The following is a 90,203-nucleotide window of genomic DNA, read 5'->3' on the forward strand; positions in this document are numbered from 1 at the left end:
CCGGGCCGCTGATCGGCGGACTGCTCGTGGATTCGGTCGGCTGGCGCTCGATCTTCTGGGTCAACCTGCCGGTGGGCCTCGCCGCGCTCCTGCTCACCCTGCGCTACGTCCCCGAGTCCCGCGCGCCCAAGGCCCGGCGCCCCGACCCGGTGGGCCAGGTCCTGGTGATCGCGCTGTTCGGGGCGCTGACGTACGCGATCATCGAGGCGCCGACCGCGGGCCCGGCCACGGTGCTGCCCTTCGCCACGGTCGCGCTGGCCGCGCTGGCGGGGCTGATCTGGTACGAGCCCCGGCGGGACGAGCCGCTCATCGATCTGCGGTTCTTCCGGTCGGCGCCGTTCAGCGGGGCGACGGTGATCGCGATCTGCGGGTTCGCCGCGCTGGGCGGATTCCTGTTCCTGTCCACGCTGTATCTGCAGAACGTGCGGGGTCTGGACGCGCTGCACGCGGGGTTGTGGATGCTGCCGATGGCCGTCCCGGTGTTCCTGTGCGCACCGCTGTCCGGGCGGCTGGTCGGCACGATCGGTCCGCGGGTTCCGCTGCTGATCGCCGGGGTCGGCATGACGGCGAGCGGGGTGCTGTTCGCCGCGTTCGACGCCGTGACGTCCGACGGCACACTGTTCGCCGGATACGCGCTGTTCGGGATCGGCTTCGGTTTCGTCAACGCGCCGATCACCAACACGGCGGTCTCGGGGATGCCGCGCGCTCAGGCCGGCGTGGCCGCGGCCGTCGCCTCCACCAGCCGACAGCTCGGGCAGACCCTGGGCGTCGCGGTGATCGGGGCGGTGCTGGCGGCGGGGATCGGTACGTCCTCGTACCGTGAGGTGTTCGTCTCCGCCGCCGGGCCGGGGTACTGGATCCTCGCGGGGTGCGGACTCGCGGTCCTGGTACTGGGGGCGCTGACCAGCGGGACCTGGGCTCGGCGGACCGCGGAGCGGACGGCTGAGCGGCTGGACTCCTCGGAGGTACGTCAGGCCGCGGGCGTGCGTGTCTGATCGCCGTAGGGGCTGGACCTGCGGCCGGACCGGCCGAACGGGCACACCGTTCGGCCGGTCCGCCGAGCGGGCACCCGCTCAGCCCAGGGCCCGCAGTCCTGCGGCCACCCCTCTCACCCCAGTTTCGTAGCCAGCCCAGGCCACCGCCTGACAAGTGCCTCCTCCACCGTCGGCAGTGCACGCTGCCCCGCCAGGGCCGACGTGATGGACGCCGCCACTCCTGCCCAGGCCACCGGGCCCAGCGGCGTGCAGCCGAAGAGCTGACTCACGCCCGGTGTCTCGACCAGCGCCACCAGCGCGACGGCCGAGCCCAGGGACGTGATCTGGACCAGGGTGCTGCCGCGGCGGTCGGCCAGGGTCTGGGCCAGCTGGGTGCCCACCACCGCGCAGAGGGCCATCGTCGTCGAACGGCGGGCCGTGCCCGGGGTGAAGCGGCCCACGAGCCAGGCGACGGTCGCGCCGAGGCAGGTGGTGAGGGCGCGGTGGCGGATCTGGCGGATCAGCGGGGCGCCCAGCACGGAGGTGGCGAGCGGTGCGCCCGGTCCCGCGTCGTCGGGTTCCTCCTCCTGCCGGGTCGGTGTCACCGCGACCGCCATCGCCGGGAACAGGTCCGTGAACAGGTTGACCAGGAGCATCTGGCGGGTGGACAGGGGCGCGGCGCCCGACAGGAGAGTGCCGACGATGCCGAAGGCGACCTCGCCCGCGTTGCCGCCGATCAGGATCGCGATGGCGTCGGCGACGCTGTGCCACAGAGCGCGGCCTTCACGGACCGCCTCGATGAGGACCGTCATGTCGTCGTCGGTGAGGACGAGGTCGGCGGCGTTCCGGGCGGCGGCCGAGCCGCGGGCCTGGATGCCCACGCCGACGTCGGCGGCACGGATGGCGGCCGCGTCGTTGGCGCCGTCGCCGACCATGCCGACGACCCGGCCGGCGTCCCGCAGGGCCTCGACGACCATGAGCTTCTGCTCCGGCGCGACCCGGGCCACCACGTCGGCGTCCCGCAGCATCCGGGCACGGGCCGAGCGGTCGGCGGCGGCGAGTTCGTCGCCGGTGACCACGCTCGCGTCCTGAGGCCAGCCCAGGTCGGCGGCGATGGCACGGGCGGTCTGCGGGTGGTCGCCGGTCAGCACGACCGGCCGTACGCCCGCCTCCCGCAGCCCCCGCACCAGCGCCGGGGACGACTCGCGGGCCACGTCGGCAAGGGCGAGGAGCCCGGCGAACTCCAGCCCGCGCAGGGGCTCTTCGAGGACGTCCGTCGCCGACTCCCCCTCGTCCAGCGGGCGCCGGGCCACCGCGAGGATCCGCAGCCCGTCGCCGGCCAGGGAGTGGGCCCGGTCGGAGACAGGGGAGGGGAGTCCGGCGCAGGCGGGCAGGACGGTCTCGGGGGCGCCCTTGACGACCAGGACGGGGGATCCGTCCCCGGCCCGGCCGACGGCGGCGGCGTACCCGCGGCCCGCCTCGAAGGGCAGGCCCTCGGTCTGCTCCCAGTCCTCGTCGGGGCCGGCGGCGTCCAGGACGGCCTCGTCGGTGGCGTGCGGGGGGCGGGCCGAGTCGCCGTTGGCCGAGTCGCCGTTGAGCTGGGGGCAGGCACGGGCCCCGGTCCGCAGCGGGCCGTCCGCGCCGGGCTCGGCCGGCGTGTGGACCGTGCCGTCCGCGTCCGCCACGCGCACCAGGCGCAGCCGGTTCTCGGTCAGGGTGCCGGTCTTGTCGAAGCAGATGGTGTCCATCCGCCCCAGCGCCTCCAGCGTGCGCGGGGCGCGGACGAGGACTCCGCGGCCGCTGAGCCGGCGGGCGGCGGCCAACTGCGCCACCGTGGCCACCAGCGGCAGCCCTTCCGGTACGGCGGCCACCGCGACGGCCACGCCACCGCTCACCGCCTGCCGGATCGGCGTACCCCGCAGCAGCGACAGGCCGGTCACGGCGGCGCCGCCCGCCATCGTCAACGGCATGGCCTTGCGGGTGAGTTCCTGCAGCCGGGCCTGCACTCCGCCGGCCGGCGGGACCCGGGCGGCGAGGGCGACGGCCCGGGCGGCCTCGGTGCGGTCGCCGGTGTCCACGACGACCGCCTGGGCGCGTCCGGCCACCACGGTCGTCCCCTCGAAGACCATGCACTGCCGTTCGGCGACGGGGGCGCGCGGGGCCGGGTCCATGCCCTTGTCCACCGGCAGGGACTCGCCGGTCAGCGCGGACTCGTCCACCTCCAGGCCGTCCTCCCACAGCAGCCGGGCGTCGGCCGGGACCACGTCATCGGCCTGGAGGTCGACGACGTCGCGGGTGCTGAGCTTGGCGGCGTCCACGACATGGGTCTCCTCAGGGGAGTCCGCGACCCGCGCCTTCTGCTTCTGCTGCGCCAGCAGCCCGGACAGCGCCCGCTCGGCCCGCAGCCGCTGGACCCCGCCGACCAGGGCGTTCAGGTCGAGGGCGCCGAGGACCAGCAGGGCGTCCACGGCCGACCCGAGGATCGCCGACGCGGCCGATCCGACCGCCAGGACCGGGGTGAGGGGATCATCGAGTTCGTTCCGTACGGCCCGGGCGAGTTGCAGCGTCCCCCGCACGGGGGCCAGCGCGGGCAGGCGTACGACGCTGTCGGCGGCCGTGCGGACACGGGCGACCGTCTGCTCGACGGCGGTCGTCTCCGGGGGTGCCTCGTGCTCCAGCCGGTCCTGCACCTCGTCCGGGTCCAGGGCGTGCCAGGAGACCCGGGGCCTGGGGTGCGGGGCGCGCGTCAGCGCCACGCGGAGGGCGGCGCGGGCCCCGGTGTACAGGGCCGCCGTCGCGGCGATGTCGACGGGCGCGTGCCGCAAGCCGGGCAGCAGCAGCTGCATACCGTTGCCCCGGCCCCGGCCCCGGCTCCTGCCCCTGCCCCTGCCCCTGCCCCTGCCGGACTCGCCGACGGCCACCAGCAGCCCGGACAGCGCGGCGCCGGACCGGGCGAGGGTCTGCGACCGGCGGCCGACCGCGCGGGCCACCGGTACGGCGGTCAGCAGCCGCCATACGTCGGTCAGGCCGTGCGGGGCCAGGACGTCCGCGCCCCACACCACCTGGCTGTCCGCGTCGGTGAGGGCGACGGCCACGTCACCGCGCAGGAGTCCTTCGGTGACGTCGGTGTCGTCGTGCGGGCGGGGCCGGGCGACCGTGAGGACACCACCGCCCTCGGCGCGCAGTTCGTCCACCACCTCGCCGAGCGGCCGTTCGGCGCCGACCACCTGGTCGGCGAGGCCGGTGAAGTCGGCGAGCGCGGGGTCGTCCACGACCACGACCCGCAGCCCGGCCCGGCGGGCCGCGTCGAGGACGGCCTCGGTCCAGGGGTCCGCCCCGGCGCCGGGGGTGAGCAGCGCGCTCGGGTGGAGGACGACGGTGCCGGCCATCTCCAGCTGCCGCAGCCGCTCCGGGTCGCGCACCAGCACACCCGTCCCCGACAGGGCGCCGCTCAGGACGGCGTGGAAGGCGGCGGGGCCGTACCGGGCGGCCTTGGGCGAGCCGGCCAGCACCGCCTCGGCGGCCTCGGCGATGTCGTGCTTGACGAGCAGCGCGGCGACGGCGCCCAGGACGCTGCCGGTGGAGGCGTGGGCGGCGTACTCCTGCGCGGGCGAGGTCCGCAGCGCGGGGCGCTGCGCGGGGGTCGCCGGGACGCTGTGCCGGTCCGGTGCGCACAGCTGGTCGTGCACGGTCTCGAAGGTGGCCGTACGGGCGAGCGCCTCCCCGAACTGGCAGGTGCGCAGGGAGCCGTCGAGCAGCAGCGAGGTGGGGGTCTGGCCGGCGCCGTGCACGACCGCGTTGGCGGCGGCCAGCACCACGTCCATCCGGGAGTCGCCGAGCCACCCCCGCAGCCAGGAACGGAAGCGGGGGTTCTCCCGCAGCAGGGTCACCGTCGCCGTCACCAGCCGGGGCGAGGGCGGCAGCCGCAGCGTGGACGCGGTGACGGCGGCCACGGTACCCAGCGCGTCGGCCCCGATCGCCAGGGCCGCGGTCCGCACGGAGGCCGGATCACCGGGGTGCGTGAGCTCTTCCACGTCGTCGACGTGGCCGGGGACCAGCCCGTGCCGCTCGGCGAGCGCCGACGCCCGCTCCATCACGTCATCACTGACGGCGTCCTCGACCGCCACCACGACCAGCCGCTCCAGCCCACTGTCCCAGTACGCGAGCGCCACGTCGGGGTGCTCGGCGAGGGCCGCGGCGACGCGGCGGGCGAGGTGTTCGGTGCGGGCGGTGAGGGGGGAGCGGGAGGGCGTGCCGACTGTGGGTACTGCTGTGGACTGGGGCTCTGTCTTGTGCTGGGGCTCTGTCTTGTGCCGGTGCTCCGCCGCGTCGTACGGGGCTTCCGCTGCGTCGTCGTACGGGGCTTCCGGTGCCTCCTCGTACGGGGCTTCCGCCTCTGTCCGCGGGCGCAGGGCCAGGTGGGCCCGGGTTCCCGAACGCCAGTCGCGGGTGCTGCCCGGGGCCGCCGCCCGGGCGACCCGGGCCATCCGGAGGGCGAAGTCCGCGCCGCGTACGCCGGCGCGGGCCGTGCCCGCCGCGGCTCCGGCGGCCGCGCCGACCGCCGGAGCCGCTCCGCGCGCCAGCAGTCGCGGTCCGGCCATGACGAGGCCGGCGGCGACCGCTGTCGGGCGGGCGGGAATTCCTCTGCTCATCACGCTCCCTCAGCCGCTCGTACCGTCATGCCGGCCCGGCGCGGCGTGGTCGGCATGGTGTGTGGGCAGCTTGTCGGAGGGCGTGTCCGGCGTCGCCGTACGCCCCCGGGACGAGGGGGTACTGGACGCCAGCACCTGCGGTGTCGGTGCCTTGCCGCCCGACGCTCCGGCACCCTCTGATTCACCGGCTGATCCACCGACGGCCTCGGTCCCCTCGGCCCCTTCGGCCCCCTCGACCTCGGGCTTCCGATCCGTCACCGTCTCCGGCTGCCGCGGCTGCGTCAGCCACGCCACCGCCGCTCCGGTGACGGCGACGGGCCATTCCACGACTCCCGCGACGCCGAGCACTCCGGCGCCGGTGTACACGGCGAGCCGCCGCCCCCGCGGCGACACCGCTCCGACCTTGTCCAGCGCACCCTCGGCCGCCCGGCCCACCGTTCCGGCGCCGGGCACCTTGCGCAGTACCGAGGCGGCCGCTCGCAGCGGTTGCGGGAGATTCTGTGTCGAATTCTGCTCGGCCATGACTCTCCTCGGGTCGTTGCCTCACCTCTCGGTGGCCGAGTTCCCGCACTTCGGAGAGTCATCCGCGGGACAAGGCCACTCCGTTCTCGCGCTCGTTCTCCCGTCCCCGCCCCCGCCTCTGTTCCCGCTCCCGCTCCCGCTCCCGCTCCCGCTCCCGCTCCAGCGCGAGTGCGTGCAGCCGCTCCAGCCGCCGCCGCGACTCCTCGTCGGCGGGTGCGTACGTCACCAAGCGCGGTCCGGCCTCCGGCCCCAGCCACAGGTCGGTGTGGTCGACGACCACGCGACCGACGTACCGGTTGAGGAACTCCTTGCGCCGCATCCGGTGGGCGCCGACCTCGTGCCGCTCCCAGGCCTCCCGGAAGTCCGGGGACTCCGCGCGCAGCCGCTTGAGCAGCATCTTCCAGGCGGGCTCGGCGAGGTGCCCGGCCATGGTGGCGCGGAACCGGGCGGCCATCAGACGCTGCGTCTCGGCGAGGTGCACGATCGAGGAGCGCCACTCGTCGTGGGTGTAGCAGAGCAGCATGCAGTTGCGGTCCTCGGGCGGCACCGCGTCCAGGTCGCACAGCAGCAGCCCGTACGTGCGGTTGTAGGCGAGGATGTCGTACCGGCTGTTCTGCACGCAGGCCGGCACCGGCTCCAGCTGCTCCAGCACCGTCTGCAGCGCCGGGGTGATCGACGGGCAGACGGTGGCCGGTGTCGGGTCCACGGCTCCGGCAAGCCGGAAGAGGTGGGCGCGTTCGCTGGGGTCGAGCAGCAGGGTGCGGGCGAGGGCGTCGAGGACCTGGACGGAGACCTGGATGGACCGCGCCTGTTCGAGCCACGTGTACCAGGTGACGCCGACCGCGGAGAGCTGGGCGACCTCCTCACGGCGCAGTCCCGGCGTGCGGCGCCTGCGGCCGCGCTCCAGGCCGACCTGCTCCGGGGGGATGTGCTCGCGGCGGTGGCGCAGGAAGGCGGCGAGTTCGTGCCGCCGGATCTCCGACACGGGGGGCCCCTTCTCCGACACAGGGGGTCCCTGCGCGGCTTCGGAGTGCTCTCCTGGGTTAGGCCAGGCCTAGGCCAGGCCTAGGCCGGTTGGACCGCCCGCAAACCTCGGACCACCAGCTCCACCACTGCCTCGAACTCACCCTCGATACCGGGCCGTTCCCACTCCCGGGAGTGGCAGGGGTCGTGGAAGCGGTCCGTCGCGTGGAAGACGGCGGCGGCAGTGGCGGTGATCGCCGAGGCGGTGGTGCTCGCCGAGGCGGTGGTGCTCGCCGAGGCGGTGGTGCTCGCCGAGGCGGTGGTGCTCGCCGAGGCGGTGGTGCTCGCCGAGGCGGTGGTGGTTGCCGGGGCGGTGGTGGTTGCCGGGGCGGTGCTCGTGAAGGCGCCGGTGTCGACGCCCGCGCGGACGATCGTGGCCAGCTGGCCGATCAGCTCGTCGATGTGCTGGCCGACCGCCTCGCCGGCCTCGCCGGTCAGGACCTTGTACGTGGCGAACAGTTCCGGATCGTCGCCCGCCTTGCGGCGCTTGGCGCCGAACAGCCCGGCGAGCCAGTCCCGCAGCCGGGTCTCCGGGTCACCGTCCCCGGCGACGATGCCGGCCAGCGCCTCGGTCGTCCGGTCCAGCCACCGCTTGGTCACCGCCTCCCGCAGCGCGGCCTTCGTCCGGAAGTGCCGGTAGACACTGCCGTGACTGACGCCGAGCGCGCGGGCCACGTCCACCACGGTGGCCTTGGCCGGGCCGTGGCGGCGCAGCACCTCCTCGGTGGCCACGAGGATGCGCTCGGCGGTCAGGGTCTCGGAGGTCGGTGACATGGTCAGACCGTACCTGGGCAGGGGGATCAGCTCTCCAGGTGTGCCATCTGCGCCGCCGGGTAGCGGTCGCCCGCCGCGGCACCGGGCGGTACGGCGTCCTCGATCGCGGAGAGGTCGGCCGCGTCCAGCGTGACGTCCAGCGCGCCCAGCGACTCCACCAGCCGCTCCCGGGTGCGCGCGCCGACGAGCGGCACGATGTCGTCGCCCCGGGACAGGACCCAGGCGATCGCGATCTGGGCGACGCTGACCCCCTTCTGCTCGGCGATCTTCCGCAGCGCCTCGACCAGGTTCAGGTTGTGCTGGAGGTTCTCGCCCTGGAAACGCGGCGAGTACGCCCGGAAGTCGTTCGCGGCGAGCTGCCGGTCACGGGCGAAGTGCCCGGAGATCAGGCCCCGGGACAGGACGCCGTACGCCGTGACGGAGATCCCCAGTTCACGGGTGGCCGGCAGGATCTCGGCCTCGATGCCGCGGGAGATGAGGGAGTACTCGATCTGGAGGTCGGCGATCGGGGCGGTGGCGGCGGCCCGGCGGATGGTGTCGGCGCCGACCTCGCTCAGGCCGACATGGCGGACGTGCCCCTTCTCGATGAGCTCGGCGATCGCGCCGACCGTCTCCTCGATCGGTACGGCCGGGTCGAGCCGGGCGATCCGGTAGACGTCGATGTGGTCTACGCCGAGGCGCTGGAGCGAGTACGCGGCGAAGTTCTTCACCGCTTCCGGGCGGCCGTCGTAGCCGGACCAGCTGCCGTCCGGGTCGCGCAGCGCCCCGAACTTCACACTGACCAGGGCCTGTTCGCGGCGGGCGGCGGGCGCGGTGCGCAGCGCCTCGCCGATCAGCAGTTCGTTGTGGCCCATGCCGTAGAAGTCGCCGGTGTCGAGCAGGGTCACGCCCGCCTCCAGGGCGGCGTGGATCGTGGCGATCGACTCGGCCCGGTCCGCATCGCCGTACAGCGCCGACATGCCCATGCAGCCGAGGCCGAGGGCGGAGACCTGGGGGCCGGTGGTTCCGAGAGTGCGGGTGTGCGTCGTCATGACATCCACCGTGTCATGACAGCTGACAGATTTCAATATCTGTCAGCTGTCATTTGTCAGCCGTCGCACATGGAAGTGGTGAGGAAACGCGAGGCTCATGCGGTCTGCCCTGGTAGCGCGACGGCCCTCGACACAGGTCCACAGAGGGACCCGTATCGAGGGCCGAAGAGCACGCAAGGAGTCCTGGGGAGCAGGAGCCCCGGGAGCAGTTGCCCCGACAGTGCCTAGCAGCCGACCAGACGCGCGGCCAGGTACCCCTCGATCTGGTCCAGCGACACCCGCTCCTGCTTCATGGAGTCACGTTCGCGGACGGTCACCGCGTTGTCCTCCAGCGTGTCGAAGTCCACCGTCACGCAGAACGGCGTACCGATCTCGTCCTGACGCCGGTAGCGGCGGCCGATCGCCCCCGCGTCGTCGAACTCGATGTTCCAGTTCTGGCGCAGTGCCTGGGCGAGGCCCTTGGCCTTCGGGGACAGCTCGGGGTTCCGCGAGAGGGGAAGGACCGCGACCTTCACCGGGGACAGCCGCGGGTCGAGCCGCAGCACCGTGCGCTTCTCCAGCTTGCCCTTGGCGTTGGGGGCCTCGTCCTCGAAGTACGCGTCGAGCAGGAAGGCGAGCATCGCGCGCCCGACACCGGCCGCCGGCTCGATGACGTACGGGGTCCAGCGCTCCTGGGCATCCTGGTCGAAGTACGACAGGTCCTGGCCGGAGGCCTTGGAGTGGGCGCCGAGGTCGTAGTCGGTGCGGTTGGCGACACCCTCCAGCTCGCCCCACTCGTTGCCGCCGAACTGGAAGCGGTACTCGATGTCGGCGGTGCGCTTGGAGTAGTGGGAGAGCTTCTCGGCCGGGTGGTCGTACCAGCGCATGTTCTCCTCACGCAGGCCAAGGCCGGTGTACCAGTTCCAGCGCTGCTCCATCCAGTACTCCTGCCACTTCTCGTCCTCGCCCGGCTTGACGAAGAACTCCATCTCCATCTGCTCGAACTCGCGGGTGCGGAAGATGAAGTTGCCGGGCGTGATCTCGTTGCGGAAGGACTTGCCCATCTGCGCGATGCCGAACGGCGGCTTGCGGCGCGAAGTGGTCTGCACCTGGGCGAAGTTGGTGAAGATGCCCTGCGCGGTCTCGGGGCGCAGGTAGGCGACGGAGCCGGTGTCCTGGGTCGGGCCGAGGTGGGTGGCGAGCAGACCCGAGAACTGCTTGGGCTCGGTGAACTGGCCCTTGTTGCCGCAGTTGGGGCAGTTGATGTCCGCCAGGCCGTTCTCCGGGGCGTGCCCCTTCTTGGCCTCGTAGGCCTCCTCCAGGTGGTCCGCGCGGAACCGCTTGTGGCAGGAGGTGCATTCGGTGAGCGGGTCGGAGAAGGTGGCGACATGGCCGGAGGCGACCCAGACCTCGGGGGCCAGGATGACGGACGAGTCGATGCCGACCACGTCCTCGCGCGACGTCACCATGTAGCGCCACCACTGGCGCTTGAGGTTCTCCTTGAGCTCGACACCCAGCGGGCCGTAGTCCCAGGCGGCGCGCTGTCCGCCGTAGATCTCACTGCAGGGGAATACGAAGCCACGGCGCTTGCTCAGGCTGACGATGGTGTCGATCTTGTCGGCGGCCACGGTGCTCTCTTCATTACGACGACGGGCGACGAAGCAAGGTGCTTCAGAGCGAATGCCTCAGGTTACCGGCGCCGCCTGCCCCTCAATCAAATCGGATGGCCTTCAGACGCTCGCCCGACCCCCCGACCGACCTCTGACCGACCTCTGACCGACCCCCGCTCGGCCCCCGCCCACCCCCTGCCCGCCCGCCACCCAGACCCCTTGTTGACAACGGTTTCCATATTTGATGAAAATGAGTGTCATGAACGTAGGACGTCGCCTCATACCCACGGCCGCCGTGACCGCCGTCACCGCACTGGGCCTCGGCACCCTCTCCGCCTGCTCCATCGACAGCGCGGCCGCCGGCAACACGGACAAGTTCGACGTCGTCGCGTCGTTCTATCCGCTGCAGTTCCTCGCCCAGCAGATCGGCGGGAACCGGGTGAACGTCACCAGCCTGACCAAGCCGGGCCAGGAGCCGCACGACCTGGAGATCAGCGCGCGGCAGACCGCGCAGCTCCAGGAGTCCGACGCGGTGCTCTACCTGAAGAACCTCCAGCCCGCCGTCGACGACGCGGTGGCCCAGTCCGAGATCGGCACGAAGATCGACGCCGCCTCCCTCACCTCGCTGGAGAAGCACGGCAACGAGGTCGGCGGCCACGCGGCCGAGCACGACGGCCACGAGAACCACGAGTTGGCCGGCCTCGACCCCCACATCTGGCTCGACCCGGTGCGCTACGCCCAGGTCGCCGAGGGCGTCGGCAAGGCCTTCGAGAAGGCCGACCCGGACAACGCGGCCGTGTACAAGAAGAACACCGCGGCCCTGGTGGGGAAACTCGACGCCCTGAACACCCGGTTCAAGGACGGCCTGGCGAACTCCCGGACCAAGGTCTTCGTCACCACGCACGCCGCCTTCGGCTACCTCGCCGAGCGCTACGGCCTCACCGAGGAAGCCATCAACGGCCTCGACCCCGAGTCGGAGCCCAGTGCCGACCGCGTCAAGGACCTTGAGAAGATGGCGAAGGCCGACGGCGTCACCACGGTGTTCTACGAGACGCTCGTCAGCGACAAGACCGCGACGACCATCGCCTCCGACTCCGGCCTCCGGACGGACGTCCTCGACCCGGTCGAGGGGATCACGTCCAAGTCCAAGGGCGACGACTACTTCCAGGTCATGGGGTCCAACCTCAAGGCGCTGCAGACCGCTCTCGGCGCCAGATGATCCCGACTGATCCCAACTGATCTCTATGATCTCCAACGATCTCCAATGATCTCCACGGAGGACCTCGTGAGCGACCCCGTCATCTCCCTGCGCGGCGTGCGCGCCGAGCTGGGCTCACGGCCGGTCCTGCGCGGCATCGACCTCACCGTGGACCGGGGTGAGGTCGTCGCGCTGCTCGGCGCCAACGGCTCCGGCAAGTCGACCGCGATCCGCACGATCATCGGCCAGGTACCGGTCAGCGGCGGCGAGATCAAGCTGTTCGGCGTCCCCCGGCACGGTTTCCGCGACTGGGCGCGGGTGGGCTACGTCCCGCAGCGCACCACAGCCGCGGGCGGCGTGCCCGCGACGGTCACCGAGATCGTCTCGTCCGGCCGGCTGTCCCGCGCCCGTTTCGGCGTGCTGCGCAAGGCCGACCACGCCGCCGTACGCCGGGCCCTGGACCTGGTCGGCATGGCCGACCGCGCGAAGGACTCCGTGAACGCCCTGTCCGGGGGCCAGCACCAGCGGGTGCTGATCGCCCGCGCTCTCGCCGCCGAACCCGAACTCCTGATCATGGACGAGCCGATGGCGGGCGTGGACCTGGCCAGCCAGGAGGTCCTGGCCGAGACGCTGAGGGGCCAGGTGTCCTCCGGTACGTCGGTGCTGCTCGTCCTCCATGAACTGGGCCCCCTGGAGCCCCTGATCGACCGGGCGGTCGTCCTGCGCGACGGCTGTGTCACGCACGACGGCCCGCCCCCGCAGGCCCTCGGCCAGCACGCCCTGCCCGGCCACGACCACGTCCACCCGCACGCTCCGGCGGGCGCCGCACCGATCCGTACGGGACTGCTGAGCTGATGGATCTCCTGAACTACGCCTTCATGCAGCGGGCCCTGCTCGCCGCCGTCCTGGTCGGCATCACCGCCCCCGCCGTCGGCATCTACCTCGTCCAGCGCCGCCAGGCCCTGATGGGCGACGGCATCGGCCACGTCGCCATGACGGGCGTCGGCCTCGGCTTCCTCCTGAACGCCTCCCCGGTGTGGATGGCGACCCTGGTGTCCGTCCTGGGCGCCGTCCTGATGGAGTTGATCCGCTGGTACGGCAAGACCCGCGGCGACATCGCCCTCGCGATGCTCTTCTACGGCGGTATGGCCGGCGGCGTGATGTTCATCAACCTCGCGCCGACGGGCTCCAACGCCAACCTGACCTCGTACCTCTTCGGCTCCCTGTCGACGGTGAGCGAGTCGGACGTCACCGCGATCTGTCTGCTCGCCGGGTTCGTGGTCCTGGTGACCCTGGGGCTGCGCCGCCAGCTGTTCGCGGTCAGCCAGGACGAGGAGTTCGCCCGGGTCACGGGCCTGCCGGTGCGGGCGCTGAACCTGCTGACGGCGATCACCGCGGCGGTGACGGTGACGGTCGCGATGCGCGTCGTCGGCCTGCTGCTGGTCTCGGCGCTGATGGTGGTGCCGGTGGCGGCGGCCCAGCAGCTGACCCGCAGCTTCGCGGCGACGTTCGCGGTCGCGGTCGCGATCGGCATCAGCGTGACGATCGGCGGCACGGTCACCTCGTACTACCAGGACGTACCGCCCGGCGCGACGATCGTGCTGCTGACCATCGCCGCGTTCATCGCCCTGACCGCGCTGGCCACCCCGCTGGCCCGGCGCCGCGCGCGGGCACTGGCCGCCGCACAGCCCACCGGGGATCCGGCGGAGTGTGTGATTCCGGCCGGCCGTACGCCGGACGGGAAGCTCGGCGTCTGACCACGGACAGGACCGCTGACAGGCCGGACTGGCACAATGGCCCGGGCAGGGGCAGACGCGAGGAGGCAACCGGTGACCACCGCAGGACCGTCCGTGAAGGGCCGTGCGACCCGGCAGCGGGCCGCCGTCGCTGCGGCCCTCGACGAGGTCGACGAGTTCCGCAGCGCTCAGGAACTCCACGACATGCTGAAGCACAAGGGCGACTCGGTCGGACTCACCACGGTCTACCGCACGCTCCAGTCCCTCGCCGACGCCGGTGAGGTCGACGTCCTGCGCACCTCCGACGGCGAGTCCGTCTACCGCCGCTGCTCCAGCGGCGAGCACCACCACCACCTCGTCTGCCGCGTCTGCGGCAAGGCCGTCGAGGTCGAGGGCCCTGCCGTGGAGACGTGGGCGGAGGCCATCGCGGCGGAACACGGCTTCGTGAACGTGGCGCACACGGTGGAGATCTTCGGCACCTGCGCGGAGTGCGCCGCGGGGTGCGCCACGGGGTGAGCCGGATTTCGTGCGGGTGAGAGGGAGCGCGCGCCCCTGGGGGCCGTGCCCCCAGGCCCCGCTTCGGCCCTGAAGGGGCCTACTCCTGCTTGCCCTCCATGGCCAGCAGCTCCTCGTTCGGGATGGCTCCGCCGAACCGCCGGTCCCGGGACGCGAACTCCAGGCAGGCCCGCCACAGGTCACGTCGGTCGAAGTCCGGCCACAGGACGTTCTGGAAGACCATCTCGGCGTAAGCGCTCTGCCAGAGAAGGTAGTTGGAGGTGCGCTGCTCGCCGCTGGGCCGCAGGAACAGGTCGACGTCCGGCATGTCCGGGTAGTACAGGTACTTCTGGATGGTCTTCTCGGTGACCTTCGACGGGTCCAGCCGCCCCGCCTTCACATCCTCCGCGATCCCCTTCATCGCGTCCGCGAGTTCGGCCCGGCCGCCGTAGTTCATGCAGAAGTACAGCGTCAGCTTGTCGTTGCCCTTGGTCTGCTCCTGCGCGATCTGGAGCTCCTTGGCGACGGACTTCCACAGCCGGGGCATACGGCCCACCCAGCGCACCCGGATCCCCAGCTCGTCGAGCTGGTCCCGGGTCTTGCGGATGAAGTCGCGGTTGAAGTTCATCAGGAACTTCACCTCGTCCGGCGACCGCTTCCAGTTCTCGGTGGAGAAGGCGTACAGCGAGATGGACCCGACGCCCATCTCGATCGCGCCCTGGAGCACGTCCAGCACCCGCTCGGCGCCGACCTTGTGCCCCTCGGTGCGCGGCAGCCCGCGTTCCTTCGCCCAGCGCCCGTTCCCGTCCATGACGATCGCCACATGCTTGGGGACCAGCTCGCTCGGGAACTTCGGCGGGCGGGCCCCGGACGGGTGCGGCTCCGGTGTCCTGTACTCGCGTCGCTGGCGCCCCAGGATCCCGCGTACGGCCATGTGCTTCTCGTCTCCTCTGTGGTGCTTACGACTGTCGTGCTTACGTCCGTGGTGCCTACGACTTTTCCACGTACCTGAGCGACCGCAGCCCGCGCTCCAGGTGCCAGTGCAGATAGGCGGACACCAGCCCGCTCCCCTCCCGCACGTGCCGCGCCTCGCACGCGTCCGCGGTCTCCCAGTCTCCCGTGAGCAGCGCCCCGAGGAGTTCCAGGGTCCCCGGCGACGGTACGACGCTCCCGGGCACCCGGCAGTCGACGCAGACCGAGCCTCCGGACGCGACGGAGAAGAACCGGTTGGGCCCGGGCATCCCGCACCTCGCACAGTCGCCGAAGCTGGGGGCGTACCCGTTGACGGCGAGGGAGCGCAGGAGGAACGCGTCGAGCACGAGATGCGGGGAGTGCTCACCGCGGGCGAGCGTCCGCAGCGCGCCGACCAGCAGCAGATACTGCTGCACCGCCGGCTCGCCCTCATGGTCCGTGAACCGCTCGGCGGTCTCCAGCATCGCCGTCCCGGCGGTGTAGCGCGCGTAGTCCGCGGCGATCCCGCCGCCGTACGGCGCGATGGTCTCGCTCTGCGTGCACAGCGGCAGCCCGCGCCCGATCAGCTCGCTCCCCCGCGCGAAGAACTGCACGTCGACATGGGAGAAGGGCTCCAGCCGCGCCCCGAACTTCGACTTGGTCCGGCGCACTCCGCGGGCCACGGCCCGTACCCGTCCGTGACCGCGCGTGAGCAGCGTGATGATCCGGTCCGCCTCACCCAGCTTCTGGGTGCGCAGCACGATGCCGTCGTCGCGGAACAGACTCATGAAGCCATTCTCGCCTACGCGGGAAGCGCTCCGGGGACCCGCGTGCGGCGACCTCGCGGTGGCCAAACGGGGCAGAACCACCCAGGGACCCACACACGCTGCGCTATGCGGCATCCATAAGGATCCCTGAGTGAAACCCGCAACAGTTGAAGACTTCTGCTGTCCTTCGGGTCGGGTACGAGGCGACGCCGTCACCGCCCACGTCGCCGCGAGCTACCCGGCAGCACGGCGCCGGGCGTAACCGCAGGTTGACGACAAGCTCAGCGGAAGTCGTCGACGTGGTCGACGGCCCACTGGGCGTAGGTGTGCGCCGGCGTGCCGGTGATCTTTTCGGCGATGACGGAGGTCGGGACCGGGACGCCGTTGGCGGCGGCCCACTGACTCACGATCGCCTCGGCCAATGCCGGATGCATCGTTCTACCCACGTCCGCGCGAGCCTGCTCGTCGGAGACGTGTTCGATCCGGATGCGGCGGCCGAGGGCCTCGCCGATGTACTCGACCTGCTGTTGCAGGGTCAGGGACTCGGCCCCGTAGATGGTGTAGGCCTGGTGCGAGTGGCCCGGTTCGGTCAGAGCGGTCACCGCGAGCGCCGCGATGGCCTTCTCGTGCACCGGTGCCGACTGTGCGAGCGGATAGGGAAGCCGGACGACGTTGTCGGTACGGATCATTTCGGCCCACCAGGTGCGGGTGTTGGTCGCGAACGTCCCCGGCCTGAGGAACGTCCAGTCCATGCCGGACCGTTGGATGGCCTGCTCGATCGTGCGGTTCAGGCGGGGGACCAGGTGGTCGGCATCGGGGTTCAGGACCGACACCGACGAGAGCAGGACCACCTGCCGTATCCCCGCGGCTGTGGCCGTCGCAGCGACCTTCTCGACGTCGTAGGGATTCTGGGGGTCGAGCATTCCGTACAGGAACATTTTGTCGGCGCCGTCGAGGGCTGCGGTCAGCGTCTCGGGACGGTCCAGGTCGGCGGCGACCGCTTCCCACCCGGGCGTCAAACCCACGGCTGGGGTTCTGCTGACTGCTCTGACCTGCTCACCGGCGGCCAGCAGGCCATCGGCCACATGACGACCCACGTTACCGCGAGCGCCGAAGACAACTGTCACCATGACGGGACCTCCTGTTGGTTGTGGACGTGAATTGCCGCACAGCCGGCGATGCCGTGGAAACCCGATTTCGCCACGGGCAGGTCGACAGTGCGGGACGTTTTGCTGCCGCGCGGGTGGCGGCCCGGCGTCAGTGGGCTTGGTCGTTGACGACGATGGGGAAACAAGTCAGGAGCCGGAGCGCGCTGACCGGGCGCGGACGGGGACAGGACGTCGCTGCGCCGAGAGGCCGGCCGCGAGTGATGCAGGTGCGGGTCTGCCGTTGTCGGCGCGAGCACCGCGAGCGGGCCTCCCGGTCACCGGTCAGGGCTGGATGTTCTCCAGGTCCTCCAGAAGGCGCGGGTGCTTCGGCTCCCAGCCGAGCACCTGCCGGGTGTGGCTGCTGGCCGAGGGCTGGTCGTGCGCGAAGATAGGGCCGAGAGGGCCGTAGGTCTCCGCCGGGACCGACTCGACCGGCAGGCCCAGCCGTCGGCCGATGACCGCGGCGATGTCACGCACATGGTCTCCCTCGTCGGCCACGGCGTGCCAGGAGGTACCGGCTTCCGCCTGCTCCAGGGCGAGCCGGAAGAGGACTGCCGCGTCGAGCGCGTGCACGGCCGGCCAGCGCTGTGCGCCGTCGCCCGGGTAACCCGACACTCCGGTCTGGCGGGCGATGTGGGTAAGCAGACCGGCGAATCCGCCGTCGCCCTGGTGGTGGACCGTGCGCGGCAGGCGTACGGCCGTACTGCGGACCCCGCGCGAGGCCAGGCCCAGGACCGCCGTGACGGCGCGGCCACGACCACCGACCGGCCCGTCGGTCGGCACCGGGTCGGCCTCGGTGGAGGCACGGCCCGGCACATAGGGCGTACCCGAGCAGGTGACCAAGGGCCGGTCGCTGCCGACGAGTTCCTCGCCGAGCGTCGCGAGGGCCGCACTTTCCTCGGCGACCGCCTTGGAGACGGCGTCGGGGCTGCTGAAGTCGTTGGCGAATGCCAGGTGGATCACCCCGTCGGTCTGAGCGACGCCGGAGCGAAGGACGTCCAGATCGGCGAGACCTCCCCGGAGGGGCTCGGCTCCGGCCTCCTCGGCGGCCAGCGCGGAGGCGTCGGAGCGGGCGAGCGCGAGGACGCTGTTGCCGTTGCCGAGCAGCTCGGCGACGACGGCGGAACCGATCAGACCGGTGCCACCCGTGACAAAGACGTGCATAGGACCCTCCCAGTGATGGGACTCTTGTCCCGTCACTCTAGCAGGATGATGGGACAAGAGTCCCATCACGTATGATGGGGTCATGGCTCGGTGGGAACCAGGCGCACGCGAACGCCTTGTCGTGGCTGCTGTGGACCTGTTCACTGAGCAGGGGTACGACGCCACGACGGTCGCGCAGATCGCCGAGCGCGCCGGGGTCACCAAAAGCACCTTCTTCCGGCACTTCCCCGACAAGCGAGAGCTTCTGGTGGCCGGTCAGGAGACGCTGAGCCTGCTGCTGGCCGAGGGGATCACCGAGGCGCCCGGAAACGCCAGCCCACTAGAGGCGGTCGCTGCCGGTCTTGAGCGCGCGTCGAGCGCGATGGGCACCATGAATCGCGAGCTCGCCCCTCGCCTGAAGGCTGCCGTGGCCGCCAGCACCGAGCTTCAAGAGCGTGACGCTCTCAAGACCATCAGCCTCGCGGCCTCGATGACAACCGCTCTGGTCGCCCGCGGCGTACCCGATCCGACAGCGGCTCTCGCGGGCGAGTTGGGCGTCCTCGCCTTCAAACGGGGCTACGCCGAATGGTCCGAGGGCGACCGTGATCCCAAGGAAGAGCTCGCCGGCTACGTCCTGGCGGCCCTGGACGAGCTGCGTACGGCGAGCGCGTCGCTGGGCTGACCGGACAGGTCCACCCGCTCATCCCCGTCGACGACTCGCCGTCCCCCGGAACGCCGCCCCCGACGAAAACGCCGACTTCATCCTCTTCACCGCCTCCGGCCAGCCCCCTTCGCCACCGGCACCGAAATCATCGCCGACCGAGGCTTCACCCTCGGCGCCCCCACCTGACCGTTCCCGTAACCGCTCCCGGAGACCGAGCGGGAGCGAGTCCTGCCACCAGGCACCCGCTCATGTCTGCCCTCGCCGGCCCCGCCTCAAGGGACCTCACCGCGGCTGCGGGCGTTGGCGTACGCCGTCGCCGCGCTCAGCCGTTCGGCCGGGGTGGCCCCGCGCACGGCCTCCGGTTCGACGTCCCACTCCCTGCCGCCGCCGTACGGCCTCAGTTGCACGTACGGCCCCTCGTGCCCCATGACGATCCCCACCCTGTCCGTCCGGGTGTCCACGGCATACGACCCCACCGGAGGCTTCAACGCAGCGCCTCCACGAGCCGGCGCGCGGTCTCCACGGAACACCGCCCCAATTCGACGAGCGGACAGGGTGCCTCCCGCGCGAGACTCACCGGGTCGAGCCCCAATGACGGAAGTTTGATTCCCGCGATAAGGAGTGTAGTTCGCAATTCATTCACCGTGTCCTCCGCTTCTTCGACGCAGAGCGCCGCATGTCGTGCATCCACCGTGTTCCCCTTCCTTTTCCGGTTTCACTCTTTCTATCTCCACAATGCCCTTCTCGGCCTACACTCGGCAGAGTCTGCGCACTACAAGTGCGGGTCAGCACAAGGAGGTTGGCCATGGCCAACGGTTCACGGCAGGCGGTCTGGGAGTTCTTCGGGGCAGAGCTCAAGCGGAGAAGGGAGGACGCGGGAATCACCCAAGTGGAACTGGGCTCACGGGTCTTCGTCTCCGGCCCCTACATCGGCCAGTTCGAACAGGCCATTCGAAAACCGCAGCTGGATATCGCGCAGCGGATTGACGGTGTGCTGCAAACCGACGGTATTTTCGAGCGGTTGTGCAAGAAGCTGATTGACGACCCGCGGTACGCGGATTACTTCGCGAAGGCGGCGGAGCTGGAGGCCCTGGCCACGAAGATCTGCGAGTTCGCGCCGGCGCTGGTGCCGGGGCTGCTGCAGACAGCGGGGTACGCGCGGGCGGTCACCATCGCAGCCAACCCGTTCGTCACCGACGAGTACGTCGAAGACATGGTCACCGGGCGCCTGGAACGAGCGCGGACCCTCAAGGACGCTACAAGGCCCGAGTATTGGGTGATCCTGCACGAGAACGTGCTGCGGATCCCCGTGGGCGGGCCCGAGACGATGGCCGAGCAGCTTGAGCACATCGTCCGACTGGCGAGCGAGCGCACAGTGATGGTGACGGTGTTTCCGTACACGGCCGGCGCCCACGCGTCCATGACCGGCGATCTGCGGCTCATGGAGTTCGACGACGCGCCGCCTGTCGCCTATACAGAGACGTCGTTTTCGGGAACGTTGATGGACGACCCGGCCGTGGTGAAGCGGACGCATCGCGCATACGATCTGCTCAGGGTCGCCGCGCTGTCGCCAGAGGCGTCCCTCGCCCTGATCGAGTCGATGGCAGAGGACCACAGACGATGCGCGAGTACGACCTGAGCAACGCCAACTGGCGCACGAGCACCTACAGCAACGGCGAAGGCGGCAACTGCGTCGAGGTCGCGTACGACTTCCCCGGCGCAGCCCGCTGGCGTAAGAGCACCTACAGCGACGGCAACGGTGGGGACTGCGTCGAGGTGGCCGACGGAGTCCCCGGTGTCGTCCCGGTCCGGGACAGCAAGCTTGCCTCGGACAGCCCTCTTCTTGTCTTCGCCGCCGAGGCCTGGGTCGACTTCCTCGGCGTGCTCAAGTGACCGTCGGGGCCCTCCCCGGCTGCGGCACAGGGGCGGGCTCAGGCACGGGCTGAGGCACGGGCTCGGGCTGCGGTGCCGCCTCCGCCCACAGTTCGTTGAACTGGTTGACGCGGTCCTCCAGGTGCTCCGCCTCCGTTCTCAGCCAGGTCCCGTCCGGGTTGGACTGGAGGTCGGGTGAGGTCTCGTAGGACAGTTCCCCGTCGAAGATGATGAAGTCGTTCACCCGGGAGTTGGACGTCAGCAGGGACCGCACCGCGATCCGTGTGTCGATGCCCCGCCTGCCGTGCTCGGCGCAGAGGTCTCTGAGGCTGGCGGTGACGTCGCGTGGTTCCTTCACGACGAACAGGCGCCGGATCTCCACACCCCGCCGCTTGATCGCCTTCTCCTGCGCGGCGAGATACCGCTCCGCGGGCCCGCTGTACCAGAAGTCGCGGTCCACGGAGGTGCTGGTGGCGTCGAGGGTCATTTTGACGCAGTCGGTGACGTCGAGCAGCCACTCGTAGTTCTCGCCCGGGCAGTCCGCGCTGCCGCTGCTGAGGCCCTCCATCAGCTTGGCGAGGCGGGCCAGCTCCTTCTCGGCGAAGGCCTGGACGATGTCGCCGCCCTCTTCGCGGACCTTGGTGTACCCCATGACCAGCCGGGTCACCTCCCCGGACCGCAGCACCGAACCGTCGACCTGGCTGAACAGCTCCGTCGCGGCGATGATCTCCGCGAACCGCTGGTCGACCCGCTCGAACCGCTCGCCGAGGTCCACCATGTACTGCACGATCAGCGCCGCGCTGCCGATGACGATGGACGCGGTCCACTGCCAGATGTCCCCGTTGCTCGAGTCCAGGAGGGCGGTCAGCAGAAACGTCACCCCTGCCGCCGAGGCGCTGACGATCAGCCGCCAGAACAGCTTGGGCATGCGCTGGTCATGGCGTCGCATGCCCGCTCCGTTGTTTCCTGCTCCTAATGACGCTCCACTCATCACCATGTCTCCCCCGTCGGGTAAGTGGTCGGTGCCGCCCTCAGCGCGTGCTCAGTGCCTGGTGCAGCAGTGGTACGGCCTGGACGGCCAGTTGATCGCGGATGCGCTGGCGCAGGTTGTCCCACTGACGGGAGAACCCCGGTTTCTTCTCCAGCACGTCCCACAGGTGACCCAGTGCCGGGTCCACGTGTGCGCGCGGCATCCAGAGATGCAGCAGATGATCGACGGCGGGGCGCAGTGCCAGGACCGCCGAGGGTCCGTCCGCCGTGCCCGGCCGATTGTTGTCCAGCATGTGCTGGACGGTCGTCAAAAGCCAGTCGTGCAGGGCGAGATCCTCACACAGTCCGGCGGCCGCGGCGGCCGGGACGTCGTCGGGCAGCAGCAGTTCCACCGTCCGCAGCCCGCCCTCGGCGAGGGTGAACCTCCGCAGCGCCGCCGGCTCGCCCTCGGGGGCCCGGCGTGCCACCCAACGCAGGTGTGTGCGACGGGACTTAAAGGGCGGCTTGCGGTCGAGGAGCGGGTGGCGGATGAGACGGGTCAGCAGCCCCTCGGCGATCATGCCCAGGTCGAGTTCGCCGCGGCCGGCGCCGCTCAGCACGCCCTGAGCGGTGGCCTGTTCGGGCAGCTTGCCGAAGGGCTCCACCAGGCCGGGCCGGACGAGGTAGTGCCCCCAGGGCCGACGGGTGTCGGGGCCCGCGAGCGGCGTGCCGAAGAACGCCGTGGCCTGTAACAGGCGGCCCTCGGTGAGCGCCGCGCGGGCGGCCACCGTGCCGACGGCCCGGACCTTGGCGCCGTTGGAGGTGGGCAGCCGGCAGTCCACGCCGGTCAGGACCGCGGGCGACAGGGCGTACATGGTGGGCCGCTCGGAGACCCGCACATGCTCGTCGGCGCGCAGTCTGAGCAGCTGGGCGGCGGCCCGGCCGTCCAGCGCCTGGAAGGACGGCAGCAGACAGGTGCGCACCTCGCCGCAGGCGAGGACGGGCCGCGCGGGCTGTCCGACGGCCGTCGCCATGTCAGCCCTCCTCGCCGGGCTCGCCGGGGAGCGGGCCGGCCGGCTCCTCGTAGAAGACGTACGTCGCGCGCTGGGCGACCGCGTCCGGGACCGCGAGCCCTTCCCGGGCCGAGCGCTCGGCGACCTGCCTCAGCGCCCCGGAGTCGACATCTATCTGGTCGAGGATGAGCCGCACGGCGTCCTCGACGGCCAGGAAACGGTTCGCCATGAGCGTGCAGGTGCGGTAGGCGCTGAAGGGCGCCGCGTTCTCGTTCAGTTTGACCAGGGGCGGCAGGCGGTCCCAGTCGTGGGGGAAGTCCTCGCCGTTCCAGGGGCGCGGCTCCAGTACGGCCTCGCCGAGGTGCCGCAGCAGACCGAGCCGGGCCAGCTGCCACACGGCGGCCAGGAAGGGGCAGGACCACAGGCGCCGGCCGTCCTTCTCGGACCACAGCTCGACGTCCATGAAGACGGAGTGGTTGCGGGCGGCGGTCTCCTGGGGCGGCTGCCAGCCCTTGACCTCGCCGAGGGCGCTGCGGGCGGCGGTGGGTGTGCGCTGGCCGTTGGCGAGCCAGCCGGTCTGGCTGACGGGCGGTCGGGAGCCGTAGCTGCCGGGCGGCGGCGACTCGACCAGGCGGTGCATGACGGACTCGGCGAGCTCGGTCCGGTCGGCGACCGCGCAGCCCGACTCCCGGGCCAGGTAGTCGATGACCAGGCCGGCCTTGTCGGCCTCTTTCCGTACCAGCGGGATCAGTTCGGCCGGGGTGGAGAACCGGGTGAAGTAGTCGTCGATCAGGAAGCAGGTGCTGATGCGGGGGCGCCGGCCGCCGGTGCGGCGGGCGGCGGAGGCACGCGCGGCGTCCACCCAGAGCCGTACCTCGGCGAAGTGCTCGCCCAGCCGCTCGGGGCCCGCCTCGAAGTCCTCCATGTAGAGGTGGCCCAGCTCCAGGGAGAGGTGGGACAGCGGCACGGACTGGGTGCGGGGCTCCGCGGTGGTCTCCCGGAAGACGGCCTCGGTCACGCCTGCTCCCAGTACTTGTCGTCGGTGAGCCGGCCGGCGAGCCGGCTCAGCGCCTGCCAGGTCTCCATGTTGGCGATCTGGCTGTCGAGCACGTCCTCGTCGGTGATGAGCTGCTCGCGCCACTGCAGGACCGGTTCAAGGGGCACGGAGCCGAGGACCTGGCTGTAGCCGATGCCGTGGGTGGAGGCGAGCTGCTTGAGGTCGCCGTCGGTCTTGCGCATCCACGCCGACTGGGTGGGCGAGACCTGCCGCCACAGCGCCGATTCGGGATCGGGTACGGCGGCCCGTACGAACCGGATGGCGGCGCGCAGTGCCTCCTCGTCGTGGCCGCGGGCGACGCCGCCGGCGACGATGCCGCGCTTGCCGAAGACCAGGCTCGCCGCGGCCGCCACATGCTGGCGGGTCCAGCGGTGGAAGACCAGCCAGCGGGCTGTGATCTCGCTCATCTCGGGCTGTGCGGTGGCCTCCAGGGCCATGTCCACGGCGTAGCTGCGGCCGGCGCTGAGGTCGACGATCACCAGGTCGAACTCGTAGTACAGCTTCATCAGCAGGTCGACACAGAGACGCAGGTTCTCGTCGGTGGTGGCGAACTCGCCGCCGCCGAGGTCGCCGGGCATCAGCACCAGGCGGCCGGATCCGGGCGGCGGGTCGCGCAGCACCTGGTGCTCGGTCTTGGCCCAGATGTCGATCCGCTCCGGCTCGCTGACCTCGCCCGTCAGGTAGGAGTGCAGGCCGCGGTCCTCGACGGTCTGCCGGGCGTCGGCGACGTCGAAGACAGCCGAGGCGGTGGGCGAGCCGAAGTCGAAGTCCAGGTAGCAGACGTCGTCGCCGGCCAGCGCCCGGTGGTACGCGAGGTTGGCGCTGGTCACGGAGCGGCCCGTGCCCCCCTTGTCGGAGGCGGCGAAGATCAGCACGGCGTCACACTCCCCGGTCCGCGGCTTCCCGGGCCCGGGCGAGCGAGTCGAGTTGTCCCAGCACGTCGAGCGTCAACGCGTAGGCGGTACCCGGCTGTTCGTCCACGAGGGTGCGGGCGCGGCGCAACTTTACCTCGATGTTCCTCAGTTGCATCCCGTGCCGGCCGTCGTCGGTGGGGGCGGGTTCCATCTGTTCGTTGCCCAGCAGATGGGCGGACTCGCTGAGCAACGCCCTTGCCAGCTCGGTGAGTTCGAGGCTGCGGATCGGTGGCTGCCGGTACATCTCGTACGCCTGGACCATCACCTCGGTGACCCGCTCGGTGATGCTCCACGACACCGGCACCCGCCGCTTCTGGATCTCCGCCTGGGGATAGGCGGCGTGGACGTTGTCCCAGAGGCCGGCGCCCTCGCCCTCGCGGATGCGGCGCCGCCACATGTGGTCGAAGACGTCCTCGGCGAGTCGGAGCAGCCGGTCGTGCGAGGCCAGGTTGCGTGAGAGCGTGCACAGCTGGATGGTCCGTTTCAGCAGCTGGGCCGAGAAGTCGGTCATGGACCACGTCATGAGCGGGCCGAGTCGCTCGCTGCCCTGCAACGGCAGGGACACGCCGACGTTGTGCAGCTCGTGGACCATGGGGTCCTCGCGCGTCATCCGGCTGGTGACGCGGCCGCGTTCGGCGAGGCGTTCCATGATGCCGACGGTGCGGGTGAGGTCGTCGTCGGTGGCCCGGCGCCGCATCAGGTCGTGGACGAGGATGGCGGCGACGGAGAGGGAGAAGTACTCACTCTCCAGTTTCTGCACTGTGGTACGCCAGGGGATGTCCTCCAGGGGCCACCGCTCGGCGTCGAAGCGGGCGATGCGGGACCAGAACTGCTGGGTGAGTTCCCAGCGCAGCCGGAGCGCCTCGGCGAGCTTCTGCTGTTCGGTGTTGAGCAGTCCCAGGGTGAGGGTGCGGTCGGAGAACAGGTCCTGGATACCGTCGAGGGCGACCACGGTGAAGTACAGGTACGGCACCGGGTTGGCCACACCCTCGGGCTGCGGCCCGATGGGTTCGCTGGTCTCGATCTCGGGGGCGTCCTTCACCATGCTCCACGCCCAGCCGCATTCGAAGAGCTGACTCTCGTCCTTGAGCCTCTCCTCGACGTCGATACCGAGGCTCAGGCTCTCGACGATCGCCGCGCGCAGCGGGCGGAAGCGGTTCTGGAACTTGCTCAGCACCTGCCGCGACGACAGCCGCCCCTGGCCGAGGAGTTCGGTGAGGGTCTGCCCCTGCGAGGAGTCCATGTCGTAGACGTTGACGGTGAAGGAGCGCAGCATGCTCACCATGGCGGCGGTGAGCCGGTTGCTGGTCGCCACGCGCAGTTCGGCGATCGTCTCCTTGATGTCGCTGCGTCTGGTCCTGGTCTCGTAGATCTTGAGGAAGCCCAGGGTGGCCAGACAGAGCGTGATCGACATGGAGAACGAGTCGACCACGCCGAGTTGGCGTTGCTCCTCGGTGAGTTCCTGGGTCTTGTCGCGGGGCCCGAAGTAGTAACCCCCGGCGAAGGTCGGCCTCTTGTCCTCACCGGTGTGCGTCCGCATGAAATCGGCCGCGGCCGTGACGAGGTTGGCCGGGAGGTCCAGCCGCCCGCCGGCCTTCTTCAGGACCTGCTGGACGTCCTCCTGTGTGGTGTCCGGGTCGTCCAGCCGGAACGCGGGCATCTCCGTGGCCGGGTACAGCAGACAGAGCAGCCGCTCCGCGTCGGCGACGCTGCTCTCTCCGCCCCACTCGCCCCAGACCCACTCTCCCCCGTCGAAAGAGTTCCGGCCGATCGCCTGCCAGATGTCCAGCAGATGCTGGCGTGGCTTGATCTGCATCCCATGCCCCTCACACAGACCGCACTGCTGTCACTTGAGGAGTATTCCCCTCTTCTGTTGTGAAAATTCACCGTTGTTCTGTGGTGAAGAGTCACCGTGCGGACTTTTTCGCCCAGCCGAACGGAATATGACCGTCCGATTACCGACGCCGGCCATAGGCGACGATCATTCCCGTATAACCGTTGCGCACGGCGGCCGAGGATTTGAGACGCTTGGCGATGAACTCGTCGGCGAACGGCTCCAGACTCGCACGCACCTCGGATTCTCCCACGTCACACGCCGGGAAGAAATAGTCGCCCACGTGATAACCCTTCGAATGCTCCATGAAGGCGGCAGCGAACGGGGCGCCCGGGGCGAGAGCGCGCATGAAGCGTTCGACGCCCAGGGCGAACTCCCGGTGGGAGTTGGTCATCGACTCGGCGACGAAGAACATGGTCCCCACGGACCACCGTCCCTCGTGCCGCTGCAGGTCGAAGATGTCACCGAGTTCGACGTCGACGGTCTTGGCGAACTTCTTCCTCGGGTCCATGGCGAGGGAGTCGTACGCCTCGTCCTCGCACAGGACGTCCCAGAACTGGTCCCAGTTCTCGTCGTAGGAGTCGACCTGACGCTTGAGGTACCTGACGTTCGCGGGCGAGCGCTCGAAGAGGGTGAGCTCGTCGCACCACGGCAGCATGGCGAGTGCCGGATAGAGATTCGCTCCGGCGCCTACGTCGATGCCGCGGACCGGGCCGACGCCCGGTCTCCGGAAATGATCAGCGAAATGGTCTCGGACCACATCGAGGATCTCCGCGTCCTCCGACTGTAAGGCGCGGTAGTTGTGCTTGACGTAGGCTTTCGGGTCAAAAGCACCCCAGGACACGTCGGCATTTTTCAGCTGGGTCAACTGGGCACCCCCCGACGGTCTCAAGGTCATTCTCTCACGGTACCAAAACCGAGCGCGCTCACGGTACCAAAACCGGGCGCACTGGGGGCGCATCGTGGCGTATGGATTCCTGGCCGGGCGCGGCCTTGAACGGTGTTGATTTCCCGCTCAAGATGGTGGGAACTCTGCCTAACACACCAGACAGGCAGAGAGCAGGCGTCTCACCCGTACCACCCGTACGGGTGTCGGCGTGCTTTTGACTTCTTTCTCCCAGGGGGCGGTATGACGGCTCTTCCAGAGGAACGATTCCCTGCCGGGGGCGGCCGCGCTGACCAGGCGTTGCGCGCCGACCGTGCGGAGCGGCCCCTGACCATGCGGGGCGTCACGGAGGCCGATCTGCCCGAACTCCTGCGCGTGGACAGAGAGGTCTTCCCGGGCGACGCGTACACCTATCTGGTCCTGCGCCAGTTCTACGACGTGCACGGCGACCGCATCCTCGTCCTCGACGACGGCGAGAGCCTGCGGGGCTACGTCCTGTTCGCCACCACCACGGACGGCTATGTCGGCTGGGTCCTGAGCCTGGCCGTCACCACGGACCAGCGGGGCCGGGGCATGGGCAAGCAACTGATGCTCGAAGTGCTGCGCCAGTTACGGCGGGAGAACGTGCACGAGGTGCGCCTGACGGTGGAACCGACGAACGCGGCGGCGATCATGCTGTACCGGTCGCTGGGCTTCTCGTCCGAGGAGGGGGTGCGTCGGGGCTATCTGGGGCCCGGGGAGGACCGGCTGATCATGTGGCTGGGGCTGTGACGCGGGGTGCGGGGCCGGGGGCGGTGACGCGGGGGCGGTGACGGGGCGTGACGGTGGGAGGCGTTGCTGTACGACCCCGACGCGCGCCGCAGCCAGGTCGGCTTCACCTTCTGCAAGGAGGACGATGTCCTCCACGAGGCAGCCGCTCGGCTGCGACGCCCGGCCGACTGAACTCACGGCGGTCCGCCGGCCCGCACCAGGTGTCAGCAGCAGCTGTCGTGGGCGTGCTCCTCCCGGTGCCACCAGTACTGCTCCCGGGCCGGCGCCTGGGGTACGTCGTCGGCCGAGGCCGGTTCGGTGTGTACGGACCCGGCCTGCACGGAGGCGGTGCGGGCGGAGGCGGTGTCCACCGTGGTCTGCCGCTCCTGCGCCAGGTCGTCCACCGAGTGCACCACGCCCCCGACTATCACCCGCCGCACCGCCGCTGCCGCCGCGATGTCCCGCAGCGGGTCGCCCTCCACCAGCACCAGATCGGCGAGCTTGCCCGGCTCGACCGTGCCCAGGTGGGCGCTCATGCCCAACACCCGCGCGCCCTCGACGGTCGCGGAACGCAGCGCCTGGAGAGGGGTGGCGCCGTACCGCACCATCGACTGGAGGTTCAGGTGGTAGTAGACGCCCGGGGGCACCAACGGGCTGTCGGTGCCCACCCCGACGTGCGCCCCGCCCTCCAACAGCCTGCGCACCGTCGCTCCGTGCCGGGCGACGAAGGCCAGCAGATCGGTCGGCTCCTCGGCCTGGGCGTCCTCCACCCCGGTACGGAACTCCGCGTACTCCGCCTCCGTCATCAGCGAGGTCAGCCGCTTGTCCCCGACAGCCCACCGCGCGTACCGGTACAGCGCCGCCCGGGTCGCGGGCAGACCCGCGCCGGACAGGCCGAAGGTCGGGGTGAAGGCCATGCCGGAGGCGATGAGCGGCTCGGTCATGTCCTGGTACGCGTGCCCGAGATGGGTCTCCTTCTGGCGTCGGCCGTAGCGGCTGGTGCCGCCGAGGTGCTCGGAGCCGTCGGCGCCGAAGGCCAGCGGCCCGAACAGATAGTGCGAGGTGGCGCGCAGCCCGAGCCGGTGGCCCGCCGCGACGGCGGCGCGCTGGAGGGCGTACGGCAGCCGTACGTAGGTCTTGACCAGGTCATGGCCGAGCGCCTTGGCCTTGGCCAGCTCCCGCTCCAGCTCCTCCTCGTCGGTCACCGGACGGCCGGACGAGTAGTACACCCGGGAGCCGTCGATCAGATCGCCGGCCGCGAAGACGCGCGGGCCGGTGCGGCGGCCGGAGTCGATGGCCTCCTTGGCCTCGACCGCCCCGTAGTGCCCGGTGCCGGGTGAACGCAGCGCGGTGACGCCGAAGGACAGCCACAGCCTCATGGTGTCGGCCCGCTGCCACGGGCCGTGCTCATGGACGGCGATCAGGCCGGGCAGCGCGGTCAGGCCGCGCGCGTCCACGGTGCGGTCCCCGCGGACCGCGCCGCGCCCGGCCACCTGCTCGACGCGGTCGTCCTTGATGACGATGTCGACATCGCGCCGCAGCTCCCCGCTCGTGCCGTCCCACAGCGCGCCCACCTGGACCACGGTGCGGCCGGTGGGCTTCCTCCGGCGCCAACTCAGCGTCACGGGTACGGTCCTGGCGCGGCCGGTGCGCGCGTCGGCGCGGCGCAGGGTCCCTTCGGAGAGGTAGAGCAGCGAGGTGGAGTCGGCGCTCCAGCTGGGGCAGTCGGCGCTCTCGCCGTTCAGCCGCCGGGCGGCCCCTGTGGGGCGTCCGGCGGAGTCCACGGCGCTGACGTGCAGGGTGCCGCCGACGACGTACGCGGTGTGCTTGCCGTCGGGTGAGTGGACCGGCCCGGCGTCGACACGGTTGGCGAGGGACTTCCCCGGCACGGGCTCGTCGTAGTGCGCCTCGCCGGTGGTGAGGTCGACGGTCAGGATCCGGTTGACGCCCTCCCGGTAGCGGGGGGTGACCGGCACCAGCGCGGCGCACGAGAGGGTGCCGCCGTCGGCGGAGAAGGTGGGCCTGCCGGGCGAGTTGAGGGGCCCGGCCACCTTGCGTACGGCGCCGGAGGCCACGTCGACGGTGTGCAGCGTGCCCGCCTCGAGGCCGAACGCCACGCTCTTGCCGTCCGGGCTGAAGACCGCTCCGGACACCGTGCTCCGAAGGTCGGTCAGCCGGCGGTCCGCGCCGGTTTCGACGTCGTGGATCCACAGGTCGACCGCGCTGCCGCCCCGGTCGCTCGCGTACACCAGGGCGGAGCCGTCCGGGTGCCAGGCGGGGTCGGCGTTGAGGTTCCCGTCGGACACCACGGCCTTGGGCGTGGCGCCGATCCGGCCGATCCAGATGTCACCGAGCGCGGCGAAGGCGATCTTGCGGCCGTCGGGCGAGAGGGACGGGCTGAGGATGCCCCTGACCTGCCGGGACGCGGTGGAGTCGAGGTCACGGGTGGCGGGGCGCTCCGCTACGCGGGGCACGGTGAGGTGGGCGGTGAAGGGGATGTCCGCCGCCTTTCCGCCACCTGCCTCGCGGCGGCGGACCGTGCCGTCGGCCGTGTAGAACACCTCGTCGTCGGAGGGCCAGCGGGGCGCGAACGGGAACACGTCCTCGCCGTCGTCGGAGACCGTCTTCCCGTCGACCACGAGGAACGTACCCGCCGAGGTGAGGTGGACGTACGCCAGACGGCTGCCGTCCGGCGAGAGCGACGGACCGGCCACCCGGCCCTCGGTGACGGTGACGAGCGTGGTGCGCCCGCCGTCGGCGTCGACCCGTACGACGCTCTGCGGGCTGTCGCCCTTGCCGCTGGTGAAGACGATCGCGGCCCCGTCCGGGTGCCAGTAGGGCTGCGCCTCCTGCGCGGTGACGTCCGTGCTCGGCGCCCAGACCTTCGTCGCACCGTCGGCGAGGTCGAGGACATGGATCGCGTAACGGCCCTCGGCCTCGGCCGCGTAGGCGATCCGTCCGCCGTCGGGTGAGAAGCGCGGCTCGCGATGGTCGACGGCGCCCTCGGTCAACCGGCGCGCCCCCGAACCGTCCGCGCGGGCGAGCCAGAGGTGGAAATTGCCGTCGGTGTAGGACTGGTAGACCAGGTGACGGCCGTCCGGCGAGTAGTCCGGCTCGGTGGCTTCCTGCTCGATGCCGGTCAGCCGGGTCGCCTCACCACCCCGGGCAGGGACCGTCCACAGCATGTTCAGCAGGTCCAGCACCACGGTCCGGCCGTCCGGGGAGAGCGCGGCGCAGGCGTTGGTCGCCCCACTGACGGCGATCCGCCGTTGGGCCGCGCCCGCCGCGCCCTGTGCCCCGTCCGCCGCGAACGCATCGGGGGCGCCCTGCGTCAGCCGGTCGCCCAGCCACAGGGACCCGGCCCCCGCCGCCGCCTTGCCGCCGCGCCTGAGGAGTGTCCTTCGTGATACCGACAATGCCGTGCCCTTGTTCGAAGATCGCGATCTCGCCGAACCTAAGTGCCCGACCGGGCGTGGCAACAGCCCGCAGATTTAGGTGTTACATGAACTTAACTGCGGGCGGGGGTGCATGAGAGCGGTGCCGCGGGGTCCTCGGGGGCGGTGCCGCGGGGTCCTCGGGTGCAGTGCCGCGGGGCGCTTGCTGACGGTTGCTGCTGGGGTAATCCCCCGGGAACACAAGCCAGTTGGCCGTATGTGACATCCCGTCACCATGGGCCAGGCTGCTGTGCATGAAGCAGCTCACGAAGAGTGCCGCCCTGATCGCCTCCGCCTCCGGAGTCGTCTTCGGGCTCGTCGCACCGCTCACCGCGTCCGCGGCGGCGCCCGCCTCCTCCCTCACCTGGTCCCAGTGCACCGGCAAGGACCTCGACCCCCGTCAGCAGTGCGCCACCCTCAAGGTGCCGATGGACTACGCCGACCCGGGCGGCCCGCAGATCGACGTCGCCGTCTCCCGTATCCCGAGCGAGGACCCCGGTACTCGCCGTGGCGCGCTGCTGCTGATCCCCGGCGGACCGGGCGGCTCCAGTCTGGGCGACCCGTCGGGGAAGGGGCAGAAGCTGCCCCAGGACGTACGTGACACCTACGACCTGATCGGGTTCGCGCCGCGCGGGCTCGCTCCCTCCGGCTCCGTCGCTTGCGGCTTCGACCGCGCCGACCTCTCCCTGACGTCCCAGCGCCCTTGGCCCGCACCGGACGGCTCCGTCACCGAGAACATGAACACCGCGCGCCGTATGGCGGACGCCTGCGCCGGCAACGGCGGCGAGCTGATCCGGCATCTCAGCACGGCCAACGAGGCCCGCGACCTCGACCGCCTCCGGGCGGCGCTCGGCGAGCGCAGAATCTCCGCGTGGGGGGTGTCGTACGGGACGTACGTCGGAGCCGTCTACAACGAGATGTTCCCGGACCGCACCGACCGTGTGGTACTCGACAGCAACGACGACCCCGATCCCACCCGGGTGGGGCGGGGCTGGCTGGCCGCGTTCGAGGTCGGCGCCGAGGACACCTTCCCGGAGTTCGCCAAGTGGGCGTCGACGCCCGGCAACAAGGACCGGGTGGCCCGTACCGCGGCCGAGGTGCGTCCCCTCTTCCTGAGCCTCGCCGCCCGGCTCGACCGCGAGCCGATCCCGTGGAAGGACGCCAACCCGGCGGAGCTGAACGGCGACGTGCTGCGCCAGACGATGCTCAGCGCCCTCTACGACCCCGACGACTACCCGGTCCTCGCGCAGATGATCCTGGCCGCCCGCAAGGGAGGCACGCCGCCGTTGCCCGACGGGCCCCCGGAGCCCGTGCTGCAGAACGTCATCGCGGTCGGCACCGGAACCCTCTGCAACGACGTCGCCTGGCCCACGTCCGAGGCCGAGTACCAGAAGGGCGTCGACGAGAGCCGGGCGAAGTACCCGCTGACCGCCGGCATGCCCCGCAACGCGATGCCCTGCGCCGCCTGGCCGTTCCCGCCGAAGGAGCCGCCGGTACGGATCAGCGACCAGGGGCCCTCCAACGTCCTGCTCGTACAGAACGAACGCGACCCCGGCACTCCGCTCACCGGCGCCCTCAAGCTCCGCCGCGCCCTCGGTGACCGCGCGGTCATGGTCACCGTGAACTCCACCGGCCACGACGCCTACCTCGCCAACGGCAACGCGTGCGGCGACGAGACGGTCTCCCACTTCCTGGCCACCGGGGAGCGACCCGCTCGGGACGTCTACTGCCGCTAGGAGCGTGCGGGCCCGCCAGTTCGAACGGGGCGTCCGGGGCGACGAACGTCTCCGCTTGAAACGGATCAGGCCATTCCGAATCGCCGCACATACCGAGCCTGCCAGGGCGTCTCCACCGCGTGTCGGTCGTAACGCGCGCGGACGTATCCGACGGCCTCCCCGGGCGGTACGCCGTCCAGGACCGCCAGACACGCCAGCGCCGTCCCCGTCCGGCCCCGGCCGCCCCCGCAGGCGACCTCCACGCGCTCGGAGGCGGCGCGCTCCCATGCCTCGGTCAGGGTCACCAGGGCCGCCGCACGATCCGCCGGCAACCGGAAGTCGGGCCAGCGGATCCAGCCGGCCTCCCAGGAAACCTCAGGCGGCCGTCCGCCGAGCAGATAGACGCCGTACGACGGTGTCGGCGGACCCGGTTCGAGCGGGCGCCGCAGTCCCCGGCCGCGCACCAGCCGCCCCGAGGGCAGCCGCAGCACTCCTCTGTTTCCTTCGTCCCACCGCTCGTCGCTCATCACGAGACCATTCCAACCCGGTACCGGATCCCGGACAACCGAATCCGGCGCGTGCGTCGCGCGGCGGCGCCTCCGGAGCGTTGCCTTGACCGCCCCCCGCGCCCCACCTAGGGTCACGACTGAAACCGGGACAAAAGGCGTCACATCTCACCGCGTCCGTGTCCTTCCGGACCTCTTCGCTGGAGGCACCGTGCGCGACGTGACCCGTGCCGCACCCGCGCCGGACCGCCGGTCCTTCCTGAAGCGCACGGGTGCACTGGGCGCCGCCGCCGCTGTCTCCTCCGCCCTGTCGGCCTGTGGCCCGGAGTCCACCATCGACTTCGGCGGGCCCGGTGGTGGCGAGCGGACCCTGACCGCGGTCATCGGCTACGGCAACGACGGCAGCTGGGATCCCACACAGACCGCGTCCGCCTTCAGCATGGCCGCCAACAACCACCTCTACGAGGGCCTGCTCGACACCGACCCGATCTCCCGCAAGCCGTACGCCGCGCTCGCCACCCGGCTGCCGAAGAACCCGGGGGGCACCTCCTGGACGTTCACGCTCCGGGCCGGCGCGACGTTCCACGACGGTCGCCCCGTCACCGCCGACGACGTGGTCTTCTCCTACGACCGGATCCTCGACCCGACCATCCCGACCCTCGGCAAAAACTTCTTCGCCGGCTGGCTCGACGAGGTCCGGAAGACCGACGCGCGAACCGTCGAGCTGGTGCTCAAGTTCCCCTTCCCGGAAGGGCTTTCGCGGCTCACACTAGCCAAGATCATGCCGAGGCACGTCTTCTCCCGGCCCGGTGCGTGGGACGACGCCATCAAGGGGCTGGCCGTCGGCTCGGGGCCGTACCGGCAGACCGCGCACCACCCGAAGTCGAACACCACCTTCGCCGCGTACGCCGGCTACAACGGCCCCCGCAGGCCCGCCTTCCGGAAGATGAACTGGCTGACGATCGTGGACGCGGCCCCGCGGGTCGCCCGCATCTCGGGCTCCAGCGCGGGCGCGCAGATCTCCGACAACATCCCGTACGCCAACATCGAGCAGCTCAGGAGCGGCGGGCTGGCGGTCTTGGGCGGGGCCGGGATGAACAACCTGTTCCTGATGTTCAACACGCGGCACAAGCCCTTCGACGACGTGCGCGTACGCCAGGCCCTCCACCACGCCATCGACACCGAGAAGATGGTGCGGGTGGCGCTCAAGGGCCACGGCACGCCGGCGTCGTCCTTCCTCGACGAGGGCAACCCGGGCTACCGGCGCGCGCGGACCGTCTACGCGTACAACCCCCGGAAGGCCAAGGCGCTGCTACGGGCGGCCGGGGCGAGCGGACTGAAGATCGACCTCCTCGCGGTGAACGTGAGCTGGATCGTCGACTGCCTGCCGACCGTGAAGGCGTCCTGGGACGCGATCGGCGTGCGGACGACGCTCTCCCCGCAGGAGACCACGGCCGTCTTCACCAAGCTGGACCAGAAGCAGGACTTCCAGGTGGTCGCCGCCGCCTCCAACCCCAACCAGTTCGGCCTCGACGCGGACCTGATCATGCGTTACAACTACGGGCCCGCCAACCTGTGGATGGGCTACACCCGTTGGGCCGACGACCCGATCGCCCAGGCGCTCTTCCGGGACATGGACCGGGCGACCCGGGAACCGGACCCACAGCGGAAGAAGACGATGATCCAGGACTACATCGACGTCGTCGCCGAACAGGCCGTGCTCTACCCGGTCGTCCACAACGAACTGATGACCGCCTGGGACCCGAGAACCCTCACCGGCACAAAAGCCCAGCCGTACCCCGGAATCAACCTCCTCCAGGCCAAGTGGCTCTAGTCCGGCTCCAGTCCACCGGGAGTTGACCGCTCATGGTCGCCATCGTCAGGATCCTGCTCCGCCGTCTCGTCCTGCTCGTGCCGCTGATGCTCGGCATCGTGCTGTTCGTGTTCCTGGTGATGCGGTTCTCGGACGTCGACCCGGCGTCCGCGTTCTTCCAGGGCGCCAACCCGACACCGCGCCAGCTGCACGACTTCCGGGAGCAGAACGGTCTGCTGGACCCGTTCCCGGTCCGCTACGCCGGCTTCGTGGGCGATCTGCTCCACGGCGACCTGGGCACCAGCGCGCTGACCCGGGCCCCGGTGCTCGACCAGGTCGCGACCGCGCTGCCGCTCACCCTCCAGCTCACCTTCCTGGGCCTGGGCATCGCGGTCGTCCTGTCCCTGGCCGGCGGGGTCACCGCGGCCATCCACCGCGACCGGCTGCCGGACCAGATCATCCGGGTCCTCTCGCTGACCGGTGTCGCGGCCCCCGGCTTCTGGCTGGCGCTGCTGATGATCCAGTACCTGGCGGTCGACCAGGGCTGGTTCCCGGCCAGCGGCTACGTCAACCCGGCCGACTCCGTCACCGGCTGGCTGTGGACGATGGCCCTCCCCGCCCTCGCGCTGTCCCTCCCCGTGGCGGCCCAGCTGACCCGGATCGTGCGGACGTCGGTGGTGGAGGAACTGGACAAGGACTACGTGCGCACCGCGATCGGCAGCGGACTGCCGCCCCGGGTCGTGGTCGGCCGCAATGTGCTCCGCAACGCGCTGATCAACCCGCTCACCGTCCTCGGGCTGCGCGTCGGCTACCTCCTCGGCGGCGCGGTCGTCATCGAGACGATCTTCGCCCTTCCCGGCATGGGCAAGCTGATGATCGACGCGGTGAAGAACGGCGACCCGGCCGTCGTCCAAGGCGTCGTGCTGACCACCGCGGCCGGCTTCGTCGTCGTGAACCTCGTCATCGACGTCCTCCATCTGCTGGTCAACCCGCGACTGAGGGAGGGGACCGCATGACGGTGCCGTTCACCCGCAAGGGCCTCACCGACGCCCTCTCCCGTCCCGGTGTCCGGCTGCGCGGATGGCGCCGGCTGCCGCTGCCGTCGAAGGCCGCCGTCTGCGTCCTGGCGGTCATCGCGCTCACCGCCCTGTTCGCCCCGCTCCTCTCCCCCGACGACCCGCTGGACCAGCAGCCGCTGGTCGACGACACCGGCCATCCGTCCGCCCGGCACTGGATGGGCCAGGACAGCCTCGGCCGGGACATCCTCAGCCGGCTGATGTACGGCGCCCGCTGGTCCCTGGCCATCGGCGTCGGCGCGACCCTGCTCGCCCTGGTGGCGGGGGCGCTGCTGGGGGCGATCGCGGCGACTTCCCGCAAGGAGGCCGACGAGACGCTGATGCGCTGCCTGGACGTCGTGATGGCGTTCCCGGGCATCGCCCTGGCCGCGGTGCTCGTGGCCGTCTTCGGCGGTGGCATCACGGTCCTGATCTGCGCGATCGCGTTTCTGTTCACCCCGTCGGTGGCCCGGGTCGTCCGGGCGAACGTCCTCGACCAGTACGGCGAGGACTACGTCACGGCGGAACGGGTGATCGGCGCCCGCACCCCCCACATCGTGCTGCGCCACGTGGCGATCAACTGCGCCGCGCCGATCCTGGTGTTCTGCACGGTCCAGGTCGCCGAGGCGATCGTCTTCGAGGCGTCACTGTCCTTCATCGGCGCGGGCGTACGGCCGCCCGCGCCCTCCTGGGGCGGTGTCCTCGCGGACGGCAAGAACCTCGTGCTGACCGGGGGCTGGTGGGCGACGGTCTTCCCGGGTCTGCTGATGCTGGTCACCGTCCTGGCGCTGAACGTCCTGTCCGAGGGCGTGTCGGACGCGTGGGCGGCCCCGGCCGCACGGGAGGTGGAGGCACGGGCCGAGGACCCTGTGGCGGCACGTGTCGAGAACCCCGTGGGCGCACCTGCCGAGGACCCCGTGGGGGCAGGTACGGAGGGCCCCGTGGAGGCAGCACGTATCGAAAACCCCGTGGCGGCCTCCATCGAGGACCCCGCGGCGGCATCTATCGAGCACCCCATGGAGGCACGTACCGAGGGCCCGGTGGAGGCAGCACGTACCGACGGCCCCGTGGAGGCACGTACCGGCGACCCCGTGAAGGCACGTACCGAGGAGCCCGTGGAGGCGCCGGAGCCCGGCAGCGGGGAGGTGCTTCCGCTGCCCGGTCTCGCCGCCGCGGCCCGGCGCCTGCGCTCCCGCGCCCGCCGCCCGCTCCCGCCGGGGCGGCAGCCGGTGCTCGCGGTGGAGAACCTGGCCATCGGCTTCGAGAACCGCCACCACGGCGTGGACATCGTCGACGGCATCAGCTTCGAGGTGCGGCCCGGTGAGGTCGTGGGCCTGGTCGGCGAGTCGGGCTGCGGCAAGTCGCTGACCGCGCTGGCGATCATGGGCCTGGCACCCAAGGACGCCCGCGTCCGGGGCCAGGTCCGTTTCCGGCAGCGGGAGTTGCTGGCCGAGCCGATGCGCGTCCGCCGGCGGCTCCTCGGCCACGAGATGGCGATGATCTACCAGGACGCCCTGTCCTCCCTGAACCCGGCGATGACGATCCGCGCCCAGCTCAAACAGGTCGTACGCCGTGGCGGCCGCCGTAGCCCCGCCGAGCTGCTGGGCCTGGTCGGCCTCGAGCCCGACCGCACCCTGCGCAGCTACCCGCACGAGCTCTCCGGCGGCCAGCGCCAGCGCGTACTGATCGCCATGGCCCTGTCCCGCGACCCCAGGCTGATCGTCGCCGACGAACCGACGACCGCGCTGGACGTCACGGTCCAGGCCCAGGTCATGGAGCTGCTGCTACGGCTGCGCGAGGAGCTGGGCTTCTCCCTGATCCTCGTCTCGCACGACCTGGCACTGGTCGCTGCCGTCACCGACCGGGTGGTGGTGATGTACGGCGGCCAGATCGTCGAGTCGGGCGTGACCGCCGACCTGGTGGAGGCACCGGCCCACCCTTACACGCGCGGGCTGCTCGGCAGCGTGCTGTCGCTGGAGTCCTCCCAGGAACGGATGACCCAGATCAAGGGCGTCGTCCCCGCCCCCGCCGACTTCCCACCCGGCTGCCGCTTCACGGACCGCTGCCCCAGCGCGGGCGCGAGGTGCCGTACGACGGCCCCGGTCCTGGCGGGCCCCCACACGCACACGGTGGCCTGCCACCACCCCGCGGTCGACCTGGTGGGCGCGGAGAGCTCGGAGCCCGTGACATGAGGGGACCGGAGATGGATGGACCGGGGATGGGCGGACCGGGTGTGGAGGGACCGGGGATGGGCGGACCGGGCGTGGAGGGACCGGGCATGGGGGCACCGGACATGGAGGGACGGGACACGGAGGGACGGGACATGGGCGGGCCGGACATGGGCGGGCCGGACATGGGGGCACCGCACATGGACTCACCAGACATGCGGGCGCCGCACATGGGCGGGCCGAACATGGCGAGCCTGGTGGAGCTGTCGGACGCGCACGTCGTCCACAAGGCCCGCAGCGGTGGAGTGTTCACCCGGGACCGCGTGTACGCCCTGACCGGCGCCGACCTCGCCGTGGCGCCCGGTGAGACGGTGGGCGTGGTCGGCGAGTCCGGGTGCGGCAAGTCGACGCTGGCGAAGGTCCTGGTGGGCGTGGAGCGGCCGACGTCCGGCACGGTGACCTTCCGGGGCCGTGACCTGTGGAGCATGCCGGCGGCCGAACGCCGGGCGGCGATCGGCGGCGGCGCCGGCATGATCTTCCAGGATCCGTCGACGGCCCTCAACCGCCGACTGCCGGTCCGCCGGATCCTCCGCGACCCGCTGGACGTGCACGAGCGCGGATCGAGACGCGAACGCGAGGACCGCGTACAGGAGCTGATGTCCCTGGTGGGTCTGCCGCGGGCGCTGGCCGACGCGCTGCCGGGACAGCTGTCGGGCGGCCAGCGCCAACGCGTCGCCATCGCCCGCGCTCTGGCCCTGGAACCCGACCTGGTGGTGGCCGACGAGCCCACCAGCGCGCTGGACGTCTCGGTCCGCGCCCAGATCCTCAATCTGCTGCTGGACCTGAGGGAATGCCTCGGCCTGGCCATGGTCTTCGTCTCGCACGACATCCAGACGGTACGGCGGATGAGTGACCGGGTGATCACCATGTACCTCGGCCGGATCGTCGAGGAGTCCCCGGCCGCCCGGGTCACCGACCACGCCCGGCACCCGTACACCCGCGCCCTCTTCTCCGCGGCCCCCGGCCTGCTGACCCCGGTCGACCCGATCCCGCTGGCCGGCCCGGTCCCGTCGGCGACCCGCCCGCCGAGCGGCTGCCCCTTCCGCACCCGCTGCTGGACGGCGGACGAGCAGTGCGCGGACGTCATGCCGGCGTTCTCGGCCGCGTCGACGCCCGGACACCGCTTCCGCTGTCACCATCCGGTGGGGGAGGACACGTCGACGGACGATCTGACCAAGGAGCCTTCATGACCTTCCCCGCCCCGCTGAGCGGTGTCGTACCTCCCGTCTGCACGCCCCTGACACCGCAACGCGAGGTGGACGTCCCCTCGCTGCTCAGGCTCGTCGACCATCTGATGGCGGGCGGCGTGCACGGCCTGTTCGTGCTGGGGACGACGTCCGAGGCCGCGTATCTCACGGACCGGCAGCGCAGGCTGGTCGTGGAGACGGTGACCGGCCATGTGGGCGGCCGGCTCCCGGTCCTGGCCGGGGCGATCGACATGACCACACCCCGGGTCCTGGACCATGTGCGGGAGGTGACGGCGGCGGGCGCGGAGGCGGTGGTGGTGTGCGCCCCCTTCTACACCCGCACCCACCCTGCCGAGATCGCCCGCCACTACCGCCTCGTGGCGGCCGCCAGCCCGGTCCCCGTTCTCGCGTACGACCTCCCGGGGGCCGTCCACACCAAGCTTCCCGCCGACGTCGTCCTCGAACTGGCCGCGGAGGGGGTCCTGGCCGGCCTCAAGGACTCCAGCGGCGACCTGGCCGGCTTCCGCACGGTCGTCTCCGGCGCGCGCCTCCACCCCGGCATCACCGGCTTCAGCGTGCTCACCGGCTCCGAGGTCATCGTCGACGCGGCGATGGCCGTGGGCGCGTCCGGGTCGGTACCCGGGCTCGCCAACGTCGACCCCGGGGGATACGTCCGCCTGGACCGCCTGTGCCGGGCCGACGACCGGGCGGGGGCCCGGTCCGAACAGGAACGGCTGTGTGCGCTGTTCGGCATGGTGGACGTGGGGGACGCGGGCCGGATGGGGGCGAGTTCATCGGCCCTGGGCGCGTTCAAGGCGGCGCTGCATCTGCGGGGCGTCATCGACTGCCCTCTGACGGCGGAGCCACAGACGCCGTTGTCGGAGACGGAGCGGGAAAGGGTGGGCAAGTTCCTGGCAGCGGCGGGGCTGCTGTGACCGTCGGGCGTTCTGCCGGGGCGGGAGGCCGGGGTCGGCAGGCGAGAGGCCGGGGTCGGCAGGCCGGAGCAGCAGGCCGCGCGTGAGGCCGGGCGAGAGGCCGGGCGGCAGCAAGCCGGGGCGGCAAGCCAGGCGGCAAGCCAGCTCAGTAGGCCGGCGCGACAGGCCGGCGTAGGCCCGCCCGGCTCGGCTCGGCTCAGCCCTGCTCAGCCCCTACGAGGGCGTCCGGGCTGCCGCTGCCAGCAACAGCGTCACATCGTCCGTGCAGATGGTCAGCGCGGAGCCCACTGTGAAGAGGGCGTCGCGTTCGGCCGGGGTGTACGGGCCGTCCGCGAGTGCGATGCGGGCGCCCTGGAGGAGGATCGATTCACGGCCGGCCGGGGCGAGGTGCGGGGACAGGGGGTCGAGGGCCTCGTGGAGCTCTATCGCCAGGCCCGCTCCGCAGGGGCGGCCGTAGACCCGGCCGGTGTCGGCGGCGAGGGCCTCGACCAGGGCGTTCAGCTGTTCCTCGGTGCAGTCGTCGAAGCCGGCGGCGCGGACCGTGGCCGCGGCGGTCTCCAGGGACGTACGGGAGGAGGTGCCGCTCGCGGCGAGCACGGCGAGGGCGACCGTGTGGACGGCGTCGCGGAGCATCGCGGAGAACCGGATGGTGGTCGGGTGGTCCAGGACGTCGGTGCCGAAATGGCGGCGGCAGGCGGCACACTCCACGACCGGGCCCGTGTCGCCGCGCGGGACCACGGGCACCCCGAGGAGGGTGAAGCGGCGGCGGCCGGTCAGCCGCTGGTAGTTGCGGTCGCCTCCGCAGCCGGGGCAGAAGAACTCCCCGTCGCCGACCTCCGTCCACGCGACGCGGGTGCCCAGGAAGCGCGCAAGCCTGGCGGCACGGCCGTCTTGTCCCCGTCCTGGCAGCACGTCGCACCTCCATAACGCCACGGCATCATCGCCGCGCTTCGTGATGTTAGCCACATTGAAGAGGCGGCGTCAGTACCCGGAGGAGACCTTTCCGTGACCTCCACAGGGAATGGCCGGTATACGACCGGACCCCGTCCGCCCTATATAAGGCGAACGGGGTCCAAAACCGCTGGTCCGGCTGATCAGCGCGCCGCGCGGTTGACGGCGGAGACGACCGCCTTCAGCGAGGCACGTGTCGTGTTCGCGTCGATGCCGATTCCCCACAGAATCTTGTCGTCGATCGCGCATTCGATGTACGAGGCGGCCTGCGCGGAGGCGCCCTCGCTCATCGTGTGCTCCTGGTAGTCCAGCAGGCGGGCGTCGACGCCGACGCCCTGCAGCGCTTGGAAGAACGCGGAGATCGGACCGTTGCCGGTGCCCACCAGGACGGTCTCGACGCCGTCCACCTCCGCCTCGACCGTCAGCGTGTCGACGCCGTCCTTGTCCGTCGTCGACTGGCCGTTCCGGACCTGGATACGACCCCACCGGTTCAGGGGGTTGGGCAGGTACTCGTCCTGGAAGGTCGCCCAGATGTCGTTCCCGGTGACCTCGCCTCCCTCGGCGTCCGTCTTCGCCTGGATGATCTTCGAGAACTCGATCTGCATCCGGCGCGGCAGGTCCAGCTTGTGGTCGTTCTTCAGGACGTACGCGATACCGCCCTTGCCGGACTGCGAGTTGACGCGGATGACCGCCTCGTAGGAGCGGCCGACGTCCTTCGGGTCGATCGGCAGGTACGGCACGGCCCACTCGATGTCGTCGACGGTGACGCCCTTCGCGGCCGCGTCGGCCTCCATGGCGTCGAAGCCCTTCTTGATGGCGTCCTGGTGGGAGCCGGAGAAGGACGTGTAGACCAGGTCGCCCACGTACGGGTGGCGCGGGTGGACCTCCATCTGGTTGCAGTACTCCCACACGCGACGGATCTCGTCTATGTCGGAGAAGTCGATCTGCGGGTCGACGCCCTGGGAGAACAGGTTCATGCCCAGGGTGACCAGGTCGACGTTGCCGGTGCGCTCGCCCTGGCCGAAGAGGCAGCCTTCGACGCGGTCGGCGCCGGCCATCAGCGCCAGCTCGGCGGCGGCGACGGCCGTACCGCGGTCGTTGTGCGGGTGGATCGAGATGCAGACGTGCTCGCGGCGGGACAGGTTGCGCCCCATCCACTCGAAGCGGTCGGCGTGGGTCGACGGGGTCGAACGCTCCACCGTGGCGGGCAGGTTGAGGATGATCTCGCGGCCCGGGCCGGGCTGGTAGACGTCCATCACCGCCTCGCAGACCTCCAGCGCGAAGTCCAGCTCGGTGTCGGTGAAGATCTCGGGGCTGTACTGGTATCCGAACTCGGTCTCGGGACCCAGCAGTTTCTCCGCGTACTCCATCACCAGGCGGGTGCCGTCGACGGCGATCTGCTTGATCTCGTCCTTGGAGCCGCGGAAGACCACGCGGCGGAAGACCGGCGCGGTGGCGTTGTACAGGTGGACCGTGGCGCGCTTGGCGCCCTTCAGGGACTCCACGGTCCGCTCGATCAGGTCCTCGCGGGCCTGGGTCAGTACGGAGATGGTGACGTCGTCGGGGATGGCACCCGGCTCCTCGACGATGGAGCGTACGAAGTCGAAGTCGGTCTGGCCGGAGGCCGGGAAGCCGACCTCGATCTCCTTGTAGCCCATCGCGACCAGTTGGTCGAACATCCGGCGCTTGCGCTCGGGCGACATCGGGTCGATCAGGGCCTGGTTGCCGTCACGCAGGTCGGTGGAGAGCCAGCGGGGGGCGACGGTGATCCGATTGTTCGGCCAGGTGCGGTCGGGGATGTCGACCTGGTCGTACTGGCCGTACTTGTGGATCGGCAGGGAACTGGGCTGCTGGCGGTTGGCCATGATGCGGGGGCTCCTCGAATGTCCGCGGTGTCCGCGGGGCCGGAAAGACGGCCGACGACGCAACACCAAGCACCGCGGGGAGGGAGTCGGCCTCGATTACAGGCCCTCGCCGCGGCAGCTAAGGAGAAGCAGCCCGAAAGTCATGATGCCGTGGATCCTAGCCGAGCCGCGCCGGACGCGCGGGCCTGTATCAGTATGCGGGACCCCGGAGACCAACGGGACAAAACGTGCGCCATACCACTTCGTCGCGGATTGCGTGACCCGCTGTCCCGATATTTCACCAATCATGGTTGCGGGTAGTGACACTCTCATCACTCAGTGCAAGGGTGCGGGCATGACCACCCACGGGGGCTTCGAGCCCGTCTTCTGCACCGTCGTCCCGCCGCATGTCCTCGACAAGCTGGCCAGCAACGACGACCCCGCACTCTCCGGTCCCGCCCGGCGCACCCTGATGCGCGACAGCGAGCTGCGGGGCCGGCGCCGCGTCACCACCGAGTTCCGCCTCGCGGCGGCCCCGGCCGCGAAGGCACCGTCGGACCAGCCGCTGCGCACCCTCTACGACGCCGGGCACGGGACCGGCCTGCCCGGCACCGAGGTGCGCGCGGAGGGCTCGGAACCGGGCCAGGACGCCACGGTCAACCGCGCCTACTCCGGCCTCGGCGCCACCTTCGACCTCTACCTCAAGGCCTACGGCCGCCACTCGATCGACGGCGACGGCCTGCCTCTGGACGCCACCGTCCACTACGACGAGAACTACAACAACGCCTTCTGGAACGGCGAGCAGATGGTGTTCGGCGACGGCGACGGCGAGATCTTCCTCGACTTCACCATCCCGATCGACGTCATCGGCCACGAACTGACCCACGGGGTCACGCAGTACACGGCGAACCTCACGTACTTCGGGCAGCCGGGCGCTCTCAACGAGTCGGTGTCCGACGTCTTCGGCTCCCTCATCAAGCAGTACACGCTGGGCCAGACCGCCGCCGAGGCCGACTGGCTGATCGGCGCGGGCCTGCTCGCCCCGAGCGTCACCGGAAAGGCCCTGCGCTCCATGAAGGAGCCGGGCAGCGCGTACGACGACGACGTCCTCGGCAAGGACCCGCAGCCCGCGACGATGGACGACTACGTCCGCACCGGCCGCGACAACGGCGGCGTCCACATCAACTCCGGCATCCCCAACCACGCGTTCTACCTGGCCGCCACCGCCCTCGGCGGCTACGCCTGGGAGAAGGCGGGCCAGGTCTGGTACGACGTCCTGACCGGCGGCGAGCTGACGGAGCGGGCCTTCTTCACCGACTTCGCCAAGCTGACGGTGAAGGCGGCGCGCGAACGCTTCGGCGACGGCGGCGAGGAGTTCCAGGCCGTGGGGAAGGCGTGGGAGCAGGTCGGGGTGCGGATTTCGTAGACGCGGATGTCCTCGCCTCGGCACGCCTCTCCTCGCCCGCCCCGCCCCCCTCCCGTCTCGTCCCGTCCTGCCCCGTCTCGTCTCGTCCCCTCCCGTCCTGGTTCCGTACCGGGCACTTCCGTACTAGACAGGGATCCATGCGTATTCAGGTGAGGCGCACGGGCGGGTTCGTGGGCATCGAGCGGCATGCCGAGGTGGACACCTCGGGGCGGCCCGACGCCCACGAGTGGCAGGCCCTGGCCGAGAAGGCGGTCGCCGCCGGCCGGGGCACCCCTCCGATCGGGGTGCCGGACGGCTTCGGCTACCAGATCACCGTGGACGGGAAGACGGTGTACGCGGCGGATCCCCGGCTGACCGAGGAACAGCGGCAGCTGATCTCGAAGGTGCTGAAGGAAGGCGCGTAAGCGCTCGTTCCCGCCTGCCCGTTGACTTCCGTTACCGCCGGTACGGATGATCCGGCGCATGACGACGGACCCGATGCCTCAGTTCCCGCCCGGTTTCCTGTGGGGCGTGTCGACCTCGGCCCACCAGATCGAGGGGGCCCCGGACCAGCGCGAGCCGTCCGTCTGGGACGCGTTCTCGGCCGAGCCGGGACGGGTGAAGGACGGCTCGACGGCGGCGGTGGCCTGCGACCACTACCACCGCTACCGCGAGGACGTGGCGCTCCTGGCCGGCCTCGGCGTGGACGCGTACCGCTTCTCGGTCTCCTGGCCGCGGGTGAACTCCCCCGGCGGTCTCGACTTCTACGACCGCCTGGTGGACGAACTGTGCTCGGCGGGCGTGCGGCCGGTCCCGACCCTCTTCCACTGGGACCTGCCGGTCACTCTCCAGGAGGCGGGCGGCTGGCTGAACCGGGACACCGCCGCCCGCTTCGCCGAGTACGTCTCGGTCGTGGCCGACCGGCTCGGCGACCGCGTGAAGAAGTGGATCACGATCAACGAGCCCGCCGAGCACACGCTGTTCGGACACGCGCTGGGCGTCCACGCGCCGGGCAAGCAGCTGATGTTCGACGCCCTTCCCGCCGCCCACCACCAGCTCCTGGCCCACGGCCTGGCCGTACGGGCCCTGCGTGCGGCCGGCGCCACGGACCTCGGCATCGCCAACTCGCACGGTCCGACCTGGCCGGCGTCCCAGGAACCGGCGGACCTGGAGGCGGCCGGTTTCTACGACGTCCTCCTCAACCGCCTGTTCGCGGACCCGGTCCTGCTGGGCGCATACCCGGACGGGATCGGCGAGTTGATGCCGGGTGATGTCCCGGCGGACCTGAAGGTGATCGGGGAGCCGGTCGACTGGTACGGCGTCAACTACTACGCGCCGACCCGGGTGGGCGCACCGCTGGGCGCCGACATCGAGTTCGGCGGACTGACGATCCCCGCGGAACTCCCCTTCTCGGTACGGGAGATCGAGGGCGTCCCGGTGACGGACTTCGGCTGGCCGGTGGTCCCGGAGGGCCTGACGGAACTGCTCACCGGCTTCCGGGACCGCTACGGCGACCGCCTCCCGCCGGTCGTCATCACCGAGAACGGCTGCTCGTACGAGGGTCTCGACGACCAGAACCGGATCGCCTACCTGGACGGCCACATCCGGGCACTGCACCGCGCGGCGGAGACGGGCGTCGACGTACGCGGCTACTTCCTGTGGTCCCTGCTCGACAACTTCGAGTGGGCGGAGGGGTACGCACGGCGGTTCGGGCTGGTCCACGTGGACTTCGAGACGCTGGCCAGGACACCGAAGGCGTCGTACCGCTGGTACCAGGAGCTGCTGCGAGCCCAGCGGGGCTGAGGTCCAGGGGGGTGGTGTCCAGCGGGGGGCAGGCGGAGCGTAGGCCCAGGGGGCCGAGCCCCCTGGGTGGGGGCGCTCAGAAGCCGAGTTTGCGCAGTTGCCTCGGGTCCCGCTGCCAGTCCTTCGCGACCTTCACGTGCAGGTCCAGGAAGACCGGCGTGCCGAGGAGAGCCTCGATCTGCTTCCGCGACTTGATGCCGACCTCCTTCAGGCGCTTGCCCTTGGGGCCGATGACGATCCCCTTCTGGCTGGGGCGCTCGATGTAGACGAAGGCGTGGATGTCGAGGAGGGGCCGGTCGGCGGGGCGGTCCTCGCGCGGGAGCATCTCCTCCACCACGACGGCGATGGAGTGCGGAAGCTCGTCCCGGACCCCCTCCAGCGCGGCCTCGCGGATCAGCTCGGCGATCATGACCTGTTCGGGCTCGTCCGTGAGGTCGCCCTCCGGGTAGAGGGGCGGGCCCTCCGGGATCAGCGGGACGATCAGGTCGGCCAGCAGGTCCACCTGCTCGTCGCCGACCGCCGAGACGGGGACGATCTCCGCCCACTCGAAGCCCAGCTCCTTGCCGAGCTGGTCGATCGCGATCAGCTGCTCGGCCAGGGTCTTCGAGTCCACCAGGTCGGTCTTGGTGACGATCGCGATCTTCGGCGTCTTCTTGATGGACGCCAGTTCCTTCGCGATGAACCGGTCACCGGGACCGAGCTTCTCGTTCGCCGGCAGACAGAAGCCGATCACGTCGACCTCGGCCCAGGTCGTACGGACGATGTCGTTGAGTCGCTGGCCGAGCAGCGTGCGCGGTTTGTGCAGCCCCGGGGTGTCCACCAGGATCAGCTGGGCGTCGGGCCGGTGCACGATCCCCCGTACCGTGTGCCGCGTCGTCTGCGGCTGGTTCGCGGTGATGGCCACCTTCTGCCCGACCAGAGCGTTCGTAAGAGTGGACTTGCCCGCGTTGGGGCGGCCCACGAAGCAGGCGAAGCCGGCGCGATGGGGTGCCGACGACGCCGACGGCTCGGATGACTGACTGCGAACGCTCATGCGGCCCATTCTCCCTGATCCACAAGGTGTCGCCGCACAACCGACCGATCACCGTCTCTCCACACCTCACCCCGCGTCTCACCCCACACCTCACCCCGTGAGCTTTCGGAAACCCTCACGCAACGAAACGTCACGGAAACACACCTGTACGCAACCGGAAACGCACGCCGGTGACCCTCTGACGAGCCCCAAGGGCCCCCACACCGTTGGAGAGACGACCGTGACCCTCGCCGCCGCAAGCGTCGACACCGGCGACACCGCCTGGCTGCTCGCCGCCACCGCCCTCGTCCTGCTGATGACCCCGGGCCTCGCCCTGTTCTACGGCGGGATGGTCCGCACAAAGAGCGTCCTCAACATGCTGATGATGAGCTTCGTGTCGATCGCCCTGGTCACGGTGGTATGGCTGGCCGCCGGCTACTCCCTCGCGTTCGGCGACGACATCGGCGGCGGACTCCTCGGCTCGTTGGACCACGTCGGCATGGCGGGCCTCGGCCCGGACAGCGTCCACGGCACCGTCCCCACCCTCCTCTTCGCCACCTTCCAGCTGACCTTCGCGATCATCACGGCCGCCCTCATCAGCGGCGCGGTCGCGGACCGCGCGAAGTTCGGCGCGTGGCTGGTCTTCGTGCCGCTGTGGGCGCTGCTGGTATACGTTCCCGTCGCCCACTGGGTCTGGGGCCCGGGCGGCTGGATCCTGGACACGCTCGGCGCCCTCGACTTCGCCGGCGGCCTGCCGGTGGAGATCACCTCCGGCGCCTCCGGTCTCGCCCTCGCGCTCGTCCTCGGCCCCCGCCTGGGCTTCAAGAAGGACGCGATGCGTCCGCACAACCTCCCCATGGTCATGCTGGGCGCGGGTCTCCTCTGGTTCGGCTGGTTCGGTTTCAACGCGGGCTCCGCCCTCGGCGCCAACGGCCTCGCCGCCGCCGCGTTCCTCAACACCCTCGCCGCCGGCTGCACCGGCCTGCTCGGCTGGCTCCTCGTCGAGCAGAAGCGCGACGGCCACCCGACCACCCTGGGCTCCGCCTCCGGCGCGGTCGCGGGCCTGGTCGCGATCACGCCCTCCTGCGGATCGGTCTCCCTGCTCGGCGCCCTCGTCGTCGGCCTCGCCGCCGGCACGGTCTGCTCGTACGCCGTGGGCTGGAAGTTCAAGCTGAACTACGACGACTCGCTCGACGTCGTCGGCGTCCACCTGGTCGGCGGCGTCATCGGCACGCTGCTCATCGGCGTCTTCGCGGTCGACACCATGACCGACGGCCCCGAGGGCCTCCTCTACGGCGGCGGGCTCGCCCAGCTCGGCAAGCAGCTGGTGGCCGTGGTCGCCGTGGGGGCGTACGCCTTCCTCGTCACGTACGGCCTCGGCAAGCTGATCGACAAGACGATGGGCTTCCGCGCGAGCGAGGAGCAGGAGCACACCGGTCTGGACCTTACGGTGCACGCCGAGACCGCATACGATCACGGCGTCCTGGGCCACGGCGCCCCGGTCTCCGCGTCCTCCGTCCTCTCCGCCCAGAAGGTCAAGAGCCAGGCATGAAGCTCATCACCGCGATCGTCAAGCCGTACCGCCTCGACGAGGTCAAGACCGCCCTCCAGGAGCTCGGCGTGCACGGTCTGACCGTGACCGAGGCCAGTGGCTACGGCCGTCAGCGCGGCCACACCGAGGTGTACCGCGGCGCCGAGTACCAGGTCGACCTGGTCCCCAAGGTCCGTATCGAGGTCGTCGTCGAGGACGCCGCCGCGGACGCGGCGATCGACGCGATCGTCAAGGCCGCGAAGACGGGGAAGATCGGCGACGGAAAGGTGTGGATGCTGCCGGTGGAGACGGTCGTACGGGTACGGACGGGCGAGCGCGGACCCGACGCGCTCTGACCAGCAGGACGACGCCCACCACCAGGGCGACGGCCAGTACCGCCACGACCAGCCACGGCAGGGCGAAGAAGGACGCGCTCGCCGACTCCCGGGTGTTCTGCGCGCTCGCCGTCAACGTCACATCGCCCCAGTCGAGTTGCGGCGCGCCCCGCCACGGTTCGGAGAGCCGCACCCGCTGTCCGGGCAACAGCTCGGCGGGGACCTTCGGCAGATCGCGGGCGAGGAGCGTTCGGCCGAACAGGCCCTGTGCCCGCAGTTCCACCTTCGGGTCGACGGTGACGTTGCCGGTGTTGTGGAGGGTGTAGGAGACCGTCGCCGCGCTGTCGCCGAGGCCGGGGACGAGTGGCTGAGAATGGATGACGCGGACGTCCTCGACGGCGATCGCGGCGAGGACGGGGCCGCCGACGCGGAGGTAGACGCGGGCACCGACGGCCCGTTGCACACCGAGCGCGAGGGAGCCGTCGCCCTGGTCCACGCGTTCGTCGAGTGCCACCAACGCGCCCGGATGGTCCCCGGGTTCGGCGTCCGCGGGCACCCGGAGCGTGAAGGGCACGGCGACCTCGCCGTGCGCCGGGACGGTGACCCGGGTGCGGGCGGGCTTCGCCCACGCACCCACCCCGCGCTGCCTCTCCTTCTGCGTCCGTACGGCGAAACCGCCGTCGCGGGCGGTGTTGTAGGCGTCGGCCGCGTAGAGGCGGAAGGTCAGCGGGCCGCCGGTCTTGTTGGCGACGACGACCTTGTCCCTCAGGGTCGTACCGGGGTCGGCGGAGAGGTAGAAGTACGGGCGGTCGGCGATCTGCGAGGACGCCGGGTAGACGGACCAGTTGCCGTTGTCGGCGGCGTGGGCGGGTCCCGCGGTCAGGGCCAGGAGCAGCAGGCCGAGGAGGAGAACGGAGAACGTGCGCATGGGTGCGACGAACGTGCGCATGGATGCGGCCCCCACGGACGTGGATGGAGGCGACGGGCGGGTGCGGGCGCCCGTGCCGTCGGACTCAGCTGAGCGTGAGGGTGAGGACGCCGGAGTACGTGCCCGGCGGCGTGAACGCCGGTACGTCCAGGGAGAGTCCGGCATCCACGGTGAACTCACCGCCGGTGAGCGTGCCGTCCGGGGTCGACGCCAGGGTCGCCCCCGAGGTGCCCACCGTGCCCGCCGAACCCGCCTTGCAGGTGCTGGGACTGCCGGCCTTGGTCGCGCAGGCCGGGGTCCAGCTCAGCTTCCCGGCGTCGATCTTGGCACCGGGATCGGTGAGATGGGCGCCGGAGCCGGTGAAGTCGGTGACCTTGCCGGTCAGGGACCAGCCCGCCGGCCCGCCCCGGAAGTCCTTGACCGTCACCCTGTTGAGGGCACCGGTCGAGGGCCCGCCCTTGCCGAAGTGGACCGCCTTCAGCGCGACGGCGTCCCCGGCCTGGGACATGGACAGCGCCCCCGCCTTCACGATCGTCGTCAGCTTCTGGCTCCCGCCGGGCGTGGGCGGCGTGGTGCCGTTGACGACGTAGGCCGCCGGCCCCGCGCCGTTGTCCGGGTCCCAGGAGGCGCCCTCGTACGCGACGATCCCGCTCGTCGTCTTGTCGGTGACGACGAGCGAGCCGCTGAAGGCGCCCTGGGCGTCCGCGGTCACGGTCGCGGTGTCCCCGGTCTGCTTGTCCCCGGAGCGTCCGGCCAGGGTGACGGTCGCGCCCGCCGTGAAGCCGTTGCCGTTGACGGTGACGCTGTCACCCTGGTTCCCGGAGGCCGAACCCAGCGTGAGGGCACGCTGGTTGCCCGGGGTCGAGCCGTCCGTCGCGGTGACGGTCTCGGAGACCGGCGCGGGCGGACTGGTCACCGTGCACGGGGTGTCCAGCTCCATGATGTAGCTGGTGTGGATGTTGTAGTCGCCCGGCGAGAGCGTGATCGCGCCGGCCTTGGTGACCTTGAACGATCCGGTCATGGAGAACGACGGGAAGGGGGCCTTCCCCTTGACCGGAGCGTTCTTCTTCGGCCCCGCGACCGTCACGTCCCCGGTCTGCGTACCACCGAGGGTGACCTTGCCGGTCGGGGTCATGATGTCGGCCGGCAGGTCGAGCTCGGTGGGGTTGCCGGCGGCCGGGGCGACCACCGTGTAGGTCACCTTGACCGTGTCGCCGACCTTGGGGCTGGTGTTGTCGACCGAGACGTTGGCGGTGGTGGTGCCGTCGATCGGCGGGAGGCCCGCGATCGCCGGCGGGATGCAGTGCGTGGCGAAGTCGACGTTCTTACCCGCCGCACCGGCCGGGCAGGCCAGCGCCCCGCCCGCGGTGACCGCGACCGCGGTCACCCCGAGCAGCGACGCCCAACGGCGCCGGCGCGGTCTTCGGAGTGTCGGACCCATGCTTGCCCCCTCCTGAGGGATGCGGGCGCAGCGGCTTCTCTGCGCCGACAGGGGGCCATTGATGTGGAGGCGGAGTGAGAAGTCAATGCAGATGCCGCAGAAAGCTGACGGACCATCAGTTTCCGCGGCATCCGGAACAGTTCACTCAGTCGATCCATCAGTTGATCACTCGGCCGAACGCCCGGCCGAAACGCCCGGGCCGAGCGGTCGGTTGAACGCTCAGTTGTACACGAACGGGCCCGGTGACTGATTCGCGCTCGCCGTACAGCTGACAGAGATCCCGAAGACGGTCATCTGCAGCGAGCCGCCGAAGAACTCCAGGCGGTCGCCGGAGGTCACGGTGCCGTTGAGCGGGCCGACGGTGACCGAGCCACCGGCGGGTATGGCCGGGTTCTTCTTCCCGCTGAAGAGGACGGTGCCGCCGGCCGACCTCACCATGGTGAGCTTGGCCGTGATGGAGTCCTTCGCCAGCGCGAGCGGTGTGGTGATGGCGGTGGACGAGAGGGTCATGGTGGCCGAGGTGCCGTTCTGCGTCGCGGTCAGCGTGGCGGCCCCGCCGCCGAACGCTCCGCAGCTGGCGGTGATCGTCGCCGTCGTCGGGGCGACGGCGGACGCGGTGGGCGCGAACGCGAGTCCGGTGACCGCGAGGGCACCGACCAGTACTGCCGCACCTGTGGTTGTGCGCTTGCCTCTCATGGAGATGAGCTCCCTTCGTGCTGTCGGGGAGTGCGCGTCGACGGCCATCGGCTTTGACAGGTGGGTGCGGTCAACTGCGCGGCTCAATCTGATGGACCGTCAGGGGGTACGTTTTCATTGATGCGCGGGCAGCAGGCGCCTGCAAGGCCGATTTCCGGCCTACTCACTCAGCCCGTCCGGCGGGAGAGGACAAGGCTGCGCAGGCCGGAGGGGGTTCAGGGACGCAAGCCCCGCCAGGGACGCAAGCCCCTGGCGGGGCCGAAGGGGCGGGCAGGGCGGTGGCGGCGGGAACCCTGAGGACCTCAGCCCGCCGAGACCGTCAGCCGCACGGCACCGTCAGATCCCGCCACCAGCACCGGTGTCCCGGCACCACCCAGGTCCCGTACCGCCGCCAGATCCTCCCCCGGAACACCCTCCGCGTCCGTCACCACAGCCGCCGCCTCCAACGACGTCGCCCCTGACGCCACCGCCATCGCCACCGCCGTCCGCAGCGCGCTCAGCTTCAGCGAGTCCAGGGCCACGGTCCCGGCGACATACGTACGGCCCGTCTCGTCCCGTACGGCCGCCCCCTCGGGCACACCGTTGCGGGCCCGCGCCGAACGGGCCAGGGTGACGATCTTGCGGTCCTCGGGGTCAAGCGCGCTGTCAGTCATGGGCTGAGCATACGAACCCGGCGTACGCCCCGGTCGCGAGGGCGGCGTTCACGGACGGTCGAGGCGCAGCCGTTCCGCCCTCGGCAGACCTGCCACCACCAGGTCGTACGAGTCCTCGACCAGCTCCCGTACCAGCTCGTCCGGCAGGTCGGCGTCCACCGTCACCGTGTTCCAGTGGCGCTTGTTCATGTGATAGCCGGGGACGATCAGTCCCGGGTGTTCGCCGCGCAGCCGGATGGCGTCCTCCGGGTCGCACTTGAGGTTGACCGTGAGGGGGCGGGCGTCCAGCGTGGTCAGGGCGAAGAGCTTGCCCAGCACCTTGAAGACCGAGATCTCCGGCCGGAACGGGAAGTCCTCCGCGGCCTCGTTGAAGGACAGGCAGAGGGCGCGCAGTTCCTGGGGTGTCACTCCGCCTTCTTCTCCTCGTCCTCGGGCGGCCCCGCCGGGCCCACCGGCTCCACCAGCACCGTCACGATCTTGTTCCGGCGGCCCGCCGAGGTCTCCGCGGTCAGGCGCAGCTTGCGGCCGTCGGGGAGTTCGACCACCGAGGAGGCTCCGGCGATCGGCACCCGGCCCAGCGCCTTCGCCAGCAGACCGCCGACGGTCTCCACATCCTCGTCGTCGTACTCCTCCAGGTGGTACAGCTCGCCCAGGTCGGTGATGTCGAGGCGGGCGGTGACCCGGAAGCGGTCGTCGCCCAGGTCCTCGACCGGCGGGAGCTCACGGTCGTACTCGTCGGTGATCTCGCCGACGATCTCCTCGAGGATGTCCTCGATGGTGACGATGCCGGCCGTGCCGCCGTACTCGTCGATCACCACGGCCACGTGGTTGCGGTCCTGCTGCATCTCGCGGAGCAGATCGCCGGCGTTCTTGGTGTCGGGCACGAAGACCGCCGGGCGCATGGCGGTCGACACCAGCTCGGACTCGACGTCCCGGCTGATGTGCGTCTTGCGGACCAGGTCCTTCAGATACACGATCCCCACGATGTCGTCCTCGCTCTCCCCCGTGACGGGGATCCGCGAGAAACCCGACCTCAGCGCCAGGGTCAGCGCCTGACGGATCGTCTTGTAGCGCTCGATGACGACGAGGTCGGTGCGCGGGACCATCACCTCCCGTACGAGCGTGTCGCCCAGCTCGAAGACCGAGTGCACCATGCGGCGCTCGTCGTCCTCGATCAGCGACTCCTTCTCGGCGAGGTCGACCATCGCCCGCAGCTCCGCCTCGGAGGCGAAGGGGCCGCGGCGGAAGCCCTTGCCGGGGGTGAGCGCGTTGCCGATGAGGATCAGCAACGACGGGATCGGGCCCATGATCCGGGCCAGCGGCAGCAGGACGTACGCCGCCGCCGTGGCCGTGTTGAGCGGGTGCTGGCGGCCGATGGTGCGCGGGGAGACGCCCACGGCGACGTACGACACGAGGACCATCACCCCGATCGCGACCAGCAGGGCCTCGGTGGTGCCCTCGAACTCCCGCAGACAGGCGTACGTGACGAGCGCGGCGGCCGCCATCTCGCAGGCGACGCGGACCAGCAGCGCCACGTTGAGATAGCGGGTCGGGTCCGCGGCGATCTGGGCGAGCTTGGCGTTGCCGCGGCGGCCGGTGCGTACGGCCTCCTCGGCGCGGAAGCTGGAGACGCGGGCGAGGCCCGCTTCCGCGCAGGCGGCGAGCCACGCGACGACGACCAGGGCGATCGCGCCGGAGACGAGGGCGGGGCTCATGAGACGGTCGGGGCCGGCGACGGGCCGGTCAGGCCCTTCTCCGCGCGCCAGCCGTCCACGATGGCCGCCTGCAGGCCGAACATCTCGGCCTTCTCGTCGGGCTCCTCGTGGTCGTAGCCCAGCAGGTGCAGCACGCCGTGGACGGTGAGGAGTTGGAGCTCCTCGTCCATGGAGTGCTGCGTGTCCGCTTCCTTGCCCTGCTTCTCGGCGACCTCGGGACACAGCACGATGTCGCCGAGGAGGCCCTGCGGGGGCTCTTCGTCGTCCTTCGACGGCGGACGCAGTTCGTCCATCGGGAAGGACATGACGTCCGTGGGCCCCGGCAGGTCCATCCACTGGATGTGCAGCTGCTCCATGGCGTCGGCGTCCACCGCGATCACCGAGAGCTCGGAGAGCGGGTGGATGCGCATCCGCGCGAGTGCGTAGCGGGCGATGTCGAGGATCGCCTGCTCGTCGACCTCGGTTCCGGACTCGTTGTTGACGTCGATCGACATGGTGTGGTGCTTGTCTACTTCCGTTGGTTGCGGCCGCCCTTGTGGGTGCCGTTTTCCGTCCCGTTCAGGCTGTCGTACTTCTCGTACGCGTCGACGATACGGCCGACCAGCTTGTGCCGGACGACATCCTGGGACGACAGCCGGGAGAAGTGGACGTCGTCCAGCCCTTCCAGGATGTCCTGCACCTGCCGCAGACCGGACTTCGTCCCGCTCGGCAGGTCGACCTGGGTGACGTCACCCGTGATCACGATCTTCGATTCGAAACCGAGGCGGGTGAGGAACATCTTCATCTGCTCGGGGCTGGTGTTCTGGGCCTCGTCCAGGATGATGAAGGCGTCATTGAGCGTCCTGCCGCGCATGTATGCCAGCGGCGCGACCTCGATCGTCCCCGCCGCCATCAGCCGCGGGATCGAGTCCGGGTCCAGCATGTCGTGCAGCGCGTCGTACAGCGGGCGCAGATACGGGTCGATCTTCTCGTAGAGCGTGCCCGGGAGGAAGCCGAGGCGCTCTCCCGCCTCCACCGCGGGGCGGGTCAGGATGATGCGGTTGACCTGCTTGGACTGCAGGGCCTGGACCGCCTTGGCCATGGCGAGATAGGTCTTGCCGGTACCGGCGGGGCCGATGCCGAAGACGATCGTGTGCTTGTCGATCGCGTCGACGTACCGCTTCTGGTTGAGGGTCTTGGGGCGGATCGTGCGGCCGCGCGAGGAGAGGATGTTCTGCGTGAGCACCTCGGCCGGGGTCTCCTGGCCGTCGCTCGTCCCGTTCTCACTTGCCTTCAGCATGGCGATCGAGCGTTCCACTGCGTCCTCCGTCATCGGTTGCCCGGTGCGGAGCACCAGCATCATCTCCTCGAACATGCGCGAAATGAGGGCGACGTCGGCGGCGTCGCCGACCGCGCTGATCTCGTTGCCCCGGACGTGGATGTCGGCCGCCGGGAAGGCCTTCTCGATCACACGCAGGAGGGCGTCGCCGGATCCCAGGACGGTCACCATGGGGTGCTGGGCGGGAACGGTGAACTGTGCTCTCGCCTGCCCCTGCGCGGGTGTGTGAGCTATGGGTGTCTGAGTCATGGGCCGGCGCTTAAGGCCTGCGGTTCCTCCTCATCAGGGCCGCGTAGCTGAGAGCGGCCTAGCACCACCAAGAGTACGACGCGGGACTGACAACGCCGTAGGTGTTTTCACGGAGGGCTCCTGCGGGGCGGGCGGCCTTCCGGGGCGGGCGGCTCTTGTGCACTGTGCGGCCTTCCGGAGCGCGCGGCTCTCCCGAGCGCACGGCCCCCGCCCCGCTCACACCGATCGCCCGAACCCGATCGTCGGCACCGCTCGCCGCAGCGGCCAGGGCTGGTCCGCCTCCTCCGGTGCCAGGTCCGCGAGGAATCCGTACCGCCGCAGGGCTGTCGGGTCCTGCTCGGCCACCGACTGCACCCTGCGCCACCACGCGCCGATCTCGGACCAGCCGGGGGCGGACAGGGAGCCGCCGAACTCCTGGACGGACAGCGCGGCGGTCAGGCCCGCGAAGGCCAGCCGGTCGGCCAGCGGCCAGCCGGCCAGCGTGCTGGTGACGAAACCCGCCACGAAGACGTCTCCGGCGCCGGTCGGGTCGAGGGCCTCCACCGCGATGGCCGGAACCTCCGCCGTCTCCCCCGTCCGCCGGTCCACCGCGTACGCCCCTTCCGCGCCGAGGGTGACGACGGCGAGCGGCACGTGGTCCGTGAGCGCGTGCGCGGCGGCGCGCGGGCAGTCGGTTCGCGTGTACCGCATCGCCTCCTCCGCGTTCGGCAGGAACGCCTCGCAGTGTTCGAGATCGGGCAGAGCCGCCAGATCCCAGGCCCCGGTGTCGTCCCAGCCGACGTCGCCGAAGATCCTGGCACCCTTGCCCGCCGCCTGGGCGATCCAGGGGGCGCGTCGGCCGGGCGTGAGGGAGGCGATGGCGGCACGCGCGCGTGGCGGGCAGTCCGGCGCGGGCTCCTCGGGAGGGGGCTCGTGGCCGTGGGAGATCATGGTGCGCTCGCCCTCGTACGCCATGGAGACGGTGACCGGGGAGTGCCAGCCGGGCACCGTGCGGGACGGGGCGAGGTCGATGCCCTCGCCCTGTTCCAGGGTGTCCCAGCAGTACTCGCCGTAGTGGTCGTCGCCGAACGCGGCCGCGAGGGAGGTCCTCAGGCCGAGCCTCGCCAGAGCCGCCGCCATGTTGGCCACGCCGCCCGGGCTCGACCCCATCCCGCGGGCCCATGACTCGGTCCCGCGCACCGGGGCGGAGTCGAGCCCGGTGAAGATGATGTCGAGGAAGACGGTGCCCGTGAGATACACGTCCCAGGGCGGATCCTCCGGTGTGCGCAGGGCGGCCAGTGGGTCGACCCTGGGCCGGTTGCGGTGGTCCTCTCCGACGGACGCGGTGGACGCGATCACGGTGCGCTCCCTGACGTGGTACGGATCAGCCAGTCTGCACCACAGCACCGACAACCCGCCGACCGTCCTGCCGAGACCGCGGCTCGCGTCGGCTCCCCGCGCCGCCTGAACACCCCCGCCGACCCCCCACTGCGAGCAGTTACCAACGCCGGACGGAGTGCAGTAGGCCGAGTCGACTCGATCGTGTGAGGGTCGACTCGGGGACCAGCGGACCACGTACCGGATCACAGCGCGGCTCCTACGAGGTCGTCCGAACACCCCCTTACGATCGACGCATGTCAGACACAGGGGGCGTCCGCGAGGTGAAGTCGGCCGCGCGCACGGTCGAGTTGCTGGAACTGCTCGCCGCGCGGGGCGACCGTCCGGCCCGCCTCCAGGAACTCGCCGACGCGCTGGAGGTGCCGCGCAGCTCGATGTACGCGCTGCTCCAGACGCTGATCTCGCGCGGCTGGGTCCGCACCGACGTCACCGGCTCGCTCTACGGCATCGGCATCCACGCCCTGCTCACCGGCACGAGCTACCTCGACTCCGACCCCCGCGTGCGCGTCGTACTGCCCTTGCTCGACGAGGCGTCCCAGGCGCTCGGCGAGACGATCCACATGGGGCGCCTCGACGGCCGGGACGTGACGTATCTGGCCACGCGCGAGTCGCACGAGTACCTGCGGACCATCAGCCGGGTGGGGCGGCGGCTGCCGGCGCACGTGACCGCGCTGGGTAAGGCGCTGCTGGCCGAGCGGGACGACGCGGAGCTGCCCGAGGGGCCCTACGAGGCGCTCACCCCGCACACGCGCACCAGCAGGGAGACCTTGCTCGCCGACCTCGCCGAGGTGCGGACGCGCGGCTACTCGATCGACCGCGAGGAGAGCGTCCTCGGCATCGTCGGCTTCGGTTTCGCCCTGCGCTACGACTCCCCTGCCCAGGACGCCGTCAGCTGCTCGGTGCCGGTGACCCGGCTGACCCCGGAGCACGAGGAGCGGATCGTCGCGGTGATGCGGGAGATCAGGGGCAAGGTCGAGGCGGCGGCACCGGGCGCCGGGGGCGCGCCGCACTGGCGTTAGCGCACCCCCGTAGGCAGGCGCCGGCTACGGGAAGGCGTACGCCTCCACCTCCGCGAGGTACCGCGTCCGCCGCTCCTCGTCGTGGTCCAGGAAGGACGCGAGGAAGGAGTTGCGGGCCAGTTCGCGCAGCCGGTCCTCGCCCAGGCCCAGTGCCTGGTGTACGGCGTCGAAGTTGTCGCCCGCGTAGCCGCCGAAGTAGGCCGGGTCGTCGGAGTTGACCGTGCACATCAGGCCGGCCTCCAACATCGCGGGCAGCGGGTGGTCGCCGAGGACGTCGACGGTGCGGAGACGGACGTTGGACAGGGGGCACAGCGTCAGCGGCACCCGGTCGCGGACCAGCCGCTCGACCAGCGCCGGGTCCTCCATGCAGCGCAGGCCGTGGTCGATCCGCTCGACGCCGAGCACGTCCAGGGCCTCGGTGATGTACTCCGGCGGGCCCTCCTCACCCGCGTGCGCCACCCGCCTCAGACCCAAGGCCGCTGCCGAGTCGTACACCTCGCGGAACTTCACCGGCGGATGCCCGACCTCCGCCGAGTCCAGCCCGACGCCGGCGATCCGGTCGAGATACGGCTTCGCGGCCTCCAGCGTCTCCAGCGCCGACTCGGCGGACTCGTCCCGCAGGAAGCACATGATCAACTGCGTGGAGACGCCGTGCGCGGCCTCGCTGTTCCCCAGCGCCCGCCACAGTCCCTCGACGACCGTCCCCATGCCGACGCCCCGGGCGAGGTGCGCCTGCGGGTCGAAGAAGATCTCCGCGTGGCGCACACCCTGCGCGGCGGCCCGGGCGAGATAGGCGTTCGCCAGGTCCTCGAAGTCCCGCTCGGTCCGGAGCACGGCCATGAGCTCGTAGTACAGGTTCAGGAAGGACTGGAGGTCCGCGAACCGGTACGCCTCACGGAGCGCGTCCGTGTCGGCGTACGGCAGCGACACGCCGTTGCGCGCGGCCAGCTCGAAGGCCAGCTCCGGCTCCAGGGTGCCTTCGATATGGAGGTGCAGTTCTGCTTTGGGGAGGGACATCAAAGCATCGTACGGCCGTTTTACCGCCGTTTCGGAACCGGGACCCGCAGCAGATCGTGCGCCACCGTCAGCTCCCCGTCGTACCCGGCGGACCGCGCCTGCCGTTCGAACTCGTCCGGCTCGGAGTAGCGCTGGCTGAAGTGGGTGAGCACGAGATGCCGCACGCCGGCGTCCCGGGCCACGCGGGCGGCCTGACCCGCCGTCAGGTGCCCGTGTTCCACGGCCAGTTCCTCGTCCTCGTCGAGGAACGTCGACTCGATGACGAGCAGGTCGCAGCCCTCGGCCAGCGCGTGCACGCCGTCGCACAGCCGGGTGTCCATGACGAACGCGAACCGCTGCCCGCGGCGCGTCTCGCTGACGTCGTCGAGGGAGACGCCGTTCAGTACGCCCTCCCGTTGGAGCCGTCCGACGTCCGGGCCCTTGATGCCGTGCGCGGCGAGCCGGTCGGGCAGCATACGGCGGCCGTCGGGCTCGGTCAGGCGGTATCCGTAGGACTCGACGGAGTGGGAGAGCCTGCGGACTTCCAGGGTGTAGGCATCCGTTTCGGCGATCACCCCGTCCCCCGCGACCGGTGCCTCGGTGATCTCGACCGTCGCGCGGTAGGGGGTGGCCCACCGCAGCCTCTCGAAGAAGCGCTGCCCGGACTTCGGGTAGTGCGCGGTGACCTCGTGCGGAACCCGGTCGAGGTTGATGCGCTGGATGACTCCGGCAAGGCCGAGCGAATGGTCCCCGTGGAAGTGCGTGACGCAGATCCGGTCGAGGTCGTGCGCGGCGACCCCGGCGCGCAGCATCTGCCGCTGCGTGCCCTCGCCGGGGTCGAAGAGGATTCCCTCGCCGTCCCAGCGCAGCAGATAGCCGTTGTGGTTGCGGTGCCGGGTCGGGACCTGGCTGGCGGTGCCGAGGACGACCAACTCACGTACGGACACGATGGGTCACCCGGGGGTCATCCGGGCGGCCACTGCAGGCCGCGGCCGCCGAGGACGTGCGCGTGGGCGTGCCACACGGTCTGGCCGGCGCCGCTGCCGGTGTTGAAGACGATGCGGTAGCTGTCCAGCTGCTCCTGGTCGGCGATGGCCTGGGTCTCGCGCAGGACGTCCGCGGCGAGTTCCGGGGCGGCGGCGGCGAGCGCCGCGGCGTCCACGTGGTGGGCCTTCGGGATCACCAGGATGTGGGTGGGCGCCTGGGGGTTGATGTCCCGGAACGCGACGGTCGTGTCGGTCTCACGGACGATCGTCGCCGGGATCTGCCCCGCGACGATCTTGCAGAACAGACAGTCGTCCTGCGGTTCCCCTGCCATGGTCCCTCCGGGGGGTGAGCGGGTTGATCGGGTCGAGCGGGTTGATCGCGTGGGGGGGCATCGTATCGTCGCCGGGTGCGGGTGCTCTGTGGCCGGGGCGCGCGCCCACGCGACGGAGCCGCACATGACGCGGCCCGCGCACCCAGCTTGTTCTTCATCTACCAGGATCTTCCAGGCTTGCCGATGGCTCTGAGGTTTTCGGGGCGTTTACCGGTCTTGCCGACGTCGTAGCAAGGTTCCCGTGTTTGTTCTTGGCGCCGGGTGGTCGTCCGGGTCCGGCTCCTCGGGGTTGGGGAACACGGGCCGGGCAGGCGAGAGACTGTCACACTGGATCGCCCAAGTCCGCGCACCCGATCTGCCCCATCTGCACCCTGAGCCCGAGGCCTGGACCAAGACCGGGACACAGTGATCGCCGCGCTCACACTTCCGTACAGCAACGGCCCCACCGAGGGCATCAACACCAAACCCAAGCCGATCGCGCGCCAGATACACGGACGAGCCGGCTTCACCCTGCTTCGGCACCGCATCCTCCTCGGATAGCAGCTCACTCGGTCACCACCGAAAGTGGGACAGGGCCGTTGAGCAGACGCTCCCACCGAGGCCGATGGAGGCGAAAGGGCCGCCCCACCAGTGGATTTCCGGTAGGGCTGCCCTTTCGTCTACTTCCAGATGTGCGCGTACATCGCTTCGTACCGCGTGTACATCAAACCCAGTTCTCGCGGCTGGTTCCGTACATCCAGGAACTCCAGGATGAGCGAGCAAAGGTGGTGCACGACCTGCCGGTGCTGCTCCGGAGTCAGGTGGCCCGGGTCCTTCCACCCCCGGAGGCCCAGGTCGGGGAACAGGTCCAGGAGGACAAGCTTATGCCAGTAGAAGCTGCTGCACTCGCCCCTGCGGACGACCAGCCACTCCGTGAAGCCGCGCAGCAGCCCGCCCGACCTGCCGAGGTCGATGCCCGTGAGGAGCATGGCGGTCGGGTAGTAGGTGCCGTTCAGGCCGTACCCTTCCGGACTGTCGCGGATCGCCTCGACGATCATTTTGTCGTTCACTCGTCCCCTAGAACCCGAAGTCGATTTTGTTGTGCCTGGTCCACTGGGCCTTGTACTCGGCGATGGTGTCGCCGGCCCGTCCGGTCCAGGCGTCGTAAACCCGACCGTTGTAGACCACCACCACGTGGAAGAACCAACCCGCGTCCACTCCCCGATATTTCGGAAGGATCATCTCGTCTACCGGCTTGATGGTGATGATCTCGCCGCCGCCGAGGCTCTTCCTGATCTTCTCGGCGCATAGTCGATCCGGATGCCGGCGGCACGCCTTCGGTGTGGGCTGGGGCGGGTGGCTGCCGGGGGCCTTCGGCCGGCCCCCGGACCCCCGCTTCCCCCGGCACCGCCCTGCGCGGTCAGCGCTTCGTGGAGCGGGTGCGTGCGCGCCGGACGACACCGGGGCCGTGGCAGTCCCGGCCTGGGCAAGTTTCACAAATCCGACCGGGAATGAGGCTCGGCGAAGCGGCCCCCGGCAAACAGAGTTTGCCGGGGGCCGCTTCGCATCGGGGGTGCTCCGATTTTATTCTTTTCCGGAGTCGTTAGCCCTGGCCTGGAGGGAGTGATACTGCGAATACATGTGAGCCAGCGCCATCGTGTCATCCCGTACTGCCAGAAACTCAAGCAGGAGAGAGAGGAGCAGGTCTACAGCTTTCAGTTCTTGCTGTGCATTCAATTTCTCCAGTTTGTTCAGGCCCCACGACTCGACATCGGGGAATGCCTCGTCAAGGACGAGGGCCTGCCAACCGAAGCTGGAGCGTTCACCCTTGCGTACGATCAGCCACTCGGTGAAACCGCGTAGAAGCCCACCCGAGCGGGCCTCATCAAATCCGATGAGGAACATGAACGTACTCCTATACGAGCCGTTAAGGCCGTAGAGCCCTGGCCTGGATCTAACCCCTTCAAAGAACTTTCTGTCATTCACAGGTGTCCTCAAAACCCGAAATCGATGATGTCGCCGTACTCCCACCGACCCTTGTACTCTTCGATCAACTCCCCGCCCTTCGGAGTGAAGGCGTCATAAACCCGCCCATTGAGTACCACTACGGCATGGTAGTTGTTGCTCCAGTTGTAGGTCTCCTGATCGCGGTACTTGCCAAAGAATGCGCCAGGTGAGGGGATCCGGAAGATCTCACCATCGCCGAGGCTGTCACGGATCCGCTCAGCGCAGACCTGACAGTCGCCGGGGCCGTTTGTGATCATCGTCTTGTCCCGTGGCAGCCCCGGAACCTTGTGCTCCCCACACGGCACCCCGCTCGAGGCGGCCACCGCGTTCGTGGTGAAGCCGACCCGGATCGCCGTGGAAAACCAGTCGGTGGCGGGACTGGCCCGCACCAGGCTGGCCAAGAGTGTGCACGACGCCGGATGGTCCTCGTTCATCAGCATGCTGGAGTACAAAGCACAACGGTACGGCCGCACCCTGGTCAAGATCGGCCGGTTCGAGCCGACCTCCCAGACCTGTTCCGCCTGTGGCGTCAAGGACGGACCCAAACCCCTCAACGTCCGGGAATGGACCTGTACCGCCTGCGGCACCGTCCACGACCGGGGCCACAATGCCGCGATCAACGTGAAAACGGCCGCCGGACTGGCGGTATCGGCCTGCGGAGCGCCGGTAAGACCAGGAGCAATCCCGGCACAGCGCGAAGAAACAGGAAGCCACGGATTCCCGACCGAAGCCCGTGCCGCGTAGCGGCACAGCAACAAGTCGAGAAGGCCAGAATCCTCGGGCATCAGCCCGAGGTGCAATTCAATGGACGACGAACTTCGCCGAGGTCCAGCGGGCCCTGTCCGCGAAGAACCTCAGCGCCGCCCAGCGCACCCCGCTGATCGCGGCCTTCCCGAAGATCTTCATCGTCTTCCTCGTCATGATCCCGGGCCTGGTCGCGGCGGTCCTGGTCCCGAAGATCGGCACCGCGGGCTCCGACCTCCAGTACAACGACGCCATCCCCTACCTCATGGAACAGCTCCTGCCCAACGGCATCCTCGGCATCGCGGTCACCGGCCTCCTCGCCGCGTTCATGGCGGGCATGGCGGCGAACGTGTCGTCCTTCAACACGGTGTTCACCAACGACATCTGGGGCCGGTACGTGGTCAAGGGCCGCGAGGACGCCTACTACGTCCGCTTCGGCCGCCTGATCACGGTGATCGGCGTCACCGCCTCGGTGGGCACGGCGTTCCTCGCCGCGTCCTTCTCGAACATCATGAGCTACCTCCAGACGCTGTTCTCCTTCTTCAACGTGCCGATGTTCGTCGTCTTCATCGTCGGCATGTTCTGGAAGCGCGCGTCCGCGAAGTCCGGCTTCTGGGGCCTGCTCGCCGGCACCGTCACGACGATGGTGAACTACTTCTGGATCTACAAGCAGGGCATCATCGACATCCCCTCCGACCAGGGCGCCAACTTCGTCTCCGCCATAGCCGGCTTCGTGGCGGGCGCGGTGGTGATGGTCGTCGTGTCCCTCTTCACGGCCCCCAAGCCGGCCGAGGAACTCCAGGGCCTGGTCTACGGCACCCGCTCCCCGTCCCGGCTCCGCCCGACCGAGGGGACGCCCTCCCCCGGCATGGACGAAGCGCCCGCCGCCGGCGACGACGCCTGGTACCGCAAGCCCGCCCTGCTGGGCTGGGGCGCGGTGATCCTCGCGGCCGCCTGCTACATCCCGTTCTCGATCTGACCGCGGGAGGAAAGGAACCACCATGTCCGAGCACCCCACCGAAGACCGCGGTTACTCCGAGAAGGACGTCCAGCGCGAGGTCCTGGAACTCCAGACCCAGTCCGCGACAGCCGCCCGCCTCTTCGACATCCGCCGCATCATCGGCGGCCTGTTCGTCGTCTACGGCGTCATCGTCACGATCGCGGGCCTCACCGCCTCCGACGCCGACCTCGACAAGGCAGTGGACGTCAACATCAACCTGTGGACGGGCCTGGCGATGCTGGCCCTCGGCGTCTTCTTCCTGGTCTGGCTGAAGCTGAGGCCGGTGGCTCCGCCGCCGCCGGATGCCGTTCCGGCGGACGACGCGAAGAACTGAGGACCGGGGGGCGGGCGGCAGGCGGCGGTACGTCGTACCAGTGCCGCCCGCGCCCACCCTCACCGCTCGGTGTCCATGCAACGGCGACGGCGACGGTCACCGGACTGCATCCCCCGGAGCGTCAGCGAGGACCTCCGCCCAGACCGTCAGACCGCTTCCGCTCGGCTGGGCCCCCCAGCGGGCGGCGAGCACGTCAGTGATCAGCAGGCCGCGGCCGTGCTCGCTCTCCGGCCCCGGCGGACAGGGCGTTCCGGGGCGATCGGCGTACGGCCGCCGCCCGGCGCCCTCGTCGGTCACACCGATGACGATCCTGTCGGCGGTGAGGGCACACGTGACCGTGATGGTGCGGCTGTCACTGTGCTCCAGGGCATTCGCGACCAACTCCCCGCTGATCGACTCCAGGTCGTCGACCGAGCTCCTGGACAGCCCCCACGACCGGGCCGTGTCACGCACGTGACGCCGCGCGGCGCGCGCGGAGGAGAGGTCACGGCCCGGGAGGGCGAGCAGGCTGTGGGCCCGGAGCCCGGCTGGGCGACACCCCCATACGTGGCGGAGGACATCCATTGCCGGCAGCGGCCCGTCCGTGGCTCCACCCGTGGTTTCGCCCACGACTCCGCCCGCGGTTCCGCCCTCCGGAGCCCGCTGCCAACCCCCGAGGCGTGAGCCTCGTGACGTGGCGATGCGCAGCGTGTCGGAGAGAGCGTCCGCCAACTGGTCCGCCAGCAATCCCAGTTCCCTGTCACCCAGCCCTCCTGCCGCAAGCAGGTCCCGAGTCCGCCCGAGGAGCCGGTGGGCGAGGCCGAGTTGCACGCTCTCGATCCGGTCGGCGAGCCGGGAGGCAGAGCCATCACCACCGGTGAGCAGAAGACAGGGCTGACCGTGCGCGCCGGTCCAGGGCAGAAGTCGTACGCGGTCCGCCTGCTCACTCATGACGCCCCCCCCAGGCACTCCTGGATGTCACGGCTGTCGAGATCGACGCCGTACGGGGCGAGCCCCAGGGTGTCGCGCCTCAACCGCGGGAGGCGGGCTTTCTCCTCGCGCTCGTACGCGGTCAGGTTGGGGCGGACGAGGGGGGGTGGCGGAGCCATCGATGGGCTCGTACCAGGCGCGGGCGGTGAGAGCGGGGGTGGAACGAGGCACAGTCGGTCGAGTGATCGGAGGATCGACCGGCGAGGGCATCCGCTCGTCGCGGTCACTACCGGACGATGTGGAGAACAGCCGCATCCAGTCGGTGAGTTGTCTGATCAGTCGACGCATTTGGGCTCCTTCGGCGGTCAAGCATGCGAGGGGAGTGCGCACCAGGCAGCCCATCCGGTGAGCCACGGCGTCCCTCCCGTTGCGTGGAGTGTGACACTGATCGTCTCGCCATGAGAATCTCACGGCGAACATCTCCTAGAATCCCCCCGTGTGGGTGACACATCTCCGCATTGACATGTGTGAGCGTTGTCGCCGACCCGCTCAGGGCAACTGGACGACTACGTAAGCTCATGGAAAGGACAGCCGTGGGGCCAACCACCAGACGCCGCCAACTCGGGGCCGAACTGAAGCGGTTGAGGGACCTGAAAGGGCTCAACCTCGAAGTGGCCGGCGAAGCCGCTGGGGTGTCCCGGGCGACCGTGAACCGCTATGAGTCCAATCGGGGACCCGTGAAGTGGCTGGTGGTGGATGCGCTGTGCCGCGCATACGGCACCACCGACGAGGAACGCGCCGCGCTCGTGTCACTGGCCAAGAACGCCAAGGTGCAGGGGTGGTGGCAGAGTTACCACGACGCGATCCCCGGCTGGATCACTCCGCTGCTCACGCTTGAGGACGAGGCAGTCGAAGAGTGCCACTGGGCCAACACCTACGTACCTGGATTGCTGCAGACCCGCGCATACGCGACTGCTGTGATCCAGGCGGCCGAGGTACGCGCCGCGCCGGAGTTGATCGAGCGGATGGTGGACGTTCGGATGAAACGGCAGGAAGTCCTCAAGAGGCAGCCGCCGCCCCACCTGTGGGCCATCCTGGACGAAGCCGTCGTCCGGCGCCGCGTCGGCTCACCCGAGGTCATGGCCGAGCAGCTGGAGCACCTGGCCACAGCCTCCGGCATGCCACACATCACGGTGCAGATCCTCCCTTTCAGCAGCGGAGCACATGCGGCCGAAAGCACCAGCTTCATCAGTATCCGCGGCCCCGAGCCGTCGCTCGACGTGGTGCATCTCAGCAATCTCAGCGGGGCTCTGTACCTCGAGAAGTCAGGCGAGTTGGAGCGTCATAGGGTGGTCTTCGAGTATCTGCGGTCACAGGCGCTCAGCACCTCGGAGACGAGCAGCCTGCTCGCGGACCTCGTCAGAGAGTTCACCGCCACAGCACGCAGGGAGCGATAATGGCACTGGCTCAGGAAGCCGTCGGCGAAGACGTCCGCTGGCTCAAGTCCTCCTACAGCGGAGGATCCGGAAGCGACTGCGTCGAGGTGGGGTTCAACGGCCCGGTCACCTCTGTACGCGATTCGAAGGCCCCGCACCGAGGCACGCTGTCGGTGCCGACCAGTGCCTTTACTGCCTTCATCAACAGCTGGACAGCGCACGGAGACATACGCGAGACGCGGTGACTGCCCGCTGCCACTGAGCCCGGTGGCTCGACTGCCCGCCCACGGTTATCTCGTTCGCCGGGGCGTCGCCCGCGTTCTGCTGCACCTACCGGGTCTTCTCGCCGGCCAGCCACGCGTAGAAGGAGGAGCTGCCCACCTTCAGCAGCCGGCACAGGAGAGCAACACCATGGGTGTTCTCGCCTCGATGAATGCGCACACCTTGCTCATTGATCGCTCTCCGCGAGAAGGCACCCGCTTTTCGCAGCAACGTCGATCGTCTCTGCCTGCTCGGCGGCCAGCCTCCGCAGTCCTCGCTCGGCCCTCGTCAGCTCTGCCGACGTTCCCCTGCCCGCGGTGGATCGGGTCCCGCTTGACCCAGTTCCGCAGTCCCTCGGCGCTGACGCCCAGCTCCGGCACCACCTCAGTGGCGGTCTTTTCGGAGGAGCGCACGGGCACTCCCACGTCCCGTTTTTTACTCCTCCGCGTACCGCCTGTTGTGCTTCCCATCTGGCACTACTTTCTCTGGAACCTCACGTCCCCTTTCCCGGGTGTCCACGAGGGGAAGCTTCGGAGGGCCCGTCACCGCGGTGACGTGACGGGCCCTCATGCAAGATCCAGTTACGCCATGGACCGCCCGAGTTGCGCGATCTGCTCCTGCAAGGCCGCCTCATGTTCGGGGCGAAGGTCGATCTCGCCACCCGCCCGTTTCAGCAGGACGAGCGAGGTGACCAGGAGGCCATGTGCCAGACCATGCAGTACATCGTTGTCGGTTGAGGCGTAGAGCCGGTACAACTGCTCAACGAAAGACTGGAAAACCGGTGGGTCGATTTCACAGCTGCCCTGTGGGGTGTCCGACAGCCCGGACGGCAGTTCGAAGAACCCGGCGGCACCCCAGGCCAGGGAGGCGTATAGCTGCCCACTGTGGTAGCCCGCGTCCCAGAGTGTCTCGCCGCCTTGCTCGAAGGGATAGCTCAATCTGCAATCTCCAGTCTGAGGTCGAGGTCCGGGTGATCCCGCCTGAGCTGCTCGAACCGCGACTGCAGTGCCGCTCGGAACCGCGGGTCCATCCCGGACCTGGTGAACCGGAAGCCGATCGGCGCGTTCTCGTACCCGGGAAGCACTTTCCGGCAGTCCAGGTAGTTGGCTAATTTCAGGCTGACATGCTTGTCCAGCCAGTCGCTTTCAGCGTAAATGGCCGTTTTCACTTCCCACATCACGCCGTTCTCGAAGAGGTCGATATCGGTGATGATATTGCCGGTGACTGGGTTGTAGACCTTGTAGTCCTCCTTTCCTTCCAGACAACCGGGAGCACCGCTCGCCGCCGCCGCGAACGATGTGGTCAATAGGAACGAGGTTGCACCGACGACCTTGCAGCCGCGTTTGAGCAGTTTCAGCTCGTCGTACACCCGGTCAAGGGCTTTCAGCTTGCCGCTTAGGACGGCGTCCACGGCGACGCCCTTGCAGCTGTTGAAGTCCTTGTTGCGCAGGCACTTCTCGAAACTGCTGATGCCGAGGAGCTCCTTCTCGCCGTTCCAGAGCTGCTCCATCGCGTCGCCGAACTCTTTGCCGTCGTGAAGGATGCCGCACATGATCTCCGACTGCTGGCACCAGCGGGCGAAGGTTGCCGGCTCGCACGGGACCAGCGCCTGCTCGCAGCGGTAGATCTCGGCCGGAGTCATGCCGTTCTTCACCGCGGCCTCCTTGGCTGCCACGGCAGCCTTGCGGCGCGCTTCCTCCTCTTCCCTGCGCTTGGTGACCGCGGCGGTAAAGGCCTCGGTGGCTGCCTGGAGCGCAGCATCCGCGTCCTTGCCTGCGGCGACCGCGGACTTGCGTGCCTCGTCGGCGTAGTACGCCGCGTGGGATGCGGAAGCCTGAGCCACCTCCGAGGAGAGCGTGGCGTCGGCCGCGGACTTGGCCGCGCGGGAGGCGGAAACATCCGCGCGATTCGCCGCATCGCGTGCCGTCTTGGCGGACGCCGCTGCCTTCGACGCGGACTCCTCGGCGTCCTTGGCGTACTGGTCAGCCTGCTTGGCGTAGTCCTGCGCCTTTTTCGCGGAGTCGTCGGCCTTCTGGGCCCACTCCTTGGCCTTGTCCGCAGCATTGCGAGCGGTGGCAGCCACCTTTTGGGCGGTCTCGGCATTTTGCTGGGCGGTGGCCGCGATCTTCTGCGCGTCCGAGATCATCTTCTGGATCTGGGCCACGTGGGTGGCGGTGAGGTAGTCCTTGCGCTGAGCCTTGTACTGGCCGGAGACGATGAAGGCGTGGAGCGCCTGTGGCGAGCCTTCCAGTGCGATCCGGGCGGCCGACTTCACCTCGGGGGTGCCACTATCGACCAGCTGCGCCGCCCTGACCCGTTCGTCCTCGGTCCGCGCCGTGTTCTGCGTCGTGAGGAGGAACTCGCTGAATTTTTTGGGATCGCCCGTAGCCAGGGCAGCGCGGCCCGCCTCGGTCAGGACAGGACCGGCACCGGAAACGGTCTGGGCGATGGCGACACGCATGGACTCGGCTGCGACCTGATACTGGCCGTTGTCGACGAACGCGCTGATGGCGACGGCGTCGCCATCGAGGGCGGTCTCGGCCGCGTCGCGCACGGCCTTGTCCTCGCTCTCCTCGGCGAGCCGCTCGACGTAGGAGCGCTCATCCTGTTGCTCGGCTGTGCGCCAGCCGTTGCGCAGGTAGTCCAGGACGACCTCATCCGGACCGCCGAGTGCTGCCTCGGCCGCGGCGCGGCCCCATGCGGTGCCGTTCTTCATCACCAGTACGGCCAGGGCGCGGCCCTGGTCGGCGACGGCCGCGAGGTCGGTACCGGCCTTGCCTGCTTCGGCCACCAGCCGGTTCCGTTCGGCCTCCCGGTCCTGGGCGGCCTTCTCCCGCTCGTCCTGGGCGGCGGTGAGGGCGTCGTACGCCTCCTTGTCGTCCTTGGCCAGTTCGATGCCCGCGTTCCTACGGCCGAGGAGTTCCGCCGCCTCGATCTCGCGGGCGATGGTGTAGATCCCCTGGGCCTTGGTCACGGCCGCTGTGGCCGCGTTCGCGGCGTCGGTGGCGGCATTCGCGTGCGCGGTGGACCTGGTGGCGGCCTGCGCAGCCTCGCCCGCGTGCTCAGCCGCGTCGTCGGCAGCAGCGGCGGCGTTCTTCGCGTGGGTGGCCGCCGACTTGGCGGCGTCGCGGGCGTCGCGGGCCGCAGTCGCGGCTTTGCGGGCCAGTGCTTCCGCGGCGCCGGCTGCGCGGTTGGCCTCGACGGCGTGGCGCTTGGCGGCCGCGGCAGCGGCTCGGGCCTCGGCGGCGGCCGCACTGGACTGGCCGGCGTAGTTGCCGGCCTCGATCGCCGCGTTGGCTGCGGCGTTGGCGTTGGCCCCCGCGCTCGCCGCCGAGCTGGCGGCATCGCCTGCCGCGTCGGCGGCAACGGCGGCTTGGTCGGCAGCGTCGGCGGCGAGGTCGGCGCCCTTGGCGGCGGAACGGGCGTCCTCGGCGGCTTTCCGTGCGGCCGCGGCGTTCCCGGCGTCCACCGCGGCGTCGGCAGCGGCGTTGCGGGCGCGGGAGGCTGCCTGCGAGGCGCCGGCCGCGGCAGCTGCCGCCTGCGAGGCGGCGCTTGCGGCGACGCGCGCGGAGTTGTTCGCGGCATTGGCCGCGTCGATGGCCTTCTGCGCGGAGGCGGCGGCCTGGGACGCCGCCGTGGCGGCGCGCTTGGCGGCGCGTGCGGCCTTGTCGGTGTCGTCCTTGGCGGCCTCGGCCTCGGACGCGGCCTCAAGTGCCGCCTCCTTGGCGAGCTGTGAGGCCTTGACCGCCTTGGCGGACTCCGTCTTGGCGGCCGTGGTCTCCTTCGCGGCCTGCTTGCCCGCCTCCTTCGCCTGCTGGGCCAGCTGGGCGACGGTGGCGTGCTCCTGGTCCTTCGCGAGGGCGACGAACTGGCCCACCTGCAGGAACTCGGTGATGTCCTCGGCATTGCCGTTCAGCGCGAGCCGCCCGGCTGCCCGTACGTTGGTGGCGCCCGCGCTGATGATCTGCGCGACCTGCGTCCGTTCGTCCTGCTCACGCTGCGCGTACTGCGTCGTGTTGAGGAACGTCCTGACGTCCTCAGCCGATCCTGCCAGCGCTGCCCGGCCCGCGTCTTGCACATTGGGGCCACCGGTGTCGATGACCTGGGCGGCCAGGACCCGATTGTCCTGCTCCATGGCATCTTCCCAGCCGTCGTCCAGGAAGTCGTGCAGTCCGTCCGGGGTACCTGCGAGCGCTGTACGTGCGGCGGCCAGCAACTCGGGGCCGCCCACCGAGGCGAACTGGGCGGCACTCACCCGCTCGTCCTCGAAGGACAGGTCGTCTGCGACCGCCAGGAACGCCTGCACGTCTGCGTCACTGCCGGTCAGCGCCGCCTCGGCGGCCGCCTTGACGCCAGGGCCGCCCTCTCTCCAGTAATCGACCACCAGATCGCGGTCACCCGCGGTCACCGTCGCCGCGGCTACAGCGGCCGAAGGCACGGTGGCCAGAAGCTCACCGCCCACCGCGGGCGTGGGACCGAGGAGGCCGACAGCGAGGAGCAGAGAAAGCAGACCTAAGGCCGTTCTGTGTCTCGCACGGGACGATTTACCACCTATATCAGACTCGTTAATTATTCGATGCACTGGCTACCCATCTCGCTTATCGACGCCTGCAGGGCTGTCGAACATCGGAGGGGTGAGCATAACTTCCGTGCCCGCGGCGAGTGAATAGGATATTCGGCCGACCGCAAGCGATCCGACTTGTCCGATCTTCCTCCATTTTGCCATTATTTACCATTGCTTTTCCTTTTCATTAAGAACCTTCCTGCATGGATTAATCATCCACCCAACCTGCGTGTGTGGCGCGGAGGTTGGGTGTTGCTCATGGGTAATTGTGAGGTTACGGTGTGGATGATCTCTACGAACCAAACACTTAACGGGGGCGGCATCCCGGAAATAAGGCTGTCGCGTCCGAAAGGAGCCTGCGGTGTTTCTCCGCGCCCGAATTCTTCTTGTTTCCGGAGTCTTTAGTGCTCTCGGCGCGATTATCGGAATCCCTCTTGCTGCTGCCGATGATTCTCCCCCCGAGGCTACCGACGTCCCGCCCGTCGCGGTGGAGCAATTCGACTACCCCGGCGCCGCCGACATCCTGACGACCCAGGGCATCCGGCTCAAGAAAGGCGACGGACACGTCCTGCTGGTGGACTGCGACAGCACGAGTGACCAGATCAAGGTGTACACGGTCAAGGACGACGTGGTCGGCCGGAAGGCCAACTACTGCTTCCGGGCCACCACTCCGAGCGGCTACCTGACGCTCGAACTACCGCGCGTCTTCGCGCTGGAGACCGGCCAGCACCCCATCAGTGCCGACCTCACCGCCAACGGTGAGACCACCACCGTCAAGGTCGAAGAAGGCGGCTTCGAGAGCGTGGGCGAGGGGACCGTGGGCGGGCCCCGCTCCGTGCTGGTCGAAATCCGTGTCACGGGCTGACCCCACCATGTCCAGCGAGAAGAGGTTCCACTTCGCCGTGCCACCGCCTCGGCCCTGTCCAGCGTGTCCCGGTAGCCCTCATCGCGGCCGAAGCGATTTCCACCGTCCCGACCCATGCCACCACGTGTCTCGGCACGCTGTTTGCTACTTATAGGAAGCGAAAGATCAGTGTCTATCAGACCTTCCCGCCGAGCGCGGGCCAAGGCGCTGCTGGCCTCAGTTGCCGTGGTCAGTGCGCTCACCACCACCCCAGCGCAGGCGACTGGCGGCGATCCGGTCACGAACACCAGTTACGCATTCACTGTGAAGCTCGACATCGGCGGCAAGCGCGCCTGCACGGGCACCCTGCTGAACAACCAGTGGGTGATCACCGCGTCGAGCTGCTTCGCGGACGACCCCACACAGCCGACGGCACTGGCCGCAGGCGCGCCCAAACTGAAGACCACGGCGGTCATCGGCCGCACCAACCTGACCGGGACCGCCGGGCAGGTCCGTAACGTGGTTGACCTCGTACCCCACCCGGAGCGGGATGTAGTGGTGGGCAAGCTTGCCAGTCCCGTACAGACCATCGGCTGGCTCCATCCGGCCACCACCGCTCCCACCGCGGGCGAGGCACTGCTCGGAGCGGGCTACGGCCGGACCAAGGACACCTGGGTGCCCGACCAACTGCACCAGGCGTCCTTCACCTCCACCCAGGTTCAAGACGGTCTGATCAGTATCGACGGCACTCCCGTGTGCCAGGGGGACAGCGGCGCGCCGGTCTTCCGCCAAGTGGACGGCCGTACCGAGCTGGTCGCCGTCACCACCGCATCCTGGCAGGGCGGCTGCCTGGGCGAAAAAGAGACCAGGACCGGTGCCGTAGCGGCGCGCGTCGACGACATCCGCACCTGGATCCGACAAGCCACCGCCTCCACTCTCAACCCGTGGAAGACTCAGGCACTGACTCTCACCAGTAGCGGCTTGTACCACGCGATGCGGGACAGCAACGGTGACTGGACCGGCTTCGGCGATGTGCAGAAGGCAGCAGGAACCATTCAGAGCATCTCCTACACAGCCGACGCCGGAGTCCGCGACATCAACTATGTCTTCGCCGTTGGTGGCGACGGGCACGTCTACGAAGCCAGCCGACGTCCCACCGGCGGTTGGGCCGCCTTCACCGATCTGACGGCCGCGCTGGGCGACAAGGCCGGCCTCACCGAGGTGGCGGTAACCTCGACCGGCAACGGCTTGGCCTTGATCGGCCTGGCTGGCGACCGGATCTACCACGCCATTCAGAACGAGGACCTCACCTGGACCAAGTGGGGTGACGTCTCCAACCAGCTCGGTGTCCTGACAGGCGCCCGCCAGGTTACCGTCGCCCAGACCTCCGGCGGCCAGACCCATGTCGGCGTGGTCGCCGGCACCAAGGCCTACCACGCGGTCCGGGCATCCGACGGCACCTGGACCGACTGGGGACACATCAACCAGGAAGCCATCACTCCAGGAGCAGCAAACGGCATGGCCTTCGCCGGAATCGGCGGGGACCTGCAGGTCGTCCTGACCAACGCCACGGGCGGCGCCCGGCACGGAATTCGCGCGTCGGACGGAAGCTGGAGCGCATTCGGCAGCCTGACGAGCCGACTGGGCTCCGAAACCATGACGAACGTCAGTGCCGCCGCAGTGGACGGGGAACTCCAGACCGCAGTAGTCACCAATACCGGGCGCATCCGGCACACCCTCCGCCACGCCGACGGCAAGTGGGACGCCACCGAACAGCTCACCGGCTACCCCGGTACACCCAGCCTCGTCTCGCTCACCGGCAGCCTGAGCTGATCCTGACTGCGCTGTCGGACTGCTGAACAAGCCCAGCGCCAGGACGAAGCAGACCAACGCGCGGGCCGGCAGAAGCCCGCGGGCGGCGCTCGGCCGTTCCGGTCAACTCGAGTACCTCGTCGACCGCTTCGGAGGCGATCTCCTCAGTGAGTACGTCGAGCCGGATCCGGTCGCCGAACTGCGGCTCCAACCGCCTTCGAGGGCTTCGAGGGGATACCGGACGGACCGCCGTCGTGACGGTTGAGGCAGCAGCGATGGCAGACTGAGCGCCCAACGGGGCTCCCTCGCAGACAGTCGGATTTTGGTCGATCTTCTGTCCTACCGGGAGCCCCGTTGCCATATCCCGAGATCGCCTGGCGCGTCATCAGATGGTGGCGGATCTCCCCCTGCATCCCATTGGCCCACTCATCCAGAACAGCAGCCAGTACAACGTCTACCTGCACTGATGCACTAAATCACCGACATTGTCCCTAGCTGGGCAATCCGGGCGGTGTCTTCGCCGGGCTGTCCTCCAGTGCCTCCAGCGCCAGCCGTACCGCCTCGTCCAGCTGCACGTCCCGGCCCGCCGCGTAGTCCTGCGGCCGCTGTACGACCTCCACGTCCGGGTCGACGCCGTGGTTCTCCACGCCCCACTCGTAGCCCTCCAGCCAGAAGGCGTACTTCGGCTGCGTGATCAGCGTGCCGTCGACCAACCGGTACCGGCTGTCGATCCCGACCACCCCGCCCCACGTCCGTACACCGACCACCGGCCCGATCCCCAGCGCCTTGATCGCCGCGTTGACGATGTCCCCGTCGGAGCCGGAGAACTCGTTGGCGACGGCGACGACCGGCCCGCGGGGCGCGTCCTGCGGGTAGCTGTACGGCCGCATCCCGCGCGGCACCGCCCAGCCGACGATCCGCCGGGCCAGTTTCTCGACGACGAGCTGGGAGGTGTGCCCGCCCCGGTTCTCGCGGACGTCGACGACCAGGCCCTCCCGGGCGACCTCGACGCGCAGGTCACGGTGGATCTGGGCCCAGCCGGGCGCCTGCATGTCGGGCACGTGCAGATAGCCGAGCCGGCCGCCGGACTTCTCGTGCACATACGCCCGCCGGTCCGCGACCCACGCGTGGTAGCGCAGGGGTTCCTCGTCGTCGACCGGGACGACGACCGCGTGCCGTACCTCGCCGCCGCCGGACGGTGAGATCGTCAGCTCGACCGGCTTGCCCGCCGTACCCATGAGGAGTGGGGCGGGCCCGGTGACCGGGTCGACCGGCACTCCGCCCACCGCGACGATCGCGTCCCCGGCGCGCACCGCGACGCCGGGGGCGGCGAGCGGGGAGCGGGCCTCGGGATCGGAGGTCTCGGTCGGCAGGATGCGGTCGATGCGCCACCGCGCCGATCCTTGAGGGCCGTCCTCGTGGCGGGAGACGTCCGCGCCGAGGAGCCCCTGACCGGGCCCGTGGCCGTGACCGCCGCGCGGCATGACGTAGGCGTGCGAGGTGCCGAGTTCACCCTGGACCTCCCAGAGCAGGTCGACGAGGTCGTCGTGGGTGGCGACCCGGTCCACCACGGGCCGGTAGCGGTCGAGGACGCCGGTCCAGTCGACGCCGTTCATGTCCGCGCGCCAGAAGTGGTCGCGCATGATGCGGCCGGTCTCCTCGTACATCTGCCGCCACTCGGCAGCGGGGTCGACCAGCTGCCGGACCCGGGAGAGGTCGACGGTGATGTTGGAGTCGCTGTCGTCGTCGCTGGAGGCCCGCCGGTCACTGGGGACGACCTTCAGCCGCCCGTCGGTCCACAAAAGGACCCGTTTGCCGTCGCCGCTGACCGCGAAGTGGTCGGCGTCGGTGGCGAGATGCTCGATGCGCTGCTGGGCGAGGTCGTAGCGCTCCAGCTCGGTCTTCGGGTCCGGGTCGTCCGGCGTGGCCCGGGAGGAGCCGAGGACGCCCTGGACCGGGTGCCGCAGCCACAGCACACCGTCCTTCGCGGCCCGCAGGTTGGAGTAGCGGGCGGCCTCGACGGGGAACGGCACGATCCGGTCGGCGAGGCCCTCCAGGTCGATCCGGGTGGTCGGGGTGCCCTCGCTGTCGGGGATCTCGTCCTTGTCCGGCGCCTCGAAGGGACGGCCGTGCCGCTGCGGGCCGAACGGCGAGGGCGTGGTCGCGGCCAGGGTGATCAGGTGCGGGCGGTCGCCGACCACGAAGGCGAGGTCGAAGACGTGTTCGTCGTAGACCGGGTCGAAGGAGCGGTTGGACAGGAAGGCGAGGTGCTTGCCGTCGAGGGTGAACGCGGGCGCGTAGTCCTGGAAGCGCAGCGGGGTCGCCTCGGTGACCGACAGGTCGGTGGTGTTGGCGAGCCGCAGCTGACGCAGGGGGCGCGGGCCGGGGTGCGACCAGGCGAGCCAGGCGGAGTCGGGCGAGAAGACGAGGCCGGAGACGTCGCCGTCCTCGCTGCGGTCGACCTCGCGGACCTCGCCGGTCTCCCGTTCGACGAGCAGCACACGTCCGTCGTGCGCGGCGACCGCGGCCCGGCTGCCGTCGGGGGCCATCGCGAGTCCGAGGACGCGGCCGAGCTGTCCGGCGGCGAGGCGGCGCGGGGTGGCGCCGGGGGCGAGGCCGGTGGCGGGCGCGAACTCCAGGGCGTCGTCGCCCTCCGCGTCCGTCACCCACACCACCCATTCCTCGCCGTCCGCGCGGAAGGTGCGCGGCAGCCGGGCCCGTACGCCGGGTTCGGCGGCGAGCGCGCGGGTGGGTCCGGACCGGTGGGTGACCCAGTGCACGGCGCCGCGGACGCTGATGGCGCTGCCGCGGGCGGTGTGGTCGGGGGCGCCGCAGCCGAACCAGCGGGCGGCGTTCACCGGGAACGGCTGCCGGTCGACACGCTGACCGCCGAGCCGTACCTCCAGCCGGCGCGGCTCTGCGCCGTCCAGGTCGTCCAGGATCCACAGCTCGCCGGCGCTGACGTACACGACCCGAGTGCCGTCACCGGCCGCGTGCCGGGCGTAGAAACCGTCGAGGGGGGTGTGCCGGCGCAGGTCGGAGCCGTCGGCGAGGGAGGAGTACAGGGCGCCGACGCCTTCATGGTCGGACAGGAAGGCGATCCGGTCCCCCACCCACAGCGGGTATTCGAGGTTCCCGTCCAGCTCTTCGTGCAGCCGTACGAACTCCCCGTCGCCGGCGCGGTCGATCCACAGCTTGCCCGCCGTGCCGCCCCGGTAGCGCTTCCACCAGGCCGCCTCGCGTCCCATGGGCGAGGACACCACGACCGTGCCCGAGTCCGAGTGGGCGACGTCGCCGACGAGGCCGTACGGCAGCCGGGTGGCCGGTCCGCCGTCGAGCGGGACGGCGTGCGCCCACTTGCGGCGCAGGCTCGCCTGGCCGTGCGTGGTGATCGCCAGGACCTGCCCTTCGGGGGTCCAGCCGCGGACCTGGGTCTGCGCGCTGCCCCAGTGGGTGAGGCGTACGGCGGGGCCGCCGTCGACCGGGGCGATGTGCACCTCGGGGGCGCCGTCGCGGGTGGAGGTCCAGGCGACGGTCGTGCCGTCGGGCGAGATACGGGGGTGGGTCACCGGCACGTTGTCGGCGCTCACCCGCCAGGCCCTGCCGCCGTCGAGCGGGGCGAGCCACACGTCGTCCTCGGCGGTGAAGGCGACCAATTCGCCGTGCGGATGCGGATACCGGAAATACGCAGGAGAACCCGACGTCGCTGGCTGTGTCACCCGATCACCCTATGCACGCGCGCCGCCCGGGACCAGGGGTTTCGCTGACTTGGCCACCCACCTTCACCGGTGGATCACTTGCCCTCGACCGGCCGGCAGGTGGGGTCGACCTGGCACCAGACGTGCCCGAATCGTCTCAACGACCCCATGAAAGGCAGCCTGCCACCGACCGCCCCACCACGGTAGAGCGCGTACGGCCACCCGCGCGCCACTCAGTGGCCGGTGCGGCCGGTGCGGCCGGTCAGGACCAGCGGCCGGTGCGGCCGAGGAGCAGCGCGGTCGCGGCCGTACCGGCGGTCGACGTACGCAGCACGGTACGGCCCAGGCGGTACGCCTTCGCGCCCGCCTCCTGGAAGAGCGCCAACTCCTCGGGGGACACGCCCCCTTCGGGGCCGACGACCAGCACGATCTCGCCGTCGGCGGGCAGTTCGGCGGTGGCGAGCGGCTCGCTGCCGTAGTCGCGGTCCTCGTGCAGTACGGCGGCGAAGTCGGCTTTGGCGAGAAGTGCCGCAACCTGCTTGGTCGTCGCCGCGTCCGCGACCTCGGGGAAACGCGCCCGGCGGGACTGCTTGCCGGCCTCGCGGGCGGTGGCCCGCCACTTGGCGAGCGCCTTCGGGCCGCGGTCGCCCTTCCACTGGGTGATGCAGCGGGCGGCGGCCCACGGCACGATCGCGTCGACGCCGGTCTCGGTCATCGTCTCGACGGCCAACTCGCCCCGGTCACCTTTGGGGAGGGCCTGGACGACAGTGACGCGGGGCTGCTCCCGGGGTTCCTCGTGGACGCTCTCCAGGCCCGTGACGACCAGCCGGTCCTTGCCCTCGGCTGCCTTCACGACGCCCTCGATCCAGCGCCCGCGGCCGTCCGTGAGGACGACGTCCTCGCCGGCCCGCAGTCGCTTCACGGAGACCGCGTGCCGCCCCTCGGGGCCGTCGAGGACGATCTCTCCGCCGCGGAAGTCCGGGAGTTCCAGGGGATCGAGCACGAACACCGGCGCGGTCATCGCACGCCACCCCGGGCAGGCCGGACCCCCAACGCTTCCTGCGCGGCGGCGAGTTCGGCGGCCAGCACCTCCACCAGCCGCCCCGCGGGGAGATCGCGGGCCATCCGGTGGCCCTGTCCCGCCCACAGCGCCATGCCCTGCGCGTCGCCCGCCTTGGCCGCCGCCTTGCGCAGCGGCGAGGTCAGGTGGTGGAGCTCCGGGTAGGCGGCGGGCGCGTACGGCCCGTGTTCGCGCAGGAACCGGTTGACCAGGCCGCGCGCCGGGCGCCCGGAGAAGGCCCGGGTCAACTCCGTACGAACGAACAGAGGGTTGGTCAGGGCCTGCTTGTGCACGGCGCTCGCGCCGGACTCGGGGGTGGCGAGGAACGCCGTGCCGAGCTGGGCCGCGCTCGCGCCCGCGGCGAGCGTGGCGGCGATCTGGCTGCCGCGCATGATGCCGCCGGCCGCGATGATCGGGATGCGTACGGTCTCGCGGATCTGTGCGATCAGCGACAGCAGTCCGATGCCGGAGCCGTCGGTCTCCGGGAGGTCCCGGTGGGTGCCCTGGTGGCCGCCCGCCTCCACGCCCTGCGCGATCACCGCGTCGGCGCCCGCCATCTCGACGGCGAGGGCCTCCTCCGGGGTGGTCGCGGTGACCAGGGTGAAGGTGCCGGCCCGGCGCAGCGAGTCCAGGACGTCCGGGCCGGGGGTGCCGAAGTGGAAGGAGACCACCGGCACCGGGTTGTCGAGCAGCACCGCGAGCTTGGCGTCGTAGCCGTCGTCACGGCCGCTCTCGGGGTCGCCGAGCTCTGTCTCGTACCAGGAGGCCTCGCCGGCCAGCTGATGGGCGTAGACGTCCACCGCGGCCGGGTCCGCGTACTCCGGCTGCGGCATGAAGATGTTCACGCCGAAGGGACGGGACGTGAGGCTCCGCAGCTGCTTGATCTCCTGGTACAGGCCGTCGGCCGTCTTGTACCCGGCAGCGAGGAACCCCAGCCCGCCGGCCTCGCACACGGCGGCGCCCAGCGTCGGTACGGAGACACCGCCCGCCATGGGGGCCTGCACGATCGGATGAGGGAAAAGATCGGTCAGTGCGGAGGACATGACGGCATGTTGTCACGTCTTCCGAACAAGTCCGAAATCGAGCCTTTCCCTTGGCACATGCCAGCGGTGGACGGGCAGGGCAGGGGCGGCGGGCGGCGGACAACCGCCCGCAGCCACCCCGTCAGCGACCGTTGAACGCGTCCTTCAGCCGGGAGAACAACCCCTGCTGCCCCGGCTGGAACTGTCCCAGCGGGCGCTCCTCGCCGCGCAGTTTCGCCAGCTCGCGCAGGAGCCGTTCCTGCTCGGGGTCGAGCTTGCTCGGGGTCTGGACCTCGACGTGCACGATGAGGTCGCCCCGGCCGCCGCCGCGCAGGTGGGTGACACCGCGACTGTGCAGCGGGATCGACTGGCCGGACTGGGTGCCGGGCCGGATGTCGACCTCCTCCAGGCCGTCCAGCGTCTCCAGCGGGACCTTGGTGCCCAGGGCCGCCGCGGTCATCGGGAGGGTGACCGTGCAGTGCAGGTCGTCGCCCCGGCGCTGGAACTGCGAATGCGGCAGCTCGTGGATCTCGACGTACAGGTCGCCGGCGGGACCGCCGCCGGGGCCGACCTCGCCCTCGCCCGCGAGCTGGATCCGTGTGCCGTTGTCGACACCGGCGGGGATCTTCACCGTCAGCGTGCGCCGCGAGCGGATCCGTCCGTCACCCGCGCACTCCGGGCACGGCGTCGGGACGACGGTCCCGAAGCCCTGGCACTGCGGACACGGCCGGGACGTCATGACCTGGCCGAGGAAGGACCGGGTGACCTGCGAGACCTCACCCCGGCCGCGGCACATGTCACATGTCTGGGCGGAGGTGCCCGGCGCCGCGCCCTCGCCGCTGCAGGTGGTGCAGACGACGGCCGTGTCGACCTGGATGTCCTTCGTGGTGCCGAAGGCCGCCTCGTCGAGCTCGATCTCCAGCCGGATCATCGCGTCCTGGCCGCGCCGGGTGCGCGAGCGCGGACCGCGCTGGGACGCCGTACCGAAGAAGGCGTCCATGATGTCGGAGAAGTTGCCGAAGCCGCCGGCGCCGAAGCCGCCCGCGCCACCGGCGCCGCCCGCCTGCGAGAGGGGGTCGCCGCCCAGGTCGTAGACCTGCTTCTTCTGCGGGTCCGACAGCACCTCGTAAGCGGCGTTGATCTCCTTGAACCGCTCCTGGGTCTTCGGATCGGGGTTGACGTCCGGATGCAGCTCGCGTGCGAGCCGCCGGAAGGCCTTCTTGATCTCTTCCTGCGACGCGTCGCGGCGCACGCCGAGAACGGCGTAGTAGTCCGTGGCCACTTACGACTCCGCCAGGATCTGTCCGACGTACCGTGCCACTGCGCGTACCGCTCCCATCGTTCCCGGGTAATCCATGCGGGTCGGTCCGACCACGCCGAGCTTGGCTACTGCCTCGTTGCCCGAACCGTAGCCGACCGACACGACGGACGTGGAGTTGAGTCCCTCATAGGCGTTCTCGTGACCGATGCGTACGGTCATGCCCGAATCCCCGGCCTCACCAAGGAGCTTGAGAAGCACGACCTGCTCCTCGAGTGCCTCCAGGACGGGCCGGATGGTGAGGGGAAAGTCATGTCCGAAGCGGGTCAGATTGGCGGTGCCGCCGATCATCAGCCGCTCCTCGTTCTCTTCGACGAGTGTCTCCAGGAGGGTGGAGAGCACCGTGGTGACCGCACCGCGGTCCTCCAGGTCGAAGGCCTCCGGCAGGTCCTCCACCAGGCGCGGCACGTCGGCGAAACGACGGCCCGCGACCCGGCTGTTGAGCCGCGCCCGCAGATCCGCGAGCGAGGTCTCGCTGACCGGCGCCGGGCAGTCGACCATCCGCTGCTCGACCCGGCCGGTGTCCGTGATCAGCACGAGCATCACGCGCGCGGGGGCGAGCGAGAGCAGCTCCACGTGCCGCACGGTCGAGCGGGTCAGCGAGGGGTACTGCACGACCGCGACCTGCCGGGTCAGCTGCGCGAGCAGCCGCACCGTCCGGGCCACGACGTCGTCCAGGTCGACCGCGCCGTCGAGGAAGTTCTGGATGGCGCGCCGCTCGGGCGCGGTCATCGGCTTGACGCCGGCCAGCTTGTCGACGAACAGCCGGTACCCCTTGTCCGTGGGGATCCGCCCGGCACTGGTGTGCGGCTGGGCGATGTACCCCTCGTCCTCCAGGGCCGCCATGTCGTTGCGGACCGTCGCCGGGGAGACGCCGAGGCCGTGGCGCTCGGTGAGCGCCTTGGACCCGACGGGCTCCTCGGTGCCGACGTAGTCCTGGACGATGGCGCGCAGCACCTGAAGCCTGCGTTCACTCAGCATCGCGCACACACCTCCAGAGGTCGTCCCCGTCGCGCCTGGCCTGGCACTCGTCACATCCGAGTGCCAGCGTTCCCCGGCCCAGTGTACGGCCGTGGGGTACGCCCCGGGCAAGGCCGGTCCCGCGAGACCGCGCCCGGACGTGCTGTCTTGGCTAGCGTCGCGGTATGACGGTGACTTGGGAAGAGCTGGGATGGCAACGGGTGGCGGCCGGGGTCGGCCGGTGCCGGCTGCCGGGCTGGGACTGCACGGTGGGGCTGGTCGTCGGTGAGGGTACCGCGCTGTTGATCGATTCCGGGTCGAGTCTCGGGGAGGGCGGGCGGCTGCGAGGACAGGCGGAGCGGCTCACCGGTCACCGTGTGACTCATCTCGCGCTTACCCACCCCCACTTCGATCATGTCTTCGGCGCCGCGGCGTTCTCGGGGGCGGAGATGTTCGGCGCGGTGGGCATCGAGACGACGGTCGACGGGCGCCGCGCGCGGGAGGAGCTGCGCGCGGACGCCGTACGCAACGGCCTGGACGCCTCCCTGGCGGACGAGGCGGCCGAGGTCCTGGTCGTGCCCCGCCACCGGGTCTTCGGCGAGTGGACCCTCGACCTGGGTGACGGCCGGCGGGTTCTGCTGGCGAACGTGGGCCCCGGCCACACCGCCCACGACCTCGCGGTCCTCGTCCCCGGCTCCCCCGAGGTGGTCTTCTGCGGCGACCTGGTCGAGGAGTCCGGCGAACCCCAGGCGGGCCCCGACGCCGCCCCGGCCCACTGGCCCGCCGCGCTGGACCGGCTCCTCGATTTGGGCGGCGAGGACGCGCTGTACGTGCCCGGTCACGGAGCGGTGGTGGACGCGGCCTTCGTACGGGCACAACGCGACGCGCTGGCAGCGCGTTTCGGCGTGTCGTAGGTGCTCCTCGGCCGCTTCTCCTATCGTCATCCGAATGCGCCAGTATTCTCCGGACCTGACCCCGCCGTGGAAGAAGCCCAAGCCCGTACCCGAGGTCCCGGCGGAGCCCGGCCTGGTGGTCGAGGAGCCGGGGACGGGGTTCTGCGGTGCGGTGATCCGCTGCGAGGCCGGAACGGTCACCCTGGAGGACCGCCACGGCAAGCACCGGGTCTTTCCGCTGGAACCGAGCGGCTTCCTCCTCGAAGGCCGGGTGGTGACCCTGGTCCGGCCGCCGTCGACGACTCCGGTACGTCCGTCCCGTACCGCCTCCGGTTCGGTCGCCGTCCCCGGCGCACGGGCCCGGGTGGCCCGCGCCGGCCGTATCTACGTCGAGGGCCGGCACGACGCGGAACTGGTCGAGAAGGTGTGGGGCGACGACCTGCGCGTCGAGGGCGTGGTCGTGGAGTACCTGGGGGGCGTGGACGACCTCCCGTCGATCGTGGCCGACTTCGCGCCGGGCCCGGACGCCCGGCTGGGCGTGCTGGTGGACCACCTGGTGCCGGGCACGAAGGAGTGGCGCATCGCCGAGTCGGTGACGAGTGAGCACGCCCTGGTGGTGGGCCACCCGTACATCGACATCTGGGAGGCGGTGAAGCCGTCCGCCGTGGGCATCGAGGCGTGGCCCCGGGTGCCGCGCGGCCAGGACTGGAAGACGGGGGTGTGCCGGGCCGTGGGCTGGCCGGAGAACACGGGGGCGGTGTGGCAGGCGATCCTGAAGCGGGTGGGGTCCTACAAGGACCTGGAGCCGGAGTTGCTGGGGAGGGTGGAGGAGCTGATCGACTTCGTCACGGACCCCGGCTTGACGCCCTTGTAGGTGCCGAACTCGCTCGTGTCGAGTTCGATGCCGAGCGATTCCAGCGAGAGGGCGGCGCCGAAGGTGGTGATCCGCTGGGCCCGGTGGTCGGCTTCGTCCCCTGTGCCGATGGGCTCCGTGAGCAGAACGCAATGTGCCACGATCGGGTCGACGATGAGGTAGGCCGGGATTTCGCCTGCCGCGTCAGGGACCGAACGGGCGTCGTGCAGGGATTCGCCCTCCAGCGTGATCAGTCCACCAGGTCCCTGACCACCGCGTCCGCCAACAACCGCCCCCGCAGCGTCAGCACGGCACGCCCCGCCTCGTAGGGCCGGTCTTGGAGCAGGCCGTCCGAGAGCGCCCGTCGGGACGCGGCAAGCCCCTCCGTCCGCAGGAGATCCAGCGGGACCCCCTCCCGCAACCGCAGCTCCAGCAGAATCCGCTCCACCCGGCGGTCCTCCTCCGAGAGGATCTCCCGCCCGGCCCCCGGCGACCGCCCCGCCGCCAGCGCCGCCGCGTACGCCCCCGGATGCTTCACGTTCCACCAGCGCACCCCGCCCACGTGCGAGTGCGCCCCCGGTCCCGCCCCCCACCAGTCGGCGCCCCGCCAGTACAGCTCGTTGTGCAGACAGCGCCCCGCGTCCGAGGTCGCCCAGTTCGACACCTCGTACCAGTCGAACCCGGCCGCCGCCAGTGTCTCCTCGGCGATCAGATACCGGTCCGCGTGCACGTCGTCGTCCGTCATCGGCACCTCGCCGCGGCGGATCCGCCGGGCCAGCTGCGTACCCTCCTCGACGATCAGCGCGTACGCCGAGACGTGGTCCGGACCGGCCCCCAGCGCCGCTTGGAGCGAGGACCGCCAGTCGTCGTCCGACTCGCCGGGCGTGCCGTAGATCAGGTCCAGGTTGACGTGCTCGAACCCGGCCGCGCGGGCCTCCGCCACACACGCCTCCGGACGCCCCGGTGTGTGCGTACGGTCCAGCACGCGCAGCACGTGCTGCTGCGCGCTCTGCATACCGAAGGAGATCCGGTTGAAGCCGCCCTGCCGAAGCTCCGCGAGGTAGGCCGGGTCCACCGACTCCGGGTTCGCCTCGGTGGTGATCTCCGCGTCCGCCGCGAGGCCGAACTCGTCGCGGATCGCCGCCAGCATGCGTACGAGATCGCCCGCGGCCAGCAGCGTGGGCGTGCCGCCGCCGACGAAGACCGTACGGACCTCGCGCGGGTCGTCGCCGAGGACCTTGCGGGCCAGCCTGACCTCGTCGGTCAGGGTGTCCGCGTAGTTGTCGCGGGAGGCGAGGACACCGCCGGTGCCGCGCAGCTCGGTCGCCGTGTACGTGTTGAAGTCGCAGTAGCCGCAGCGGGTCGCGCAGTACGGGACGTGCAGATAGAACCCGAGGGGACGGTCGGCCGCCCCGGCGAGCGCGGACGCGGGGAGGGCGCCGTCGTCGGGGACGGGCTCGCCGTCGGGGAGTGCGGAAGGCATACCCCCATTGTCCCGTACCTGCGGGCGGCCATCTGTCCCGTACCTGCGGACGGCCATCTGTCCCGTACCGACGAGCGCCCGTCTTTCCCGCGCTTACGGGCGTCCATCTGTCCCGCACCTACGGGCGGCCGTCTGTCCCGCACCCACGGGCGCCCACTTGTCCTGTGCCGACGGCCGCACCCGTCGCCGTTACTCGGCCTGCAGTACCAGCAGCGCCAGGTCGTCCGCCGGCGGCCGTACCCCGAACTCGTGCACCAGCCGCTTGATCCGCGCCGCGATCAGCTCCGCGTCGAGCCCCACGCACCCGGCCAGCGCCTCGGCGAGCCCGTCCTCGTCGTCGAACTGCCGGGAGCCGCTGCGCCGCTCGGTCACCCCGTCCGTCACGCACAGCAGGCTGTCGCCGGAGCGCAGCTCGAAGGTCTCGCTGGTGTACGTGGCGTCCTCGATGACCCCGATGAGGGTCTGCGGGTGCGCTGCCGTACGGACCTCGCCGCCCGCCCCGAGCAGCAGCGGCAGCGGGTGTCCGGCGGAGGCGAGGGTGCAGCGCACACCGCCGTCGAAGGGCGCGAGTTCGCCGTAGAGGAGGGACAGGAACCGGGTCTGCGGGCCGTCGCCGGGGCCTGTCGGCCGGCCGCCCGCGGCGGCCAGCGCGCGGGCCGCCGCGTCCGCGGCCTCCGTGGCGTCGTCGAGGAGCAGCTGGTTGAGGCGGTCCAGGACGTCGGCGACGCGGTAGCCCTCGCGGGCCAGCAGCCGCAGCCAGGGCCGGGCGAGGCCGATGACGACGGCGGCCTCGGGTCCCTTGCCCTGGACGTCGCCGACGGCGAAGCACCAGCGTCCGTCGCCGGCCGGGAAGATGTCGTAGAAGTCACCGCTGGGTCCGCCCTTGTCACACGGCTCGTACACCAGTGCGCTGCGCATCCCGGGTATCTCGGCGACCGCGCCGGGCAGCAGGCCGCGCTGCAGGACGGCGCTGATGGTGGCCTGCCGGGCGTACTGGCGGGCGGCGCCGATGGCGAGCGCCACCCGGCGGCTGAGGTCCTCCACGAGTCCGGTGATCTCGTCGGGGTAGCTCTGCAGCCCGGCCCGGCCGATGACCAGGGTGCCGAGCGGGCGGCCACCGGCCGTCAGACGGTAGGCGAGCGCGGAGCCGTCGGGGCCGAGGGCCTGGCGGGGCCAGGGGAAGGCGGCGGGGCCGGAGCGGGCCGGGTCGGGCGGGCGTGGCGACTCCTTCTCCAGAGCCCGGCGCAGGTCTTCGATGCGGTGCTCGCCGGCGTGCCAGACCCGGGCCAGCTGCGGTCCGGTGCCCGCGGGCCCGTCGGCCGTCCAGCCGGCCCGGCCGGTGACCTCGTCCTCCAGCCACACCGCGCACCAGTCGGCGAGCCGGGGCACGATCAGCTGTCCGGCGAGCGCGGCCACCAGGTTCTCGTCGAGCTGACCGGCGAGCAGGTCGGAGGCCTCGGCGAGAAAGGACAGGGCGCCTCGGCCCAGCCAGTCACGTTCCTCTTCGGTGCGCTGCGGCTCGGGGGCGAGTATCCCGGCGACGTGCAGACCGCGCTCCCCGGCGGACGCGGCGTGTTCCCCCGCCGTCGGGACGCCGTGCGCGGGCAGCCGCGCCCACACCGTCTTGGCGCCGGTGCGGTAGGTGATCCCCCAGGACTCGGCGAGTGCGGCGACCAGCCGCAGCCCTCGCCCGTGCTCCGGTGTCTCGTACGGCGGTTCGACCGCGACGTCGCGCGGGGCGCGGGAGGGGTGGTGGTCCAGGACCTCGACGACGACGGCGCCCGTCTCCGCCTCCAGCCGGCATTCCACCGCGACGTCGGTCCCCGCGTACACCACGGCGTTGGTGACGAGTTCGCTGACGACGGCCACGGCATCGTCGGCCAGCCGGTCACTGAGGTGCTCGGTGCCGGGCAGCCCTCGCTCGGCCCAGTCGGCGAGCGCGGCCCGTAAGAGCGCGCGGGCGGAGCCCGGCGCGAGGGGGCTGCCGGGGAGGGTGGCGTGCGTCTCGGCGCGTGGGGTTTCCGGGAGTTCCGGGAGTTCGTCGATGGGCGGATGGGCTTTGGCGCGCGGGGGTTCGTCCGTGGCTGGGTGCGCGTCCGCGCGCGGGGATGCGGTGGCTGGATGCTCGTCCGCGTACGGGGGCGTGGGGGCTGGATGCTCGTCCGGGCGCGGGGGTGCCGCAGTGGCTGGACGGGTGTCCGCGCGCGCGGGCGTCGCCGTGGCCGGAAGCACGTCGGTGTACGGGGGCGCGGTGGCCGGATGCGTGTCCGCGCGCGGGGGCGCGGTGGTGGCCGGATGTGTCTCTGTACGCGGGGGCGCGTCGGCGTGCGGATGTTCTTCGGCACGTGGATGCGCGCCCCCCGGCACAGGCGCACCGGAGGCACGGGAATCGGTTTCCCGTTGCGTCGGAATGGCCCCCATGGACAGCTCCCCGAGCGGTTCGGACGAATACACCTCAGTCGATGCCGACAGAGTGACAGACTGGCCACGCCCATAAGCGCCGAGTTACCGAAGTGGGCCGCCATGAGTGAGAACAGTGCTACGCGTGTGCTCGAAGACGGACACGAAGATGGCCAGATTCGAGCATCGGATCTCAGCCCTCTGGTCGCCGCGATGACCGCGGCCCGGGACGGTGACTTCGCCAAGGTGCCGGAGTCGGGGTGCGGCCCGGTGGCCGAACTGACCGCCCTCTTCAACCAGATCATGGATCGCAGCACCCACTTCCACACCGAAGTGCAGCGCGTGAAACGGGAGCTGGTCCGACACGGCCGGCTCGACGAACGCCTCTCCACAAGCCCCGGTCAGGGAGCCTGGACCTCCCGGGTCAACGACGTCAACCAGTTGCTCGACGCCCTGGTGGCCCCGGCGGCGAACGCGACCCGGGTGCTGGACGCGGTGGCCGGCGGTGATCTGACCCAGCGGGTCGATCTGCACGACGGCAGCAGGCAGTTGCGCGGCGATATGCGGCGGCTGGGCCAGGCCGTGAACAAGATGGTGGACCAGCTCTCCCGGTTCACCGGCGAGGTCACCCGGGTCGCCCGCGAGGTCGGCACCGAGGGCCGGCTCGGTGGCCGGGCCAAGGTGACGAGCCTGTCGGGCAGTTGGCGGGATGTGACCGAGTCGGTGAACACGATGGCGTCCCGGCTGACCGCCCAGGTGCGTGACATCGCCCTGGTGACCACGGCGGTGGCGCGCGGCGATCTGACCCGCACGGTGACCGTCGAGGCGACCGGTGAACTTCTCGAACTGAAGCTGACGGTCAACACGATGGTCGACCAGCTGTCCGCGTTCGCCGACGAGGTCACCCGCGTGGCACGCGAGGTCGGCACCGAGGGCAACCTCGGCGGCCGTGCGCAGGTGCGGGGCGTGTCGGGGGTCTGGAAGGACCTCACCGACAACGTCAACTTCATGGCCTCGAACCTGACCTCACAGGTCCGCAACATCGCCCAGGTCACCACCGCCGTCGCCAACGGTGACCTGAGCCAGAAGATCACGGTCGACGCCCAGGGCGAGATCCTGGAGCTGAAGTCGACGATCAACACGATGGTCGACCAGCTGTCCGCGTTCGCCGACGAGGTCACCAGGGTCGCCCGCGAGGTC

General features: G+C 70.5%; 79 protein-coding genes and 4 pseudogenes (1 of these 83 only partly in view). 32 read left to right on the plus strand and 51 right to left on the minus strand.

Annotated features, from left to right (window positions below; all coding sequences use genetic code 11):
- On the plus strand, window positions 1-995 hold the 3' portion of the coding sequence (locus tag M2271_RS27035; protein WP_280889932.1) for an MFS transporter. Its footprint begins 451 nt before the window's first position; only the last 995 of its 1,446 coding nucleotides appear in the window; its start codon lies beyond the left edge, outside the window; it ends in the stop codon at window positions 993-995.
- Between the two features lie 113 nt (window positions 996-1,108).
- Here M2271_RS27035 and M2271_RS27040 read toward each other — a convergent pair whose 3' ends face one another.
- The 6 genes from M2271_RS27040 to M2271_RS27065 all read right to left on the minus strand — a co-directional run bounded on the left by M2271_RS27040 (window position 1,109) and on the right by M2271_RS27065 (window position 10,583).
- Complete coding sequence (locus M2271_RS27040) at window positions 1,109-5,626, minus strand: cation-translocating P-type ATPase (RefSeq protein ID WP_280889933.1); 4,518 nt, start codon at window positions 5,624-5,626, stop codon at window positions 1,109-1,111.
- Window positions 5,627-5,635: 9 nt separating this feature from the next.
- Window positions 5,636-6,148, minus strand: a complete 513-nt coding sequence (locus M2271_RS27045; protein ID WP_280889934.1) for a hypothetical protein — start codon at window positions 6,146-6,148, stop codon at window positions 5,636-5,638.
- A gap of 58 nt (window positions 6,149-6,206) precedes the next feature.
- Entirely contained in the window at window positions 6,207-7,133 is a 927-nt protein-coding gene (locus M2271_RS27050) for a helix-turn-helix transcriptional regulator (RefSeq protein WP_280889935.1), read from the minus strand.
- A gap of 80 nt (window positions 7,134-7,213) precedes the next feature.
- Window positions 7,214-7,945 carry a TetR/AcrR family transcriptional regulator gene (locus M2271_RS27055; protein WP_280889936.1) on the minus strand — a complete coding sequence of 244 codons (732 nt, stop codon included), beginning with the start codon at window positions 7,943-7,945 and terminating at the stop codon, window positions 7,214-7,216.
- 26 nt (window positions 7,946-7,971) lie between these two features.
- Window positions 7,972-8,976: an aldo/keto reductase gene (locus M2271_RS27060; protein ID WP_280889937.1), complete on the minus strand. Its 1,005-nt coding sequence runs from the start codon at window positions 8,974-8,976 to the stop codon at window positions 7,972-7,974.
- A gap of 224 nt (window positions 8,977-9,200) precedes the next feature.
- Window positions 9,201-10,583 carry a glycine--tRNA ligase gene (locus M2271_RS27065; RefSeq protein WP_280889938.1) on the minus strand — a complete coding sequence of 461 codons (1,383 nt, stop codon included), beginning with the start codon at window positions 10,581-10,583 and terminating at the stop codon, window positions 9,201-9,203.
- Window positions 10,584-10,824: 241 nt separating this feature from the next.
- Between M2271_RS27065 and M2271_RS27070 the strand changes: the two genes are divergently transcribed.
- The 4 genes from M2271_RS27070 (at window position 10,825) to M2271_RS27085 (ending at window position 14,015) form a co-directional block, all read left to right on the plus strand.
- Window positions 10,825-11,784 carry a zinc ABC transporter substrate-binding protein gene (locus M2271_RS27070; RefSeq protein ID WP_280889939.1) on the plus strand — a complete coding sequence of 320 codons (960 nt, stop codon included), beginning with the start codon at window positions 10,825-10,827 and terminating at the stop codon, window positions 11,782-11,784.
- Between the two features lie 45 nt (window positions 11,785-11,829).
- The gene (locus tag M2271_RS27075; protein ID WP_280889940.1) at window positions 11,830-12,618 is read left to right on the plus strand and encodes a metal ABC transporter ATP-binding protein; all 789 of its coding nucleotides are present in this window, start codon (window positions 11,830-11,832) and stop codon (window positions 12,616-12,618) included.
- On the plus strand, window positions 12,618-13,520 hold the full coding sequence (locus M2271_RS27080) for a metal ABC transporter permease (RefSeq protein WP_280889941.1): 903 nt from the start codon (window positions 12,618-12,620) through the stop codon (window positions 13,518-13,520). The genes M2271_RS27075 and M2271_RS27080 overlap by 1 nt, the downstream gene beginning before the upstream one ends.
- A 72-nt stretch (window positions 13,521-13,592) precedes the next feature.
- A complete protein-coding gene (locus M2271_RS27085) occupies window positions 13,593-14,015 on the plus strand; it encodes a transcriptional repressor (protein ID WP_280889942.1) in 423 nt (140 codons plus the stop codon).
- Window positions 14,016-14,094: 79 nt separating this feature from the next.
- Here the strand turns inward: M2271_RS27085 and M2271_RS27090 are convergent, their stop codons facing one another.
- From M2271_RS27090 to M2271_RS27105, 4 genes are all read right to left on the minus strand, one after another.
- Window positions 14,095-14,928, minus strand: a complete 834-nt coding sequence (locus M2271_RS27090) for an isoprenyl transferase (RefSeq protein WP_280889943.1) — start codon at window positions 14,926-14,928, stop codon at window positions 14,095-14,097.
- Between the two features lie 55 nt (window positions 14,929-14,983).
- On the minus strand, window positions 14,984-15,733 hold the full coding sequence (gene recO / locus M2271_RS27095) for a DNA repair protein RecO (RefSeq protein ID WP_280889944.1): 750 nt from the start codon (window positions 15,731-15,733) through the stop codon (window positions 14,984-14,986).
- A gap of 260 nt (window positions 15,734-15,993) precedes the next feature.
- Window positions 15,994-16,842 (minus strand): NAD(P)H-binding protein, encoded by an 849-nt coding sequence (locus M2271_RS27100; protein WP_280889945.1) that lies wholly within the window; start codon window positions 16,840-16,842, stop codon window positions 15,994-15,996.
- A 300-nt stretch (window positions 16,843-17,142) separates the two neighbouring features.
- Complete coding sequence (locus tag M2271_RS27105) at window positions 17,143-18,024, minus strand: SDR family oxidoreductase (RefSeq protein ID WP_280889946.1); 882 nt, start codon at window positions 18,022-18,024, stop codon at window positions 17,143-17,145.
- An 82-nt stretch (window positions 18,025-18,106) separates the two neighbouring features.
- Between M2271_RS27105 and M2271_RS27110 the strand changes: the two genes are divergently transcribed.
- Window positions 18,107-18,685: a helix-turn-helix domain-containing protein gene (locus M2271_RS27110; protein WP_280889947.1), complete on the plus strand. Its 579-nt coding sequence runs from the start codon at window positions 18,107-18,109 to the stop codon at window positions 18,683-18,685.
- A 254-nt stretch (window positions 18,686-18,939) separates the two neighbouring features.
- Here M2271_RS27110 and M2271_RS27115 read toward each other — a convergent pair whose 3' ends face one another.
- Both M2271_RS27115 and M2271_RS27120 read right to left on the minus strand, forming a co-directional pair.
- Window positions 18,940-19,155 carry a hypothetical protein gene (locus tag M2271_RS27115; RefSeq protein ID WP_280889948.1) on the minus strand — a complete coding sequence of 72 codons (216 nt, stop codon included), beginning with the start codon at window positions 19,153-19,155 and terminating at the stop codon, window positions 18,940-18,942.
- Window positions 19,152-19,358 carry a hypothetical protein gene (locus tag M2271_RS27120; protein WP_280889949.1) on the minus strand — a complete coding sequence of 69 codons (207 nt, stop codon included), beginning with the start codon at window positions 19,356-19,358 and terminating at the stop codon, window positions 19,152-19,154. Before M2271_RS27120 ends, M2271_RS27115 begins: the two co-directional genes overlap by 4 nt.
- Window positions 19,359-19,472: 114 nt before the next feature.
- Here M2271_RS27120 and M2271_RS27125 point away from each other — a divergent pair, with 114 nt between their 5' ends.
- Both M2271_RS27125 and M2271_RS27130 read left to right on the plus strand, forming a co-directional pair.
- Window positions 19,473-20,306: a helix-turn-helix transcriptional regulator gene (locus tag M2271_RS27125; RefSeq protein WP_280889950.1), complete on the plus strand. Its 834-nt coding sequence runs from the start codon at window positions 19,473-19,475 to the stop codon at window positions 20,304-20,306.
- Window positions 20,288-20,560 (plus strand): DUF397 domain-containing protein, encoded by a 273-nt coding sequence (locus tag M2271_RS27130; RefSeq protein WP_280889951.1) that lies wholly within the window; start codon window positions 20,288-20,290, stop codon window positions 20,558-20,560. The genes M2271_RS27125 and M2271_RS27130 overlap by 19 nt, the downstream gene beginning before the upstream one ends.
- Here the strand turns inward: M2271_RS27130 and M2271_RS27135 are convergent.
- The 6 genes from M2271_RS27135 to M2271_RS27160 all read right to left on the minus strand — a co-directional run bounded on the left by M2271_RS27135 (window position 20,553) and on the right by M2271_RS27160 (window position 27,224).
- Window positions 20,553-21,488 (minus strand): DUF6879 family protein, encoded by a 936-nt coding sequence (locus M2271_RS27135; protein WP_280889952.1) that lies wholly within the window; start codon window positions 21,486-21,488, stop codon window positions 20,553-20,555. The genes M2271_RS27130 and M2271_RS27135 overlap by 8 nt on opposite strands.
- 82 nt (window positions 21,489-21,570) lie before the next feature.
- The gene (locus M2271_RS27140) at window positions 21,571-22,542 is read right to left on the minus strand and encodes an SCO2521 family protein (protein WP_280889953.1); all 972 of its coding nucleotides are present in this window, start codon (window positions 22,540-22,542) and stop codon (window positions 21,571-21,573) included.
- Window position 22,543: 1 nt separating this feature from the next.
- The gene (locus M2271_RS27145) at window positions 22,544-23,539 is read right to left on the minus strand and encodes an SCO2522 family protein (RefSeq protein WP_280889954.1); all 996 of its coding nucleotides are present in this window, start codon (window positions 23,537-23,539) and stop codon (window positions 22,544-22,546) included.
- Window positions 23,536-24,453 (minus strand): SCO2523 family variant P-loop protein, encoded by a 918-nt coding sequence (locus tag M2271_RS27150; protein ID WP_280889955.1) that lies wholly within the window; start codon window positions 24,451-24,453, stop codon window positions 23,536-23,538. Before M2271_RS27150 ends, M2271_RS27145 begins: the two co-directional genes overlap by 4 nt.
- A gap of 4 nt (window positions 24,454-24,457) precedes the next feature.
- Window positions 24,458-26,308, minus strand: a complete 1,851-nt coding sequence (locus tag M2271_RS27155; protein WP_280889956.1) for an SCO2524 family protein — start codon at window positions 26,306-26,308, stop codon at window positions 24,458-24,460.
- A 139-nt stretch (window positions 26,309-26,447) separates the two neighbouring features.
- Window positions 26,448-27,224: an SCO2525 family SAM-dependent methyltransferase gene (locus M2271_RS27160; RefSeq protein WP_280889957.1), complete on the minus strand. Its 777-nt coding sequence runs from the start codon at window positions 27,222-27,224 to the stop codon at window positions 26,448-26,450.
- 231 nt (window positions 27,225-27,455) lie between these two features.
- On the opposite strand from M2271_RS27160, the gene M2271_RS27165 reads away from it, so the two are divergent.
- The gene (locus M2271_RS27165; protein WP_280889958.1) at window positions 27,456-27,983 is read left to right on the plus strand and encodes a GNAT family N-acetyltransferase; all 528 of its coding nucleotides are present in this window, start codon (window positions 27,456-27,458) and stop codon (window positions 27,981-27,983) included.
- Between the two features lie 203 nt (window positions 27,984-28,186).
- Here M2271_RS27165 and M2271_RS27170 read toward each other — a convergent pair whose 3' ends face one another.
- The gene (locus tag M2271_RS27170) at window positions 28,187-31,378 is read right to left on the minus strand and encodes an amidohydrolase family protein (RefSeq protein ID WP_280889959.1); all 3,192 of its coding nucleotides are present in this window, start codon (window positions 31,376-31,378) and stop codon (window positions 28,187-28,189) included.
- 272 nt (window positions 31,379-31,650) lie between these two features.
- Between M2271_RS27170 and M2271_RS27175 the strand changes: the two genes are divergently transcribed.
- Window positions 31,651-33,132 carry an alpha/beta hydrolase gene (locus tag M2271_RS27175; RefSeq protein WP_280889960.1) on the plus strand — a complete coding sequence of 494 codons (1,482 nt, stop codon included), beginning with the start codon at window positions 31,651-31,653 and terminating at the stop codon, window positions 33,130-33,132.
- Between the two features lie 65 nt (window positions 33,133-33,197).
- Here M2271_RS27175 and M2271_RS27180 read toward each other — a convergent pair whose 3' ends face one another.
- Window positions 33,198-33,638: a protein phosphatase gene (locus tag M2271_RS27180; RefSeq protein WP_280889961.1), complete on the minus strand. Its 441-nt coding sequence runs from the start codon at window positions 33,636-33,638 to the stop codon at window positions 33,198-33,200.
- Window positions 33,639-33,828: 190 nt separating this feature from the next.
- Here M2271_RS27180 and M2271_RS27185 point away from each other — a divergent pair, with 190 nt between their 5' ends.
- From M2271_RS27185 to M2271_RS27205, 5 genes are all read left to right on the plus strand, one after another.
- Window positions 33,829-35,451: an ABC transporter substrate-binding protein gene (locus tag M2271_RS27185; protein ID WP_280889962.1), complete on the plus strand. Its 1,623-nt coding sequence runs from the start codon at window positions 33,829-33,831 to the stop codon at window positions 35,449-35,451.
- Between the two features lie 32 nt (window positions 35,452-35,483).
- Entirely contained in the window at window positions 35,484-36,446 is a 963-nt protein-coding gene (locus M2271_RS27190) for an ABC transporter permease (RefSeq protein ID WP_280889963.1), read from the plus strand.
- The gene (locus M2271_RS27195) at window positions 36,443-38,677 is read left to right on the plus strand and encodes a dipeptide/oligopeptide/nickel ABC transporter permease/ATP-binding protein (protein WP_280889964.1); all 2,235 of its coding nucleotides are present in this window, start codon (window positions 36,443-36,445) and stop codon (window positions 38,675-38,677) included. The genes M2271_RS27190 and M2271_RS27195 overlap by 4 nt, the downstream gene beginning before the upstream one ends.
- 221 nt (window positions 38,678-38,898) lie before the next feature.
- Window positions 38,899-39,903: an ABC transporter ATP-binding protein gene (locus M2271_RS27200; protein WP_280890015.1), complete on the plus strand. Its 1,005-nt coding sequence runs from the start codon at window positions 38,899-38,901 to the stop codon at window positions 39,901-39,903.
- Window positions 39,900-40,835, plus strand: a complete 936-nt coding sequence (locus M2271_RS27205; protein ID WP_280889965.1) for a dihydrodipicolinate synthase family protein — start codon at window positions 39,900-39,902, stop codon at window positions 40,833-40,835. Before M2271_RS27200 ends, M2271_RS27205 begins: the two co-directional genes overlap by 4 nt.
- A gap of 213 nt (window positions 40,836-41,048) precedes the next feature.
- Here the strand turns inward: M2271_RS27205 and M2271_RS27210 are convergent, their stop codons facing one another.
- Together M2271_RS27210 and leuA are read right to left on the minus strand one after the other, a co-directional pair.
- Complete coding sequence (locus M2271_RS27210; protein ID WP_280889966.1) at window positions 41,049-41,747, minus strand: TerB family tellurite resistance protein; 699 nt, start codon at window positions 41,745-41,747, stop codon at window positions 41,049-41,051.
- Between the two features lie 182 nt (window positions 41,748-41,929).
- Window positions 41,930-43,651 carry a 2-isopropylmalate synthase gene (gene leuA / locus M2271_RS27215; protein ID WP_280889967.1) on the minus strand — a complete coding sequence of 574 codons (1,722 nt, stop codon included), beginning with the start codon at window positions 43,649-43,651 and terminating at the stop codon, window positions 41,930-41,932.
- Between the two features lie 334 nt (window positions 43,652-43,985).
- Here leuA and M2271_RS27220 point away from each other — a divergent pair, with 334 nt between their 5' ends.
- The 3 genes from M2271_RS27220 (at window position 43,986) to M2271_RS27230 (ending at window position 46,838) form a co-directional block, all read left to right on the plus strand.
- Window positions 43,986-45,056 (plus strand): M4 family metallopeptidase, encoded by a 1,071-nt coding sequence (locus tag M2271_RS27220; RefSeq protein ID WP_280889968.1) that lies wholly within the window; start codon window positions 43,986-43,988, stop codon window positions 45,054-45,056.
- 137 nt (window positions 45,057-45,193) lie between these two features.
- The gene (locus M2271_RS27225) at window positions 45,194-45,460 is read left to right on the plus strand and encodes a protealysin inhibitor emfourin (RefSeq protein ID WP_280889969.1); all 267 of its coding nucleotides are present in this window, start codon (window positions 45,194-45,196) and stop codon (window positions 45,458-45,460) included.
- A 46-nt stretch (window positions 45,461-45,506) separates the two neighbouring features.
- Window positions 45,507-46,838, plus strand: coding sequence for a GH1 family beta-glucosidase (locus M2271_RS27230; RefSeq protein WP_280889971.1), 1,332 nt, complete (start codon window positions 45,507-45,509; stop codon window positions 46,836-46,838).
- A 76-nt stretch (window positions 46,839-46,914) separates the two neighbouring features.
- On the opposite strand, the gene era is transcribed toward M2271_RS27230, so the two are convergent.
- On the minus strand, window positions 46,915-47,871 hold the full coding sequence (gene era, locus M2271_RS27235; protein WP_280889972.1) for a GTPase Era: 957 nt from the start codon (window positions 47,869-47,871) through the stop codon (window positions 46,915-46,917).
- Between the two features lie 220 nt (window positions 47,872-48,091).
- Here era and M2271_RS27240 point away from each other — a divergent pair, with 220 nt between their 5' ends.
- Window positions 48,092-49,402 carry an ammonium transporter gene (locus M2271_RS27240; RefSeq protein ID WP_280889973.1) on the plus strand — a complete coding sequence of 437 codons (1,311 nt, stop codon included), beginning with the start codon at window positions 48,092-48,094 and terminating at the stop codon, window positions 49,400-49,402.
- Window positions 49,399-49,737 carry a P-II family nitrogen regulator gene (locus M2271_RS27245; RefSeq protein WP_280889974.1) on the plus strand — a complete coding sequence of 113 codons (339 nt, stop codon included), beginning with the start codon at window positions 49,399-49,401 and terminating at the stop codon, window positions 49,735-49,737. Before M2271_RS27240 ends, M2271_RS27245 begins: the two co-directional genes overlap by 4 nt.
- On the opposite strand, the gene M2271_RS27250 is transcribed toward M2271_RS27245, so the two are convergent.
- From M2271_RS27250 to M2271_RS27290, 9 genes are all read right to left on the minus strand, one after another.
- On the minus strand, window positions 49,631-50,644 hold the full coding sequence (locus M2271_RS27250) for a DUF916 domain-containing protein (protein WP_280890016.1): 1,014 nt from the start codon (window positions 50,642-50,644) through the stop codon (window positions 49,631-49,633). The genes M2271_RS27245 and M2271_RS27250 overlap by 107 nt on opposite strands.
- An 85-nt stretch (window positions 50,645-50,729) precedes the next feature.
- Window positions 50,730-52,085: a beta-xylosidase gene (locus M2271_RS27255; RefSeq protein ID WP_280889975.1), complete on the minus strand. Its 1,356-nt coding sequence runs from the start codon at window positions 52,083-52,085 to the stop codon at window positions 50,730-50,732.
- 219 nt (window positions 52,086-52,304) lie between these two features.
- A complete protein-coding gene (locus M2271_RS27260) occupies window positions 52,305-52,781 on the minus strand; it encodes a hypothetical protein (RefSeq protein ID WP_280889976.1) in 477 nt (158 codons plus the stop codon).
- A gap of 302 nt (window positions 52,782-53,083) precedes the next feature.
- A complete protein-coding gene (locus M2271_RS27265) occupies window positions 53,084-53,434 on the minus strand; it encodes a cytidine deaminase (RefSeq protein ID WP_280889977.1) in 351 nt (116 codons plus the stop codon).
- Between the two features lie 48 nt (window positions 53,435-53,482).
- Window positions 53,483-53,842 carry an MmcQ/YjbR family DNA-binding protein gene (locus M2271_RS27270; RefSeq protein ID WP_280889978.1) on the minus strand — a complete coding sequence of 120 codons (360 nt, stop codon included), beginning with the start codon at window positions 53,840-53,842 and terminating at the stop codon, window positions 53,483-53,485.
- Complete coding sequence (locus M2271_RS27275) at window positions 53,839-55,149, minus strand: hemolysin family protein (RefSeq protein ID WP_280889979.1); 1,311 nt, start codon at window positions 55,147-55,149, stop codon at window positions 53,839-53,841. Before M2271_RS27275 ends, M2271_RS27270 begins: the two co-directional genes overlap by 4 nt.
- Window positions 55,146-55,643: an rRNA maturation RNase YbeY gene (gene ybeY / locus M2271_RS27280; protein WP_280889980.1), complete on the minus strand. Its 498-nt coding sequence runs from the start codon at window positions 55,641-55,643 to the stop codon at window positions 55,146-55,148. Before ybeY ends, M2271_RS27275 begins: the two co-directional genes overlap by 4 nt.
- 14 nt (window positions 55,644-55,657) lie before the next feature.
- Window positions 55,658-56,716 carry a PhoH family protein gene (locus tag M2271_RS27285; protein ID WP_280889981.1) on the minus strand — a complete coding sequence of 353 codons (1,059 nt, stop codon included), beginning with the start codon at window positions 56,714-56,716 and terminating at the stop codon, window positions 55,658-55,660.
- A 216-nt stretch (window positions 56,717-56,932) separates the two neighbouring features.
- Window positions 56,933-58,054 carry a PfkB family carbohydrate kinase gene (locus M2271_RS27290; protein WP_280889982.1) on the minus strand — a complete coding sequence of 374 codons (1,122 nt, stop codon included), beginning with the start codon at window positions 58,052-58,054 and terminating at the stop codon, window positions 56,933-56,935.
- 275 nt (window positions 58,055-58,329) lie between these two features.
- Between M2271_RS27290 and M2271_RS27295 the strand changes: the two genes are divergently transcribed.
- Complete coding sequence (locus M2271_RS27295) at window positions 58,330-59,112, plus strand: IclR family transcriptional regulator (RefSeq protein ID WP_280889983.1); 783 nt, start codon at window positions 58,330-58,332, stop codon at window positions 59,110-59,112.
- A 24-nt stretch (window positions 59,113-59,136) separates the two neighbouring features.
- On the opposite strand, the gene M2271_RS27300 is transcribed toward M2271_RS27295, so the two are convergent.
- The 4 genes and pseudogenes from M2271_RS27300 to M2271_RS42590 all read right to left on the minus strand — a co-directional run.
- Window positions 59,137-60,129: an adenosine deaminase gene (locus M2271_RS27300; RefSeq protein WP_280889984.1), complete on the minus strand. Its 993-nt coding sequence runs from the start codon at window positions 60,127-60,129 to the stop codon at window positions 59,137-59,139.
- Window positions 60,130-60,149: 20 nt separating this feature from the next.
- Window positions 60,150-61,055 carry a ribonuclease Z gene (locus M2271_RS27305; protein ID WP_280889985.1) on the minus strand — a complete coding sequence of 302 codons (906 nt, stop codon included), beginning with the start codon at window positions 61,053-61,055 and terminating at the stop codon, window positions 60,150-60,152.
- Between the two features lie 17 nt (window positions 61,056-61,072).
- Window positions 61,073-61,426, minus strand: coding sequence for a histidine triad nucleotide-binding protein (locus M2271_RS27310; RefSeq protein ID WP_280889986.1), 354 nt, complete (start codon window positions 61,424-61,426; stop codon window positions 61,073-61,075).
- Window positions 61,427-61,584: 158 nt separating this feature from the next.
- Window positions 61,585-61,742, minus strand: a pseudogene (locus tag M2271_RS42590) (transposase); the annotation flags it as partial.
- A gap of 89 nt (window positions 61,743-61,831) precedes the next feature.
- On the opposite strand from M2271_RS42590, the pseudogene M2271_RS27315 reads away from it, so the two are divergent.
- Window positions 61,832-61,966: pseudogene (locus M2271_RS27315) on the plus strand (hypothetical protein); the annotation flags it as partial.
- A 119-nt stretch (window positions 61,967-62,085) separates the two neighbouring features.
- Here M2271_RS27315 and M2271_RS27320 read toward each other — a convergent pair.
- The 4 genes from M2271_RS27320 to M2271_RS27335 all read right to left on the minus strand — a co-directional run bounded on the left by M2271_RS27320 (window position 62,086) and on the right by M2271_RS27335 (window position 63,669).
- Window positions 62,086-62,475 (minus strand): hypothetical protein, encoded by a 390-nt coding sequence (locus M2271_RS27320; RefSeq protein WP_280889987.1) that lies wholly within the window; start codon window positions 62,473-62,475, stop codon window positions 62,086-62,088.
- Window positions 62,476-62,482: 7 nt separating this feature from the next.
- Window positions 62,483-62,647, minus strand: a complete 165-nt coding sequence (locus M2271_RS27325) for a hypothetical protein (RefSeq protein WP_280889988.1) — start codon at window positions 62,645-62,647, stop codon at window positions 62,483-62,485.
- 342 nt (window positions 62,648-62,989) lie between these two features.
- Window positions 62,990-63,310, minus strand: a complete 321-nt coding sequence (locus M2271_RS27330) for a hypothetical protein (RefSeq protein WP_280889989.1) — start codon at window positions 63,308-63,310, stop codon at window positions 62,990-62,992.
- Between the two features lie 89 nt (window positions 63,311-63,399).
- Window positions 63,400-63,669: a hypothetical protein gene (locus M2271_RS27335; RefSeq protein WP_280889990.1), complete on the minus strand. Its 270-nt coding sequence runs from the start codon at window positions 63,667-63,669 to the stop codon at window positions 63,400-63,402.
- 91 nt (window positions 63,670-63,760) lie between these two features.
- Between M2271_RS27335 and M2271_RS27340 the strand changes: the two are divergent.
- From M2271_RS27340 to M2271_RS27350, 3 genes and pseudogenes are all read left to right on the plus strand, one after another.
- Window positions 63,761-64,156, plus strand: a pseudogene (locus M2271_RS27340) (zinc ribbon domain-containing protein); the annotation flags it as partial.
- A gap of 61 nt (window positions 64,157-64,217) precedes the next feature.
- Window positions 64,218-65,135: pseudogene (locus tag M2271_RS27345) on the plus strand (Na+/galactose cotransporter); the annotation flags it as partial.
- Between the two features lie 22 nt (window positions 65,136-65,157).
- On the plus strand, window positions 65,158-65,490 hold the full coding sequence (locus M2271_RS27350; RefSeq protein WP_280889991.1) for a hypothetical protein: 333 nt from the start codon (window positions 65,158-65,160) through the stop codon (window positions 65,488-65,490).
- Window positions 65,491-65,586: 96 nt separating this feature from the next.
- Here the strand turns inward: M2271_RS27350 and M2271_RS27355 are convergent, their stop codons facing one another.
- Together M2271_RS27355 and M2271_RS27360 are read right to left on the minus strand one after the other, a co-directional pair.
- A complete protein-coding gene (locus M2271_RS27355) occupies window positions 65,587-66,420 on the minus strand; it encodes an ATP-binding protein (RefSeq protein ID WP_280889992.1) in 834 nt (277 codons plus the stop codon).
- Window positions 66,417-66,578: a hypothetical protein gene (locus M2271_RS27360; RefSeq protein WP_280889993.1), complete on the minus strand. Its 162-nt coding sequence runs from the start codon at window positions 66,576-66,578 to the stop codon at window positions 66,417-66,419. Before M2271_RS27360 ends, M2271_RS27355 begins: the two co-directional genes overlap by 4 nt.
- 399 nt (window positions 66,579-66,977) lie before the next feature.
- Here M2271_RS27360 and M2271_RS27365 point away from each other — a divergent pair, with 399 nt between their 5' ends.
- Together M2271_RS27365 and M2271_RS27370 are read left to right on the plus strand one after the other, a co-directional pair.
- Window positions 66,978-67,856 carry a helix-turn-helix transcriptional regulator gene (locus M2271_RS27365; RefSeq protein ID WP_280890017.1) on the plus strand — a complete coding sequence of 293 codons (879 nt, stop codon included), beginning with the start codon at window positions 66,978-66,980 and terminating at the stop codon, window positions 67,854-67,856.
- Window positions 67,856-68,080: a DUF397 domain-containing protein gene (locus M2271_RS27370; protein ID WP_280889994.1), complete on the plus strand. Its 225-nt coding sequence runs from the start codon at window positions 67,856-67,858 to the stop codon at window positions 68,078-68,080. Before M2271_RS27365 ends, M2271_RS27370 begins: the two co-directional genes overlap by 1 nt.
- A 597-nt stretch (window positions 68,081-68,677) precedes the next feature.
- Here M2271_RS27370 and M2271_RS27375 read toward each other — a convergent pair.
- Window positions 68,678-69,034, minus strand: a complete 357-nt coding sequence (locus M2271_RS27375) for a DUF6086 family protein (RefSeq protein ID WP_280889995.1) — start codon at window positions 69,032-69,034, stop codon at window positions 68,678-68,680.
- Window positions 69,031-72,558, minus strand: a complete 3,528-nt coding sequence (locus M2271_RS27380) for a chemotaxis protein (RefSeq protein ID WP_280889996.1) — start codon at window positions 72,556-72,558, stop codon at window positions 69,031-69,033. The genes M2271_RS27375 and M2271_RS27380 overlap by 4 nt, the downstream gene beginning before the upstream one ends.
- Before the next feature lie 589 nt (window positions 72,559-73,147).
- Between M2271_RS27380 and M2271_RS27385 the strand changes: the two genes are divergently transcribed.
- A complete protein-coding gene (locus M2271_RS27385; RefSeq protein ID WP_280889997.1) occupies window positions 73,148-73,525 on the plus strand; it encodes a hypothetical protein in 378 nt (125 codons plus the stop codon).
- Window positions 73,526-73,693: 168 nt separating this feature from the next.
- Window positions 73,694-75,337: a trypsin-like serine protease gene (locus M2271_RS27390; protein WP_280889998.1), complete on the plus strand. Its 1,644-nt coding sequence runs from the start codon at window positions 73,694-73,696 to the stop codon at window positions 75,335-75,337.
- 470 nt (window positions 75,338-75,807) lie between these two features.
- Here M2271_RS27390 and M2271_RS27395 read toward each other — a convergent pair whose 3' ends face one another.
- The 5 genes from M2271_RS27395 to hrcA form a co-directional block, all read right to left on the minus strand.
- On the minus strand, window positions 75,808-79,035 hold the full coding sequence (locus M2271_RS27395; RefSeq protein ID WP_280889999.1) for a S41 family peptidase: 3,228 nt from the start codon (window positions 79,033-79,035) through the stop codon (window positions 75,808-75,810).
- Between the two features lie 241 nt (window positions 79,036-79,276).
- The gene (locus M2271_RS27400) at window positions 79,277-80,035 is read right to left on the minus strand and encodes a 16S rRNA (uracil(1498)-N(3))-methyltransferase (protein ID WP_280890000.1); all 759 of its coding nucleotides are present in this window, start codon (window positions 80,033-80,035) and stop codon (window positions 79,277-79,279) included.
- On the minus strand, window positions 80,032-81,117 hold the full coding sequence (locus M2271_RS27405) for a nitronate monooxygenase (RefSeq protein WP_280890001.1): 1,086 nt from the start codon (window positions 81,115-81,117) through the stop codon (window positions 80,032-80,034). The genes M2271_RS27400 and M2271_RS27405 overlap by 4 nt, the downstream gene beginning before the upstream one ends.
- 121 nt (window positions 81,118-81,238) lie before the next feature.
- Window positions 81,239-82,378, minus strand: a complete 1,140-nt coding sequence (gene dnaJ / locus M2271_RS27410) for a molecular chaperone DnaJ (protein WP_280890002.1) — start codon at window positions 82,376-82,378, stop codon at window positions 81,239-81,241.
- Window positions 82,379-83,395, minus strand: coding sequence for a heat-inducible transcriptional repressor HrcA (hrcA, locus tag M2271_RS27415; protein WP_280890003.1), 1,017 nt, complete (start codon window positions 83,393-83,395; stop codon window positions 82,379-82,381).
- Window positions 83,396-83,559: 164 nt separating this feature from the next.
- Here hrcA and M2271_RS27420 point away from each other — a divergent pair, with 164 nt between their 5' ends.
- Window positions 83,560-84,288, plus strand: a complete 729-nt coding sequence (locus M2271_RS27420; RefSeq protein ID WP_280890004.1) for an MBL fold metallo-hydrolase — start codon at window positions 83,560-83,562, stop codon at window positions 84,286-84,288.
- 34 nt (window positions 84,289-84,322) lie between these two features.
- Window positions 84,323-85,141: a DUF3097 domain-containing protein gene (locus tag M2271_RS27425; protein ID WP_280890005.1), complete on the plus strand. Its 819-nt coding sequence runs from the start codon at window positions 84,323-84,325 to the stop codon at window positions 85,139-85,141.
- Between the two features lie 229 nt (window positions 85,142-85,370).
- Here the strand turns inward: M2271_RS27425 and hemW are convergent, their stop codons facing one another.
- Both hemW and M2271_RS27440 read right to left on the minus strand, forming a co-directional pair.
- Entirely contained in the window at window positions 85,371-86,603 is a 1,233-nt protein-coding gene (hemW, locus tag M2271_RS27435) for a radical SAM family heme chaperone HemW (RefSeq protein WP_280890006.1), read from the minus strand.
- 189 nt (window positions 86,604-86,792) lie between these two features.
- Window positions 86,793-89,024, minus strand: a complete 2,232-nt coding sequence (locus M2271_RS27440; RefSeq protein ID WP_280890007.1) for a SpoIIE family protein phosphatase — start codon at window positions 89,022-89,024, stop codon at window positions 86,793-86,795.
- Window positions 89,025-89,126: 102 nt separating this feature from the next.
- Between M2271_RS27440 and M2271_RS27445 the strand changes: the two genes are divergently transcribed.
- Window positions 89,127-90,203: HAMP domain-containing protein (locus tag M2271_RS27445; RefSeq protein ID WP_280890008.1), on the plus strand; the 1,077-nt coding region annotated here is incomplete at its 3' end.

It is taken from the genome of Streptomyces sp. LBL, from assembly GCF_029893585.1.
Lineage (GTDB): Bacteria > Actinomycetota > Actinomycetes > Streptomycetales > Streptomycetaceae > Streptomyces.

Bases quoted from the DNA above. Each gene is read 5' to 3' on its own strand.
- M2271_RS27040 (WP_280889933.1), bottom strand. From the start codon at position 5,626: ATGAGCAGAGGAATTCCCGCCCGCCCGACAGCGGTCGCCGCCGGCCTC.
- M2271_RS27045 (WP_280889934.1), bottom strand. From the start codon at position 6,148: ATGGCCGAGCAGAATTCGACACAGAATCTCCCGCAACCGCTGCGAGCG.
- M2271_RS27055 (WP_280889936.1), bottom strand. From the start codon at position 7,945: ATGTCACCGACCTCCGAGACCCTGACCGCCGAGCGCATCCTCGTGGCC.
- M2271_RS27060 (WP_280889937.1), bottom strand. From the start codon at position 8,976: ATGACGACGCACACCCGCACTCTCGGAACCACCGGCCCCCAGGTCTCC.
- M2271_RS27070 (WP_280889939.1), top strand. From the start codon at position 10,825: ATGAACGTAGGACGTCGCCTCATACCCACGGCCGCCGTGACCGCCGTC.
- M2271_RS27075 (WP_280889940.1), top strand. From the start codon at position 11,830: ATGATCTCCACGGAGGACCTCGTGAGCGACCCCGTCATCTCCCTGCGC.
- M2271_RS27080 (WP_280889941.1), top strand. From the start codon at position 12,618: ATGGATCTCCTGAACTACGCCTTCATGCAGCGGGCCCTGCTCGCCGCC.
- M2271_RS27090 (WP_280889943.1), bottom strand. From the start codon at position 14,928: ATGGCCGTACGCGGGATCCTGGGGCGCCAGCGACGCGAGTACAGGACA.
- recO (WP_280889944.1), bottom strand. From the start codon at position 15,733: ATGAGTCTGTTCCGCGACGACGGCATCGTGCTGCGCACCCAGAAGCTG.
- M2271_RS27100 (WP_280889945.1), bottom strand. From the start codon at position 16,842: ATGGTGACAGTTGTCTTCGGCGCTCGCGGTAACGTGGGTCGTCATGTG.
- M2271_RS27105 (WP_280889946.1), bottom strand. From the start codon at position 18,024: ATGCACGTCTTTGTCACGGGTGGCACCGGTCTGATCGGTTCCGCCGTC.
- M2271_RS27110 (WP_280889947.1), top strand. From the start codon at position 18,107: ATGGCTCGGTGGGAACCAGGCGCACGCGAACGCCTTGTCGTGGCTGCT.
- M2271_RS27125 (WP_280889950.1), top strand. From the start codon at position 19,473: ATGGCCAACGGTTCACGGCAGGCGGTCTGGGAGTTCTTCGGGGCAGAG.
- M2271_RS27130 (WP_280889951.1), top strand. From the start codon at position 20,288: ATGCGCGAGTACGACCTGAGCAACGCCAACTGGCGCACGAGCACCTAC.
- M2271_RS27135 (WP_280889952.1), bottom strand. From the start codon at position 21,488: ATGCGACGCCATGACCAGCGCATGCCCAAGCTGTTCTGGCGGCTGATC.
- M2271_RS27140 (WP_280889953.1), bottom strand. From the start codon at position 22,542: ATGGCGACGGCCGTCGGACAGCCCGCGCGGCCCGTCCTCGCCTGCGGC.
- M2271_RS27155 (WP_280889956.1), bottom strand. From the start codon at position 26,308: ATGCAGATCAAGCCACGCCAGCATCTGCTGGACATCTGGCAGGCGATC.
- M2271_RS27160 (WP_280889957.1), bottom strand. From the start codon at position 27,224: ATGACCTTGAGACCGTCGGGGGGTGCCCAGTTGACCCAGCTGAAAAAT.
- M2271_RS27165 (WP_280889958.1), top strand. From the start codon at position 27,456: ATGACGGCTCTTCCAGAGGAACGATTCCCTGCCGGGGGCGGCCGCGCT.
- M2271_RS27175 (WP_280889960.1), top strand. From the start codon at position 31,651: ATGAAGCAGCTCACGAAGAGTGCCGCCCTGATCGCCTCCGCCTCCGGA.
- M2271_RS27180 (WP_280889961.1), bottom strand. From the start codon at position 33,638: ATGAGCGACGAGCGGTGGGACGAAGGAAACAGAGGAGTGCTGCGGCTG.
- M2271_RS27190 (WP_280889963.1), top strand. From the start codon at position 35,484: ATGGTCGCCATCGTCAGGATCCTGCTCCGCCGTCTCGTCCTGCTCGTG.
- M2271_RS27195 (WP_280889964.1), top strand. From the start codon at position 36,443: ATGACGGTGCCGTTCACCCGCAAGGGCCTCACCGACGCCCTCTCCCGT.
- M2271_RS27200 (WP_280890015.1), top strand. From the start codon at position 38,899: ATGGCGAGCCTGGTGGAGCTGTCGGACGCGCACGTCGTCCACAAGGCC.
- M2271_RS27205 (WP_280889965.1), top strand. From the start codon at position 39,900: ATGACCTTCCCCGCCCCGCTGAGCGGTGTCGTACCTCCCGTCTGCACG.
- leuA (WP_280889967.1), bottom strand. From the start codon at position 43,651: ATGGCCAACCGCCAGCAGCCCAGTTCCCTGCCGATCCACAAGTACGGC.
- M2271_RS27220 (WP_280889968.1), top strand. From the start codon at position 43,986: ATGACCACCCACGGGGGCTTCGAGCCCGTCTTCTGCACCGTCGTCCCG.
- M2271_RS27225 (WP_280889969.1), top strand. From the start codon at position 45,194: ATGCGTATTCAGGTGAGGCGCACGGGCGGGTTCGTGGGCATCGAGCGG.
- M2271_RS27230 (WP_280889971.1), top strand. From the start codon at position 45,507: ATGATCCGGCGCATGACGACGGACCCGATGCCTCAGTTCCCGCCCGGT.
- era (WP_280889972.1), bottom strand. From the start codon at position 47,871: ATGAGCGTTCGCAGTCAGTCATCCGAGCCGTCGGCGTCGTCGGCACCC.
- M2271_RS27245 (WP_280889974.1), top strand. From the start codon at position 49,399: ATGAAGCTCATCACCGCGATCGTCAAGCCGTACCGCCTCGACGAGGTC.
- M2271_RS27250 (WP_280890016.1), bottom strand. From the start codon at position 50,644: ATGCGCACGTTCTCCGTTCTCCTCCTCGGCCTGCTGCTCCTGGCCCTG.
- M2271_RS27255 (WP_280889975.1), bottom strand. From the start codon at position 52,085: ATGGGTCCGACACTCCGAAGACCGCGCCGGCGCCGTTGGGCGTCGCTG.
- M2271_RS27260 (WP_280889976.1), bottom strand. From the start codon at position 52,781: ATGAGAGGCAAGCGCACAACCACAGGTGCGGCAGTACTGGTCGGTGCC.
- M2271_RS27265 (WP_280889977.1), bottom strand. From the start codon at position 53,434: ATGACTGACAGCGCGCTTGACCCCGAGGACCGCAAGATCGTCACCCTG.
- M2271_RS27275 (WP_280889979.1), bottom strand. From the start codon at position 55,149: ATGAGCCCCGCCCTCGTCTCCGGCGCGATCGCCCTGGTCGTCGTCGCG.
- ybeY (WP_280889980.1), bottom strand. From the start codon at position 55,643: ATGTCGATCGACGTCAACAACGAGTCCGGAACCGAGGTCGACGAGCAG.
- M2271_RS27285 (WP_280889981.1), bottom strand. From the start codon at position 56,716: ATGACTCAGACACCCATAGCTCACACACCCGCGCAGGGGCAGGCGAGA.
- M2271_RS27295 (WP_280889983.1), top strand. From the start codon at position 58,330: ATGTCAGACACAGGGGGCGTCCGCGAGGTGAAGTCGGCCGCGCGCACG.
- M2271_RS27300 (WP_280889984.1), bottom strand. From the start codon at position 60,129: ATGTCCCTCCCCAAAGCAGAACTGCACCTCCATATCGAAGGCACCCTG.
- M2271_RS27310 (WP_280889986.1), bottom strand. From the start codon at position 61,426: ATGGCAGGGGAACCGCAGGACGACTGTCTGTTCTGCAAGATCGTCGCG.
- M2271_RS27325 (WP_280889988.1), bottom strand. From the start codon at position 62,647: ATGATCCTTCCGAAATATCGGGGAGTGGACGCGGGTTGGTTCTTCCAC.
- M2271_RS27330 (WP_280889989.1), bottom strand. From the start codon at position 63,310: ATGTTCCTCATCGGATTTGATGAGGCCCGCTCGGGTGGGCTTCTACGC.
- M2271_RS27335 (WP_280889990.1), bottom strand. From the start codon at position 63,669: ATGATCACAAACGGCCCCGGCGACTGTCAGGTCTGCGCTGAGCGGATC.
- M2271_RS27350 (WP_280889991.1), top strand. From the start codon at position 65,158: ATGTCCGAGCACCCCACCGAAGACCGCGGTTACTCCGAGAAGGACGTC.
- M2271_RS27355 (WP_280889992.1), bottom strand. From the start codon at position 66,420: ATGAGTGAGCAGGCGGACCGCGTACGACTTCTGCCCTGGACCGGCGCG.
- M2271_RS27360 (WP_280889993.1), bottom strand. From the start codon at position 66,578: ATGGCTCCGCCACCCCCCCTCGTCCGCCCCAACCTGACCGCGTACGAG.
- M2271_RS27365 (WP_280890017.1), top strand. From the start codon at position 66,978: ATGGAAAGGACAGCCGTGGGGCCAACCACCAGACGCCGCCAACTCGGG.
- M2271_RS27370 (WP_280889994.1), top strand. From the start codon at position 67,856: ATGGCACTGGCTCAGGAAGCCGTCGGCGAAGACGTCCGCTGGCTCAAG.
- M2271_RS27400 (WP_280890000.1), bottom strand. From the start codon at position 80,035: ATGACCGCGCCGGTGTTCGTGCTCGATCCCCTGGAACTCCCGGACTTC.
- M2271_RS27405 (WP_280890001.1), bottom strand. From the start codon at position 81,117: ATGTCCTCCGCACTGACCGATCTTTTCCCTCATCCGATCGTGCAGGCC.
- hrcA (WP_280890003.1), bottom strand. From the start codon at position 83,395: ATGCTGAGTGAACGCAGGCTTCAGGTGCTGCGCGCCATCGTCCAGGAC.
- M2271_RS27420 (WP_280890004.1), top strand. From the start codon at position 83,560: ATGACGGTGACTTGGGAAGAGCTGGGATGGCAACGGGTGGCGGCCGGG.
- M2271_RS27425 (WP_280890005.1), top strand. From the start codon at position 84,323: ATGCGCCAGTATTCTCCGGACCTGACCCCGCCGTGGAAGAAGCCCAAG.
- hemW (WP_280890006.1), bottom strand. From the start codon at position 86,603: ATGCCTTCCGCACTCCCCGACGGCGAGCCCGTCCCCGACGACGGCGCC.
- M2271_RS27440 (WP_280890007.1), bottom strand. From the start codon at position 89,024: ATGGGGGCCATTCCGACGCAACGGGAAACCGATTCCCGTGCCTCCGGT.